This is a genomic window from Pseudomonas sp. 7SR1 (assembly GCF_900156465.1).
Classification (GTDB): Bacteria; Pseudomonadota; Gammaproteobacteria; order Pseudomonadales; family Pseudomonadaceae; genus Aquipseudomonas.
On the sequence record NZ_LT707064.1, the window covers coordinates 1,238,227 to 1,353,569 of the forward strand.

85 protein-coding genes and 1 pseudogene (2 of these 86 only partly in view) are annotated in these 115,343 nt (G+C 62.4%); 43 read left to right on the top strand and 43 right to left on the bottom strand.

The window, feature by feature from the left end:
• Both hslO and BW992_RS05685 read right to left on the bottom strand, forming a co-directional pair.
• Positions 1-200, bottom strand: partial view of an Hsp33 family molecular chaperone HslO gene (hslO, locus tag BW992_RS05680; protein ID WP_072397732.1) — the 5' portion only. 703 nt of this gene lie to the left of the window's left edge; only the first 200 of its 903 coding nucleotides appear in the window; the start codon lies at positions 198-200; its stop codon lies off the left edge, out of view.
• 125 nt (positions 201-325) lie between these two features.
• Positions 326-730 (bottom strand): RNA-binding S4 domain-containing protein, encoded by a 405-nt coding sequence (locus tag BW992_RS05685; protein WP_072397731.1) that lies wholly within the window; start codon positions 728-730, stop codon positions 326-328.
• A 218-nt stretch (positions 731-948) separates the two neighbouring features.
• Here BW992_RS05685 and rimB point away from each other — a divergent pair, with 218 nt between their 5' ends.
• Positions 949-1,431: a retropepsin-like aspartic endopeptidase RimB gene (gene rimB / locus BW992_RS05690; protein ID WP_072397730.1), complete on the top strand. Its 483-nt coding sequence runs from the start codon at positions 949-951 to the stop codon at positions 1,429-1,431.
• A complete protein-coding gene (gene rimK / locus BW992_RS05695; RefSeq protein WP_072397729.1) occupies positions 1,428-2,333 on the top strand; it encodes a 30S ribosomal protein S6--L-glutamate ligase in 906 nt (301 codons plus the stop codon). Before rimB ends, rimK begins: the two co-directional genes overlap by 4 nt.
• A gap of 71 nt (positions 2,334-2,404) precedes the next feature.
• Here rimK and BW992_RS05700 read toward each other — a convergent pair whose 3' ends face one another.
• Positions 2,405-3,718: an ATP-binding protein gene (locus BW992_RS05700; protein WP_072397728.1), complete on the bottom strand. Its 1,314-nt coding sequence runs from the start codon at positions 3,716-3,718 to the stop codon at positions 2,405-2,407.
• 108 nt (positions 3,719-3,826) lie between these two features.
• A complete protein-coding gene (gene ompR, locus BW992_RS05705; protein WP_003186825.1) occupies positions 3,827-4,567 on the bottom strand; it encodes an osmolarity response regulator transcription factor OmpR in 741 nt (246 codons plus the stop codon).
• Between the two features lie 349 nt (positions 4,568-4,916).
• On the opposite strand from ompR, the gene BW992_RS05710 reads away from it, so the two are divergent.
• The 7 genes from BW992_RS05710 to tauD all read left to right on the top strand — a co-directional run bounded on the left by BW992_RS05710 (position 4,917) and on the right by tauD (position 13,319).
• The gene (locus BW992_RS05710; RefSeq protein ID WP_072397727.1) at positions 4,917-7,241 is read left to right on the top strand and encodes a Tex family protein; all 2,325 of its coding nucleotides are present in this window, start codon (positions 4,917-4,919) and stop codon (positions 7,239-7,241) included.
• On the top strand, positions 7,241-7,624 hold the full coding sequence (locus BW992_RS05715; protein WP_072397726.1) for a PaaI family thioesterase: 384 nt from the start codon (positions 7,241-7,243) through the stop codon (positions 7,622-7,624). Before BW992_RS05710 ends, BW992_RS05715 begins: the two co-directional genes overlap by 1 nt.
• 271 nt (positions 7,625-7,895) lie before the next feature.
• Positions 7,896-9,479 carry a glutamate--cysteine ligase gene (gene gshA, locus BW992_RS05720; protein WP_072397725.1) on the top strand — a complete coding sequence of 528 codons (1,584 nt, stop codon included), beginning with the start codon at positions 7,896-7,898 and terminating at the stop codon, positions 9,477-9,479.
• Positions 9,480-9,796: 317 nt separating this feature from the next.
• Positions 9,797-10,774: a taurine ABC transporter substrate-binding protein gene (tauA, locus tag BW992_RS05725; protein WP_072397724.1), complete on the top strand. Its 978-nt coding sequence runs from the start codon at positions 9,797-9,799 to the stop codon at positions 10,772-10,774.
• 24 nt (positions 10,775-10,798) lie between these two features.
• On the top strand, positions 10,799-11,593 hold the full coding sequence (tauB, locus tag BW992_RS05730; protein ID WP_072397723.1) for a taurine ABC transporter ATP-binding subunit: 795 nt from the start codon (positions 10,799-10,801) through the stop codon (positions 11,591-11,593).
• Positions 11,590-12,429 carry a taurine ABC transporter permease TauC gene (tauC, locus tag BW992_RS05735; protein WP_072397722.1) on the top strand — a complete coding sequence of 280 codons (840 nt, stop codon included), beginning with the start codon at positions 11,590-11,592 and terminating at the stop codon, positions 12,427-12,429. Before tauB ends, tauC begins: the two co-directional genes overlap by 4 nt.
• 47 nt (positions 12,430-12,476) lie before the next feature.
• Complete coding sequence (gene tauD, locus BW992_RS05740) at positions 12,477-13,319, top strand: taurine dioxygenase (RefSeq protein WP_072397721.1); 843 nt, start codon at positions 12,477-12,479, stop codon at positions 13,317-13,319.
• Positions 13,320-13,498: 179 nt separating this feature from the next.
• On the opposite strand, the gene mgrA is transcribed toward tauD, so the two are convergent.
• Together mgrA and BW992_RS05750 are read right to left on the bottom strand one after the other, a co-directional pair.
• Positions 13,499-14,536, bottom strand: a complete 1,038-nt coding sequence (gene mgrA / locus BW992_RS05745; RefSeq protein WP_072431759.1) for an L-glyceraldehyde 3-phosphate reductase — start codon at positions 14,534-14,536, stop codon at positions 13,499-13,501.
• Between the two features lie 132 nt (positions 14,537-14,668).
• Positions 14,669-15,559, bottom strand: a complete 891-nt coding sequence (locus BW992_RS05750) for a LysR family transcriptional regulator (RefSeq protein WP_072431760.1) — start codon at positions 15,557-15,559, stop codon at positions 14,669-14,671.
• Between the two features lie 122 nt (positions 15,560-15,681).
• On the opposite strand from BW992_RS05750, the gene BW992_RS05755 reads away from it, so the two are divergent.
• A complete protein-coding gene (locus BW992_RS05755) occupies positions 15,682-16,422 on the top strand; it encodes an SDR family oxidoreductase (RefSeq protein WP_072397718.1) in 741 nt (246 codons plus the stop codon).
• Between the two features lie 10 nt (positions 16,423-16,432).
• On the opposite strand, the gene betT is transcribed toward BW992_RS05755, so the two are convergent.
• Entirely contained in the window at positions 16,433-18,394 is a 1,962-nt protein-coding gene (gene betT / locus BW992_RS05760; RefSeq protein ID WP_168199088.1) for a choline transporter BetT, read from the bottom strand.
• 519 nt (positions 18,395-18,913) lie between these two features.
• On the opposite strand from betT, the gene BW992_RS05765 reads away from it, so the two are divergent.
• The 12 genes from BW992_RS05765 to BW992_RS05820 all read left to right on the top strand — a co-directional run bounded on the left by BW992_RS05765 (position 18,914) and on the right by BW992_RS05820 (position 31,188).
• Positions 18,914-19,906, top strand: coding sequence for a D-cysteine desulfhydrase (locus BW992_RS05765; RefSeq protein ID WP_072397780.1), 993 nt, complete (start codon positions 18,914-18,916; stop codon positions 19,904-19,906).
• A gap of 306 nt (positions 19,907-20,212) precedes the next feature.
• Positions 20,213-21,013: a cystine ABC transporter substrate-binding protein gene (gene tcyJ / locus BW992_RS05770; protein ID WP_072397716.1), complete on the top strand. Its 801-nt coding sequence runs from the start codon at positions 20,213-20,215 to the stop codon at positions 21,011-21,013.
• Positions 21,013-21,678 (top strand): cystine ABC transporter permease, encoded by a 666-nt coding sequence (gene tcyL, locus BW992_RS05775; protein ID WP_014336021.1) that lies wholly within the window; start codon positions 21,013-21,015, stop codon positions 21,676-21,678. The genes tcyJ and tcyL overlap by 1 nt, the downstream gene beginning before the upstream one ends.
• A 3-nt stretch (positions 21,679-21,681) precedes the next feature.
• On the top strand, positions 21,682-22,443 hold the full coding sequence (tcyN, locus tag BW992_RS05780; RefSeq protein ID WP_072397715.1) for an L-cystine ABC transporter ATP-binding protein TcyN: 762 nt from the start codon (positions 21,682-21,684) through the stop codon (positions 22,441-22,443).
• A gap of 486 nt (positions 22,444-22,929) precedes the next feature.
• Positions 22,930-23,700, top strand: coding sequence for a hypothetical protein (locus tag BW992_RS05785; RefSeq protein ID WP_076405742.1), 771 nt, complete (start codon positions 22,930-22,932; stop codon positions 23,698-23,700).
• A 301-nt stretch (positions 23,701-24,001) separates the two neighbouring features.
• Positions 24,002-25,243, top strand: a complete 1,242-nt coding sequence (locus tag BW992_RS05790; protein WP_072397713.1) for an SfnB family sulfur acquisition oxidoreductase — start codon at positions 24,002-24,004, stop codon at positions 25,241-25,243.
• A gap of 25 nt (positions 25,244-25,268) precedes the next feature.
• Positions 25,269-26,462 carry an SfnB family sulfur acquisition oxidoreductase gene (locus BW992_RS05795; protein ID WP_072397712.1) on the top strand — a complete coding sequence of 398 codons (1,194 nt, stop codon included), beginning with the start codon at positions 25,269-25,271 and terminating at the stop codon, positions 26,460-26,462.
• A complete protein-coding gene (locus BW992_RS05800; protein WP_072397711.1) occupies positions 26,462-27,820 on the top strand; it encodes an LLM class flavin-dependent oxidoreductase in 1,359 nt (452 codons plus the stop codon). Before BW992_RS05795 ends, BW992_RS05800 begins: the two co-directional genes overlap by 1 nt.
• Before the next feature lie 70 nt (positions 27,821-27,890).
• A complete protein-coding gene (locus BW992_RS05805) occupies positions 27,891-28,700 on the top strand; it encodes a MetQ/NlpA family ABC transporter substrate-binding protein (protein WP_076405744.1) in 810 nt (269 codons plus the stop codon).
• A 2-nt stretch (positions 28,701-28,702) separates the two neighbouring features.
• Positions 28,703-29,827, top strand: a complete 1,125-nt coding sequence (locus BW992_RS05810; RefSeq protein ID WP_076405747.1) for a methionine ABC transporter ATP-binding protein — start codon at positions 28,703-28,705, stop codon at positions 29,825-29,827.
• Positions 29,817-30,461, top strand: coding sequence for a methionine ABC transporter permease (locus BW992_RS05815; RefSeq protein WP_072459154.1), 645 nt, complete (start codon positions 29,817-29,819; stop codon positions 30,459-30,461). The genes BW992_RS05810 and BW992_RS05815 overlap by 11 nt, the downstream gene beginning before the upstream one ends.
• 97 nt (positions 30,462-30,558) lie before the next feature.
• On the top strand, positions 30,559-31,188 hold the full coding sequence (locus BW992_RS05820; RefSeq protein ID WP_072431794.1) for a class I SAM-dependent methyltransferase: 630 nt from the start codon (positions 30,559-30,561) through the stop codon (positions 31,186-31,188).
• Between the two features lie 160 nt (positions 31,189-31,348).
• Here BW992_RS05820 and BW992_RS05825 read toward each other — a convergent pair whose 3' ends face one another.
• Positions 31,349-31,915, bottom strand: a complete 567-nt coding sequence (locus BW992_RS05825) for a transporter substrate-binding domain-containing protein (protein WP_072431768.1) — start codon at positions 31,913-31,915, stop codon at positions 31,349-31,351.
• Positions 31,916-32,047: 132 nt separating this feature from the next.
• On the opposite strand from BW992_RS05825, the gene BW992_RS05830 reads away from it, so the two are divergent.
• Positions 32,048-32,473, top strand: coding sequence for a DUF4399 domain-containing protein (locus BW992_RS05830; protein WP_072397778.1), 426 nt, complete (start codon positions 32,048-32,050; stop codon positions 32,471-32,473).
• Between the two features lie 110 nt (positions 32,474-32,583).
• On the opposite strand, the gene serA is transcribed toward BW992_RS05830, so the two are convergent.
• Positions 32,584-33,813 (bottom strand): phosphoglycerate dehydrogenase, encoded by a 1,230-nt coding sequence (gene serA / locus BW992_RS05835; RefSeq protein ID WP_072397706.1) that lies wholly within the window; start codon positions 33,811-33,813, stop codon positions 32,584-32,586.
• Positions 33,814-34,017: 204 nt separating this feature from the next.
• Here serA and BW992_RS05845 point away from each other — a divergent pair, with 204 nt between their 5' ends.
• Together BW992_RS05845 and BW992_RS05850 are read left to right on the top strand one after the other, a co-directional pair.
• Complete coding sequence (locus tag BW992_RS05845) at positions 34,018-35,412, top strand: FAD-binding oxidoreductase (RefSeq protein ID WP_072397705.1); 1,395 nt, start codon at positions 34,018-34,020, stop codon at positions 35,410-35,412.
• A gap of 22 nt (positions 35,413-35,434) precedes the next feature.
• Positions 35,435-36,100 carry a fumarylacetoacetate hydrolase family protein gene (locus tag BW992_RS05850; RefSeq protein WP_072431770.1) on the top strand — a complete coding sequence of 222 codons (666 nt, stop codon included), beginning with the start codon at positions 35,435-35,437 and terminating at the stop codon, positions 36,098-36,100.
• A gap of 80 nt (positions 36,101-36,180) precedes the next feature.
• Here the strand turns inward: BW992_RS05850 and BW992_RS05855 are convergent, their stop codons facing one another.
• Positions 36,181-37,074: an FAD-dependent oxidoreductase gene (locus BW992_RS05855; RefSeq protein WP_197685715.1), complete on the bottom strand. Its 894-nt coding sequence runs from the start codon at positions 37,072-37,074 to the stop codon at positions 36,181-36,183.
• Positions 37,075-37,737: 663 nt separating this feature from the next.
• Between BW992_RS05855 and BW992_RS05860 the strand changes: the two genes are divergently transcribed.
• Together BW992_RS05860 and BW992_RS05865 are read left to right on the top strand one after the other, a co-directional pair.
• Complete coding sequence (locus BW992_RS05860) at positions 37,738-38,658, top strand: SdiA-regulated domain-containing protein (protein ID WP_076405751.1); 921 nt, start codon at positions 37,738-37,740, stop codon at positions 38,656-38,658.
• 122 nt (positions 38,659-38,780) lie between these two features.
• Positions 38,781-39,698: an SdiA-regulated domain-containing protein gene (locus tag BW992_RS05865; RefSeq protein ID WP_072397701.1), complete on the top strand. Its 918-nt coding sequence runs from the start codon at positions 38,781-38,783 to the stop codon at positions 39,696-39,698.
• Between the two features lie 82 nt (positions 39,699-39,780).
• Here BW992_RS05865 and rpiA read toward each other — a convergent pair whose 3' ends face one another.
• Positions 39,781-40,452, bottom strand: a complete 672-nt coding sequence (gene rpiA / locus BW992_RS05870; protein WP_072397700.1) for a ribose-5-phosphate isomerase RpiA — start codon at positions 40,450-40,452, stop codon at positions 39,781-39,783.
• Between the two features lie 137 nt (positions 40,453-40,589).
• Between rpiA and ilvA the strand changes: the two genes are divergently transcribed.
• Together ilvA and BW992_RS05880 are read left to right on the top strand one after the other, a co-directional pair.
• The gene (ilvA, locus tag BW992_RS05875; protein WP_072397699.1) at positions 40,590-42,104 is read left to right on the top strand and encodes a threonine ammonia-lyase, biosynthetic; all 1,515 of its coding nucleotides are present in this window, start codon (positions 40,590-40,592) and stop codon (positions 42,102-42,104) included.
• Between the two features lie 37 nt (positions 42,105-42,141).
• The gene (locus BW992_RS05880) at positions 42,142-42,570 is read left to right on the top strand and encodes a DUF2269 family protein (RefSeq protein ID WP_072397698.1); all 429 of its coding nucleotides are present in this window, start codon (positions 42,142-42,144) and stop codon (positions 42,568-42,570) included.
• Positions 42,571-42,675: 105 nt separating this feature from the next.
• Here the strand turns inward: BW992_RS05880 and BW992_RS05885 are convergent, their stop codons facing one another.
• Positions 42,676-43,332, bottom strand: a complete 657-nt coding sequence (locus BW992_RS05885) for an HAD family hydrolase (protein ID WP_072397697.1) — start codon at positions 43,330-43,332, stop codon at positions 42,676-42,678.
• Positions 43,333-43,488: 156 nt separating this feature from the next.
• Between BW992_RS05885 and BW992_RS05890 the strand changes: the two genes are divergently transcribed.
• Both BW992_RS05890 and ptsP read left to right on the top strand, forming a co-directional pair.
• Entirely contained in the window at positions 43,489-43,968 is a 480-nt protein-coding gene (locus BW992_RS05890) for an RNA pyrophosphohydrolase (RefSeq protein WP_053148065.1), read from the top strand.
• A 22-nt stretch (positions 43,969-43,990) separates the two neighbouring features.
• Positions 43,991-46,270: a phosphoenolpyruvate--protein phosphotransferase gene (gene ptsP, locus BW992_RS05895; protein ID WP_072397696.1), complete on the top strand. Its 2,280-nt coding sequence runs from the start codon at positions 43,991-43,993 to the stop codon at positions 46,268-46,270.
• 217 nt (positions 46,271-46,487) lie between these two features.
• Here the strand turns inward: ptsP and BW992_RS05900 are convergent, their stop codons facing one another.
• On the bottom strand, positions 46,488-47,234 hold the full coding sequence (locus BW992_RS05900; RefSeq protein WP_072397695.1) for an NRDE family protein: 747 nt from the start codon (positions 47,232-47,234) through the stop codon (positions 46,488-46,490).
• A gap of 153 nt (positions 47,235-47,387) precedes the next feature.
• Between BW992_RS05900 and BW992_RS05905 the strand changes: the two genes are divergently transcribed.
• The 3 genes from BW992_RS05905 (at position 47,388) to BW992_RS05915 (ending at position 50,067) form a co-directional block, all read left to right on the top strand.
• The gene (locus BW992_RS05905) at positions 47,388-48,170 is read left to right on the top strand and encodes a sulfite exporter TauE/SafE family protein (protein WP_072397777.1); all 783 of its coding nucleotides are present in this window, start codon (positions 47,388-47,390) and stop codon (positions 48,168-48,170) included.
• A gap of 68 nt (positions 48,171-48,238) precedes the next feature.
• Positions 48,239-49,048: a prolipoprotein diacylglyceryl transferase gene (gene lgt / locus BW992_RS05910; protein WP_072397694.1), complete on the top strand. Its 810-nt coding sequence runs from the start codon at positions 48,239-48,241 to the stop codon at positions 49,046-49,048.
• Between the two features lie 47 nt (positions 49,049-49,095).
• A complete protein-coding gene (locus tag BW992_RS05915; RefSeq protein WP_072459148.1) occupies positions 49,096-50,067 on the top strand; it encodes a thymidylate synthase in 972 nt (323 codons plus the stop codon).
• Between the two features lie 97 nt (positions 50,068-50,164).
• Here the strand turns inward: BW992_RS05915 and cadR are convergent, their stop codons facing one another.
• The gene (cadR, locus tag BW992_RS05920) at positions 50,165-50,611 is read right to left on the bottom strand and encodes a Cd(II)/Pb(II)-responsive transcriptional regulator (RefSeq protein WP_072397692.1); all 447 of its coding nucleotides are present in this window, start codon (positions 50,609-50,611) and stop codon (positions 50,165-50,167) included.
• 84 nt (positions 50,612-50,695) lie between these two features.
• Between cadR and BW992_RS05925 the strand changes: the two genes are divergently transcribed.
• Entirely contained in the window at positions 50,696-52,927 is a 2,232-nt protein-coding gene (locus BW992_RS05925) for a heavy metal translocating P-type ATPase (RefSeq protein WP_076405753.1), read from the top strand.
• Positions 52,928-53,032: 105 nt separating this feature from the next.
• Here the strand turns inward: BW992_RS05925 and BW992_RS05930 are convergent, their stop codons facing one another.
• From BW992_RS05930 to BW992_RS05940, 3 genes are read right to left on the bottom strand one after another with little or no spacing between them, the layout of a single operon-like run.
• Positions 53,033-56,113 (bottom strand): efflux RND transporter permease subunit, encoded by a 3,081-nt coding sequence (locus tag BW992_RS05930; RefSeq protein ID WP_076405755.1) that lies wholly within the window; start codon positions 56,111-56,113, stop codon positions 53,033-53,035.
• Positions 56,110-57,174 (bottom strand): efflux RND transporter periplasmic adaptor subunit, encoded by a 1,065-nt coding sequence (locus tag BW992_RS05935; protein WP_076405757.1) that lies wholly within the window; start codon positions 57,172-57,174, stop codon positions 56,110-56,112. The genes BW992_RS05930 and BW992_RS05935 overlap by 4 nt, the downstream gene beginning before the upstream one ends.
• Positions 57,171-58,274 (bottom strand): efflux RND transporter periplasmic adaptor subunit, encoded by a 1,104-nt coding sequence (locus tag BW992_RS05940; RefSeq protein ID WP_076405759.1) that lies wholly within the window; start codon positions 58,272-58,274, stop codon positions 57,171-57,173. Before BW992_RS05940 ends, BW992_RS05935 begins: the two co-directional genes overlap by 4 nt.
• Before the next feature lie 182 nt (positions 58,275-58,456).
• Here BW992_RS05940 and BW992_RS05945 point away from each other — a divergent pair, with 182 nt between their 5' ends.
• The gene (locus BW992_RS05945; protein WP_072459146.1) at positions 58,457-59,617 is read left to right on the top strand and encodes an AAA family ATPase; all 1,161 of its coding nucleotides are present in this window, start codon (positions 58,457-58,459) and stop codon (positions 59,615-59,617) included.
• Between the two features lie 310 nt (positions 59,618-59,927).
• Here BW992_RS05945 and BW992_RS05950 read toward each other — a convergent pair whose 3' ends face one another.
• The 6 genes and pseudogenes from BW992_RS05950 to BW992_RS05975 all read right to left on the bottom strand — a co-directional run bounded on the left by BW992_RS05950 (position 59,928) and on the right by BW992_RS05975 (position 68,808).
• Positions 59,928-60,710, bottom strand: a complete 783-nt coding sequence (locus tag BW992_RS05950; RefSeq protein ID WP_072431779.1) for a MetQ/NlpA family ABC transporter substrate-binding protein — start codon at positions 60,708-60,710, stop codon at positions 59,928-59,930.
• A 177-nt stretch (positions 60,711-60,887) separates the two neighbouring features.
• Positions 60,888-65,624: an RHS repeat domain-containing protein gene (locus BW992_RS05955; RefSeq protein WP_076405760.1), complete on the bottom strand. Its 4,737-nt coding sequence runs from the start codon at positions 65,622-65,624 to the stop codon at positions 60,888-60,890.
• Between the two features lie 25 nt (positions 65,625-65,649).
• A complete protein-coding gene (locus BW992_RS05960; protein WP_076405762.1) occupies positions 65,650-66,603 on the bottom strand; it encodes a hypothetical protein in 954 nt (317 codons plus the stop codon).
• 355 nt (positions 66,604-66,958) lie between these two features.
• Positions 66,959-67,774: pseudogene (locus BW992_RS05965) on the bottom strand (sigma 54-interacting transcriptional regulator); the annotation flags it as partial.
• Between the two features lie 55 nt (positions 67,775-67,829).
• Positions 67,830-68,411, bottom strand: a complete 582-nt coding sequence (locus BW992_RS05970; RefSeq protein WP_076405763.1) for an alpha/beta hydrolase — start codon at positions 68,409-68,411, stop codon at positions 67,830-67,832.
• A gap of 151 nt (positions 68,412-68,562) precedes the next feature.
• Entirely contained in the window at positions 68,563-68,808 is a 246-nt protein-coding gene (locus BW992_RS05975; protein ID WP_072397653.1) for a DUF2789 domain-containing protein, read from the bottom strand.
• A 223-nt stretch (positions 68,809-69,031) separates the two neighbouring features.
• Between BW992_RS05975 and BW992_RS05980 the strand changes: the two genes are divergently transcribed.
• Together BW992_RS05980 and BW992_RS05985 are read left to right on the top strand one after the other, a co-directional pair.
• Entirely contained in the window at positions 69,032-69,559 is a 528-nt protein-coding gene (locus BW992_RS05980) for an NfeD family protein (RefSeq protein ID WP_076405765.1), read from the top strand.
• Between the two features lies 1 nt (position 69,560).
• Complete coding sequence (locus tag BW992_RS05985; RefSeq protein WP_072397649.1) at positions 69,561-70,322, top strand: slipin family protein; 762 nt, start codon at positions 69,561-69,563, stop codon at positions 70,320-70,322.
• Here BW992_RS05985 and BW992_RS05990 read toward each other — a convergent pair whose 3' ends face one another.
• From BW992_RS05990 to BW992_RS06010, 5 genes are read right to left on the bottom strand one after another with little or no spacing between them, the layout of a single operon-like run.
• On the bottom strand, positions 70,323-71,276 hold the full coding sequence (locus BW992_RS05990; RefSeq protein WP_072397647.1) for a sulfotransferase family protein: 954 nt from the start codon (positions 71,274-71,276) through the stop codon (positions 70,323-70,325).
• Positions 71,264-72,049: an aspartyl/asparaginyl beta-hydroxylase domain-containing protein gene (locus BW992_RS05995; protein WP_072431784.1), complete on the bottom strand. Its 786-nt coding sequence runs from the start codon at positions 72,047-72,049 to the stop codon at positions 71,264-71,266. The genes BW992_RS05990 and BW992_RS05995 overlap by 13 nt, the downstream gene beginning before the upstream one ends.
• 11 nt (positions 72,050-72,060) lie before the next feature.
• Positions 72,061-73,572: a TolC family protein gene (locus tag BW992_RS06000; RefSeq protein WP_072397643.1), complete on the bottom strand. Its 1,512-nt coding sequence runs from the start codon at positions 73,570-73,572 to the stop codon at positions 72,061-72,063.
• A gap of 42 nt (positions 73,573-73,614) precedes the next feature.
• Positions 73,615-79,938: an Ig-like domain-containing protein gene (locus BW992_RS06005; RefSeq protein ID WP_076405767.1), complete on the bottom strand. Its 6,324-nt coding sequence runs from the start codon at positions 79,936-79,938 to the stop codon at positions 73,615-73,617.
• A 52-nt stretch (positions 79,939-79,990) separates the two neighbouring features.
• Positions 79,991-80,827 carry a sulfotransferase family protein gene (locus BW992_RS06010; RefSeq protein ID WP_053148110.1) on the bottom strand — a complete coding sequence of 279 codons (837 nt, stop codon included), beginning with the start codon at positions 80,825-80,827 and terminating at the stop codon, positions 79,991-79,993.
• A gap of 311 nt (positions 80,828-81,138) precedes the next feature.
• On the opposite strand from BW992_RS06010, the gene BW992_RS06015 reads away from it, so the two are divergent.
• Together BW992_RS06015 and BW992_RS06020 are read left to right on the top strand one after the other, a co-directional pair.
• On the top strand, positions 81,139-81,726 hold the full coding sequence (locus BW992_RS06015; protein ID WP_072397639.1) for a phage tail protein: 588 nt from the start codon (positions 81,139-81,141) through the stop codon (positions 81,724-81,726).
• A 46-nt stretch (positions 81,727-81,772) separates the two neighbouring features.
• Entirely contained in the window at positions 81,773-82,084 is a 312-nt protein-coding gene (locus BW992_RS06020) for a DUF6916 family protein (RefSeq protein ID WP_072397637.1), read from the top strand.
• Between the two features lie 120 nt (positions 82,085-82,204).
• Here BW992_RS06020 and BW992_RS06025 read toward each other — a convergent pair whose 3' ends face one another.
• Genes BW992_RS06025 through BW992_RS06040 form a run of 4 tightly spaced genes read right to left on the bottom strand, consistent with a single transcriptional unit; the run spans position 82,205 to position 86,922 of the window.
• Positions 82,205-82,696 (bottom strand): GNAT family N-acetyltransferase, encoded by a 492-nt coding sequence (locus BW992_RS06025; protein ID WP_072397635.1) that lies wholly within the window; start codon positions 82,694-82,696, stop codon positions 82,205-82,207.
• A gap of 32 nt (positions 82,697-82,728) precedes the next feature.
• On the bottom strand, positions 82,729-84,825 hold the full coding sequence (locus tag BW992_RS06030; RefSeq protein ID WP_072431786.1) for a biotin/lipoyl-binding protein: 2,097 nt from the start codon (positions 84,823-84,825) through the stop codon (positions 82,729-82,731).
• Position 84,826: 1 nt separating this feature from the next.
• Positions 84,827-86,146 (bottom strand): efflux RND transporter periplasmic adaptor subunit, encoded by a 1,320-nt coding sequence (locus BW992_RS06035; protein ID WP_072459142.1) that lies wholly within the window; start codon positions 86,144-86,146, stop codon positions 84,827-84,829.
• Positions 86,143-86,922 carry an efflux RND transporter periplasmic adaptor subunit gene (locus BW992_RS06040; protein ID WP_072397629.1) on the bottom strand — a complete coding sequence of 260 codons (780 nt, stop codon included), beginning with the start codon at positions 86,920-86,922 and terminating at the stop codon, positions 86,143-86,145. The genes BW992_RS06035 and BW992_RS06040 overlap by 4 nt, the downstream gene beginning before the upstream one ends.
• Before the next feature lie 479 nt (positions 86,923-87,401).
• On the opposite strand from BW992_RS06040, the gene BW992_RS06045 reads away from it, so the two are divergent.
• Positions 87,402-88,091, top strand: coding sequence for an NYN domain-containing protein (locus BW992_RS06045; protein ID WP_072459141.1), 690 nt, complete (start codon positions 87,402-87,404; stop codon positions 88,089-88,091).
• Here BW992_RS06045 and BW992_RS06050 read toward each other — a convergent pair.
• The 4 genes from BW992_RS06050 to BW992_RS06065 form a co-directional block, all read right to left on the bottom strand.
• Positions 88,072-89,547, bottom strand: coding sequence for an efflux transporter outer membrane subunit (locus BW992_RS06050; RefSeq protein WP_231991106.1), 1,476 nt, complete (start codon positions 89,545-89,547; stop codon positions 88,072-88,074). The two genes, BW992_RS06045 and BW992_RS06050, sit on opposite strands and share 20 nt — an antisense overlap.
• The gene (locus tag BW992_RS06055; RefSeq protein WP_072459140.1) at positions 89,544-90,605 is read right to left on the bottom strand and encodes an HlyD family secretion protein; all 1,062 of its coding nucleotides are present in this window, start codon (positions 90,603-90,605) and stop codon (positions 89,544-89,546) included. Before BW992_RS06055 ends, BW992_RS06050 begins: the two co-directional genes overlap by 4 nt.
• A gap of 12 nt (positions 90,606-90,617) precedes the next feature.
• Positions 90,618-92,141: an MFS transporter gene (locus BW992_RS06060; protein WP_072459139.1), complete on the bottom strand. Its 1,524-nt coding sequence runs from the start codon at positions 92,139-92,141 to the stop codon at positions 90,618-90,620.
• A gap of 181 nt (positions 92,142-92,322) precedes the next feature.
• Positions 92,323-93,243 carry a LysR family transcriptional regulator gene (locus tag BW992_RS06065; protein WP_072397619.1) on the bottom strand — a complete coding sequence of 307 codons (921 nt, stop codon included), beginning with the start codon at positions 93,241-93,243 and terminating at the stop codon, positions 92,323-92,325.
• 434 nt (positions 93,244-93,677) lie between these two features.
• Between BW992_RS06065 and BW992_RS06070 the strand changes: the two genes are divergently transcribed.
• Positions 93,678-94,046: a DUF6124 family protein gene (locus BW992_RS06070; protein WP_072397617.1), complete on the top strand. Its 369-nt coding sequence runs from the start codon at positions 93,678-93,680 to the stop codon at positions 94,044-94,046.
• A gap of 125 nt (positions 94,047-94,171) precedes the next feature.
• Here BW992_RS06070 and BW992_RS06075 read toward each other — a convergent pair whose 3' ends face one another.
• The 7 genes from BW992_RS06075 to BW992_RS06105 form a co-directional block, all read right to left on the bottom strand.
• Positions 94,172-95,038, bottom strand: coding sequence for an ABC transporter permease (locus tag BW992_RS06075; protein WP_072431790.1), 867 nt, complete (start codon positions 95,036-95,038; stop codon positions 94,172-94,174).
• A 10-nt stretch (positions 95,039-95,048) separates the two neighbouring features.
• Positions 95,049-95,909, bottom strand: coding sequence for an ABC transporter ATP-binding protein (locus BW992_RS06080; protein ID WP_072397614.1), 861 nt, complete (start codon positions 95,907-95,909; stop codon positions 95,049-95,051).
• A 5-nt stretch (positions 95,910-95,914) separates the two neighbouring features.
• The gene (locus tag BW992_RS06085) at positions 95,915-96,940 is read right to left on the bottom strand and encodes an ABC transporter substrate-binding protein (RefSeq protein ID WP_072397611.1); all 1,026 of its coding nucleotides are present in this window, start codon (positions 96,938-96,940) and stop codon (positions 95,915-95,917) included.
• Between the two features lie 37 nt (positions 96,941-96,977).
• Positions 96,978-97,889: a TauD/TfdA dioxygenase family protein gene (locus BW992_RS06090; protein WP_072397609.1), complete on the bottom strand. Its 912-nt coding sequence runs from the start codon at positions 97,887-97,889 to the stop codon at positions 96,978-96,980.
• Between the two features lie 230 nt (positions 97,890-98,119).
• Positions 98,120-99,487, bottom strand: a complete 1,368-nt coding sequence (locus BW992_RS06095) for an HlyD family type I secretion periplasmic adaptor subunit (protein ID WP_072431791.1) — start codon at positions 99,485-99,487, stop codon at positions 98,120-98,122.
• Complete coding sequence (locus tag BW992_RS06100; protein WP_072397596.1) at positions 99,477-101,633, bottom strand: type I secretion system permease/ATPase; 2,157 nt, start codon at positions 101,631-101,633, stop codon at positions 99,477-99,479. The genes BW992_RS06095 and BW992_RS06100 overlap by 11 nt, the downstream gene beginning before the upstream one ends.
• A 38-nt stretch (positions 101,634-101,671) precedes the next feature.
• The gene (locus BW992_RS06105; protein WP_072397594.1) at positions 101,672-103,021 is read right to left on the bottom strand and encodes a TolC family outer membrane protein; all 1,350 of its coding nucleotides are present in this window, start codon (positions 103,019-103,021) and stop codon (positions 101,672-101,674) included.
• A 361-nt stretch (positions 103,022-103,382) separates the two neighbouring features.
• Here BW992_RS06105 and BW992_RS06110 point away from each other — a divergent pair, with 361 nt between their 5' ends.
• Positions 103,383-115,343: the 5' portion of an immunoglobulin-like domain-containing protein gene (locus BW992_RS06110; protein WP_076405769.1), read on the top strand. The gene runs 1,878 nt beyond the window's last position; only the first 11,961 of its 13,839 coding nucleotides appear in the window; it begins with the start codon at positions 103,383-103,385; the stop codon falls past the right edge of the window.

The window sequence follows — 115,343 nt, forward strand, 5'->3', positions numbered from 1 at the left end:
AAGCCATCGAACTTCAAAGTGCCCACCAACAGTGCCGCGGCCGCCATCAGCTCACCGAGCAATTGCGCGACCGGCTCCGGATAGGCGTGCTTGGCAAGGACTTCGGCGTAACTGCGCTCCAACGCCACCAGGTCGCCTCGGGCGTCGCTGTCATCGAAGATGAAACGTTGGGTGCAATCGTTATCCGGTAAATCAGTCATGAGATCTGGTATCTGAGGTGATGGCAAAGGAATGGGCGGCATTTTATGGCCATTCCGGGTGGCTTCCAAGCAAAGCGCCGGACGGTATGCACAGCATCCACCCGATAATCCGCTGCCGACCTCTTCTATTCGCTATTGCTTCCCCGGAACTTGAACAGATCCCGGCGCTGCTTCTTGCTCGGCTTGCCATCGGTACTGACGCCCAGGGCACCGGCCTTGCGCTGCGCGGCGGCGGCCTCGCGCCTGGCGATGCTGGCTTCGGTTTCACGATACAACGCCTGCGCTTCAGGTGCTCCACGCCGCACGATCGACAAGGCCTCGACCACCACGGTCTTTTCATCGAACCCGGTGCGAATGACGTATTCGTCGCCGATGCGTGGCTCCTTGCCGGGCTTGCAGCGCTCGCCCCGGTGATGAACCTTGCCACTTTCGATCGCAGCCTTGGCCAAGGCACGGGTCTTGTAGAATCGCGCCGCCCACAACCATTTATCGAGACGGACCTTGTCGTCCTCTTCCTGTTTTTGTGCCACTGCAATTCCTCTCTCTACCGATAGTCAGAACTGTACTACCGTTTTTGTCGAGCGCACGAATCCGGCCTGACAGATAGAATGCGCGCCACGCCGGTTTGCCGGCGAAAGTTACAAGCGCAAACAGGTGCGTAGATATCTGTCGCCATTTTGTGATTATCCTGTGCGATACCGCGACTCGCGGACTCCCACGATCCGACGTACTGATCAGGTTGTTTTTATTGAAGACATTTGACCATTTGACCGTTGTCGGTCTTCGCGAGTGGGTGGCGCTCCCAGACCTGGGGGTGGCGGGCCTGCGGGCAAAAATCGACACCGGCGCCAGCACCTCCAGCCTGCACGCCACCGATATCGAGCCCTTCGAGCGCGACGGCGAGAAGTGGGTGCGTTTCACCGCGCACCTGGGCACGGTGGTGCAACTGCGCCATCGCCGCTGCGAAGCCCCGCTGGTGGCGCGCAAGACCATCAAGAGTTCCAACGGCCACGCTCAGGTGCGCTACGTGATCAGCACTACGCTGGCGTTGGGTGACCGGATCTGGCGGGTCGAATTCACCCTCGCCTGTCGTAAATCCATGCGATATCGCCTGCTGCTGGGTTCCAAAGCCTTGGTCGACGGCCAGTTGGTCGTCAACCCGGGCATCAAATACGTTCAAGACAAGCCGGTATTCCCGGTGTCCACTACCTCTGCCACAGGTGTTGCATGAAGATCGCTGTGCTGTCGCGAAATCCGCGTCTGTATTCCACTCGTCGCCTGGTTGAAGCCGGGACCGAGCGTGGCCATGAAATGGTGGTGATCGACACCCTGCGCGCCTATATGAACATCGCCAGCCACAAGCCGCAGATCCATTACCGGGGCCAACCGCTGGAAGGGTTCGATGCGGTGATCCCGCGCATTGGCGCATCGGTCACGTTCTATGGCTGCGCGGTGTTGCGACAATTCGAAATGATGGGCGTCTTCCCCCTCAACGAGTCCGTGGCCATCGCCCGCGCCCGGGACAAACTGCGCTCGCTGCAGCTGTTGTCGCGACGTGGCATCGGCCTGCCGGTGACCGGCTTTGCACACTCCCCCGACGATATTCCCGACCTCATCGCCATGGTCAACGGCGCACCGCTGGTGATCAAGGTGCTGGAGGGTACCCAGGGCATCGGCGTGGTCCTGTGTGAAACCGCGACCGCGGCCGAATCGGTAATCGAGGCGTTCATGGGCCTGAAGCAGAACATCATGGTGCAGGAGTACATCAAGGAAGCCGGGGGCGCGGACATTCGCTGCTTCGTGGTCGGCGACAAGGTCATCGCCTCGATGAAGCGTCAGGCCCGCCCCGGTGAATTCCGCTCCAACCTGCATCGGGGCGGCAGCGCCAGCCTGATCAAGATCACTCCGGAAGAACGCATGACCGCCCTGCGCGCGGCGAAAGTCATGGGCCTGGCCGTGGCAGGCGTGGACATCCTGCGCTCCAATCACGGGCCGCTGGTGATGGAGGTCAACTCCTCGCCCGGGCTGGAAGGCATCGAAACCACCACAGGCAAGAACGTGGCGGGAATCATCATCGAGCATCTGGAAAAGAATGGCGGGCCGAACATGACCCGGACAAAGGGCAAGGGCTGAAGGGCCGCTGCAAGCTGCAAGCGTACACCGCTTCCAACTTGCAGCTTGAAACTCGCGGCTTGTGGCTGTCTCTACACTGCATCCCTGGGCAGCATCAAGCCCAACGGCAACCGCACCCGCGCTTCCAGCCCGCCACCGACGCGATTGCGCAGCTCGACGTTGCCGCCGTGCATCGAGGCGATACGCTTGACGATGGCCAGGCCCAGGCCCGTGCCCTTCCCGCCTCGGGCGCGGTCGCCACGGGTGAAGGGGTTGAAGATGGCTTCCAGCTCCGACGGATCGATGCCCGCGCCACGGTCCATGACACTCAGCACGACATACGGCGCGCTGGTGTCACCGGACACATAGGCCGCCACTTCGACACCGGTGCCGGCATGGTTCAAGGCGTTACCGATCAGGTTGTTCAACAGACGCTTCATCGATACCCGGCGTAGCGGGAACGGCTGGATCGGTTCCAGCCGCAGATGCACTTTTTCATCGTTCTGGTTGTAGGGCGCGACCACTTCCCGGACCAGTTCGCTGAGGTCCACTTCCTCCACGGACTCGTCACGGCCATCGCGAATGAATGCCAGGAACTGGTCGAGGATCGCGTCCATGTCCTCGATGTCACGGACCATTTCGTTGGTCAGGTCGGTATGTTCGCCCATCAGCTCCAGCGACAGGCGCAGCCGGGTCAGTGGCGTGCGCAGGTCGTGGGAAACACCGGCGAGCATCAGTTCGCGCTCGCGTCCGGCCTGCTCGACATCTTCGGCCATCTGGTTGAAGGCACGGTAGACCTCGGTCATTTCGCTGGGCGTGTCACTGATGGGCAGGCGCACGCTACGCCCCTGGCCCAGTTGGCGAGCCGCGTAGACCAGCCGCTTCAACGGCTGGTTGAGCTGGCTGACGAAGATCCACGCCGACGCCGTCGACAACAGGCCGATGGCGAGGAACCAGCCAAGCACGTTCCAGATCTTCTGCCCCCGTAGCGGATGAGGGTACAGCGGGACCTTAAGCCAGCCGTCCCCCAGGCTCGGCGCACGCACCCAGAGCGCCGGAGGCGAATGCATGCGCAGTCGAACCTCGGTATCGGCACCCAGTTCGGCCTGCATCTGCCGCTGATAGATCTCGCTGTAGGGCCAGTGCTGCTCCCCCTCCGGCACACCGGCCCCCACCACCCGGATCAACGTCGCCGCCTCGGCGATCTTGGCCCGGTTGGTTTCGTCGGCGGCCCAGTAGGCCCGCAGGGTCAGGGCAACGCCGTGGCTGTATTGCCGATCCACCAGCACGTCTTCGTTCATCAGCAGGTAGACCAGTGTCAGCGCCTTGGAAAAAAGCACGACGATCAGCACCAGCCAGAGGGTGCGGGAGAAGAAACTCTGGGGGAACCAAACGGGGGTTTTCATGGATAACCGCTACACACTTGCAGGAGCGAGGGATGCTCGCACACTGAGGGACTGCGAGTCGCCTGGAAGAAGCCTTCAACCAGCCAACCCGCTCCTACAAATCGCCGATCACTTGCTGGCGGCACCATCCGGTACGAAGACATAACCCACGCCCCAGACGGTCTGGATATAACGCGGCTTGGAAGGATCGGGTTCGATCATCCGGCGCAGGCGGGAAATCTGCACGTCGATGGAACGCTCCAGCGCATCCCACTCACGGCCACGGGCCAGGTTCATCAGCTTGTCGCGTGTCAGCGGCTGGCGTGCGTTCATGACCAGGGCCTTGAGCACCGCGAACTCGCCGGTGGTGAGCATGTGGATTTCATTGCCGCGCTTGAGCTCGCGGGTGGCCAGGGACAGTTCATAGTCACCGAAGGTCACGCTCTCGTCTTCGCTGCCCGGGGCGCCGGGTACCGGGGCCGACTGGCGACGCAGGACCGCCTTGACCCGTGCCATCAGCTCGTCCGGGTTGAACGGCTTGGCCAGGTAGTCGTCGGCCCCCAGCTCCAGGCCCTTGATACGGCTCAGCTCGTCACCCTTGGCGGTGAGCATGATGATCGGGATCTGGTTGTTGGCGCCACGCAGGCGACGACAGGCAGTCAGGCCGTCCTCGCCAGGGAGCATCAGGTCGAGGACCACCAGGTTGAAGACCTCGCGGGCCAGCAGCCGGTCCATCTGTTCGGTGTTCGGTACGGTACGGGCGCGGTAGCCCTTGCTGACGAAAAAACGCTCCAGCAGGCTGCTCAGCCCAGGATCGTCGTCAACGATCAGAATTTTTTCGCCTTCAGCAGTTTGTGCAGTGCTGCTCATAGGAAGCTCCTTTGATCTCGGCGCGCATTATGGCCTAGCTGCCGTTATACGCACCGTGTGCATTGTTAGCAGATTTTTCCTCTATCTCCACAATTACGGGTATCGAGCCTACAGACCGCGACGCCCCCGAAAGACGGAACGCTGGTTATAATGCGCGGCCTTTTGTGCCAGCAAATGTCGGATCGTATTCCCGGCATGATTTCCCAGGCCAGGCAGCACTTTTTGAATTCGCGGGTCAACAGACAGCCTTTTGACCCAGGCAGCGGCGCATGCCAGGCCGCTCAACCAGTCTCGCCGAGCCCTGTCTACGCGGTGGCGGGCCTGATTTCACAATTTGTCAGGTGGTTTTATGGACAGCATCAACAGCCGCATCGCCGAGGAGCTCGGCGTACGCCCACAACAGGTCGAAGCGGCCGTCGCGCTACTCGATGAAGGCTCCACGGTGCCTTTTATCGCCCGTTACCGGAAAGAGGTGACCGGCAGCCTCGATGACACTCAATTGCGTCATCTGGAAGAACGCCTGCGTTATCTGCGCGAACTCGACGAACGGCGCGTCAGCATCCTGGCCAGCATCCAGGAACAGGGCAAGCTGACCCCGGCACTGGAGCGCGATATCAAGCTGGCCGACACCAAGACCCGTCTCGAAGACTTGTACCTGCCCTACAAGCAAAAACGCCGCACCAAGGGCCAGATCGCCCTGGAAGCCGGCCTTGGCGAACTGGCCGACGGCCTTTTCAACGACCCGACCCTGACCCCGGAAACCGAGGCCGCGCGCTTCGTCGATGCCGAAAAAGGCGTGGCCGACGTAAAGGCCGCGCTGGAAGGTGCCAAGTACATCCTCATGGAGCGCTTCGCCGAAGACGCCAACCTGCTGGAAAAACTGCGCAACTTCCTTAAACAGGAAGCGATCCTCAGTGCACGTGTCATTGCCGGCAAGGAAGAGGAAGGCGCGAAGTTCCGCGATTACTTCGAACACGACGAACCGCTCAAGAGCGTACCGTCCCACCGGGCCCTGGCGATCTTCCGCGGCCGCAACGAAGGCATCCTCAGCTCCGCGCTGAAAGTCGGCGATGAGTTGCCCGGAACGATGCACCCTTGCGAAGGCATGATCGGCCAGCAGTTCGGCATCCAGAACCAGAACCGCGCCGCCGACAAGTGGCTCGCCGAAGTGGTGCGCTGGACGTGGAAGGTCAAGCTCTACACCCATCTGGAAACCGACCTGCTGGGCGAACTGCGCGACAACGCCGAGACCGAGGCGATCAACGTATTCGCCCACAACCTGCATGACCTGCTGCTGGCTGCGCCGGCCGGTCCTCGCGCCACCCTGGGCCTGGACCCGGGCCTGCGCACCGGTTGCAAGGTGGCGGTGGTGGACTCCACCGGCAAGCTGCTGGACCACGCCACGGTCTACCCTCACGTGCCACACAACAAGTGGGACCAGACCCTCGCGGTGCTCGCCGCCCTGTGCGCCAAGCACTCCGTGGACCTGATCGCCATCGGCAATGGCACCGCCAGCCGGGAGACCGACAAGCTGGCCGCCGAGCTGATCAAGAAGTATCCCGCCATGAAGCTGACCAAGGTCATGGTCTCCGAAGCCGGCGCTTCCGTTTACTCGGCCTCGGAACTGGCGGCCAAGGAGTTCCCGGACCTGGACGTGTCGATCCGTGGCGCGGTCTCCATCGCCCGCCGTTTGCAGGACCCGCTGGCGGAACTGGTGAAGATCGATCCGAAATCCATCGGTGTCGGCCAATACCAGCACGACGTGTCCCAGTTGAAACTGGCGCGCGGCCTGGATGCCGTGGTGGAAGACTGCGTGAACGCCGTGGGCGTGGACGTGAACACCGCGTCGGTGGCACTGCTGGCGCGTATCTCGGGCCTGAACGCCACGCTGGCGCAGAACATCGTGACCCATCGCGACGAGCATGGCGCCTTCAAGACCCGCGCCGCCTTGAAAAAGGTCCCGCGCCTGGGCGAGAAGACCTTCGAACAGGCCGCGGGCTTCCTGCGCGTCATGAACGGTGACAACCCGCTGGATTCGTCGGCCGTCCACCCCGAGGCCTACCCGCTGGTGCAACGTATCGCCGCCCAGACCGACCGCGACATCCGCTCGCTGATCGGCGACGCCGCGTTCCTGAAGCGCCTGGATCCGAAGAAATTCACCGATGAGACCTTCGGCCTGCCAACCGTGACCGACATTCTCCAGGAACTGGAGAAACCGGGCCGCGACCCGCGTCCCGAGTTCAAGACCGCCGAATTCCAGGAAGGCGTCGAAGACCTCAAGGACCTGCAGCCGGGCATGATTCTCGAAGGCGTGGTCACCAATGTCACCAACTTCGGTGCTTTCGTCGACATCGGCGTGCATCAGGACGGTCTGGTGCATATCTCGGCACTGTCGGAGAAATTCATCAAGGATCCGCGCGAAGCGGTGAAGGCCGGCGACGTGGTGAAGGTGAAAGTTATGGAAGTCGACATTCCGCGCAAACGCGTCGGCCTGTCGATGCGCATGAGCGACACGCCCGGCGAGAAAGTCGACGGTGCCCGGGGAGCCCGTCCCGGCTCGACACCGCGTCAACCGCAGCACTCCGCGCCACGCAAGGAAACCGCCACGGCGGCCCCGGCGAACAATGCCATGGCCTCGCTGTTCGCCAACGCCAAGCAGTTGAAGAAACGCTGATGGACGCGCCGGCCGGGTTGGTGGAGAGCGCATTCTTCAAGTTGCTCGGCTGCCGCTTGCAGAGCCTGGGAGACGGGGTGGCGCAAGTCGCCCTGGGCCTTGAGCCGCCGTTGCGCAACCGCGGCGGCAAGCTGCACGGCGGCGCACTGTTCAGCCTGGTGGACATTGCCATGGGCCTGGCCTGCTCCAGTGTCCATGGCTTCGACCAGCAGAGCGCGACCATCGAGTGCAAGATCAATTACATTCGCGCCGTGTCCGACGGCGAGGTGCTGTGCACGGCCCGGGTGATCCATCCCGGCCGACGCACGCTGGTGGTCGAGGCCGACGTGATGCAAGGCGAAAAACTGGTCGCAAAAGCGCAAGGCACGTTCGCTGTCCTATAGCTCCCTGTCATCGATTTGGGTTAATTTCGACGCCATGAAATGCTGTGTCGGGCCTTCCTGTGGAAGCGAGCTTGTCCGCGATAGCGGAGGGTCAGTCAAGATCAACGTTGCTGATCCACCGCCATCGCGCGCAGGCTCGCTCCCACAGTGGGGTTGCGGTGGCTAGCTTTTTGGCACGAAAACCAGGCGATAACGCCAGTTTTGACCTCACCCTTGTAGAGCGCCTTGCCCACCCCCATATTGGGGCGACTGACGCGTGAAGGAATTCAACTTGAGCGACCTCTTAAACCGCCGCCTGGCCCTGCTCGGCGAGCGCGCCAACCTCTCCCTGCTCGAGCAGTGCCTGCACGGTATCGAACGTGAATGCCTGCGTGTCACGCGCGACGGGCGCCTGGCGCTGACGCCGCACCCCGATGCCCTGGGTTCGGCACTGACCAATGAACAGATCACCACCGACTATTCCGAGTCGCTGCTGGAGTTCATCACGCCAGCCCTGGCGGACCCGGTCGATACCCTGGACAGCCTCGACAGCATCCACCGGTTCGTCTACAGCAAGCTCGGCGACGAATACCTGTGGAGCCCGTCGATGCCGTGCCCGCTGCCCGCGGAAGAAGAAATCCCGATCGCCTACTACGGCACCTCGAACATCGGCCGGCTGAAATATGTCTACCGCCAGGGCCTGGCCCTGCGCTACGGCAAGACCATGCAGTGCATCGCGGGGATCCATTACAACTTCTCCCTGCCGGAAAAGCTCTGGCCGCTGCTGCGCCAGGCCGAGGCCGCCGAAATGAGTGATCGCGACTTCCAGTCGTCGGCCTATATCGCGCTGATCCGCAATTTCCGCCGCTACAGTTGGCTGCTGATGTACCTGTTCGGCGCTTCGCCGGCCCTGGACGCCGGCTTCCTGCGTGGCCGCCCGCACCAGTTGGAGCAACTGGACCCGGACACCCTGTACCTGCCCTACGCCACCAGCCTGCGCATGAGCGACCTGGGTTACCAGAGCAACGCCCAGGCCGGCCTGACGCCGTGCTACAACGATCTGGCGAGCTACACCGACAGCCTGCGCAAGGCAGTGGCCACACCCTATGCGCCCTATGTCGAGATCGGCACTCACCGTGACGGTGAATGGATCCAGCTCAACACCAACATCCTGCAGATCGAAAACGAGTACTACTCCAACATCCGCCCCAAACGCGTGACCTATACCGGCGAGCGTCCGATCCAGGCGTTGATGGCCCGCGGTATCCAGTACGTGGAAGTACGCTGCCTGGACATCAACCCGTTCCTGCCCATGGGCATCGATGTCACCGAGTCGCGGTTCCTCGATGCATTCCTGCTGTATTGCGCCCTCAACGACAGCCCGCTGTTCGAAAACAACGAATGCGGCAACGCCACGAGCAACTTCCTGAGGGTCGTCAAGGAAGGCCGCAAGCCAGGCCTGCAACTGCAGCGCCAGGGCCAATCGGTGGACATGCAGGCCTGGGCCCTCGAGCTGTTGGAAAAGATCTCGCCGCTGGCCTCGCTCCTCGACCAGAGCCAGGGTGGCGAAGCCCATCGCCAGGCGCTGGATGTGCAACTGGCGAAGGTGCGGGATCCGTCCCTGACACCTTCCGCCCAGATATTGGCGGCCATGGCGCAGAACCAGGAAAGTTTTGCCCAGTTCTCCCTGCGCCAGAGCAAGGCCCACGCCGAGTTCTTCCGCGCCGCACCCCTGCCTTCGTCCGAGCAACAGGCGTTCGAAGAGGCTGCCCGCCAGTCCCTGGCCCAGCAAGCCGAGCTGGAGCAGAACGAGGTGGGAGACTTCGATGTATTCGTAGGCTCGTACCAGGCCAGCATCCTGGCGATCAGCAACTGACCCTCCATGCATCATTCCCATGTCCTACATGGGAATGATCTTGTGGCGAGGGGATTTATCCCCGTTGGCTACAAGCAGCCCTCGACGTTCACCTCGGTGTCTCAGTCGGCTCGCATACGACTGAACTGGGGTTGCTTCGCAACTCGGCAGGGATAAATCCCCTCGCCACAAAAGCGGTAGGCGACGCCCACTTCTTTACCTCTTGTAAATGTTTTCGAAAATAAGCTAGTTCCAAAAAGTTATTTATTTCTGGATTCTTATATCATTTAGTCTCCTCGAACACCGACCGTCCGGCCGCCTGTTTGAGGAGCTTTCCCATGGCATTGCGTTTCCCCCGTATTCTTTTCGCGGCCGTCTCCCTGGCCGCCACCAGCCTCTTTGCCCAGGCGGCCGACCTGACCGTCGCCTACCAGACCACCGTCGATCCGGCCAAGGTTGCCCAGGCAGACGGCACCTACGAGAAAGCCACCCAGGCCAGGATCGACTGGCGCAAATTCGACAATGGCGCCGATGTCATTGCCGCCATCGCTTCCGGTGATGTCCAGATCGGCTACCTGGGTTCCAGCCCACTGACGGCGGCGGTGTCCCGCCAGGTACCGGTAGAAACCTTCCTTATCGCCACGCAGATCGGCGCGGCCGAAGCCTTGGTGGTGCGTGATGGCGCCGGCATCAGCACTGCGCAGGATCTGGTCGGCAAGAAGATCGCCGTGCCGTTCGTGTCCACCGGCCATTACAGCCTACTCGCCGCCCTGAAACACTGGAACATCGACCCCTCGAAAGTCACCATCCTGAACCTCGCGCCACCGGCCATCATCGCTGCCTGGAAGCGCGGCGACATCGATGCCACCTACGTCTGGGACCCGGCCCTGGGCGTGGCCAAGGAAAACGGCAAGGTGCTGATCACTTCCGCCGAACTGGCCAGGTTCGGCGCGCCGACCTTCGACGCCTGGATCGTGCGCAAGGACTTCGCCAGGCAGCATCCCGAGATCGTGACCGCCTTCGCCAAGGTCACCCTGGATGCCTACTCCCAGTACCGCAAGGACCCACAAGCCTGGCTGGCCGACACGTCCAACGTCGATAAGCTGGTGAAGCTCTCCGGCGCCAAGGCCAGCGACATCCCGCTCCTGCTGCAAGGCAACGTATTCCCACTGGCGGCCGACCAGGTCGTGAGCCTCGGCGCACCGACTACCCAGGCCATCGCCAAGACCGCCGCGTTCCTCAAGGAGCAAGGCAAGGTGGAGGCTGTGCTGCCGGACTACACGCCCTTCGTCAGCGCCAAATACATTCCTCATTGATCCGCCAGCAAAGGAGTCATCGCGATGGCCTTGCTACAACTGGAGCGCATCAGCGCACAGTACCCCGGCGCGGCGGAACCGGTACTGGCGGACATATCGCTGGACCTGGGACCGCAACAGCTGCTGGTTGCCCTCGGCCCGTCCGGCAGTGGCAAGACGTCACTGCTGAACCTGATCGCCGGTTTCGTCGAGCCCAGCGCCGGGCAGATCACCCTGGACGGCGTGCCGGTCTCGGGGCCGGGAGCCGAACGCGGCGTGGTGTTCCAGGATGACGCCTTGTTGCCCTGGCAAGACGTACTGGCCAACGTCGGGTTCGGCCTGGAACTGGCCGGTGTCGCCAAGGCAGAGCGCGAAGCCCGCGCTCGCGAAATGCTCGCCCTGGTAGACCTGGCCGGTTTCGAACGACGCCGTATCTGGCAACTTTCCGGGGGGCAGAAACAACGCGTCGGCCTGGCCCGTGCGCTGGCGGCCGATCCTCGCCTGCTGCTGATGGACGAACCCTTCGGCGCGCTGGATGCCTTTACCCGCGAGCAGATGCAGGAACTGCTACTGCAAGTCTGGCAGCGCGCTGCCAAACCCGTGTTCCTGATTACCCATGACATCGAAGAAGCGGTCTTTCTCGCCACCGACCTGATTCTGCTGGCACCCAACCCCGGGCAGATCGTCGAGCGCCTGAGCCTCGATTTCGGACGGCGCTATGGAGCCGGGGAATCGGCGCGGTCGATCAAGTCCGATCCGCGCTTTATCGAAACCCGGGAGCACGTCCTCGCCAAGGTGTTTTCCCAACGCAGCGCCGTCCGGCCACAGGAGCGCGCATGAGCAGCTATGAAATTCCAGCCGTGATCAGCCGCCCTGCGCCCCAGGCCTCGTCCAGGGGTTCAAGGCCTCGCTTGAGCACGCGATGGATCAGCGGCCTGACCCTGGCAGCGTTGCTGCTGCTCTGGTGGGCGGTCACCGCCAGCGGACTGATCGAGCCTCTGTTTCTGCCACCGCCTTGCGCCGTGCTGCAAAAAGGCTGGCTACTGGTGACCAGCGGCTACATGGACGCCACGCTCTGGCAACACCTGGGGGCAAGCCTTGGGCGGATCGGCCTGGGCCTGCTGTTGGCAGTGCTCACGGCGGTGCCGGTGGGCATCGCCATCGGCACCAGCCGCGCGGCACGCGGCGTACTGGACCCGTTGATCGAGTTCTACCGGCCGATTCCGCCCCTGGCTTACCTGCCATTGATCGTGATCTGGTGCGGCATCGGTGAGCTGTCGAAAGTGCTGTTGATCTACCTGGCGATCTTCGCCCCGATTGCCATCGCCACCGCCACGGGGGTTCGCACCGTCGACCCGGCGAAGATACGCGCAGCGCAGTCCCTGGGCGCTACGCGCACCCAATTGCTCCGCCATGTGATCGTGCCCAGTGCCCTGCCGGACATTCTCACCGGCGTCCGCATCGGCCTGGGCGTGGGCTGGTCCACCCTGGTGGCCGCCGAACTGATCGCCGCCACCAGCGGCCTGGGGTTCATGGTGCAGTCGGCGGCGCAGTTCCTGGTGACCGATGTGGTGGTCCTGGGAATCCTGGTGATCGCGCTGATCGCCTTCACCATGGAGATGAGCCTGCGCGCCCTGCAACGCAAGCTGGTGCCGTGGCACGGCCAGACCCATTGACGCCCATGACCACGCTGACCATTCGGCGCCCGGAACGAGACCCTGCAATGAATAGCCCGACCATCACCCCTTTGAGCACCGCCCTCGGCGCGCAGATCAGCGGGATCGACATCAGCCAGCCCCTGGGCCCGCAGCACCGCGAGATCATCGGCCAGGCACTGCTGGAGCACCAGGTGCTGTTCTTTCGCGACCAACCGATCGAACCGCCACAACAGGCACGGTTCGCCGCGTATTTCGGCGACCTGCACATCCATCCGATCTACCCCAACGTGCCGACGCAGCCCGAAGTGCTGGTGCTCGACACGGCCGTCACCGATGTTCGCGACAATGCCATCTGGCACACCGACGTGACCTTCCTGCCGACACCCGCCATGGGCGCGGTGCTCAGTGCCAAGCTACTGCCGCCGTTCGGCGGCGATACGTTATGGGCCAGCGGTATCGCGGCCTACGAAGCCTTGTCGACACCTTTGAAGCGCTTGCTGGAAGGGCTCACGGCGACCCACGATTTCACCCGTTCGTTTCCCCTGGAACGCTTTGGCAACACTGCGCAAGACCTGGCCCGCTGGGAACAGGCACGGCGCAGGAATCCACCGCTGTCGCACCCGGTGATCCGCACTCACCCGGTGAGCGGGCGGCGCTCGTTGTTCGTCAATGAAGGTTTCACCACGCGCATCAACGAACTGTCGGAGACCGAAAGCGAGGTGATCCTGAAACTGTTGTTCGCCCACGCCACACGGCCCGAATTTACCCTTCGTTGGCGCTGGCAGGTCAACGACGTGGCTTTCTGGGACAACCGTGTGACCCAGCATTTCGCTGTGGATGACTACCGTCCGGCCCGGCGTGTGATGCACCGGGCGACGGTGTTGGGGGATGTGCCGTTTTTTCGCTGAACAGCGACGCAATCGCCTTTGTGGCGAGGGGATTTACCCCGCTGGGCCGCGTAGCGGCCCTCAAACCTGCATGCACGATCTCAAAGGCAGGCCGTGCTCAGCTGTCCCTGGGGCTGCTTCGCATCCAGCGGGGATAAATCCCTTCGCCACGGGGGTGTATGTTCGCCGTACTGGAAGGGTTACTCGGCTGACGATGGCTTTTCCCAAAGATTGATCCCGCCTTCCTGGGCAAACCGATCGATCTCGGCCAGTTCTTCGGCGCTGAAGTTCAGGTTCTGCAAGGCACCGGCATTCTCGATGATCTGCTCCGGCCGGCTGGCGCCGATCAGGGCGGAGGTCACCCGCGCGTCCCGCAGGGTCCAGGCCAGGGCCATCTGCGCCAGGCTCTGGCCGCGCCGCTGGGCGATCTCGTTGAGGGCGCGCACATGGGCGATGTTCTCTTCCGATAAATGCGAGGCCTGCAACGAACCGCCACCCGGACGGTTGACCCGCGCGTCCGCCGGAATGCCCTTGAGGTATTTGTCGGTCAACAGCCCCTGGGCCAGGGGCGTAAAGGCAATCACACCGGTGCCGAGCTCGTCGGTGGCATCCAGCAGGTCTTTCTCTACCCAGCGATTGAGCAGGTTGTAGGCCGGTTGATGGATCAGCAGCGGGACTTTCCACTCTTTGAGCAGCGCAGCCATTTCCCGGGTCTTCACGCCGGAATACGAAGAGATGCCGACATACAATGCCTTGCCCTGTTGCACCGCGGTGGCCAGTGCACTGGCGGTTTCTTCCAGCGGCGTGTCGGGGTCGAAGCGGTGGGAATAAAAGATGTCCACATAATCCAGCCCCAGGCGCTGCAGGCTCTGGTCAAGGCTCGCCAGCACGTACTTGCGAGAGCCGCCACCCTGCCCATAGGGTCCGGGCCACATGTCCCAACCGGCCTTGCTGGAGATGATCAGCTCATCGCGGTAGTGCTTGAAATCTTCGCGCAGCAGCCGTCCGAAATTGATTTCGGCACTGCCGTAGGGCGGGCCGTAGTTGTTCGCCAGGTCGAAATGGTTGATACCCAGGTCGAACGCCGTACGCAACAACGCCCGTTGGGTGTCGATAGGCGTGCTGTCGCCGAAGTTGTGCCACAACCCCAGTGACAATGCCGGCAGCACCAGGCCACTGCGGCCGACGCGACGATATGGCATGGACTCATAGCGGTTTTCGGCGGCGATGTAGGTCATCGAAAGGCTCTCTATTCGGACGAAGGGTTCGGAAGGTGGGTACGGATGGCAGAAGCCGATATTGCACAGACGTATCGATCAGCTTGAAAGTTCGCATGGTTGTGGAAGCAGTGCCAGGAAAACCAGAGCACGTTACCGCGCCTGGGCAAACACCTCGGCCAGCCAATCCACAAACACCCGCACCCTGGGTGACAGGTGACGGTTGTGAGGATAAAGCACCGACACCGGCATGGGCGGCGGTGGGGTCGCGGGGAGAATTTCCTGGACCAGCCCCTGCTCGAGCTGGGTTTGCATCCGATAGCGCGGGCATTGGATCAGGCCCAAGCCGGCAATGGCCGAGGCCGCGTAGATTTCGGCGCCGAACACCGAAAGCGCGCCATCGATGGCTACCTCCTTGAGCTCACCCTCGACCATGAACTGGAACGGGTACAGTTTGCCGGTGGTGCGCGACAGGTAGTTCACCGCCCGGTGCCGACTCAAGTCGTCCAGGTTTTTCGGCTCGCCGTACTGGCGCAAGTAGGCGGGGCTGGCGCAGGTGATCTGCCGCAGGCTGGCGACGCGGCGACCGATCAACGACGAGTCCCCCAGCGTGCCCGCCCGCAACACGCAATCGACACCCTCGGCGATCAGGTCGACGAAACGATCGGCCTCGCTGATGGACAGCTCGATGTCAGGGTAGCGGGCCATGAACTGCGGCAGCGCCGGGATCACGAAACTCCGGGCCAGGGTTCCATGCAGGTCCACCCGCAGCTTGCCCTTGGGCGCCACGCTGCGAAAGGCCAGCTCGGCCTCCTCCAGCTCCGCCAGCAACTGCACGCAGCGAGGGTAATAGGCTTCGCCATCGAGGGTCGGCCGCACCTTGCGGGTACTGCGCTCCATCAGGCGCACACCTAGCCAGGCTTCGAACTGATTGAGGGTATGGGTCAGCGTCGCGCGGGGCAGGTTCAGGTCTTCGGCGGCCAGGGTAAAGCTGCTGCGCTCATAGATGCGCACGAATACCCGCATGGCCTTGACTTGATCCATGGTGTTTTTCCAAGCCTTGATTGTTGGTCATTCTTGAACAGTTACGGCAACTCTCCTGCATTTATCGCCGAGAGTAAACATGTGAATCTTCCTCTCATCCACTTCAATCGAGGAACGCAGCCATGATCCGACAGACATCCAAGGTGGCCATTGTGACCGGAGCTTCCCGGGGAATCGGTGCGCAAGTCGCCAGGCAACTGGCTGAAGACGGATTCGCCGTCGCCATCAACTACGCCAACAATGCCATCGAAGCCTCGAAGCTGGTGGTGCAGCTGCGCCAGGCAGGTCACCAGGCCCTCGCGATCAAGGCCGATGTGTCATGCGCCGCCGATGTCCGGCGGATGTTCGATGAGACCGAAACACACCTGGGCAAGGTCGACCTGCTGGTCAATAACGCCGGTATCCTGCAGGTCTTGCCGCTGGCACAGCACAGCGACGAACTGTTCGAGCAGACCTTCGCCATCAATACCCGAGGCACCTTCAACACGCTTCGCGAAGCCGCGACCCGCCTGAACGATGGCGGTCGGATCGTGAATTTTTCCAGCAGCACCGTGGGCCTCAATCTGCCCGGTTACTCGGTGTACATCGCCAGCAAGGCCGCCGTGGAGTCCCTGACCCAGGTGTTCGCCAAGGAGCTGCGGGGCCGGCAGATCACGGTCAATGCCATCGCTCCCGGCCCGGTCGCCACCGAGCTGTTCATGCACGGCAAGAGCGAGGAGCAGGTCCAGCACTACGCCAAGATGCCGCCCCTGGAGCGCCTCGGCCAGCCGGAAGACATCGCCCGTATCGTCTCCTTCCTGGCGAGCCCCGCCGCCGACTGGGTCAACGGGCAGGTGCTGCGCGCCAACGGCGGCCTGGTGTGAGGCCCGGCGATCAACGCACCAGGTGCAGGAACTGCATGTGCCGTTCGTACTGGTCGAGGATGTCGTTGATCACCTGTTCCTTGGAATAGCCCACCAGATCGTAGTCCTGGCTGCCTTCGCTCAGGTGCACTTCGGCACGGTAGTAGCGCCGGTTGTTGAGTTCCTTGGAACCCATGCCGCCCCGGGCGAAGGAGGGTGTGAAGTAGCCACGCATCTGCACCTGGTAGATGAACGGATGCTGCTCGCCATGGCCGATTTCCAGGCTGACGCAGTCATTGGCCAGGTCTGGAGGGGTCAGCACGGTCAGGCCTTTTTCGGCGAACACCGCTTTCACTTCCTCGACGGCCGGACGCACCGTGCTGTCGAGGAAACGGTAGACCTCATCGCGGGACGGGAAATGCACAGCCTGGCTCAAGCGTTGCCGCCAACCGCCCTTGCCCCGGCGTGAGCCCGACACCGGCGCCAGGGAATGCATCTGGGCGATCTTTTTCTGGGACTCGAGGAAAAACGCCTTGTGCAGGCCCCACATCATCAACAGCAGAATCAGGGAGAAGGGCAATGACGTGAGCACCACCGCCGATTTCAGGGCATCGATACTGCCGGAAAACAACAGCGCACTGGTCACCAGGGCGGTCATCGCCCCCCAGAACACCCGCAGCCATTTCGGCCCGTCTTCATCGGGGTTGCCCCCCTTGGCCGAGAGCGTCGAAAGCACCACGGTACCGGAGTCGGCGGACGTGACGAAGAACACGAAGCTGATAAACACCGTGACCGCGATGACCGTCTTGCTCCACGGGTAGGTTTCCAGCAGCAGGTAAAGGCTCATCGAGGGGTTTTCCAGGGCCGACATGCCCAGGGCACTCATGCCGTGGTTGAGCACCTGGTCGATGGCGCTGTTGCCGAAGATCGACATCCACGCCAGGGTGAAGCCCAAGGGAATCAGCAGAACACCGAAGACGAACTCACGAATGGTGCGGCCGCGGGAAATCCGTGCGATGAACAGCCCCACGAAGGGTGACCACGCAATCCACCAGGCCCAGTAGAACACCGTCCAGCCCCCCAGCCAGTCGCTGGGCTCGTCATAGGCGTAGAGGTCGAAACTCTTCATCGGCAAGGCGCCAAGGTAATCGCCCACATTCTGGATCAAGGTATTGAGCAGGTGCTGGGTGGGTCCGGCGAAGAGCACGAACAGCAGCAGGGCGCAGGCCAGCAGCATGTTGATGTCGGACATGACGCGCACGCCCTTGTCGACACCGGCCACCGCCACAATGATCGCCGCGCCCATCATCAGCACGATCAGGCCGACCTGGATCCATTGGGTGTGGGCGATGCCGAACAGGTAGTCGAGCCCGGAATTGAGATGCAGCACACCGAAGCCCATGTCCGCGCCAAGGCCGAACACGGTGGCAATGATGCCGAAGCCATCCACGGCGTAGCCGATGGGCCCATTGATGCGTTTGCCGATCAGCGGGTACAGCGCCGAACGCAGGGCCAGCGGCAGGTTGTGGCGGTAGGCGAAATACGCCAGGGCCATGCCGACGAATGCGAAGACGCCCCAACCATGCAGGCCCCAGTGCAGGAACAGGATCTGCATGGCCTGGCGCGCCGCCTGGGCGGTACCGGCCTCGCCCTGAGGCGGCTGCACCATGTGCGTCAGCGGCTCGGAAACGCAGAAGAAGAACAACGTGATGCTGATGCCGGCGGCGAACAGCATGCCGGCCCATGACAGATAACTGAATTCGGGTTCGTCGTGGTCGGCACCGAGCTTGATCTTGCCGTAGCCGGACAAGGCGGTGACCACCACGAAGACCAGATACAGGGTCATCGCCAACAAGTAATACCAGCCGACCGTGTTGGCCGCCCAGTTCTGCGCCGCCAGGAGCCAGGCGCCGGCCTGGGTGGGTATGGCAATCACCACCAGGCCAAACAGCAGGATAAAGGTCGCGGCGAAGTAAAAGACCGGCGGGTTCATGCGGACCAGGCCGCTGGGTGGAAGGGACGAGGCACTCATGAACGAAGCACCCCGGACAGCGAAAGGATGGCGGTGGAATACGGACTCGGCAAAGGCAAGCCTCCTGTTGTGAGCGGGCAGCAAACCGACGGTTTAACTTGAATGAACGTTCAAGTTAAACATGAATAGGCAGCTAAGGACTAATCGCAGGGCTCAACGGCATCCTTCCTACGCTAGCCTACGGGAGGGTATGACGTTGCCTGGCGAGCATTCGTTCAGTGCTCAAAAGACATGTGCCTACTGCCAAACACAACTCCCTGTGGGAGCGAGCTGGCTCGCGATGGCGGTCTGTCAGTCAATACAGAGGCCCACTGAACCACCGCTATCGCGAGCCAGCCCGCTCACACAGTTTTTTCGGCGCTCGCAAATCATTCGAGTCCCCAATTCCGCGCCGGTTTATTTGAGAACAAATGATTGCCGGTTGCCCCTGAATATCGGCGTGCCTATAGTCCAGCCATCGCCTACAACCAGTACGGACTCATGATCAAAGAACAGCTGTCTCGCTTTAACCGTCTCGACCTGCTCAGCCATCCGACACCGCTGGAAAAACTCGACCGCCTCTCCACCTGGCTCGGACGGGACGTCTATATCAAGCGCGACGACCTGACGCCCCTGGCCCTGGGCGGCAACAAGCTGCGCAAGCTCGAATACCTGGCCGCCGATGCCTTGGCCCAAGGTGCCGACACCCTCATTACCGGCGGCGCGATCCAGTCCAACCATGTGCGTCAGACCGCTGCGTTGGCGGCCAGGCTGGGCCTGGGTTGCGTCGCGCTGTTGGAAAACCCCATCGACAGCCAGGACAGCAATTACCTGGGCAACGGCAACCGGCTGCTGCTGGAGCTGTTCGACGCCAAGGTGGAACTGGTGGATAACCTGGACAACGCCGACGAGCAACTGCAGGCCCTGGCTGCCCGCCTGCGCAGCAATGGCAAGAAGCCGTACCTGGTTCCGATAGGCGGATCCAATGCCTTGGGTGCGCTGGGCTATGTGCGCGCGGGCCTGGAACTGGCCGAGCAGATCAAGGACACCGGTCTGACGTTCGCCGCCGTGGTACTGGCCTCGGGCAGCGCCGGCACCCACAGCGGCCTGGCCCTGGCCTTGAGCCAGGCCCTGCCGGAGCTCCCCGTGGTCGGCGTGACGGTTTCGCGCAGCGAAGAGGATCAGTTCCCCAAGGTCCAGGGGCTCGCCGAAGGCGTCGCCCAACTGCTCGATGTGGCGCTTCCGGAGGCCTTCAAGGTAAACCTCTGGGACGAGTATTTCGCCCCTCGCTACGGTGAGCCGAATGCCGGCACATTGGCGGCGATCAAGTTGCTGGCCAGCCAGGAAGGCCTCTTGCTGGACCCGGTCTATACCGGCAAGGCCATGGCCGGCCTGCTCGACGGCATTGGCCGCGACCGTTTCGACGACGGCCCTATCATCTTCCTGCACACCGGTGGCGCACCGGCGTTGTTTGCCTATGACGCAGTGTTCTGAAGATCTGGAAACCCTCAATGGGAGCCAGCTTGCTCGCGATGAGGGTGTGTCAGTTGATTGGAACTGAGCTGATCCACTGCGCTGGCGAACAAGCTCGCTCTCACCGGGAGAAATTCCAAATAGGCATATAGGATTTATTTAATATTATTTTCCAATCTATAAAAGCCAACTTATAGTCTCGCCGCAGGCGCATTTGCCGCGAGACGCCCAGGTTGCTTTGAGGCAGGATGTGGCAACCTTCTCGAATCGCGGCTACGCCTTATCTCAGCCAAAATATCTGTTCATAAGAAAACACAGGGGCTTGTCATGAATTTTTCCGCATTACGTCGCAACCTGTTGGTGGGTTCGCTGGGCCTGGCATTGAGCGCCGGGCTGCTGGGGCAAGCGGTTGCCGGTGAGCAACTGCAGAAAATCAAGGATGCCGGTGAAATCAAGATCGGCCTGGAAGGCACTTATCCACCGTTCAGCTTCGTTGATGACAGCGGCAAACTGACCGGCTTCGAAGTGGAGTTTTCCGAAGCGCTGGCCAAGGAACTGGGCGTGAAGGTCAAGCTGCAGACGACTCCATGGGCCGGCATCCTCGCGGCGCTGGAGTCCAAGCGGCTGGACGCTGTGGTCAACCAGGTAACCATCTCCGAGGAACGCAAGAAAAAATACGACTTCTCCGAGCCTTACACCGTTTCCGGGATTCAAGCGCTGGTACTGACCAAGAAAGCCGACGAGCTGAACATCAAGAAGGCCGCTGACCTGGACGGTAAAAAAGTCGGCGTGGGCCTGGGCACCAATTACGAGCAGTGGGTAAAAGCTGAAGTACCCGGCGCCCAGGTCAAAACCTACGATGACGACCCCACCAAGTTCCAGGACCTGCGCGTCGGCCGTATCGATACCATCCTGATCGACCGTCTGGCCGCATTGGAATACGCCAAGAAAGCCAAGGACACCACCGTCACCAGCGAAGCCTTCTCCCGCCAGGAAGCCGGTATCGCCCTGCGCAAAGGCGAGCCTGAACTGTTGGCTGCCGTGAACAAGGCCATCGAGAAACTGCGCGCCGACGGTACGCTGAAGAAGCTCTCTGAAAAATACTTCAGCGCTGACGTCACGAAATAATGGAAGCAGCTCTTCAACTCGCACTGGACTCCGCGCCCTTTTTGCTCAAGGGCGCGTATTACACGGTCATCCTCAGCCTGGGTGGCATGTTTTTCGGCCTGCTGCTGGGGTTCGGCCTGGCGCTGATGCGCCTGTCGCGCTTCAAGCTGGTGAACTGGATCGCCCGCATCTACGTGTCGTTCTTTCGTGGCACGCCGTTGCTGGTGCAGTTGTTCGTGATCTATTACGGGTTGCCGCAACTGGGCATCGAGCTGGATCCGCTGCCCGCGGCCCTGATCGGTTTCTCGCTGAACATGGCTGCCTATGCGTGTGAAATCCTGCGGGCCGCCATCAGCTCCATCGAGCGCGGCCAGTGGGAAGCGGCGGCGAGCATCGGTATGACCCGCGCGCAGACCCTGCGCCGGGCCATCCTGCCCCAAGCCGCACGCACGGCCCTGCCTCCGCTGGGCAACAGCTTCATTTCCCTGGTCAAGGACACCGCGCTGGCGGCGACCATCCAGGTTCCAGAGCTGTTCCGCCAGGCGCAGTTGATCACCGCGCGAACCTTCGAAATCTTCACCATGTACCTTGCCGCCGCGCTGATCTATTGGGTTCTGGCCAGTGTGCTCTCGCACCTGCAGAACGTCCTGGAAGCCCGGGTAAATCGGCATGACCAGGAGTCCTGAGCCATGATTGTCGTGGAAAAACTGACAAAGCAGTTCAAGGGTCAGGTGGTACTCAACGGCATCGACCTGAAGATCGAAGAAGGCGAGGTGGTTGCGATCATCGGCCCCAGCGGCTCCGGCAAGACGACCTTCCTGCGCTGCCTGAACTTCCTCGAGGAGCCCAGCAGTGGTCGGATCAAGGTCGGCGACATTGAAATCGACGGCAGCCGTCCATTGAACCAGCAACAGGGCCTGGTGCGGCGATTGCGCCAGCAGGTGGGCTTCGTGTTCCAGAACTTCAACCTGTTCCCGCATCGCACGGCCCTGGAGAACGTCACCGAGGGTCCGATTGTGGTCAAGAAGGTTCCTCGTGCCGACGCCGAAGCCCTGGGTCGCAGACTCCTGGCCAAGGTCGGCCTGGCCGGCAAGGAAGACGCTTATCCGCGCCGGCTCTCCGGTGGACAGCAGCAGCGAGTGGCCATTGCCCGGGCACTGGCGATGGAGCCGCAAGTGATTCTGTTCGACGAGCCGACCTCGGCCCTCGATCCGGAACTGGTGGGCGAAGTATTGGCGACCATTCGCGGCCTGGCCGAAGAAAAACGCACCATGGTCATCGTGACCCACGAAATGGGCTTCGCCCGGGACGTGGCGAACCGCGTGGTATTTTTCGACAAGGGCGTGATCGTGGAACAAGGCGAAGCCAAGGCCCTGTTCGCCGCTCCGAAGGAAGAACGGACGCGCCAGTTCCTGAGCAAGTTTCTTGCTGACGGGCGCATCGCCCAATAATCCATCGAAACTCGTCGTTACTTCCAGGGATGGAAGTTCGATCCAATGACTGACAAGCAAACCCCGCCCTTGCCTGCAACGCAAAAAGTTGCAACTTAGCCTTGCCACACCGGTTATAAGCTGCGCGCCAACTATCTATATTTCGCCACGACTTCCCGCGATCTACTTCCTCAATCCGTGACCTTCCTCATGCCTAGGCCTGCGCCATCCCCGAGGAAAAGGCAACATCGCTCCGCTTATTGCTGCCATCGTCGCGTAGGATATTTCTGAAGCCTCACATAATTAATTAATGGATAAACACCTCTATTGACACGACAACTATCGGACCTTTATCTAGAACCCAACAGGCGCTGGACATTATTTAATTCTTTGCGGCAATGGAACCGAAGGGACCGGTCGTGACCGCAATAAAAATTATGTCGTGATCAGAAAAGCCTTTGATTTTTCCGAAACGGATTTCGTTTAGCAGGTATCAAGGAGAACACCATGACATGTACGTCGAATCTTCCCGAACTGGCCGCGCCCTCCCTGGCCAATGCCAACCGTGCCGGTATCAACCTCGCCAGCGCTGCTCGCCTGGAGGTCGCCATCGCTGCTTCTCCCGGCATGGATGCCGGTGACTTGATCGAATTGTTCTGGGACAACTGCTACGTTGGCTCCCGCCTGCTGGCCGAAGCCGACCTGCACGACTGTGTCAGGTTGCGAGTGCCGGAGAGCTTCATCGTCAATGGAACCTCACAGGTCCACTACCGCGTCATGCGGGTCGGGCGCGGGCCGGCGCTGTCGGCAACGCTGCGGGTCCAGGCCAAGCTCGATTGTCCCGGGGGCCAGCCTTCGGCCCTGAGTGGCGATGAGAACCAGGGGCTGGCGCCGGTACGCATACCGGGCACCATCCGACGCCAGGGCGTGAACCCGAGCCAGATCAAGCGCGGCGTCCCGCTGACCATCGAACCCTACCTGAACATGGCCGCCGACGATGCGATTACCCTGCGCTGGGGCGATGTGCGCATGGACCTGCCCCGGGTCAAGCCAGGCGAGGTAGATCAGCCGATCAACATCTGGGTGCCGCCCCACATCATCCTCGAAGCGGGAGAAGACCTGCGCCTGGAGGTCACCTACTGCATCCTCGACCGGGTAGGCAACAATTCCCATTGGGCGCCACCCCGCACGTTGAAGATCGGTTGCACCAGTCTCTATTCAAAGCAAGCGCCGACGGAACCTCTCCGGGCCGCTGAACCGCGCCGCCACAGACCCTGATCCCCCGACTGGCGAGGGAAGTATCTGCACAAGGTTATGTAGCGCCCCGACCAGGGCGGCTATGGGGCCACGAGATAAACCCTCGTCAGGACGACTTGGCGAATCCACTCTATTGATATCCCTAAAAGTTATTTCAGAAATAATTTACGCACGTTTAGGGTATATGAACCGGACCACCGGACATTCTTTTCCGCCGCATTCATCGCGGCGTTTTCCTGAAATGTGAGGTGGGTATGGTACGGAACACAATCACCCCGGTGCAGAACGCCAAGGCACTGCCAGCCGCCACGGAGCGGCTGTGATGTCTGACCTGGCGCAAGCAAAGGTCCAGAGCGATCTGGACGTCGCACCACTGCTGTTGCCTGCACAAGTGCTGCGCAACGATGCCGAGGCCATCAAGGCCGCCCATGATCTGGCCCAGGTCGCTCGCCAGCAGGCCGCGCGGCGCGATCAACAGCGCAAGCTGCCCTGGTCGGAAATCGAACAGTTCACCCGCAGCGGGCTGGGCAGTATTTCCATCCCCCGCGAGTATGGTGGCCCGCAAGTCTCCTTCGTCACCCTTGCCGACGTTTTCGCGATCATCTCTGCGGCTGACCCGGCCCTGGGACAGATTCCACAGAACCAGTTCGGTGTGCTCCAACTGATCCTCGGCACCGGCACGCCACGGCAAAAGGAAATCCTCCTGCAGAGCGTCCTCGAAGGCTGGCGCATTGGCAACGCCGGGCCGGAACGCGGTACGCGCAATACCCTGGAACTCAAGGCCCGGATTACCGCCGACGGCGATGGCTTTGTCATCAATGGCCAGAAGTTCTATTCCACCGGCGCGCTGTTTGCCCACTGGGTGGCGGTCAAGGCACTGGATGACGAAGGCCGGCAGGTATTGGCGTTCGTGCGGCGCGGCACACCCGGCCTGCGGATCGTCGACGACTGGTCGGGTTTCGGCCAGCGCACCACGGCCAGCGGGACCGTGCTGCTGAACAACGTACGGGTGGATGCCGAGTTGGTGCTCGATAACTGGCGCATCAACGAAACCCCGAACATACAAGGCGCGATCTCGCAGCTGATCCAGGCGGCCATTGACGTCGGCATCGCCCGTGGCGCCATCGACGATGCCATTGCATTCGTGCGTGAACGGTCGCGTCCCTGGATCGATGCCAAGGTCGAGCGGGCCAGCGACGATCCGTATGTCATCGCCGACATCGGCAAGTTGAAGATCGACCTGCACGCCGCCGAAGCCCTGCTGCGCAAGGCCGGCCAGGTCCTGGACCAGGTCAGCGCCGCGCCCATAACCGCGCCACTGGCCGCCCGCGCTTCGATCGCCGTGGCCGAAGCCAAGGTGCTGAGCACCGAAATCGCCCTGCAAGCCAGCGAAAAGCTGTTCGAGCTGGCCGGCAGCCGCGCCACCCTCGCCGAATTCAACCTCGATCGTCACTGGCGCAACGCGCGCGTCCACACCCTGCATGACCCGGTGCGCTGGAAATACCACGCGATAGGCGCCTACCACCTGAACGGCACATTGCCGGCCCGGCATTCCTGGATCTGACGACCCGACTTCTGGAGTTACGCACATGACGCTTTCCCAACACGTCGCGGTGATCACCAGCGACGAACAAGCCCTGATCGTCGCCAGCGACCTGGCCGAAGATTTCAAGCGCGACAGCGCCTTGCGCGACCGCGAGCGCCGCCTGCCCTACCCTGAACTGGAGGCGTTTTCCCGCTCCGGCCTGTGGGGCATCAGCGTACCCCGGGAATATGGCGGCGCCGGTGTTTCCAGTGTCACGCTGGCCAGGGTGGTGGCCCTGATCGCACGGGCAGATGGCTCACTGGGGCAGATTCCGCAAAACCATTTCTACGCGGTGGAAGTCCTGCGGGTGAACGGCAGCGAAGCGCAGAAACGCCGCCTCTACGCCGAAGTGCTGGCCGGGCAGCGGTTCGGCAACGCCTTGGCGGAACTCGGAACCCGGACTGCCCACGACCGCACCACCCAACTGCGCCGCGACGGCGGCGGTTATCGCATCAACGGGCGCAAGTTCTACGCCACGGGAGCGATCTACGCTCAGCGCATCCCCACGTCGGTGGTGGATGAAAACGGCGTGCAGCAGTTGGCGTTCGTCCCGCGGGACAGCAAGGGGCTGTCGGTCATCGACGACTGGAGCGGCTTCGGCCAGCGCACCACCGGCAGCGGTTCGGTGGTGTTCGAAGATGTCTGGGTCGAGGCCGAGGACATCGTGCCGTTCCAGAGCGCCTTCGAGCGCCCCACGCCGGTCGGTCCACTGGCGCAGATCCTCCACGCCGCGATCGATACCGGCATCGCCCGCGCCGCTTACGAAGACGCCTTGCATTTTGTCCGCAGCAAGACCCGGCCGTGGATCGATGCCACCAGCGATATCGCCACCGAAGATCCACTCACCCTCAAGAGCTTCGGCCAGTTGGGCAGCCGCCTGCATGCCGCCGAGGCGTTGCTGGAGCGCGCTGGCGAGTTTCTCGACCGGGCCCAGGCCGACCCTCATGCCGAAACGGTCGCCGCGGCCTCGATTGCCGTGGCTGAAGCCCGGGCCATCAGCACCGAGGTTTCCCTGGCCATCGGTAGCACATTGTTCGAGCTGGCCGGCAGCCAGGCAACCCTGGTCGAACACGGCCTGGATCGTCACTGGCGCAACGCCCGGGTGCACACCCTCCACGACCCGGTGCGCTGGAAATATCACGCCGTGGGCAATTTCTACCTCAACGATGAGAAACCGCCGCTGCGAGGAACCATCTGATGGCGCAGGGCAAGAAGAAGATCCTGCTCAATGCGTTCAACATGAACTGCATCGGGCACATCAACCATGGCTTGTGGACTCACCCTCAGGACACGTCGACCCAGTACAACACCCTCGAATACTGGACCGGCCTGGCACAACTGCTGGAGCGCGGGTTGTTCGACGGCTTGTTCATCGCCGATGTGGTGGGCGTCTACGACGTCTACCAGCAATCGGTGGAGGTCACCCTCAAGGAGTCGATCCAGCTGCCGGTGAACGATCCCCTGCTGCTGGTCTCGGCGATGGCGGCTGCCACCCGCCACCTGGGGTTCGGCCTCACCGCCAACCTGACCTATGAGCCGCCGTACCTGTTCGCCCGGCGCATGAGCACCCTCGACCATCTGAGTCGCGGCCGGGTCGGCTGGAACATCGTCACCGGCTACCTGGACAGCGCCGCCCGGGCCATGGGCCTGGCCGCCCAGGTCGAACATGACCGCCGCTACGACCAGGCCGATGAATACCTGCAAGTGCTCTACAAGCTCTGGGAAGGCAGTTGGGAAAACGACGCGGTGCTCAACGACCGGCAGCGGCGGATCTACGCCCAACCGGAAAAAGTGCACAAGGTCCGGCACCAGGGCGAGTTCTACCAGGTCGAGGGCTACCACCTGTGCGAACCGTCGCCCCAGCGCACGCCAGTGTTGTTCCAGGCCGGCAGTTCGGAGCGCGGCCTGGCGTTCGCCGGGCGGCATGCCGAGTGTGTCTTCATCAGTGGCCAGGACAAGGCCGCGACCAGGAAGCAGGTGGACAAGGTACGCGCCAGCGCCGTCCAGGCCGGGCGCAATCCCGAGGACATCAAGGTGTTCATGGGCCTGAACGTGATTGTCGGCGAGACCGAAGCGGCAGCCTGGGCCAAACATGCCGAGTACCTGGGCTACGCCAGTGCCGAGGCCGGGGTCGCACATTTTTCCGCGTCGACCGGCATCGATTTTTCCCGGTATGAACTGGACGAGCCGATCCAGTACGTGAAGAGCAACGCCATCCAGTCCGCCACCCGGATCCTGCAGGCCAACGACTGGACCCGGCGCAAGCTCCTGGAGCAACACGCCCTGGGGGGACGCTACATCACCGTGGTCGGTTCGCCCGGGCAGGTGGCCGACGAGCTGGAATCCTGGGTCGCCGAGGCCGGTCTGGATGGCTTCAACCTGACCCGCATCGTGACGCCCCAGAGCTATGTGGATTTCATCGACCTGGTGATTCCCGAGCTGCAGCGACGCGGGTCGTACAAGACCGAATACGACGACGGCACCCTGCGGGAAAAACTGTTCCGCACGGGGGCGCATTTGCCCGAACGACACACCGGTTCGACCTACCGACACTGACCCGTTCGGACCGAGAACAGGGTGGACCACGAAAGTACACACTTCACCATAAATGACTGGAATTACCGACATGACCATGCAACGCCTGACCCTGCCAGTCAAAGCACTGGCCCTGGCCCTCGGCCTGTTCAGCTCGGCGCTGTTCGCCGCCGACGCACCGTTGAAGATCGGCACCACCGCTGCGTTCGCCATTCCCCTGGAAGCTGCCGTGGAGGAGGCCGGCAAGCAGGGCCTGAAGGTCGAGCTGGTGGAGTTCAGCGACTGGATCGCGCCCAACGTCAGCCTGGCCTCCGGCGATATCGACGTGAATTATTTCCAGCACATTCCGTTCCTGGAAAACGCCAAGGCCGCCGCCGGTTTTGACCTGGTGCCGTTCGCCCCGGGCATCATCAACAACGTGGGTCTTTATTCGAAGCGCTTCAAAAGCTTCGACGAACTGCCCGAAGGCGCAAGCGTCGCCATCGCCAACGACCCGATCAACAGCGGCCGCGGCTTGCAATTACTGGCCAAGGCCGGGCTGATCACCCTCAAGCCGGGCGTGGGCTACAAGGCCACCGAAGAAGACATCGTGGCCAATCCGAAGAAACTCCGGATCCTGCAAGTCGAGGCCGTGCAACTGGTGCGGGCCTATGAAGACGCCGACCTGGTGCAGGGCTACCCCGCCTACATCCGCCTGGCGAACACCTTCGACGCCACTTCCGCCCTGCTGTTCGACGGACTCGACCACAAGGAATACGTCATCCAGTTCGTGATCCAGCCCAAGAGCAAGGACGACCCACGGCTGATCAAGTTCGTCGACATCTACCAACATTCGCCCGCCGTGCGCACAGCCCTGGACAAAGCCCATGGCAAGCTCTACCAGGCCGGCTGGGAAGGTTGACCATGAATGCCATCAATGCTCGACTCAGGCTTGAAACACCCCCTCTCCAGAGCGCCGAACACACCGAGCTGCATCCGCAATTGAACCGCGCCCATGTGCGCTTCATCGGCGTAGGCAAGACCTACAGCGGCAGCCAAGGGCCGGTGGCCGCGCTGCAGGGCATCGACCTGGCGATCCAGCGCGGCGAAGTGTTCGGCATCATCGGCCGCAGCGGGGCCGGCAAGTCTTCGCTGATCCGCACGATCAATCGCCTCGAACAGCCCACCAGCGGTCGCGTGCTGATCGATCAGGTGGACATCGGCGGATTCGATGAGGACCAGTTGGTAGCGCTGCGTCGACGTGTCGGCATGATCTTCCAGCACTTCAACCTGATGTCGGCCAAGACCGTATGGCAGAACGTCGAGCTGCCCCTCAAGGTGGCCGGCGTGCCCAAGGCGCAGCGCCAGCGCAAAGTCCATGAACTGCTGGAGCTGGTGGGCCTGCAAGGCAAGCACAAGGCCTACCCGGCGCAGCTGTCGGGTGGCCAGAAACAGCGGGTAGGCATCGCCAGGGCCCTGGTGCACGATCCGCAGATCCTGCTTTGCGACGAGGCCACCTCGGCCCTGGACCCGCAGACCACCCAGTCGATCCTGGCCCTGCTGCGCCAGATCAATCGACGGCTGGGCCTGACCATCGTGCTGATCACTCATGAGATGGCGGTGATCCGGGAGGTCTGCGACCGCGTGGTGGTGCTCGATCAAGGTCGAATCGTCGAACAGGGACCGGTCTGGGAAGTATTCGGCAACCCGCGACATGAAGTCAGCCGGACACTGCTGGCCCCATTGCAACAGGCCCTGCCAGACGAACTGCAAGGCCGCCTGCAAGCGCAACCGGCGTCGGCGGATGCCGCTGCGGTGCTGCGCCTGCAATTCACCGGCACGGGGCATGACGAACCGGACCTCGCCGCCTTGTTCAGCGCCTTGGGCGGACGGGTGCGATTGCTCCAGGGCGGCATCGAACGGATCCAGGGGCACGGTCTCGGACAATTGCTGCTGGCGGTAAGCGGCTCGGCGTGGAATGTCGAGCAATTGCGCGAGCGGGCCGGCCAGTGGGCACAGCGAGTGGAGGTGTTGGGTTATGTGGTTTGATCGGTTATTGCAGGGTCTGGTCGATACGTTCCTGATGGTGGGCGTGTCGTCGCTGATCGCGCTACTGGCGGGCATTCCGCTGGCGGTGATCCTGGTCACCAGCGGCAAGGGCGGGATCTACGAAGCGCCGGCGCTGAACCGCGCCCTCGGTGCGTTCGTGAACCTGTTCCGCTCGATCCCCTTCCTGATCCTGATGGTGGCACTGATCCCGTTCACCCGGTGGGTCGTCGGCACCACTTACGGCGTATGGGCCGCCGTGGTGCCACTGACCATCGCCGCCACGCCGTTCTTCGCCCGCATCGCGGAAGTCAGCCTTCGGGAAGTCGACCACGGCCTGATCGAGGCCGCCCAGGCCATGGGTTGCCGGCGCAGGCATATCGTCTGGCATGTATTGCTGCCCGAAGCGCTGCCAGGCATCGTCGCGGGGTTCACCATTACCCTGGTGACCATGATCAACTCCTCGGCCATGGCCGGAGCGATCGGTGCCGGCGGCCTGGGCGACATCGCCTACCGTTACGGCTACCAGCGTTTCGACAGCCAGGTCATGCTCACGGTCATCGTGCTGCTGGTGATGCTGGTGGCGCTGATCCAACTGAGCGGGGATCGACTGGCGCGGCGGCTGAACAAGCGCTGAGTCAAATGAGGGCGCAACCTGCAGGAACGCGGCTCCTGCAGGTGACGCGCTCATGATGCGGTATAGTCGGCCCCTGATCCCAATCAAGCCAGTGGCCATGAAACACACACCCGACGACCTGCGCGCCATCACCACCACGACCCTGGGCCACTACACTGCCGTGGCCGAAAGCTTCCGCGAAGGGACCCGTGACCACGACGTCAGCCAGAACATCGATGCGCTGCTGCGGCATATCCAGGGCCCGGCCCCCTTCCACATTCTCGATTTCGGCTGCGGCCCCGGTCGTGACCTGCAGACGTTCACGCGCATGGGCCATGTCGCGATCGGCCTCGATGGTTCACCGGCATTCGCCCGTATGGCGCGCCAGGACAGTGGCTGCGAAGTGTGGCAACAGGACTTCCTGGAACTCGACCTGCCGGACGAGCGCTTCGACGGGATCTTCGCCAACGCCGTCCTGTTCCATATTCCCGTCCAGGAACTGCCCCGGGTGCTCAAGCAGTTGCGCGCCACGCTCAAGCCCGGCGGCGTGCTGTTCAGCTCCAACCCACGGGGTGAAAACCAGGAAGGCTGGAACGGCCAGCGTTTCGGCGCCTACCATGACCTCGCGGCCTGGCGCGCCTTGCTCACGGAGGCGGGCTTCGTGGAGCTGGAGCACTACTACCGGCCGGCGGGGTTGCCACGGGAACAACAGCCTTGGTTGGCAAGTGTCTGGCGCAGGCCTGCTTAGGATTGGAGGACGCCATCGCGAGCAAGCTCGCTCCCACACTCGACCCGTCGTGAACTCATGATCGGTGAGCACCGCAGCTCCAGTTTGGGAGCGAGCTTGCTCGCGATAGCGGTCCAACAGTCAATGAAGCTTGATGGTTTAGCCTCATCGCCTGGAAGCTTCACTCCTGTTTTTTCAACCACTTCTGCGACAGCTGCTCCAGCCTCCCGTCCTCCTTGATACGCGTCAACGCGTTGTCCAGGCTGGCCTTGAATGCCGGATTGCCCTTCTGGAACGGAATCACCAGGCTTGGCGCAGGCTCGTTCTCTTCCTCCGGCTGGAACGACTGCGCCATCACCAAGGGACGTTGCTCCGGCTCCTTGCTCGCCAACAATCGAGCATCCGGTTGACTGTACGTGGCGCTGGTATCGAAACGTTCTGCCAGTTCCGGGGTCAGTGCTATGTGGTTGATGGCGACATCGTATTTGCCACTTTCCACGCCGCTCAAGAGGTCTGCGGCATCGGTCACCACGAAATCGGCACGGACATCGAGTTCACCGGCCAGCATCTGGCCCAGCTCCACTTCAAAACCGGTGAGCTTGCCGTCTTCCTTGAAGTTGAAAGGGGCCGTGTCGGCTTCGAGGGCAATGCGCAGTTCACCGCGGTCGTTGATATCGTCGATCAGTTCGGCATGGGCCAAGGGGCTCAAAAGGGGTAGCAGGCAAATCAGGCCAGGCAGAAAGCGCATGGTCGCTCCTTTGAATTTGTACAAGCGACGCTCGTTCAGGCTCGCTTTGCTATGGTTGTCGCAGGCTTCGACAACGAATGGTCATGAAGTTGTCATGGCCAGGCGGATTTCATGGAAAAACTGGAGAAGAAAATGAAAAGCTTTATGTCACGTGCAGTGTTGACTGGCCTGTTGTTGGGGACTTCGATGCTGGCTGTAGCGGCGACCCCCGCTCCAAAAGGCGCGCAAGTATTCATCGTTTCCCCGGAAGACGGCGCCACCGTTCCCCAGGAGTTCAAGGTCAAGTTCGGGGTAAAGGGCATTGCCCTGGCCCCAGCCGGTGATGTGACAAAGAACACCGGGCACCACCATCTGCTGGTCGATGTGGACAAACTGCCCGCCGCGGGTGCGCCGATCCCCACCGACGCCAACCACATGCACTTCGGCAAGGCACAGACCGAAGCCACCATCAAGCTGGCCCCGGGCAAACATACCTTGCAGCTGGAACTGGGCGATACCGGTCATATCCCGTTCGAACCCCCGATCGTATCCAAGAAAATCACGGTGAACGTGAAGTAACACGAGAACTGCTGACACGGCATGCCTGGTGTCAGGCAAAAAAAACGGGAGCCCCTTGCGAGGCTCCCGTTTTTATCGCAGGCCAATCTCCAGCTTGCAGCTCAGTCGCCTCAGAACAGCACGCGGCAGCGGATGGTGCCGTTGACGTGTTGCAGCTTCTCCTGGGCCAGGTCCGAGTATTCGGCATCGACGTCGATCACGACGTAGCCGACTTTCTCGTTGGTCTGCAGGAACTGACCGGAAATGTTGATGCCGTTTTCGGCGAAGACCTTGTTGATCTCGCTCATCACGCCCGGGATGTTCTCGTGGATGTGCAGCAGGCGGTGCTTGCCAGGGTGTGCCGGCAGGGCCACTTCCGGGAAGTTGACCGACGACACCGAAGTACCGTTGTCGCTGTACTTGACCAGTTTTTCCGCCACTTCCAGACCGATGTTGGCCTGGGCCTCGGCAGTGGAACCACCGATGTGCGGGGTCAGGATCACGTTGTCCAGGCCACGCAGCGGGCTTTCGAAGATATCGTCGTTGGAGCGGGGCTCCACCGGGAACACGTCGATGGCGGCGCCGATCAGGTGCTTGTCCTTGATCGCCTCGGCCAGGGCCTCGAGCTTGACCACGGTGCCACGCGCGGCGTTGATCAGGATGCCGCCCTTCTTGATCGCACGGATTTCCTTCTCGCCGATCATCCACTGGGTCGCCGGGGTTTCCGGAACGTGCAGGGTGACGATGTCGGACATACCCAGCAACTCGTGCAGGTCATTGACCTGGGTGGCATTGCCCAACGGCAGCTTGGTCACGGTGTCGTAGAAGAACACCTGCATGCCCAGGCCTTCGGCCAGGACAGACAGTTGGGTGCCGATCGAGCCATAGCCGACGATACCCAGCTTCTTGCCGCGGATCTCGAAGGAGTTGGCGGCACTCTTGATCCAGCCGCCACGGTGGCAGGAAGCGTTTTTCTCGGGGATACCGCGCAGCAGCAGGATCGCTTCGGCCAGCACCAGCTCGGCGACGGAACGGGTGTTGGAGTACGGTGCGTTGAACACCGCGATACCGCGCTCGCGGGCCGCGTCGAGGTCAACCTGGTTGGTGCCGATGCAGAAGCAGCCGACCGCTACCAGTTTCTTGGCGTGGTCGAAGATCTCTTCGGTCAATTGGGTACGGGAGCGAATGCCGATGAAGTGAGCATCGGCGATCTTTTCCTTGAGCTGGGCTTCCGGCAGAGAACTGGTGATGTACTCGATGCTGGTGTAGCCCGCCGACTTGAGGACGTCGACAGCCGATTGGTGGACGCCTTCGAGAAGAAGGAACTTGATCTTGCTCTTATCGAGAGAAGTCTTGCTCATCTGCGTAAACCTGTGTCCCGGAGAAAAATGGCAGGGAATCGGACAGCGCATGCTGGCCCGACGGCATGACCGCCGTCGCCGCAGTACAGCCGTTGGGCACTACGCTGCGGGGTCGGTATGCTAGCATATGCACCCCGCTAAACACTCATTCCTGCGACGTGAAGCGTTCTCAGGATGACCATGAATTGTTCGAGAGTTCTGTCGATGACCAATCCTTCCCGGATAGATGAACTGAAGACCTTGGTTGAACCTGGCAAGGTCTTGACCGACGCCGACTCCCTGAACGCTTATGGCAAGGATTGGACCAAACACTTCGCCCCCGCCCCCACCGCCATCGTCTTCCCCAAGACGATCGAGCAGGTCCAGGCCATCGTCCGCTGGGCCAACGAGCACAAGGTCGCCCTGGTACCGTCGGGCGGACGCACCGGGCTCTCGGCCGCAGCCGTGGCGGCCAACGGTGAAGTGGTGGTGTCTTTCGACTACATGAACCAGATCCTCGACGTGAACCTCACCGATCGCACTGCGGTGTGCCAGCCGGGCGTGGTCACCGAACAGTTGCAGAACAAGGCCGAAGAGCACGGCCTGTATTATCCAGTGGATTTCGCATCGGCCGGATCCAGCCAGATTGGCGGCAATATCGGCACCAATGCCGGCGGTATCAAGGTCATTCGCTATGGCATGACCCGCAACTGGGTCGCGGGCCTGAAAGTCGTCACCGGCAAGGGCGACCTGCTGGAACTGAACAAGGACCTGATCAAGAACGCCACCGGCTATGACCTGCGGCAGTTGTTCATCGGTGCCGAGGGCACCCTCGGTTTCGTGGTCGAAGCCACCATGCGCCTGGACCGGGCGCCGAAGAACCTCACGGCGATGGTACTCGGCACCCCGGACTTCGACTCGATCATGCCGGTGCTCCATGCATTCCAGGGCAAGCTCGACCTGACCGCATTCGAATTCTTCTCCGACAAGGCCCTGGCCAAGGTCCTGGGCCGGGGCGACGTACCGGCGCCGTTCGAGACCGAATGCCCGTTCTACGCCTTGCTGGAATTCGAAGCCACTACCGAAGACGTCGCCAATCACGCCCTGGAAACCTTCGAGCACTGTGTGGAACAGGGCTGGGTACTGGACGGCGTGATGAGCCAGAGCGAAACACAGCTGCAGAACCTGTGGAAACTGCGCGAGTACATCTCCGAAACCATTTCCCACTGGACACCCTACAAGAACGACATCTCGGTGACCGTCTCGAAGGTGCCGGGATTCCTGCGGGAAATAGATGCGATCGTCGGCGAACACTATCCAGACTTCGAAATCGTCTGGTTCGGTCACATTGGCGACGGTAACCTGCACCTGAATATCCTCAAGCCGGAAAACCTCGAGAAGGATGAATTCTTCGCCAAATGCGCCACCGTGAACAAATGGGTCTTTGAAACGGTGGAGAAGTACAACGGCTCGATTTCCGCGGAACACGGCGTAGGCATGACCAAGCGTGACTACCTGACCTACAGCCGCTCACCGGTCGAGATCGAATACATGAAAGCCGTCAAGGCAGCGTTCGATCCGAACGGCATCATGAACCCGGGCAAGATCTTCGCTGTTTGAATCAACGAACCAGGAGTCGGTAATGAGCTATCAGCACCAGTATGTCGACGGTACCCGCATTCATTTCCCGGTAGGGAAAGTGGTGTGCATTGGCCGTAACTATGCCGAACACGCCAAGGAGCTGGACAACCCGGTCCCTACGGAACCCCTGCTGTTCATCAAGCCGGGCAGTTGCGTGGTGCCACTGGAAGGCGGCTTCAGCATCCCTGTCGAACGCGGCTCGGTGCACTACGAAGCGGAAATCGCCGTGCTGATCGGCAAGCCATTGTCCACCCGGCCGAGCGTCGAGGAAGTACTGGACGCCATCTCCGGCTTCGCCCCTGCCCTGGACCTGACCCTTCGGGACAAGCAGGCCGAGCTCAAGGCCAAGGGCCTGCCATGGGAAATCGCCAAATCCTTCGACGGCGCGGCGGTGATCGCCCCGTTCGTGTCCAACGCCACCTTCGTCGACCTGACCGACATTCCCGTGCGCCTGACTATCAATGGTCAAGTGCGCCAGGATGGCAACAGCAGCATGATGCTCAACCCCATCGTGCCGATGATCCAGCACATGGCCGGCTGCTTCTCGCTGCAGGCCGGCGACGTGATCCTCACCGGCACCCCGGCGGGCGTCGGCCCGTTGAACGTGGGTGACGAGCTGGTGCTGGAGCTGCCGGGCGCTTGCCGCTTCGAAAGCAGCGTCCGCTGAGAGCCATTCGACTGGCAGGGGCTGGCTCGCCAGCGCCCTGCAGAAGGTCGTTTCTTCCAATCTGAAGCCGACTCAACGCTTCAGCAGCGCATCCTCGAAACATATGCCGCCACCTGCTCGACCACGGCTATTGCATCAGCGTAATCCGGCTCGTCGTTGCTGTTATCGAAGCTTCCTGCATCGTCCATGTTCTGGATCAATACGCCATCGCGACGAGGCATGACCAGGAAGTCCTGCGCCCGCAGCCCATACCTGACTTCGGGTTGCGGTACCAGGCGCACTGTCTGTCCACGCACAGGAATTATCGTGTGGTCGTTGAACAACAGCTTCGCGCCATACCCTGTCGCGTTGATCAACGTGTCTTCGGGCAACACCAGGAGTTCATCCGGATGGGTAAACTCCTGGATTTTTATCTGGCCTCCCGCGTCCAGGAAATCAGTCATCAGCGAGCTGGCGTAAGACGTGATGTTGAACATCAAGCTCGTCCATCCACGCGCGTAAGGCGCAGGAAACGGATGGCTTCCAGGTGGCAGCTCCACTTGAGGGGGCAAGAACTTCCTGGCGAACTCCGCATATTCGGGCTCCCAGGCATCTTTTGTTCGCGCCGGCTTTTCCTCGGACGAGAATGGAACATCGGACAACCTGTAGCCATTGACCCACTCGATCGAGCTGCCAGGCAGTTGCGCCACACGTTGGAATTGGCTGAATGAAGCATCCGCCATCTCGTTCCAGCGCGACGCCCAAGCCGGGCCATGCTGGACGTCGCAGAACCGGGAATCGGGCGACCATATTCCCGTGGCGCCCATGGACGGTACCCCGGGAGGAAGGGCCTTGGCATAGATGCAGACAGATAGACCCGCTTGCTGGGCCAATAGCGCAGAGGTCAGGCCAAGCGGGCCGCAACCGATGACGCCGACAGCGCGAAGCGTTTCTCGGCCGGCCGAGGCGGCGTATGCCAGGCGTAGCGCCTGCATGCTCGATCCCCAGCTCAGTGACCAGCCACAACCGCCATGGCCATAGTTATGAACGATGAGTTTCGACCCTAGCTGTTGCGCCTCGATACGCGGCCCGGCATGACGGAAAGGCCGTGCACAAGCGTATACTCCGGCTATCCGGCCCAGGTGCGCGTTGATCGGCCTGAGCTCTTCACAAGCTGGGGGAGCGGCGGGAAAGAGCGGTCGGGGCCCCTGTGTCTGAAGCTGCCTGCAGCTCAGCAGTATTGAAGTTGAAGCCAGAGCCAACGTCCCACCCAGAACAAATCGGCGTCGATTCACACATCATCCCTGTTTTTGATCGATATTGATGGTGCCTGGATCGGCAGGCTAGGTTAGCTGCTCCCCTCACTCAACGACTTTTGAATTGCATGATGTGTAGCCAGGGGCGCTCCGCACATCCCTTGACCATCAGGTTGAGGCGTCCGCGACAAACGCTGCCATCGCGCACTGATCGTCTGACGAAACACCATGGGCAAAACCGCTGGCGAAAAAAAACACACTGACGAACGGCTGGATCACAAGGCATTGCCGCCATTTACCGTTTTTTTCACATCCTATCTGGATAATTCCTGGGCTTGCGGCGTCTGAGCCGGTCCCAATCGTGGTATTACCCTCAGCCTGAATTCTGGAATACACCTCTCGATGGCCACCCCACCAATGCCCGCCCTTAAAGTTGCCCGCCGCCCGCGCGTTCTCACCGGCTGGTATGTCTGGTCTTTGCTGGCCGCCGTCGCGTATGGCCTGGCATTCGCGATGCATTGGGACGATCGCGGCATGTTGTGGCTGTCGGAACATTTCAAGAGTCCGGCCCAGCGCCAGGACAGCATCTGGCTACCCGACTACCGCGCGGTGATCGATGCCAAGCCATTGCCGGGCATGGAGAAGGACGAAGCGTCCGACCTGACCTATAACCCGCAGACCAAGACCCTGTTCGCCGTCATGGGCAAGAACCCGTTCCTGGTGGAGCTGACGCTGCAGGGTGAGGTGTTGCGCAAGATGCCACTGGTGGGCTGGAACAATCCCGAAGGTGTGTCATTCATGGGCAATGGACTGCTGGCCATTACCGATGAGCGCTCGCATTCGCTGTCGATCGTCCAGGTCGATGCGAATACGCGCGAGCTGAACATCGCCGACTTCCCCCAGTACGACCTCGGCCCATCGGAAAACCAGAACAAGGGATTCGAGGCGGTGGCCTGGGACCCACGCAACCAGCAACTGGTACTGGGCGAGGAACGTCCAGCGGCGTTATTCATCTGGAAAAGCAACGGCAGCCAGTTGCTCAAGGGCGATAAACAGATCCATGCCAGCGATGAACTGGACCTGCGCAACCTGTCGGCCCTGGCGATAGACCCGCGCACTGGCCATACGCTGGTGCTGTCGTCCGACTCGCATTTGTTGCTGGAGCTGGATGAGAAAGGCCAGCAGGTCAGCTTCATGACCCTGCTGGGCGGTTTCAACGGGCTGAAGGATACGGTCCCTCGCGCCGAGGGCGTGACCCTGGATGAGGCCGGCAATCTGTACATGGTCAGCGAGCCGAACCTGTTCTATCGTTTCGAGAAATAAGCTGATCGGCCAGCTCTGTAAGGTAATTCGTCCTTCGCTGTAGGGTGTGGCACACCGCCATTAAGCTTCAGTTCAGGCAGGCGTGATATTTCAACCCCCTGTTCTTATCCGAGCCCACCCTCATGCGCCGACTTGCCCGTCCCAAGCCCTTGATTCTGATGCTGCTGGCGATCGCCCTGATCGTCCTGATCGCAGCGGGTCAATACCTGCGTCTGTTCGAGCGCGCCTGGTTCAACCTCAACACTTTCTGGCAGCCCACCAGCGAGCAAGCCATCGGCCTCGACCAATACCGCGTCACCCTGGAAGCACAGGTGATCGAAGGGCTGGATGACGATGTCTCGGCACTGACGTTCGATCCGGTCCGCAAGAGCCTGTTCACGGTTACCAACAACAACGCCGAACTGATCGAACTGTCCCTGGACGGCAAGATCCTGCGGCGCATGGCGCTGATCGGTTTCGGCGACCCGGAGGCGGTGGAGTTCATCAGCGAAAACACCTACGTCATCAGTGACGAACGCCAGCAGCGCCTGATCAAGATCCACCTGGACGAAGACACCCGGTTCCTCGATGCCGCCGATGCGGAGCAGATGACCCTTGGCGTGCACATGAGCGGTAACAAGGGATTCGAAGGACTGGCTTATGACTCGGTGGGCAAGCGGCTGTTCGTGGCGAAGGAACGCGACCCGATGCTGATTTATGAAGTCCAGGGGTTCCCTCATCACAAACCAGAAAAGTCCTACGCAGTTCACGTCATCAATAACCCCAAGCGCGATGCCGGGCTGTTCGTGCGCGATCTCTCGAGCCTGCAATACGATGAGCGTAGCGGCCATTTGCTGGCGCTGTCCGATGAGTCGCGACTGATCATCGAGCTGGATATCGACGGTCGCCCGCTGAGCACGCTGTCCTTGAGCAAGGGTCGCCAGGGCCTGCAAAAGACCGTGCCCCAGGCCGAGGGCGTTGCCATGGACGACGACGGCAACCTCTATGTGGTGAGCGAGCCGAACCTGTTCTACGTGTTCAAGAAGCCGCAGCCCGATTGACAGGAATCGAAATGCTGTGGCGAAGGGATTAGCGAAACGTCGCATCTCCCCTCGTCACGACAGCGCCAGTCACACCATCGGATCAGGCCTTGAGGGTCTTCACACCTTCCGGCGTTCCCAGCAACAGCACATCCGCCGGCCGCGCGGCGAACAGACCGTTGGTGACGACGCCGACGATGGCGTTGATCTGGCGCTCAAGCTCAACCGGCTGGGTGATCTGCAGGTTGTGGACATCCAGGATGATGTTGCCGTTATCGGTCAGCACACCCTCGCGATACACCGGATCGCCACCGAGCTTGACCAGTTGGCGGGCCACATGGCTGCGGGCCATCGGGATGACTTCCACTGGCAACGGAAATGCGCCGAGCACCGGCACCAGCTTGCTGGCATCGGCGATGCAGATGAAGGTCCTGGCCACGGCCGCGACGATTTTCTCGCGCGTCAGCGCCGCGCCGCCACCCTTGATCAGGTTCAGGTGCGCGTCGCTTTCGTCGGCGCCATCGACGTAGAACTCCAGGTCGCTCACCGTATTGAGCTCATACACCGGGATCCCGTGGCCCTTGAGCCGCGCGGCGGTGGCTTCGGAGCTGGCGACCGCGCCGTCGAACGCGCCCTTGTGCCGGGCCAGCGCATCGATGAAGCAATTGGCCGTGGAGCCGGTGCCGACCCCGATGATGCTCTTGTCATCCAGCTGCGGGAGGATGAGGTCGACAGCGGCCTGGGCCACGGCCTGTTTGAGTTGATCCTGGGTCATGCGGGCTCCGGAAACGGGCAGGGAGTAGAGAGGGGCGCGAGTATAACCCAACAAAACCTCGGGATTCGTGTGGTCGCCCGGCCAAAAGCCGGGTTAGACTCCTTGGCCCTGCCCAACCCGCCCAGTGATGCTTTCCGATGCTCGAACAGTACGTCAAAAAGATCCTCAACTCGCGCGTCTACGACGTGGCCGTGGAAACCCCGCTGCAGAACGCCCGCCAGCTCTCCGAACGGCTGGGCAACAGCATCTGGCTCAAGCGCGAAGACCTGCAACCGGTGTTCTCGTTCAAGATTCGCGGGGCCTACAACAAGCTGACCCAACTCAGCGACGAGGAACGCGCCCGCGGCGTGGTCACGGCTTCGGCGGGCAACCATGCCCAAGGCCTGGCCCTGGCAGCCAAGGTACTGGGCGTGAAGGCCACCATCGTGATGCCCAAGACCACGCCGGAAATCAAGGTCGAAGGCGTGCGCTCCCGTGGCGGCCGGGTGGTGCTGCATGGCGACTCGTTCCCCGAGGCCCTGGCCTATTCGTTGAAACTGGTCGATGAAAAAGGCTACGTCTACATTCATCCTTATGACGATCCCCACACCATTGCCGGGCAGGGCACCGTGGCCATGGAGATCCTGCGCCAGCACCCGGCGCCCCTGGATGCGATATTCGTCCCGGTGGGGGGTGGCGGGTTGATCGCCGGTATCGCGGCCTACGTGAAATACCTGCGGCCGGACATCAGGATCATCGGCGTCGAGCCGGACGATTCCAACTGCCTGCAGGCCGCCATGGCTGCCGGCGAACGCGTGGTACTGCCCAGCGTCGGACTGTTTGCCGACGGTGTCGCCGTGGCGCAGATCGGCCAGCACACCTTCGATATCTGCAAGCATCACGTGGACGAAGTGATCACCGTCAGCACCGACGAGATCTGTGCCGCCATCAAGGATATCTATGACGATACCCGCTCGATCACCGAGCCGGCCGGGGCGCTGGGCGTAGCGGGAATCAAGAAGTACGTCGAATCGCGCGGCATCAGCGGGCAGACCCTGATCGCCATCGAATCCGGCGCCAACATCAACTTCGATCGCCTGCGCCACGTGGCCGAGCGCGCCGAGCTGGGCGAAGGCCGGGAGGCGATCATCGCGGTCACCATTCCCGAACAACCGGGCAGCTTCAAGGCATTCTGCGAAGCCATCGGCAAGCGCCAGATCACCGAATTCAACTACCGCTACAACACCGGCAGCGAAGCGCACATTTTCGTCGGCGTGCAGACGCATCCGGAAAACGATCCGCGCAGCGCCCTGATCGCCAGTCTGACCGAGCAGGGTTTCCCGGTACTGGACCTCACCGACAACGAATTGGCCAAGTTGCACATCCGCCATATGGTGGGCGGGCACGCGGCCCATGTCATCGACGAAATGGTACTGCGCTTCGAGTTTCCGGAGCGACCGGGCGCGCTGTTCAACTTCCTCAACAAACTGGGCGGGCGCTGGAACATCTCGATGTTCCACTACCGCAACCATGGCGCAGCGGATGGCCGGGTCGTCGCAGGGCTGCAAGTGCCTCATGACGAACGTCATCTGGTCCCTGCCGCCCTGGAGGCGATCGGCTATCCATTCTGGGACGAGAGCGACAACCCGGCCTATCAGCTGTTTCTCGGCTGAAGGGCTACGCTCAAAGGCAAGCCATAAGGAAGCGAACATGGAAACGTTAACCGCTCTCAAGGTCGCCCATGTCCTGGCGACGGTGTTGTTGCTGGCCGGTGCGGCGGGGCTGGCCATCTGGGTCTGGCGTGCTCGCCGTGGCGGTGATGCGACGGCGCACACCCGCACGCTGCAAAGACCGCTGGTGTTCATCTGGCTGTTGATGGGCCTGGCGCTGGCGAGCATGCCGTTCACCGGCTGGTGGATGGTGCATCAGGTGGGATGGCCGCTGGGGCAGACCTGGTTGCTGGCTTCCAGCGTGCTGTACACCGCGGCAACACTGGCCGGGTTCTGGCTGTTGGTGCGGTTGAACAGGTTGCGCACGCTGCCGGCGGCGGGCAATGGCAAATTCACCCTGGCCCTGGCGCTGTTCAGCGTCGTCTGTTTTATCGCCATTGCGGGGTTGATGGGAGCCAAGCCGGTTTAAGGTCTTGGACCGTGTCGCTTTCATCGCGAGCCAGCTCGCTCCCACAGAGGTTGCATGATCGACGCAAATCCCCTGTGGGAGCGAGCTGGCTCGCGATAGCCATTTTCAGCCGCGCAGCGAAATCACCGGCCAGCCACGCTTCTCGGCCTCGGCCCTGAGGTTCGGGTCCGGATCCACCGCCACCGGATTCGTGACTACCTCCAGCAGCGGCAAATCATTCATCGAATCGCTATAGAAATAGCTGTTCTGCAGGGAATGCCCGGTTTCTTCCAGCCAACGGTTGAGGCGCGTCACCTTGCCCTCGCGAAAGCAGGGTATGTCAGTGCTGCGCCCGCTGTAGCGGCCGTCGATCATTTCACATTCGGTGGCGATCAGGGTCTCGACTCCCAGGCGCTCGGCAATCGGCGCGGTGACGAAACGGTTGGTGGCGGTGATGATCACCAGCTTGTCGCCGGCTGCACGGTGCTTTTCCAGCAATTCGATGGCCTGTGGCAATACGATCGGCTCGATGCAGTCGCGCATGTAGTCGAGATGCCATTGTGCCAGCACCTCCATTTCGGTGCGCCCGAGGATCTCCAGGCAGAAATTCAGGTACTCGGCGTTGTCGAGCTTGCCGGCCAGGTAATCCTGATAGAACGCATCATTGCGCGCCTTGTACGTCACGGCATCCAGGAAGCCGCGTTCACACAGGTAATCGCCCCAGGCGTGGTCGCTGTCGCCGCCCAGCAGCGTGTTGTCCAAGTCGAATAAAGCCAGCCGCATTGCAGTTACTCGCTGAAAATTCTGAAGAAAGGTGCCCAGAATACGGACTTTTCACAAGAGTGCACATAAGCTAGGCGACGTGTGTGGTCTGGCTCGTTGCTGCTTTCACAACCTTTGTGGAACAATGCGGCGACATGCGTTTGCGAGGTTGTTGCCGTGATCGATCCCGATGGTTTCCGACCCAATGTGGGGATCATTCTTACGAATGATGCAGGGCAGGTGCTATGGGCTCGCCGTATCAATCAAGACGCCTGGCAGTTTCCTCAAGGTGGAATCAACCCCCAGGAGACGCCGGAAGAAGCCTTGTACCGCGAGTTGAACGAAGAAGTGGGGCTGGAGCGTGAAGATGTCGAAATTCTCGCCTGCACCCGTGGCTGGTTGCGCTATCGTTTGCCGCAACGCCTGGTCAGGACGCACAGCCAGCCGCTGTGCATCGGCCAGAAACAGAAATGGTTTCTCCTGCGCCTGCTCTCCAACGAGCAGCGGGTGCGGATGGATTTGACCGGTAAACCGGAGTTCGATGGCTGGCGCTGGGTCAGTTATTGGTATCCGTTGGGCCAGGTGGTGACATTCAAGCGCGAGGTGTACCGACGCGCCCTCAAAGAGCTTGCCCCGCGCCTGCTGACGCGCGACTGACGACGGAGTTCGACCCCGAGCCATGCTCAATACGCTGCGCAAGATCGTCCAGGAAGTCAACGCCGCCAAGGATCTCAAAGCGGCGTTGGGGATTATTGTGTTGCGCGTCAAAGAGGCCATGGGCAGCCAGGTCTGCTCGGTCTATCTGCTGGACCCCGAGACCAACCGTTTCGTGCTGATGGCCACCGAGGGCTTGAATAAGCGCTCCATCGGCAAGGTCAGCATGGCGCCCAACGAAGGTCTGGTCGGCCTGGTCGGCACGCGCGAAGAGCCCCTGAACCTCGAAAACGCCGCGGACCACCCGCGCTATCGCTACTTCGCCGAAACCGGAGAGGAGCGCTACGCCTCGTTCCTCGGGGCACCGATCATTCACCACCGCCGTGTCGTCGGCGTACTGGTCATCCAGCAAAAGGAGCGTCGCCAGTTCGACGAAGGCGAAGAAGCCTTCCTCGTGACCATGAGCGCGCAACTGGCCGGGGTTATCGCCCATGCCGAGGCCACCGGTTCGATCAGCGGCCTGGGACGCCAGGGCAAGGGCATCCAGGAAGCCAAGTTCGTCGGCGTGCCGGGCTCGCCGGGCGCGGCGGTGGGTACCGCGGTGGTCATGCTGCCGCCTGCCGACCTCGACGTCGTGCCGGACAAGGCCATCAGTGACATCAATGCCGAACTGGCGCTGTTCAAGACTGCCATCGAAGGCGTGCGGGCCGACATGCGGGCCCTCTCGGCCAAGCTGGCGACTCAGCTGCGTCCGGAAGAGCGCGCGCTGTTCGACGTCTACCTGATGATGCTCGACGACGCCTCGCTGGGCAGCGAGGTGACCACGGTCATCAAGACCGGCCAATGGGCCCAGGGCGCGTTGCGCCAGGTGGTGACCGACCACGTCAACCGTTTCGAACTGATGGACGACGCCTACCTGCGTGAGCGCGCTTCCGACGTCAAGGACCTCGGCCGCCGGTTGCTCGCCTACCTGCAGCAGGAACGCCAGCAGACCCTGGTCTACCCGGACAACACCATCCTGGTCAGCGAGGAGCTGACCCCGGCCATGCTCGGCGAGGTGCCCGAGGGCAAGCTGGCGGGGCTGGTGTCGGTATTGGGCTCGGGCAACTCCCACGTGGCGATCCTGGCCCGTGCCATGGGCATCCCGACGGTGATGGGCCTGGTGGACCTGCCGTATTCCAAGGTCGACGGCATCCAGATGATCGTCGATGGCTACCATGGCGAGGTCTACACCAACCCCAGCGAAGTGCTGCGCAAGCAGTTCTCCGATGTGGTGGAGGAAGAAAAGCAACTGTCCCTGGGCCTGGATGCGCTGCGGGACCTGCCTTGCGTGACCCTCGACGGCCACCGCATGCCGCTGTGGGTCAACACCGGCCTGCTGGCCGACGTGGCCCGGGCGCAGAAGCGCGGCGCCGAGGGTGTGGGCCTGTACCGCACCGAAGTCCCCTTCATGATCAACCAGCGCTTCCCCAGCGAAAAGGAACAACTGGCGATCTACCGTGAACAGCTGGCCGCATTCCACCCGCAACCGGTGACCATGCGCAGCCTGGACATCGGCGGCGACAAGTCCCTGTCCTACTTCCCCATCAAGGAAGACAACCCGTTCCTGGGCTGGCGCGGCATCCGCGTGACCCTCGACCACCCGGAGATCTTCCTGGTCCAGGCCCGCGCCATGCTCAAGGCCAGCGAAGGCCTGAACAACCTGCGCATCCTGTTGCCAATGATCTCCGGCACCCATGAACTGGAAGAAGCCCTGCACCTGATCCACCGGGCCTGGGGCGAAGTCCGCGACGAAGGCACCGATGTGCCGATGCCTCCGGTCGGCGTGATGATCGAGATCCCGGCGGCGGTGTACCAGACCAAGGAGCTGGCGCGGCAGGTGGACTTCCTGTCGGTGGGCTCCAACGACCTGACCCAGTACCTGCTGGCGGTGGACCGCAACAACCCGCGGGTAGCCGACCTTTACGACTATCTGCATCCGGCCGTGCTGCAGGCCCTGCAGAATGTGGTGCGCGACGCCCATGCCGAAGGCAAGCCGGTGAGCATCTGCGGTGAAATGGCCGGGGATCCGGCGGCAGCGGTGCTGCTCATGGCGATGGGTTTCGACAGCCTGTCGATGAACGCCACCAACCTGCCAAAAGTGAAATGGATGCTGCGCCAGATCAACCTCAGCAAGGCCCAGGAACTGCTGGCGGAAGTGATGACCATCGACAATCCGCAAGTAATTCACAGCTCCTTGCAACTGGCGCTGAAAAACCTTGGGCTGGCGCGGATGATCAATCCGGCTTCGAACAAGACCCTCTGATCCTGCGGCGCTCCTGTCGCGAGCAAGCTCGCTCCCACAGTGATCTCGGTTGTTCACAGCGTTTGTGTTCACTGACGATCTACTGTGGGAGCGAGCTTGCTCGCGATGAGGCCAGCAATGACACGGCAAACTAGACTCTGTACGAAACAGTCTTGAGAAGAAGGTCAGGCAGTGTTCAACGCAGCATGAACGAGTATCAAGGCTTTTCGTACAGAGCCTAGACCTTGAGCTCCACCTCCCCCAGATGCCCCCCATGCGGCCCGAAACTGCGCTCGACCAGGTGTCGGGTTCCATCGGCATGGACAATCAACGCCGTGCTCGCTCGCGTCCCGTAGGCGGGGCTGGCAATGAACACACTGGACAGCAACGTCTCGGTCGCCAGCCCCACGCCCGTGTCGGGCAAGTCAGCCACCGGTGCGGGCTGCGGGTCGTTCAGCAGAGCCAGCAATGACTCGGGCCGCGGATCGTCCAACACCTCGGCCAGCGCGGCGCGGGCCTTGAGCAACTTGGGCCAGGGCGTGTTCAGCCCGGCGTTCGACAAGCCATAGACCCCCTCGGCCAAGCGTTGTGGCCGGGCATCGCGAGCATTGTGATGCCACAGCTCGGAGCCGTCGCCGAGCAACAGGTTGAACCCGCCATATTCGCCAGCGCGAGGGACGATTTCGCTGAAGTATTCGGCAATCGAGAGATGCCCGGTCAGGAACCGCGCCACCAGTTCACCCCGCGACTTGAACGCCGGCATCTGGCCCGGGTCGCGGATATTGGTCAGGGCCGCGAAACGGCCACCGGCAGCCACGCCGAGCCAGGTGCCTCCAGCCTCCAGGTCACGGCCAGCATGGACCTGCGGCGCGTCAGGCCACTGGGCCAGGGGCAAGGTCGGCCGGGCGTAGAACTCGTCGCGGTTGGCCGCCACGATCAGCGGCTGGGCATGCCCAGGTCGCCAGGCAAATACGATCAAGCACATCAGGTTGTCCCGTTAAAAAATGAACCGAACACTCCGCTTTCGTGGATCACTTTACCCACACAATCGGCCGGCATCCATCGCCTTCAGTGGAGCCGGGGGCCACGGATCCGTTACCATGCCGCTCTTGTTTGGGGGATGGGCGGGGAGACGCCGGTGGAATTTGTGCTCTATCTGCTGCTCGGCGCCTGCGCCGGCGTGCTGGCCGGGCTGTTCGGCGTGGGTGGCGGGATCATCATAGTCCCGGTACTGGTGTTCAGTTTCACCTTGCAGGGCTTCGATCCGCAGGTGTTGACGCACCTGGCCGTCGGTACATCCCTGGCGTCGATCATCTTCACCTCGGTCAATGCCGTGCGTGAGCACCAGCGCAAAGGCGCGGTGCGCTGGCCGATCTTCGCCTGGATGACCGTCGGGATCCTGATGGGCGCCGGTTTCGGCGCGATCACCGCCGAGGCGATTGCCGGCCCGCACCTGCAGAAAATCATCGGCGTGTTCGCCCTGGTCGTCGCCGCGCAGTTGGGCCTGGATCTCAAGCCCAAGGCCAGCCGTACGGTACCGGGCAAGGCCGGGCTGACCCTGGCAGGCACCGTGATCGGCTGGGCTTCGGCGATCTTCGGCATTGGCGGCGGCTCGCTGACCGTCCCTTTCCTGACCTGGCGCAGCGTGCCGATGCAGCAGGCGGTCGCGACATCGTCGGCGTGCGGCTTGCCGATCGCCCTGGCCAGCGCATTGAGTTTCATGATTCTTGGCTGGCAAGATCCCTTGTTGCCGGCCCATAGTCTGGGCTTTGTCTACCTGCCGGCCTTACTGGGCATCGCCCTGACCAGCATGGTTTTCGCCCGTATCGGCGCGCGCCTGGCCCACCGCCTGTCGCCGCGCCTGCTCAAGCGAATGTTCGCCGCCTTGCTGTTCTGCGTGGGGCTGAGTTTCCTGTTCTGACGCAATACTGGCTTAATCCCGGGATGCCAGCCTCCCCCGGGCATTTTTGACGTTTACGAGGAATATCCATGCTGCCTTACCCGCAGATCGATCCGGTGGCCCTGGCCATCGGTCCGCTGAAAATCCACTGGTACGGCCTGATGTACCTGATCGGCATCGGCGGCGCCTGGCTGCTGGCATCGCGTCGGCTGAACCGTTTCGATCCCACCTGGAACAAGGAAAAACTGTCCGACCTGGTGTTCTGGTTGTCCATGGGTGTGATCGTCGGCGGACGCCTGGGCTACGTGCTGTTCTACGACCTGAGTGCCTACCTGGCCAACCCGACGTTGATCTTCGAGGTCTGGAAAGGCGGCATGTCGTTCCACGGCGGCTTCATCGGCGTGATGCTGGCAGCGCTCTGGTTCGGCAAGCGCAACAATAAATCGTTCTTCGAACTGATGGACTTCGTCGCCCCCATGGTGCCCATCGGCCTGGGCGCCGGGCGCATCGGCAACTTCATCAACGCCGAATTGTGGGGCAAGCCAACCGACGTCCCGTGGGCGATGATTTTCCCGCCGTTCAGCGACCCGGCGCAGTTGCCGCGCCACCCGTCGCAGCTTTATCAGTTCGCCCTCGAAGGCGTGGCACTATTCCTCATTCTCTGGCTGTTCTCGCGCAAGCCGCGGCCGACCATGGCGGTGTCGGGCATGTTTGCCCTGTTCTATGGCATCTTCCGCTTTATCGTTGAATTCGTCCGCGTACCGGATGCCCAGCTCGGCTACCTGGCGTGGAACTGGCTGACCATGGGCCAGGTGCTGTGCCTGCCGATGATCATCGGCGGACTGGTGCTGATCTGGCTGGCTTATCGCCGGGCGCCGGCTGCGGCCGCCAAGGTTTAAATTCGAATGCCGGAGCGCCGCTCCGGACTCAAGGACACAGGTAACACATGAAGCAATATCTCGATCTGGTGGCCGATGTCATCGAGCATGGCACCCGGCAAGCCAACCGCACGGGAGTGAACACCATCAGCCTCCCCGGCGCCATGCTGCGCTATGACCTGAAGGACGGTTTCCCGGCCATCACCACCCGCAAGCTGGCCTTCAAGTCGGCCATCGGCGAGATGTGCGGCTTCTTGCGCGGCGTGAACAACGCCGCCGAATTCCGCGCCCTGGGCTGCAAGGTCTGGGACCAGAACGCCAACGAAAATACCCAGTGGCTGGCCAACCCGTTCCGCCAGGGCGAAGACGACCTGGGCGAGATCTACGGCGTGCAATGGCGCAAGTGGCCGGCCTACAAGCAGATCCCCCTGAGCAACCCGGCGGCCATCGAGCAGACCCTGGCCCAGGGCTACCGGCGGATCGCCGAGGGTGAGGAGAACGGCCAGGCTTACGTGGTGCTGTACAAGGCCATCGACCAGGTGCGCCAGTGCGTCGACACCATCATCAAGGACCCGGGCAGCCGGCGTATCCTGTTCCATGGCTGGAACTGTGCGCAGCTCGATGAAATGGCCTTGCCGCCGTGCCACCTGCTGTACCAGTTCCACCCGAATGTCGAGACGAAGGAAATCTCCCTGACCCTCTACATCCGCTCCAACGACCTGGGCCTGGGCACGCCGTTCAACCTCACCGAGGGGGCCGCGCTGTTGAGCCTGATCGGCCGCCTGACCGGCTACACGCCACGCTGGTTCACCTATTTCATCGGTGACGCCCACGTCTACGAAAACCATCTGGACATGCTCAAGGAACAGCTCAAGCGCGAGCCGTTCCCGATGCCGAGACTGGTGATTTCCGAGCGGGTGCCGGAGTTTGCCAAGACTGGCGTTTACCAGCCTGAGTGGCTCGAACTGGTGGAGCCCGGCGATTTCTCCCTGGAAGGCTACCAGCACCATGCGCCGATGACAGCGCCGATGGCGGTCTGAGCAACGCCACCATCCCTTGCGGGAGCGAGCCTGCTCGCGATGAGGCCCTTACATTCAACCTATAGGTTGACTGCCAAGCCGCTATCGCGAGCAAGGCTCAATGCCCATGACTCCTGCCTACATGTGAATGCTCCACTTCCGGCGCCACCGCACCACTCACTTCCAGGCGCTGCAGGATCCCGCATTGATCCGGGTCCGGCCCTTCACCGCAGCGATGGCGCAGGTCGATCAGTTGTGCCTGCAGCGCCAGCAGGCCATCGATACGGGCCCTGACGTGGAGGATGTGTTCATCGATCAATGCATTGACGCTTTCGCACTGGTCCTGGGGACTGTCGCGCAGGGCCAGGAGGCTGCGGATTTCCTCCAGGGTCATGTCCAGGGTGCGGCAGTTGCGAATGAACGTCAGCCGCTCGGCATGGGCCTGGGTGTAGACCCGGTAGTTGCCGTCGCTACGGGCAGGCTCAGGCAGCAAGCCTTCGCGTTCGTAATAGCGGATGGTTTCCACCTGGCAGTCGGTCATCTTCGCCAGCTCTCCGATTTTCATCCCATGCCTCCCGAATAGATGCTTGACCCTATAGTGGCTACAGGGTCTTTACTGTGCAACAGGCACTTTTCACGGACGTAACCGATGAGCGACTCCCTTCACACCCATAAGCCTGTTCACAAATCCGGCCACGGCCATGCCCATGGGCATTCCTGCTGCGCCTCGAAAGCGGCGCCGTCGGTGGTCGACCTCGGCAAAGCGCCGACAGACGGCGCGCGGCTGAGCAGTTTTCGCATCGAAGCCATGGATTGCCCGACGGAGCAGACGCTGATCCAGAACAAGCTGGGCAAGCTCGAGGGCGTGCAGCGACTGGAATTCAACCTGATCAATCGCATCCTGGGCGTGACCCACGCCCTGCCCAGCGATGCGCCGATCATCGAGGCGATCCGATCCCTGGGCATGCAGGCCGAACCACTCGCTGCAGGCCAGGACACCCCCACCCACACCCCACCCTCCCCAGCCAAGCCTTGGTGGCCGCTGGCCCTGTCCGGCCTCACCGCCCTGGGCGCCGAGGTGATTCACTTCGCCAGTGCCGCGCCGAACTGGGTGGTCGCCCTGGTGGCGCTGGTGTCGATCCTCAGCGGCGGCCTGGGCACGTACAAAAAGGGCTGGATCGCCCTGAAGAACCGCAACCTGAACATCAATGCCCTGATGAGCATTGCCGTGACCGGCGCGGTGTTGATCGGGCAATGGCCGGAGGCGGCCATGGTGATGTTCCTGTTCACCGTGGCCGAGCTGATCGAGGCCAAGTCCCTGGACCGGGCACGCAACGCCATCAGTGGCCTGATGCAGATGGCCCCCGAACAGGCCACCGTGCAGCAGGTCGATGGCAGCTGGAAGGTGCAGGAGGTCAAGGCCATCGCCCTGGGTGCCCGCGTGCGAGTCCGCCCCGGTGAACGCGTGGGCCTGGACGGTGAAGTGGTGGCCGGCCGGTCCACCATCGACCAGGCGCCCATCACCGGGGAAAGCCTGCCGGTGGAAAAAACCGTCGGCGACAACGTGTTCGCCGGCACCATCAACCAGGCCGGCGAGCTGGAATACACCGTGACCGCGGCGGCCGAACACTCCACCCTGGCGCGAATCATTCACGCCGTGGAGCAGGCCCAAGGCTCACGGGCACCGACCCAGCGCTTCGTCGATCGCTTCTCGAAAATCTACACCCCGTCGGTGTTTGCCCTGGCGGTGGCGGTGGCGGTCATCCCGCCGCTGTTCATGAGCGCGACGTGGTTCGACTGGATCTATCGGGCGCTGGTGCTGCTGGTAGTGGCCTGCCCTTGCGCACTGGTGATCTCCACCCCGGTGAGTATCGTCAGCGGTCTCGCCGCCGCGGCGCGCAAAGGCATCCTGATCAAGGGCGGCGTGTACCTGGAAGGCGGTTACAAGCTGGATTACCTGGCGCTGGACAAGACCGGCACGATCACTCACGGCAAGCCGGTGCAGACCGACTATGTGGCGCTGGACCCAACGCTGCAGGCCAGCGCCCCGGCCCTGGCCGCGAGCCTTGCCGCTCGCTCCGATCACCCCGTATCACGGGCCATCGCCAGCGCGGTTGTGGATAAGCAGGCATCGCCACAGTCTGTGGATAACTTCGCCGCGTTGCCGGGACGAGGTGTTCGAGGCGACATCGATGGCCGGACCTATCACTTGGGCAATCATCGCCTGGTGGAAGACCTTGGCCTGTGCTCTCCCGAGCTGGAAGAAACACTCTTCGCCCTGGAAAAACAAGGCAAGTCCGTGGTGCTGCTACTGGACGACACAGGCCCCCTGGCGTTGTTCGCCGTGGCCGACACCGTCAAGGACTCCAGCCGCGACGCGATCCGGCAGTTGCACGAACTGGGGATCAAGACCCTGATGCTCACCGGCGACAACGCCCATACCGCCGAGGCGATTGCCGGGCAAGTGGGCATGGACCGGGCCCAGGGCGACTTGTTGCCGGAGGACAAGCTCAAGGCCATCGAAGCGTTGTACGACCAGGGTCACCGGGTCGGCATGGTGGGCGATGGCATCAACGATGCCCCGGCCCTGGCCCGGGCCGAGATCGGCTTCGCCATGGCGGCGGCCGGTACCGACACTGCCATCGAAACGGCCGATGTCGCCCTGATGGACGACGACCTGCGCAAGATCCCGGCGTTCATCCGCCTGTCGCGGCAAACCTCCGCCATCCTGAAGCAGAACATTGCCCTGGCGCTGGTGGTCAAGGCGATCTTCCTGGGGGTGACCTTCACTGGCTACGCCACCCTGTGGATGGCGGTATTCGCCGACATGGGGGTGAGTCTGCTGGTGGTGTTCAATGGGTTGCGGTTGTTGCGTAAATAAAGAACGCGGGCGCTGATTTTGCGGTCCGGCCCATCACACGTTTCGCTAGATCCCCTCACCACAGGATGGATCTCATCACCACAGGTCAACTCCCCTTATGCCGGATCAACTCCCCTCACCGAGGGATCTGCCCCGGTCTCCGTCACGCTTGGGCTCGCGGATCTTGTACCAGGCGACATACAGCGCCGGCAGGAACAGCAACGTCAGCAAGGTGGCGATGATGATCCCGCCGATCATCGCGTAGGCCATCGGCCCCCAGAACACTTCCCGGGCGATGGGGATCATGCCCAGGCTCGCCGCGGCCGCCGTGAGCAGGATCGGTCGGCGTCGGTGTTCCGTGGCCTCCACCACGGCGTCCCAGGGCGTGTAGCCGGCCCGCTCATACTCGTCGATCTGGGTGACCAGGATCACCGAGTTGCGGATGATGATGCCGATCAGCGCCAGAATGCCCAGGATCGCCACGAAGCCCATGGGCGTGCCCGTGGGCACCAGCGCCAGCACCACGCCGATCAGGCCGAGGGGCGCGACGCTGGCCACCAGGAACAGCTTCTGCACGCTGTGCAGCTGGATCATCAGGAACGTCGCCATCAGGAACAGCATCAGCGGCACCACGCTGGCGATCGGGCCCTGGGCCTTGCTGCTCTCCTCCACCGTACCGCCGGTGGCGACCTTGTAGCCCACAGGCAGGCCGGCGGCGAAGCGGTCGATGTCCGGCTGCAATTGCTTGACCAGGTCGGTGGGCTGGATTTCGTCGCGCACGGCGGCCTTGATGGTAATGGTCGGCTTGCGATCACGCCGCCAGACCAAGGGCTGCTCCAGCTCATAGCGCACTGTGGCGAACGCCAGCAACGGGATCGAAGTACCGCTGGGCGTGACGATCTGCAGGTTCTGCAGGGTTTCCGGAGACTCACGTTCGGCGTCCTCGGCACGTCCGACCACGTTGATCAGGTAGATGTCGTCGTTGACCTGGGTCACGGGCGAGCCGCTGACGATACTGTTCATCAACCGGGCCACGTCCTCGGAAGACAGCCCCAACTGCCGCGCCTTGTCCTGGGCGATGTCGATGCGCAGGACCTTGCCCGGCTCGTTCCAGTCGTAAATGATTTCTCCGATATGGGAGTTCTTGTCCAGCTCGGTGGCCAGCTCGATGGCGTGCTTGCGCACCTGGTCGATGTCCTTGCCGCTGACCCGGTACTGGATCGGCCGGCCCACCGGTGGGCCCATTTCCAGGGACTGCACATAGCTGCCGATGCCGACGAAATCCTCGCGCAGGCGTTTGTGCAGGCGTTCGGTCAGGGCCGTGCGCGACTCCAGGCCCTTGCTCACGATCACCAACTGCGCGTAGTACGGGTTCTGCAGTTGCTGGTCCAGCGGCAGGTAGAAACGGATCGCGCCCTCGCCGATATAGGTACTCCAGCGCACGATGTCCGGGTCGCCCTTGAGGGTCGCTTCCAGGCGATCGACGGCCTTGCGGGTTTCCTCCATCGAGGCGTTCTGCGGCAGGTTGAGGTCCACCAGGATTTCGGGGCGGTCCGAAGACGGAAAGAACTGGTTCTGCACGAAACGCATGCAGAACACCGCCAGCACGAACAGCAGCACGGTGATGCCGATGGCCCACCAGCGATTGCGCATCGCCCACAGCAGGCCGCCATTGAACGCCCGACCGATCCGCCCCGGCTCGGCGCTGTGGGGCTTCACGTTGGTGCTGAGGATATGCACGCCGATCACCGGGGCGAACAGCACCGCGACGATCCAGGACACCAGCATCGCCACGGCGATCACCGCGAACAGGGTAAAGGTGTACTCCCCAGCGGAGCTGGCGTTCAGGCCGATGGGCACGAAGCCGGCCACGGTCACCAGGGTACCGGTGAGCATCGGGAACGCGGTGGAGGTGTAGGCGAAGGTCGCGGCCTGCTCCTTGGTTTCGCCCTTTTCCAGGCGCGTCACCATCATCTCCACGGTGATCATCGCATCGTCCACCAACAGGCCGAGGGCAATGATCAACGCACCGAGGGAGATCCGCTGCATGGTGATGCCGCTGTATTCCATGAACAGGAAGACCATCGCCAACACCAATGGAATCGAGCAGGCCACCACCAGTCCGGCGCGGATGCCCAGGCTGATGAAGCTGACGACCAGCACGATCACCACCGCCTCGAACAAGGCGCTGGTGAAGCCGCCGACCGCCTCTTCCACCACCTCGGCCTGGTCCGACACCGTGTGGACTTCGACGCCCACCGGCAGGTCGGCGGTCAGCTCGTTCATTCGCGCATGCAGCGCCTTGCCGAAGTCCTGGATGTTGCCGCCCTTTTTCATGGCAATGGCCAGGCCGATGGCCGGCGTACCGTTGAAACGGAACATCGGCGTGGCAGGGTCGACGTAACCGCGGCTGATATCGGCGATGTCGGCCAGCCGATAGAAACGATCGTTGAGCCGCAGGTTGACGTTGGCCAGGTCCTTCTCCGACTGGAACTGCCCGGATGTACGCACGGAGATCCGCTCGGGGCCGGCGTCGATCACCCCGGCCGGCGTCACGGCGTTCTGGGATTGCAGGCTCTGCACCACCTGGCGCTGGTCGATGCCCAGGGCGGCGAGCTTGCGGGTGGAGAAGTTCAGGTACAGCACTTCGTCCTGCTCGCCGATCATTTCCACCTTGCCCAGGCCGGGGACATCGCGGACCTCGGCGCGCACCTGCTCGACGTAGTCGCGCAATTGGCGCATCGACAGGCCGTCGCCGGTAAAGGCATAGACCGACCCGTACACATCGCCGAACTCATCGTTGAAACCCGGGCCTTGCAGGCCTTGAGGGAAGTCGCCGCGAATATCGTTGATCTTCTTGCGTACCTGGTACCAGATCTCGGGGATGTCCTTGGCGCTGGTGGTGTCGAGCAGGTACACGAAGACCGTCGACTCACCCGGACGTGTGTAGCTTTTGACGTAGTCGAGGGAGTCGAGCTCTTCGAGTTTTTTTTCGATGCGGTCGGTGACCTGCCTGAGCGTTTCCTCCTGGGTCGCGCCGGGCCAGCGCGTCTGGATGATCATGGTCTTGATGGTGAACGAAGGATCCTCCTCGCGCCCCAGGTTCATGTACGAGAACACGCCCATCAGCAGCGCGACGAACATCAGGTACCAGACAAACGACTGATGCCGCAGGGCCCATTCGGAAAGATTGAAAGGCCCTTTCATCGTGCGTCCTCGTCGAGTTTCACTTTCTGCCCCGGTTGGAGGCTGTTCACACCGGCGCTGACCACGCGGTCGCCGGCCTTGATGCCATTGGCCACCAGCACCGCATCCGCCGAACGTTCGAGAATGCGCACGTCACGGGGAGAAACGGTCTGGCTTTGCGGGTCGACCAGCCAGATCCGTGCCTTGCCGTCGACCTCTTGCAGCGCGCTGAGCGGCAGCTCGATGCGCGGCTCGATGGCCGAGCTCAACGTCACGCCGATGGCCGTGCCCAGGCGCAGGCCCGGCGGCGTATCGGCCAGCGTCAGGCGGGCGCGACGGGTACGGGTAGCACTCTGCGCCTGGGGTTCGATCTCGCGTACGGTCGCGGTGGTGCGGGTGGCCGGGTCCAGTTGCGCAGACACTTCGAACACCACGTCCGGGGGCAGGCGCTCGGCCAGTCCGGCCGGTAGGTCGATCACCGCTTCCTTGATGTCCGGGCGCGCCAGGGTCACCACTTGCTGGCCGGCGGTGACCACTTGCCCGGCCTCGGCATGCCAGGCGGTGACAACCGCGTCGTGGTCGGTGCGCAGCTCGCTGTAGTTGAGCTGGTCACGGGCTTGTTCCACCGCAGCCCGGGCTTGCTCAAGGGATGCTCCGGTGGTCTTCAGGTCGGTCTGGGCGATGTCCAGCTGCGCCTGGGCACCGACACCGCGATCGAACAGCTGTTGCTGGCGACGGGCATTGGCCTGGGCATTGATGTATTGCGCCTCGATCCGCGCCAGGTCGCCCTGGGCGGCCCGCAACTGGTTCTGTTGGTCGGTGGGGTCGAGGGTGGCCAGCAGATCGCCTTTCTTCACCTCGGCGCCGACATCGACATTGCGGCGAGCGATACGCCCGGCTACGCGAAACCCCACATTGCTTTCGTAACGTGCCTGGATATTGCCGGCGAACCGCCCCAGGGCCTGCTGGTCCAGGGCCCGCACTTCGATGGACAGTACCGGGCGCACGGGCCCGGGCGGCGCTTCCTCCTTCGAACAGGCTGCCAGCGCCAGGCCGGCCAGGACCATCCACAAGCGCTTCATGGTTGGGCTCCTATGGTTTTCTGTTCGCTGGGATGTTCAGCAATTTCGACATGCACGCCGGGGTGCAACAACTGGCCTCCCGCCGTGATGACTTTCTCGCCTCCCTTGAGCCCATCGCTGACGATCACCTTGCCGGTCAGGTAGCGGCCAACGGTGACGGTTCGCAATTGGGCCTTGCCTTCGTCGTCCACCAGCCATACGGCGGGCTCGCTGAGGTTCTTGGTCAAGGCCGACCACGGCAGCTCCACGGCGGTCTTGCCGGCGGACTTGGCGGTGGCGCTGACCACCGATCCCAGGCGCATGCCTTCGGGCAGGCTATCGAGGGCGACCTTGACCTGCACGGTACCGGTCTCGGCGGACACCGCGGGCGTGATCTCGCGCACCTTGCCGGAGGTCTGGATGGCCGGGTTGTCCAACAGGCTGATCACGATGGCCGGATCCGAGGACGGCTCGCTGAGCAGGGATTCGTAGATGTTGAACACCGCATCGCGCTCACCGTCCCGGGCGAGGCTGAAGATCGGCTCCGTGGCCTGCACCACCTGGCCAACCTCCGCCTGGCGCGCCGTGATGATGCCCGGCGCCTCGGCGATCAGCGCGGTATAGCTCAGTTGTTCGCGGGCATTGGCGAGCTGGGCCTGGGCGGCGCTCAATGCACTCTGGCTGCTGCGCAGTTGCGCCTGGGCCGCGTCGTATTCGCTCTGGCTGGTGTAGCCCTTGGGCAAGAGTTTCTGCTGGCGCGTGAACGCTGCCGCGCTCTGCTTGACCCGCGCCTGCTCGGCGGCCACCTGGGCCTCGGCGGAATCGACATTGGTCTGCAAGTCCCGGGGGTCGAGCCGCGCCAGCACCTGCCGGGCCGAGACTCGATCGCCCACATCGACCTTGCGCTCGATGATCTTGCCGCTCACGCGAAACGACAGGTCAGTCTGCACGCGAGCCTGGACATCGCCGGTCAGGGTCACCGAAGCCGCGTATTCGCTGGGCGTGGCTTGCTGCACGAAAACCCGCGGCAGCGCTTTCTCCACGGCCTTTTCCTCACCGCATCCCGCCAACAACGCACATAAACCCAAGCCAACAACCAGTTCGATTCGGGGACCAGCCATGCAGACTCCTTTGCGTTGTACGGACGTGCCAGTGACGATACGACTGTGAGCTTAGAGCAGGGTTCAGTGCTTGCAACAGAATCACAATGCACACGCCAATCAGGCAAACTGCCCTTTTTGCACAGGCAACGGCAAGCCAAGCGAGTCGGCGCCTGCAAGTCCAGCCAGCAGGACAACCTCTCATGCTCCAGACCCTTGCGGTGGCCAACTACCGATCCATCAATGAACTGGTCATTCCCCTCGGCCGCCTGAACCTGATCACCGGCCCCAACGGCAGCGGAAAATCCAACCTGTACCGCGCCCTGCGGCTGTTGGCGGAAACGGCCCAAGGCGGGGTCGTCAACGCCCTGGCCCGTGAAGGCGGACTGGATTCGACCTTCTGGGCCGGGCCGGAGCACATCAGCCGACGCATGCGCAACGGCGAGGTACCCGTCCAGGGCAACGTGCGCCAGGCCAGAAAACGCCTGCGCCTGGGATTCGCCGCCGAAGATTTCTCCTATTCGATCGCCCTGGGCCTGCCGGAACCCAGTCTTTCCGCGTTTTCGCTGGATCCGCAGATCAAGCGCGAAACCATCTGGGCCGGGCCGGTCTTTCGTCCCGCCAGCCTGCTGGTGGACCGCAACGGGCCGATGGTGCGCGCCCGGGAGGGTCGCTCATGGGATGTCCTGGCCCAGCACACCCCCACCTTCGACAGCCTGTTCGACCAGGTGGGCAGCCTGCGTACGTCCCCGGAGGTCTTGCAGATGCGCGAGTTCATCCGTCGCTGGCGCTTCTACGATCATTTTCGCAGCGACGCCGAGGCCCCGGTGCGCCAGCCGCAACTGGGCACCCGCACGCCGGTGCTGCACCACGACGGCCGCGACCTGGCGGCCGCCCTGCAGACCATCCTTGAAATCGGCGACTTCCAGGCGCTGCATGCCGCCATCGGCGATGCATTTCCCGGCGCCCGCCTGGACATCGAAAAACTCCAGGGCGGACGTTTCGCCATCGCATTCCAGCAGCACGGCCTGCTGCGTCCGCTATCCGCCGCCGAGCTGTCGGACGGCACCCTGCGCTATCTGCTGCTGGTGGCCGCCCTGCTCACGCCGCGACCGCCCTCGCTGATGGTGCTCAACGAGCCGGAAACCAGCCTGCACCCGGACCTGTTGCCTGCCTTGGCGCGGTTGATCATCCGGGCTTCGGCCAATTGCCAGGTCTGGGTCGTATCCCACGCCACGCGCCTGATCGCCGCCTTGCAGCAGGACGATGATTGCAATTGCATCATGCTGGAGAAAGACCTGGGCCAGACCGGCGTAGTGGGCCAGGGCATGCTGGATGCCCCCGCGTGGAACTGGCCGGATTGACTGACGGTATTTGCAGAGGCCGAGTAAGAAGGCTATTTTCCTTTGCGCTGTAGGAAGGGTCTAATTTTCCAGCAACCTCTCCAAGGAACCGCAGCTCAAGGCCAGACTCCATGGCTTCCATCACAAGGACGATAAAAAATGGCTGACGTGAAAGCCCCGCAACCCCTCGACCCACAAGATATCGTCAAGCTGCTGGTGGCCCTGCGCCGGGCATTGAAGGCACGGCCTGCGTAACGCAATGGCAGGCAATAAAAAACGCCGACGCTGGCCAAGCCGTCGGCGTTGAAAGTTTCAAGCACGCGTTGCTCGATCAGAACGCCGGCAGTACCGCACCGCTGTATTTCTGCTCGATGAAAGCCTTCACTTGCGGGCTGGTCAGGGCCTTGGCCAGCTTCTGCATGGCGGCGCTGTCCTTGTTGTCCGGGCGAGCCACCAGGAAGTTCACATAGGGCGAATCCGAACCTTCGATCACCAGGGCATCCTTGGCCGGGTTGAGACCCGCTTCCAGCGCATAGTTGGTGTTGATCATGTCCAGGTCCACCTGGTCCAGCACCCGCGGCAGCATGGCCGATTCCAGTTCCTTGAACTTGAAGTTGTGCGGGTTCTTGGCGATGTCCTTGGGCGTGGCCAGGGCGTTTTTCGGATCCTTGAGTTCGATCAGTCCAGCCTTCTGCAGCAGGATCAGGGCACGGCCGCTGTTGCTGCCTTCGTTGGGGATGGCGATGGTCGCGCCATCCTTGAGCTCGGCCAGGCTCTTGACCTTCTTCGAGTACCCGCCAAACGGTTCGACGTGTACGCCGATCACGGTCACCAGGTTGGTGCCCTTGCCCTCGTTGAAGCTCTTGAGGTACGGCAAGGTCTGGAAGTAGTTGGCGTCCAGACGCTTCTGATCGACCTGTACGTTGGGCTGGACGTAGTCGGTAAAGACCTTGATCTGCAGGTCCACGCCTTCCTTGGCCAGGGCTGGCTTGATCAGCTCGAGGATTTCAGCGTGGGGCACCGGCGTCGCCGCCACCACCAGTTTTTCCGCCGCCTGGGCCAGGCCCGAAGCCAGGGCTGCCGCCAATGCGGTGAACAACAGAACCTTTTTCATGCAGTGTCCTTATCGAATATCACTGTCGTCATGGACGACGGCCAACGTTGGGGTGCCAGCGAAGTGCTATCGCTGGCGTGGTACGGAAGATACCGATATTTTTTATGCCTTAACAATACCTTTTATCTAAATACATATATCGATAATTCATATATGAATAACCCTTTCGCGCGCCCTTCATGCGAATCGGATTTGCGCGCTTCGCTCCCTGATGTCTCCGTAGATATCGTCAGGTGCCTCGCCATGCCGGGGACCACTGGATCTTTCCCCTGCCAACCCCAGAAACCCTTGGGCTTTTTCGATGTACTTGTCTCTGTCGATGACGTAGGTGCCCCCCTTGAGCGGGTAATGGGCATAACTGGTCACGTCCTTGGCGGTCAGCACATCTCGAAGGTCGTTTTGCAAGGCAACGAGGTTGCGCCGCCCGCCGCCTCTGACCAGAGGGCTCGCCGCCCTGGCGTAGCCACCGATGCGTGTCCCGCGCAAGGCGTTGCTGCGGCCCAGCGTCACGGCGTCACCGAGGGACTCGACCGTATTGCGCAGGGCCACCGATGTCCCTCTGCCCAGCAGCTTTCCTGTCAGGGAAGCGCCGCCGGACACGACGCCCAAGGCCAGGCTGGCATAGCTCAGCACCTGGGTCGCGACGGCGTCCGGAGCCGCCTCCTCCAGCACGATGGACGCGATCGAGGCCGCACCTGACACCACCTCCAGCGTCAAGGCCGTTGCCGCCGAAAACGAGATGCCTATCAAGGGCGCGGATGCCCCCAGGGTCGCCAGGGTGAACGCAACGGAGGCGATGGCGAAAGCAGCGGTAATGCCAATCTTGATCCAGCCCCAGGTAGAGATATGGCCGGTGGGATCGCTCAGATTGATGGGGTCGCCCAGGCAATAGGCATAAGGATTGAGACCTCCCCCATCGAACGGACTCCAGTCGTCTGGCCGGTGAAATCGCATCAGTACCGGATCGTAGGCCCGATAGCCGTTGCCCAGCAGATAACAGCCGGTCAGCGGATCCTGCGGCTCGCCACCGAGACCGAACAGACTGCCCGGTCCCTCTGCCGCCGCGCGTTGCCCATAGGGCGAATAGTCATGCCGGAGACTGTCGCCGCCGGAAAGAGCCTGCAGGACATTGCCACAACCATCCGTCCTGTACAGCACCGTTTCCTGGCCCTGGGACAACGCCAGCAGCTGCCGCTCTTCATGCATGAAGCTACGGCTATCCTGCCCCGCGACTTCGCTGCACAACTGCTCGTCGCGGTAGAAGCGCCGACAGGGCTTGTGTCCTGCCAGCTCAACGGCATGAAGGCGGTCAGAGGCATCGTACCGATAACGCGCCAATATCGACTTCGAGTCAGCCGAAGCCACACTTTCCAACCGCCCCAGTTCGTCGTAGATCAACTGATGTCCACGGCAATCGTTGAGCAGATTGCCGTCGGCGTCGTAGCGAAAGGTCGAATCGGCGGATGCATAGTCGGGGTGACTGTGGCTGACGCCGCTGAGTTGGGTTTTATCGACCAGGTCATACCGATACGTTGCCGTGTTCACGCCGCCTGGGAAATGCGTGACGACCTGGCGGATGTTGTCCAGCGCGTCATAGGTGAAGTCCTGCGAGACGATGGCCTTGCCCTGGGCATCCACTGGCGCCTGCGGCCCTTGGCAGGCGTAACGCGTCAATCGACCCCGCAGGTCATAGGCAAACGTCTCGACACGCACGGCTGCGTTGGACTTGAGCGTACGCTGGCTGAGCCTGTCGCCCGGGCCGAACGACTGGCTCACCTCGACGACATCATTTCCCTGGGAGGAGCGCCGGAGGATTTCGCGACCAAATTCGTCGTAGTCCAGTTCGGTGACCAGCGAAAGGCCCGATCGGGGATCGGTGACGGTGATGCACTTGACTTGCTCCCGGGCGTCGTAGGAGTACGTTGCACTGATGCGCTCCTGAACAGGGAGAGCAGCAGGGCCTTGGGTGATGCCCACCAGGCGTCCGGTCGGATCATAGAGGCAGGTGCGAACCGTGCCGCTGACGTCGGTGTAGCCAATCGGCTTGCCCATCAGCGAACAGGTTTGCCCGCTGTCGAACCGGTCGAGGGCCGTGACCCACGATTCCCGGCTGAGACGGCCGGAGGGACAGTACTCCATGCGCCGCTGTACCAACGAGTTGGCCGATTCCTGGAGCAAACCTGTACGGGGGTCGAACCGATGGCTGGCAGCGACGGACGCCTGGCTGCCGGAGCGACTGGTGACGTCATCGGCGAGCAACGGATCGAGGGTGAACCGCAAGGTTTTTCCAGACGCGGTGCTCTTTTGCGTGGGGTTCCTGCCGGAACCCTCGTAGACCATCCGTTCGGTACGACCACCCGCCTGGTTGTGGGTCACGCGCATCAGCCCGTCGTAGGTGCGGGTTCCCAGTGCATAGCCGTTGGCGCTGATCTGTGTGGGGTAGTCCCCCTGGCTCTGGGCGGCATATTTCTTCTCGACCAGGGTACCGTCGGGCAAGGTGGTACTCAGCACGCGGCCGGCCAGATCGTAGGTGTAGCAGGTCACCCCTCCGTCGGCGGCGGTCTGCTGGATGCACCGTCCCAGGCCATCGTATTCGTAAAGGGTCACCTCTCCCACGACGCCGGAACGGTCCACGCGCTCGACCCGCGATGGCTTTTCCAGGGCGTTGATGAAGGTACGGGTCTTGCCGCCGCCCTCCTTCCACTCGGTACGGGTGCGCGCCACCGGATCGATCTCGTCATGAGTGACTTCGCGCCCGCGGCGGATAGTGCGGTTCTGATGGCCCCACTCGTCATATTCATAGTGGGTGTCCAGGGTTTTCGGCTCGCCGTCGAACCAGTCGGTCTGTGCATCCGCCTGCAGGCGTCCCAGGCCATCGTAACTGGCCTCGTAGATCACGCGCATGGGTGCGCCGGGCATGTCGACGTCCTGCTTCTCGACCTTCACGGTACGACCCAGCCCGTCGCTGCGGGTGACGGTCAGGACGCCGCGGGCATCCTTGACGGTGACGCTGGCAAGGCCATCATCGGAGGCAGCACCGGCCTGGTAGGTGAACTGGCGCGACGCCGCATGGCCCGTGTCGGGCATCACGGTTTCACGGGTCAGTTGCCCCAGTGAGTCATATTCCATGCTGACGGTATTGCCCCCGCAATCGCAGGTCTTGACCAGCCAACCGCACACATCATGCCACTCCTGCCTCAGGTGGCTCAGCCCTTCGGCGCGGAAGGTCTGGTCGGTGCGAACGTTTTCGTCTTCATGCCGGTACGCATAGTGATGCTTGCGGCGCACGCCGCCTACGGTTTCTACCTTGCTTTGCAGACGTCCATGAAAGGCGTCCTTGACGTTGTTCACATACTTCAATCGACACGCCACCCGAGGCTCGGCGACGCCCTCCTCGCAGAGCGTCTCGCTGGCGAGCCGGACACAGCGGTGACCCGCCAGCAGCGACGGCAATTGGCTGTAGGTGTAGCGCACCACGGTGGTCGGCGCTGCGGCGAACTCGGCCGAGGCGATGATCCACTTCTGTTTCAGAAAACAAGGCACGCCTATGGGGCTGGCAGGGCAATCCGCGCTCCCTTGCGCCGGAAAATACTCATAGACTTCCCGTACGCCACCCGGGCTGGTTTTTTCCAGCAGATTGCCATGTTCGTCGTAGGAGGTATGGGTGGTCTCGACCCGACTTTTTACGGGAGTCGCGCGAGTATCGAAGAAGCTGTCGCGCACGATGCGCTGCATCTGGAACTGCGCAGGCTGATCCCTGAAAGCCCGATTGGGCACATCGTAGTATACGATTTCCCGCAACTGCATCTTGCTGCCACTGATCGTCCGTTGGGAAATCATCGAGTGGAAGCGATTGTAGGTACGTATGACCCGGGAAGACTCACGCGGCCCGCCTTTACCAGGGGCCATCTGAATCTGGGTGCAGGAGTATTCGTAATGACCGCTGACGTCATACAGCACATCACGCTCGGCAGACCAGCGTACCCCCGCGCCATGCCCTAGGAAATTACTCACGGAATATTCATACAGGGTGATGATCGCTGGCTGGCCCCCGCCAGGGGCCATGATGGATTGAGATACAACAGGCAGGTAGGGCACCGGTGCCCCGGCGGGAAGCCTGTGACCCTCGGCCTGGTACCGAAGCGTCTGCCGGGCCCCGCTTGGCTGGCTGATTTCGGTCATCAGCAGAAAACCATTTATACGCGCGTAGTCGAAGGTCCAGGTCAATGGAAGTTTTTCGGCAGTGATCAGCCTGATGTGTTGGAGCGTTCCGTTGCGCAGGACAAACAGGTACTGGAGTTTCCTTGAAGGTACGTCCGGCCACAGGGTGATGGTCGTTGCCGTCGACCTGGCTCGGGCGTAGTCGACTTTCAGGATGCGGCGATCCTGCCGGTAAACCGCCACCAGTTGCAGGCGGCCCGCGACAGGACGGTACTCGTAAAGCGTTTCCTTGCCCTCGGGGCTGTACTCCCGTGCAAGCAGCCATTCGTGGAATGTCGCACCGGGGCGCGACAGCACGTCGACTCTTCCATCGATGTACTCGATGAAAAGTTCATTGCCTTGCATCGTGACGCGCAAGTTATCGAGTTTCTTATCCTGGAAAGCCACCTGGTTTCCATCGGTGTAGAGCTGGTAGGTTTCTCCGCTCGTCAGCGTCAACTTTCGTCGGCGCTGGTCATAACTGCAGGTGCGCAAGGCCCAACCGGCGCCGAAACCCAGGTCCTGATCATTGAAGCAATCGTATGCCAGGGTCGCTGATACGCTAGATCCGACGGCGGCGTCATCCGGCGCCGCGTCCAGCGCCACGCTGCAATTGCAGCTACCCGTGCGCGGGTCCACGCCCGAACGAACAAAACTGTCGAACTTGAAGGCCGCCGAGGTCAACTGACCTTGGAGGGGTGAAGAGGTATTCATCGGTTCTTCCTTGAACGAAATGACTTTAGATTCTGGTCACGCGAACCGTCAGCGGATCATCAGACATCTCCACGCGTAAAGCATGAGGATTTCCGTACATGTCGGTCAGTTCCAGCGAAGTGCTCTTGAGAGAGCTTCTCACCCAGACCGGTCCGAGCTTCCCGTAGGCCAGAACCAATGCGACACGCCCGTTTTCGCTATGATGCCTTCCCATTGCATCCGGCCGCTCCCAAGGCACTTGAGCATTTGTATGTATAGGTCGACCATTCCCGTAGCCAATAAGGTAGTAACCCGAATAGCGCTTATCCGAACTTCCCATTCGCAATTGATAGTTCATCCAAAAACCGTCATAGAACCTCATTAGCTGTTGATCAACTACCAGATCCAACATCAGAACCTCGACCTTCTCGATATCTCCCTTCGCGCTGTAGTAGTCGAATTTGGTTCGACTAATCGAATACTGCTCGGACCTATAGACCGCCGGCTGAAGTGGGACCACCGTAAGCGTGCCCAACTCATCCTGCTTTCTGGATAGAAAGGTTTCGCCGTCTGCCCGGGTGATGCGCAACTGCAGTTCGATCGGTTTATCGGAGCTGGACGTCACATAGAAATCCTTGGTGTAGACAAACTCCCCAGACGGTACCGAGCCCCGCACGGGCAGGTTGGGAGGAAGCTGGCGGAAGCGGGCATCCTGCTGGTCGGTGTATTTCCATGCACCGACATCACCACGATTCCTGTCCTTGATGAGTTCCGCCCCCGTATGCCCATCAACCAGGACAATGGAATCGATTTCAGACTGGGTCAGGGGAAGGCTGCTGCCCAGCCAACTCTGAACCTGGACAAATACCCTTACCATCAATTGTTGATTACCGTTGCTGTATAACTGGTTGCCCCCCGTCACGGAAAAAACTCCAAAACTCTCCAACTTGTACCATCCCGATGGTTGCGTCGCGACAGGTGTATTGATTTCGTACTTCATTTAAATCCTCATCACTCAAGTTAATTGATTCACGACCAGCACAACTCGACTGACCGCGTTGCTTTCGCCCATTCAATTAACAATTTCGAGGCATCTGCAATCAAGCGCTAAAACCACACAAATTATTTGTACAAGACACTTAAAATTCGCACATACAAACGCAGTATTGGAAAAGACGGATTTAATGCTCACATAACAAAAAACCCGACAACTCGAAAGTCGTCAGGGCAAAATATCCGGAAACTTTTTATATGCTAAAACCGAGACCTGCAAAACACTCCCATCAATCGCCCGTTTACCCCGTTCGATAAACTTGGAGCTCTTTATCTAGTCCTTATTGAACACGCGTTAAACGCGGCAGATTAAGATGTTCCGGCAGGATGTAATCGCCTACGCTCACCAGCAATGCGAAATGAATGACGTTCTCCAGCTCCCGGGTATTGCCCGGCCAGCTGTGCTGTTCCAGCGCACGCTGTGCCGCTTCGCTGATCAGTGGCACCGCCAGGCCGAGGCGTTGGCTGTAGATGCCCAGGAAGTATTCGGCCAGGGACAGGATATCGCCCACCCGTTCGCGCAAGGGCGGCAACTCGAGCCGGCCCTCACCGAGGTAGTGATACAACCGGTCATGAAATTTCCCGGCGGCCACCGCCTGCGCCAGATCGATGCTGGTGGCCGCCACCAAGCGCACGTCCACGGGGCTGGGCTGGTGGGCGCCGACGCGGGTGACTTCGTGATTTTCCAGGGCAGCCAGCAACTTGACCTGGATCGGCAGCGGCAGGTCCCCAATCTCATCCAGGTACAGCGTGCCGCCATTGGCCGAGCCGAACCAACCGGCCCGGCTGCTGGCTGAACCGCTATGGCTGCCGGCGGCGTAACCGAACAATTCGGCATCGGCATAGGTCGGGCTGATGGCGCCGCAATTGACCGAGACGAACAACCCACCGCGATTGCTCTCGCGATGGATGTGACGGGCCAGCAATTCCTTGCCGGTGCCGGTTTCACCGCGAATCAGCACCGCGACCGAGCGCGGTGCCAGCGCTTCCAGCTCCTGGCGCAACTGTCGCGACCGTGGATCGACAAACACCAGCGCCTTGGCGCGGATGCTCAGGGGGCTTTTTTCCGCATCGGGAAAGGTCAGCAACGACTGACCGAAATGTTCATGCGAACTCATGACGACTCCCACCCTGCACCGCCGGTAAGACGCAAGGGCACTGACAAAAGGTGATTCAGGCGCGACGCAGTGCGTGATGCTGCATTCGGCTTTGCAGGCGATAGAGATACGCGAACCCCTGCTCCCAACGCTGGTGGCCGGACTTCACATTGATATGCCCCGCCCCGGCCAGGATTCCGGCCTCGGCGCCCCAGTGGCGCGCCAGCTCCAAGGCACGCGGCGCGCTCACCGCCTCGTCGTTGTCGGAACCGATTACCTGGCTTGGGAACGGCAACAGTCCGCGGGGAATCGGCGCGAAATTGCGCAATGCCGGCGCGCAGCTCGGGCGCTCCACATCCGCCGGTGCCACCAGCAATGCACCACGCACCTGCCGCAGCAATTGCAACGGCGCAGTGGCGGCCCAATGGGCAACGGTGATGCAACCCAGGCTGTGGGCGATGAGGATCACCGGTGTGCTATCGGCGGCAATGGCCTCGGCCAGGGCGGCGACCCAGTCTTCGCGCCGCGGTGTCAGCCAGTCGGCCTGCTCGACCCGGGCACTGTTGGGCAAGCTGTTGTGCCAGTGAGTCTGCCAATGATTTTCCGGCGATCCTTGCCAGCCTGGCACGATCAGGTAGCGAATCGATTCGTTGCGCATGGGTGCTCTCCTGCGTGTCTGTTCACGGAGGAGTATAGGGAGGAGTGTTATATAAGCTAAGGAATAAGAAGCTATTTATTAATTCTATTTTGAAATAACGCACGCGCTCAGCCACGCCAACCTAAGCCGGCCAGAGGGCCAACACGCCGCATCATTCGTTTCGTCCTTTGCGCAGAAACACATCCAGTTGATCCACCACCACCGCCCAATCCGCGTCTTCGAGGATTTCGTCCCGCAGCAGCTGCCGCTGGCCCTCGCTCCAGAAAAAGGCGTCCGCCAGATGCAGGCCAGGCTTGAGGGGCGAATGGCTGGCGATGAATTTATCGATGCTCTCGGCATCATCCGGCAGGCCCAGTTGCTTGAACAGCGCCGGAAGGGTGTGGATCGGGTTTTCCATGGGGGCTCCTGGCGTAGGCGGATGGCTGGGTTTCTACAGTCTAGGCGCTGTACGAAAAGCCTTGATACTCGTTCATGTTGCGTTGAAAACGTGCCTCACGTTTCAAGACTTTCCGTACAGAGTCTAGCCCGTTGCATCACCGTCGAACTGATCAAAATTCATTCAGCCCCCGGCTCGACTAGACTCAAGGTAACGTCACCACGCATGCAATGCGGAGGTTCCAGTGAACATTCGCGGCTTGACGGTCGCACTGCTACTGACCCTGGGCGGTCCGGCCCTCGCAAGCGAAGGCTTTACGCTAGCCGCTGCCGACACCTTGGGTTTCTGGCTGATTGCCCTGGGCGTGGGATTGCTGATCGCCGAGGCAGCCTTGCCCAACTACGGCGTCGCCGGGCTGGGCGGCATCATTTTGTGTGTCGTCGGCGCAATCATCCTGACCGATACCCATGTGCCTGCTCCCTTGATGATCGGACTGGGCCTGGCCAGCGGCTTGTTGCTGGTCGCCCTGCTGATTCGCGCCTTGAAAACCCGGCCGCGCCGGGCCGTCAGCGGCGATGCCGCCTTGTTGGGGAGCGTCACCACGATCACCGGGCTCCAGGCCGGCAACCCTCACCATGGCTGGGTCTGGCTGGAAGGCGAGCGCTGGCAGGTGGCATGCGCGACACCGATGCGAGCTGGGCAAGCCGTGCGGGTGACCGCCCGCAAGGGCCTGTTGCTGGAAGTGGCCCCCGCTGATTCACAAGGAGCATGAGATGGGTATGCAAATCGGTTTTGCACTACTGCTGCTGATACTGATCGCACTGGCGGCGTCGACATTCCGGATCCTGCGTGAGTATGAACGCGCGGTGGTGTTCCAGCTCGGGCGCTTCTGGCAGGTCAAGGGACCGGGGCTGATCCTGCTGATCCCGGTGGTACAGCAGATGATTCGTGTCGACCTGCGCACCATCGTGCTCGACGTACCGCCCCAGGACGTGATCACCCGCGACAACGTCTCGGTGAAGGTCAATGCGGTGTTGTATTTCCGCGTCCTCGACCCGCAGAAGGCAATCATCCAGGTGGAAAACTACCTCATGGCCACCAGTCAATTGGCGCAGACCACCCTGCGCGCCGTCCTCGGCAAGCACGACCTGGACCAGCTGCTGGCCGAACGCGAGCAATTGAACGGCGACATCCAGCAAGTGCTGGACGCCCAGACCGATGCCTGGGGCATCAAGGTGGCGAACGTCGAGATCAAGCATGTGGACCTCAATGAATCGATGATCCGCGCCATCGCCCGGCAGGCCGAGGCCGAACGGGAGCGACGAGCCAAGGTGATCCACGCCGAAGGCGAACTGCAGGCGTCGGAGAAGCTCATGCAGGCCGCTGAAATGCTCGGGCGCCAGCCAGGCGCCATGCAACTGCGCTACATGCAGACGCTCAGTTCCATTGCCGGAGACAAAAGCTCCACCATCGTTTTTCCGTTGCCCATCGAATTGCTCAAGGGAATGGCGGATTTGTCGCCGACCAAACCCTGATCAGTCTGTCCGTTGGCTGCGCAGCGCTTCCAGGGCTTCATACGGCCCATGGGCCCATTGCAGCACACGTTCACGCAGCATCGGCGAAGCCTCCCGGCGCTTGTCCTCGCTGTCGCCGGTAAATGCCTGCACCGGCTGCTTGGCATGCCGCCCCGCCGCGCTGAACGCTTGCCGGGACTGGGCCTCATCGAGGCAAAAAAGCGTCGCCAGCCTGCCCGCCATCGCCTCGGGCAGCTCGCTGTAGTTGACCGGTCTGCCGGAAAAGGCCTGGCAATGCTCCAGCCCCGCTTGCAATAGCCGTCCCAGCCGACGCGAAACGAAGTCCTCGGAGCCTGCGAAGGGCCGCCCATCGTCCAGCACGCTGGCGCCGATCATCCCCGGGACCATGTGCATGCCGGGACGACGCAGATGGGAGACGGCGATCTCCACGGGATCGCGGTACACGAACAGCCAAGGCGTATCGGCGAAGCACTGGCGCAACAACGGCAACTCACCGATATTCCAGGCGTCGAGCTTGATCACCAGGCGTCGCTCGACACCTCGGCGGCGTTGTCCATAAGCCGAAAGCAGCCCCTTGAGTGCCGCACAGCGTTCGGTGTGGGGCAAGTCGCTACGCAGCAGGCTGTCCAGGGGCGGCGCTTCGCAGATGACGATATGGTCGTCCAGTTGCGCCAGCATCTGGCTGATCAAAGTCGAGCCACAGCGCGAGGCATGGAAAATGAACACGTCGGGTTCAAGGCCAGGGCTTTGCCGTTGCCAATGCTCAAGGCTGCCCAAGGGCGTCTGGCGACGAAACGCCTGGTTGAAGGGCAGGCGCAGGGCATCTTCCACCGCGTCGCCGAAAAACGGTTGCGACAACCGTCGGTCACCGAACCAGCACCAATCGACCCGCCACTGCCCGCCCTCCTGCCACACGCGGATCGGCAGCCAACCCTCCAGGTTCAAGCCTTCCATTGCTCACTCCATTGGCGACGTCCGTCGCGCATGGCCGTGCGCAGTTCCTCGCGAGTGAAATGCAGCCCCTGCCGGGCCCCCGCCTCCAAGGCGCAGTCGATGAAGGCCTCCACCTCCTGCAGGCCCTGCAAGGTACGGGCGAGTTGGGGATCGGCTTCCACTTGCCGTTGAAAACGCATGAAATCGCTCTGCCCGCCGCGAGCGGCCGGCGTGGTGGGCAGCCCTTCGCATATCAGCTGTTCCAGCCAGGGGCCAGGCCGGCAGTCGAGTACCAGATGAACGCGTGGCAGCGTATCTCGATTGTCGACGCGATGGGGTCGTGACAAATCGAGATACCAGCACTCACCGGCGGTCATGGGGATACGTTGTCCATCCAGCCAGAAGTCCACTTCAGGCGGACTGAGCAACGGCACGTGCAGGCGCAGGTCGCCGTCCGGCCCACCCAGATCGTAGTCACGGTGTTCATGGATCTGTGCGCCGGGCCCCAGGCGCAACAGCCGGGCCGCGGCGATGTCCAGGGGCCAGTCACGCAACGCCTTCTGCCAGCGTCCATCCCTTGACCAAGGCAGGCGACACAAGGGCTGGCCACGGCCGGGCGCCAGTTCGGTCAGGGCATCGGCCGCTGAAATCAGCGCCACGCCGCTCCAGTCACCCTTGTAATAGGCGCTGTTGAAATGCCCCTGCCAGCGCTCTTCCTCAATGGCCGCCAACGCTTGCAACAGCAAGGGCAGGTTCACGGCCACCGGCAGCCGGGAAAAAGCCGGGCGCGCCATGACGCTACCTGTCAGTGCGCTGCCGCCGTCCTTGGCACCGTGATATCGCCCTGGGCCCAGGCCGCTTCACGGTTGGCCAGCGCCGTGGCGATCGACTGCACCTGGGTCGACTGTACTTCGTCAGGCAACGGGTCGAGACCGGCACTGGCGAAGATCTGGCCATAGGCGTTGCGCAGATCGGCATAGGACAGGTCCCGCCGCAGATCGGCCTGCAAGGTGTTGAGCTCACCCTGGATCAGGTCCAGCTCGCCGATGCCGGCGGCCTGATGACGGCTGCGCAACTGCCCGACGATTTGTCCATCGATATCCGACAGTTGCTGGTTGGTCTTGAACTGACGCAGTGCATCGCGGTAGTTGGCATTGGCGACATACAGTTGCGCCAGCACGGCGATCGACATGGCCTGACGCCGCGCCGCCGCCACTTCTTCACCGGCCTTGGCCACATCGATGGCCGCCGGGGCGGAGATCACATTGAACAGGTTCCAGGTGACCTTCACGCCATAGTCTGCCCAGCCCTGCTCCACCAGAAACGAGTTGCTGTCGTAGTGCCCGCCCGCGGAGAACTCCAGCCCCGGCAACAGGCGCAGCATGGCCTTGCGGGTCTCGGCAGCGGTAATGCGCGTCTGGTAATCCTGCTCGCGCAGTTCAGGACGGCTGGCCAGGGCTTCCTGTTCCAGCCGGGCCATGTCGACCTTGAGTTCGGGGATCTCGTACTGATCCGGAGTTGCCAGGGTCAGTTCGGTGCCCAGCGGCAGATTGATCAGGGTCGCCAGTTCGGTCTTGGCCAGGGACAACGCCCGCCGTTGTTCTTCGAGCTGGCGAGTCGCCTGGATCAGCGAACGCTGGTACCCCAGGGCCTGCACCGGGTCACCGATGCGCTGTTCGCTCATGCTCTGGCTGTTGTTGCGCGCAGCCTCCACCCGAGCCATCAGGCTGTCGATCTGCTTGAGCAGGCGCTCGGCAGCCATGGCGCGCCAATAGGCCGAACGCACGTCCTGGACGATGGTGTTGATCACCTTGCGCCGGCGCTCCTGCACGATCAGGCGCTGGTCGCCGGCCTGCTTGGCGCTGATGTAGCTGACGCCAAAATCGAGCACGTTCCAGACCATGGTGAGGTCGGCCACTTCGCGATCGCGGTCCTGGGAAGTCGACGGCTCCAGGGACTGGGTACCGGTCTCCACGCTCTGGCTGCTGGAGGCGTTGACGTTATTGCGCCCTACGTAGCCGGCGTCCAGGGCCATGCGCGGCAGCATGTCGAAACTGGCCAGGTCCAGCTGTCGCTTGGCCAGGGCTTCCTCCATGACCTTCAATCGGCCTTCCAGGTTGTACTTCACCGCCCGGGCCATGGCCTGGTGCAAGGTCAACGGGCCGTTGAGAGGCTCCTGATCCTTGTACATATTCTGCCGATCGGTCCTGGCGCGTTCCTCGCTGACACTGCGATCGATCGGCTCGCTGGTCACCGCACACCCGCTGACCACCAATGCCAGCAGACTCATACCGAATAACTTCTGACTTCTATTCATTCCCTGGATTGCCCCTGGCTGCCGCTCATTTTTTTAAGTTGTTCAGGCCGGTACCTGGCTGATGCCGACCTGTTGCAAAGCCTTCGCCAGGCTGTCGACCTGACGCTGTTCAGTGTCTTTGATCTGCTGCAGCTGCTGACCCAGGGTCGGAGCGCCAAATACCCCTCGCACGCCCTGGGACACATCACCGCCCTGCATGGAGCGGTCGTCGAAGGCGTCCATCGACTCGCCTTCGGCCCCCGAATCCTGGTTGAACAGGCTCGACAGGGTGCTGCTGCCAAAGACTCCGCCATCCCCTCCGCCAAAACCGAGGAAGCCCTGGCCCGAACCGTCACCCGTAGCATCGTTGCCGAAGACCTGGGCGATGTAGCTTGGCGCCAGCGCCCCACGGTTGATGAAGATATCGCCGATGGGCCGCAGGCCGCCGCCCACGTCCCGTTGTTCGAACAAAGGCGGGAAGCCCAGCGGCGAACCCAGGTCCCCCGTTGGCGGTGTGAAGACTATCGGCTGCAACGGCACCTCGGAGACCGGGATGACCGTCACGGGATCCGTCGTCAGGAATTCCGGCGGCGGCTTCACGTCGTTGGGCACCACGGTGTCGATGGCATAGTTGTTGGACACCGCCACGCTGGATCCGGCGTTACCCGCCAGGTCGGTGACGTTGCTGGTGTCCAGGGCGATGAAGTTGCTCGGATCGGTCAGGTTCACCGTCGGGGTGAACGTCGCGGTCCAGGTCCTGCCACCGTCGGTGGTGGTCAGGTTGCTCAGTTCACCGTTGGTGACGCTGAGGTCCGACAGGTCGAAATCGGTCACCGCCTCGCTGAAGGTGAAGGTCACCTGGGTAGTCTGGCCAACACCCAGGCTCGGGTTGGCAACGACGATGGTCGCGGTCGGCCGGGTGGCGTCGAGTGCGTAGTTGCCGGAGATGGCAATGCCAACCCCCGCGTTGCCAGCGACATCCTGCACGGTGCTGGCGTCCAGCAGGATCAGGTTGGTGGTGTCGCTGACACCCGCCGTCGGCGTCAGGGTCGCGGTCCAGGTCAGGCCGCCATCGCTGCTGGCCAGGTTGGACAGCACACCGTTGGCGACGCTGAGGTCCGACAGATCGAACCCGGTCACCGCCTCGGTGAAGCTGATGGTCACGGTGGTGGTCTGGCCGATGCCCAGGGTGCTGTCGCTCACCACGATGGTCGCGCCCGGACGCACGGTGTCGATCGCATAGTTATTGGAGTCCACCACGCCAGCACCACTGTTGCCCGACACGTTGGTCACGCCGCTGGTGTCCAGGCTGATGAGGTTGCTGGTGTCGCTGACATTGGTGCCCGGCGTGAAGGTGGCCGTCCAGGTCACGCCGCCGTCGGTCGATGACACGTTGCTCAAGGTGCCGTTGCTCACGCTCAGGTCGCTGTTGTCGAAACCGCTCACCGCCTCCGAGAACGTGATGGTCACCAACGACGTCTCCCCGGCCTTGAGGGCATTGTCAGCCACGACGACCGTAGCGGTAGGCAGTCGGGTCTCGACTGCATAGTTGGCCGAATTGGTCGTACCGGCCCCGGCGTTGCCGGCGGCGTCGCTCACCCCGCTGTTGTCCAGGGTGATGAGGTTGGTGGCATCGCTCACACCCACCGTCGGTGTGAAGGTAGCCGTCCAGGTCAGACCGCCGTCGCTGCTGCTGACGGCACTCAGGGTACCGTTGGCAACGCTCAGGTCGTCATTGCTCAAGCCCGTCACCGCCTCACTGAAGGTGATAGTCACCTGGGCGGTTTCCCCGGGCCTCAGCGTCGAGTCGCTCAGCACGACAGTGGCCGTGGGGCGAAGGCTGTCGACACTGTAGCTGTTGGAATTGGTCGTGCCGCTGCCGACGTTGCCCGCCAGGTCGGCAATGCCGCCATTGGCGAGGGTGATGATGTTGCTGGTGTCGGTGACCCCGTTGGTGGGTGTGAAGGTGGCGGTCCAGGTAATGCCGCCATCGCTGGTGCTCAGCCCGGTGAGCGTGCCGTTGGCGACTGTCAGGTCGGCGCTGGTGAAGCCGGCCACCGCCTCGCTGAAGGTGATGGTCACCAGCGAGGTTTCGCCAGCGGCGATGGCCGTGTCGGCCACCACGATGGTCGCGGTGGGACGCACGGTATCGATCGCATAGTTGTTGGAGTCGGTGGTGCCCACGCCGGCGTTGTTCGCGCCATTGCGCACCCCGGTGTTGTCCAGGGTGATGACGTTGCTGGTATCGGAGATACCGACACTCGGGGTGAATGTCGCCGTCCAGGTAACGCCTCCATCGATGGACGAGACATTGCTCAGCGTCCCGTTGCGGATCGTCAGGTCGCTGTTGTCGAACCCATTCACCGCTTCATTGAAGGTGATGGTCACCGTCGTGGTTTCACCGATGCTCAGCGACGAGTCGGCGATGACCACGGTCGCCGTCGGCACGTTGGTGTCGACCTGGTAGTTGTTCGAATTGGTGGTACCGGTACCGGTGTTGCCCGCCGCGTCGCTGACGCCGGTATTGGCCAGTACGATGACGTTGCTGGCGTCGACGACCCCGAGGGCGGGCGTGAAGGTGGCGGTCCAGGTGATGCCGCCGTCGCTGCTGCTGACCGCGCTCAGGGTACCGTTGGTCACGGTCAGGTCCGAATTGTCGAAGCCGCTTACCGCCTCGCTGAAGGTGATGGTCACCAGCGAGGTTTCGCCGACACTCAGCGAGGTGTCCGCAACCACGATGGTGGCGGTGGGACGCAGCGTATCGACGACGTAGTTGTTGGAATCGGTGCTGCCGCTGCCGGCGTTGCCCGCCACGTCCGTGACGCCGGAGTTGCCCAGGGTAATCAGGTTGCTGGCGTCGGAAACACCGACCGACGGTGTGAAAGTGGCGGTGTAGGTGATGTTGTCGCTGGTGCTCAGCCCGCTCAGGCTGCCGTTGGCAACGGTCAGGTCCGCCAGGGTGAAACCGGTCACCGCCTCGCTGAACGTGATGGTGACCACCGAGGTTTCGCCCGCGCCCAGGGTGTTGTCGGCCACCACGATGCTTGCGGTGGGTCGCTGGGTGTCGATGGCGTAGTTGTTGGAGTCGGTGGTTCCGCTGCCGGCGTTGCCCGCCGCATCGCTCACACCGGTGTTGTCCAGGGTGATGAGGTTGGAGGTGTCCGTGATGTTGGTCGCCGGCGTGAAGGTCGCGGTCCAGGTAATACCGCCATCGCCGCTGCTCAAGCCGATGAGCGTGCCGTTGGTGACCGTCAGGTCGGCGGCGGTGAAGCCGGTCACGGCTTCGTTGAAGGTGATGGTCACCAGGGAGGTTTCACCGATCCTCAAGGCGTTGTCGGCCACGACGATGGTAGCGGTCGGACGCTGGGTGTCGACGGCATAGTTGTTGGAGCTGGTGGTACCGGTGCCGGCGTTGCCTGCCAGGTCCAGCACCCCGGTATTGGCCAGCACGACCAGGTTGGTCGCGTCGCTGACACTGGAGCTCGGCGTCAGGGTAGCGGTCCAGGTGATGCCGCCATCGCTGCTGCTCAGGCCACTCAGGGAGCCGTTGGCAACGGTCAGGTCCGCCAGGGTGAAACCGGTCACGGCCTCGCTGAAGGTGATGGTCACCAGGGACGTTTCGCCGGCGCTCAGCGCCGTATCGGCCACCACGATGGTAGCCGTCGGGCGCAGCGTATCGATCGCATAGTTGTTGGAATCGGTCGTGCCGGTATTCACGTTTCCGGACAGGTCGGCAATGCTGCCACTGTTCAACGAGACCAGGTTAGTGGTGTCGCTGATGCTGGCGCTCGGGGTCAATGTCCCGGTCCAGGTGATGCCGCCATCGCTGCTGCTCAGGCCGGTTATCGTGCCGTTGGCGACGGTCAGGTCGGCGGTGGTGAAGCCGGTCACGGCCTCGCTGAAGGTAATGGTCACCAGGGAAGTTTCACCGACGCTCAGCGCTGTATCCGTCACCACGATAGTGGCGGTTGGACGGGCGGTGTCAATGGCATAGTTGTTCGAGTTGGTCGTTCCCGTACCCGCGTTGCCGGACAGGTCGGCAACGCCGGTATTGTCCAGGGTCACCAGGTTGCTGGTGTCGGTGACGCTGGCGTCCGGGGTCAGGGTGGCCGTCCAGGTGATACCGCCGTCGGCACTGCTCAGGCCGGTGAGCGTGCCGTTGGCGACCGTCAGGTCGGCCGTGGTGAGACCGGTTACCGCTTCGCTGAAGGTGATGGTCACCAGGGAGGTTTCACCGGCCCTGAGTGCGGTGTCGGACACCACGATGGAAGCGGTGGGAAGCACGGTGTCGTTGACCGCGTAGTTGTTCGAATCGGTGGTGCCCACGCCGGCGTTGCCGGCCAGGTCCGAGACCCCGGTGTTGTTCAGGGTGATGAGGTTGGTGGTATCGGTGATGTTGCTGGCCGCGGTCAGGGTGCCGGTCCAGGTGACACCGCCGTCGCCGCTGGTCAGCGTACCGATGGTGCCGTTCTGCACCGTCAGGTCCGAGGCGCTCAGGCCCGTCACGGCTTCGGAGAAGGTGATGGTCACCAGCGACGTGGCGCCGGAGTTCAAGCTGGTGTTAGCGACCACGATGGTCGCGGTAGGTGGGGTTTCGTCCGGTACATAGTTGGTATTGATGGTACCGCCGTCGCCATAGACATTGGCCACCGACGCCGGAGTGACACCGGCCGTGCCGGCACTCGTCCCGCCAATGCCGCTGCCGCCGGCGTTGCCGCTCATCGCCGCGAAGTTGGCGGCGGTGATCAGCACTGCCCCCCTGTTCCAGATCGCGCCGACACCGACGCCGCCCGCGCCGCCCGCCTGGGTGTAGCCCCCGCCGGCACCACCACCGCCACCACCGCCGCCTGCGCCGACGTTGTTGGAGATGACCGAGTTGCCGATGATCCGCAGGGTCGCGCCGGTGTCGTTGTAGATACCGCCGACCGCGCCACCGCCGGCACCGCCGATGTCGTTATAGCCGTCGCCGCCGCCACCACCACCAATGGACAACCCGGCGCTGGAGGCCGAGCCACCGGCAGAACCGGTGCTGTAGCCGGGATAGGCAGCGCCACCGGCACCGCCGGTAGAAGAGCCGCCACGGCCGCCGATATTGAAGAAGCCACCACCGGCACCGCCCTGGTTGGTCGAGCCAAGGGAGCCCGAGGAGTTGAGCGTATCGCCACCGCGACCGCCGATTCCTCCGCCGACCGCGCCGCCGCCACCGCCGCCGCCACCGGCGTATTCCGGCGTCACACCGCCACCGCCACCGCCGCCTGCCGCCACGTTGGCAGTGACCGTGACGTTACGCAGGGTCAAGGTGCCGGCGTTGTAGATCCCGCCGCCCTTGGCCACCAGCGCATCGTCGCCGCCATTACCACCATTGCCCGAGACGATGCCACGGGTAATCACCAGGCCGTCGAGAGTGGCCGTGGTACCGGACGTCACGCTGATGACCTGGGTACGGAACTGGCCATCCAGGGTGACATCGGCAACGTTGTCATTGTTGAGGTCGCCATCGATGGTGACGTTCCTGTTCACCACCAGTACCTGGGTCAGGGCGACGGTCATGCTGCTGTTGAAGGTGACGATGTCGCCGTTCTGCGCAGAACCCAAGGCCGCGCGCAAGGAGCCCACGCCGGAATTGGCGTTGTTGGTGGCGGTCCAGGTGGCCAGGCCCCACTGGTATTCGCTCATGGCCTTGGCCGACAGCACATTGGCGCTTTCGATGTTGCCGGTGGCGATTTCCAGGTCCCAGTCACCGCCCAGGCCCGTGCGGTCGTTGGATGCCGCCACGTCGCGGCCGGTCAACTGCGCCAGGGAATCCACCAGGCTCAGGCCGCGATCACCTTCGGCGGTGTAGCAGCCATAGATCAGGATATCGCCGCCAACATTCATGTCCTGGCCGATCTGCGCCAGCACTTCGCTGCGGGCCTGGACGTTATCCGCCGACAGGTAGCTGTTGCCCAGCCACAAGTCCCCGGCATTACCGTGGGCGATGATCTGCACCGAGCTGATGCCCTGGTGGGTGTCCAGGTAATCGGCGATCTGTTGCAGGCCATCCTTGCCGGCATCCAGCTGCACCACCTGGGTGCCGGGCGCCACGCCTTGCAGCAGGTTGGCGGCATCCTTGACCCGAGAATCGACAAACACCACTGACTTGCCCGGAACGGCGGCCTGGGTGGCATCCACCTGGCCCTGGGGCGCATGGCTGCTATCGGCCGACTGGTCGGCGGTGGGCGTCTTGGCGGCTTCGGCCGTGGGCTGGGCGTCCGGCTGCGCCGCGTCGGCCACGGTGGCGGCCACCGCGCCGTCGAACAGCATTCGCGGCTCCAGGGACATGATCATTGGCGATGCCAGGGCCTGTGCACCCTCGGTTACCCGCGATTTACCTTTGCTCCACCACATGACGATCACCTGGACTCGAACTTCTTGAATACGCGAATGAAGAAAACCGCGATCAGCTGATCGCGGCGTCGGTTTTCACACGAATGACATTGGCAGCGCTGGCGGACCCGTCGCGCCAGAACGACAACTCGGCATACTTTTCAAACAGATCCGGCGGCAGCAGCGTACGCCGGGCCTGCGGCGCGACCCTGGGCTTGACCTTGTGCAGCCCGGCCACGCCCAGGGCCTGGTCGAAGGCCGGCGCGTCGTAGGTCAAGTGGTTGAAATCGTGCTCGAACCACGGCTCGCCGATGAATTCGTAGACCAGCCGCATCACCCGCTCGGGGGCCTGGCTCAGCAGGTCGTAATCGACGATCAGCAGCGATTCGGCGTTTTCCCCGTAATAGGCTTCCTTGAGCGCTGTCCAGGCAAACCCCACCAGGCGATTACGCTGGGCCAGGGTTTCGCAGCGGCTGTAGACGGTGTTGCGCTCGTCATCGTCGTTGAACAGCTTGGTGTTCTCGAACGGGTTGGCGCGATAGAGCCGCTCCAGGCTGTCGAGAATCCAGGCGACATTGCGCACGCACGCGATGGTCTTGGCCTGAGGGAAAAGATCCTGCAGGGCCGGCAGCCGGGCGCACCAATGGCGGTTGGTATCGAAGATGACAGGCTTGTCGGCCTTGTCGGCGTAGTACGAGTCGAACAGTCCACGCAACAGACGCCGACGCTGCTCGGTGTCGATCACCGAACCAAACTCACTGCCAGCGCTGCATTGCTGCAGGACGCCACTGAACAGTGAACCGACGGGACTGGTCATGCCGGCATGAAAACGCGGATTCTGCAGCAGAATCGCGGAGAGGAGGGTCGAGCCCGAGCGTGGCAGGCCGGAGATAAAGTGAAACTGCGACAAATCCCTTCACCATTTGTAGTCCCTTTGTAGCGCAAAGCGTAGCCGAGGAAACAAATGCCGCCTAGTAGTACTTTGATATCAAATTCACCTGAAACCGTAAAAAAGATGGACGGTAGGGAACGCTGGCAAACCTGAATCGTTTAAGCCGCACGGCCGCTTTTTTCAGCGCCTTGCTCCGGCAGAACGAAACATCCCCGTCTACGCTCAGCCGTGCGTGACCAGGCCTGGAAGTGAGGAGTCGGACTGATCGCATCTTACTCGTCGTATCCGCCAGGTACCGCCAGACCAATAACCTGAGGGATGAGGATTTTATGGAAGTATTCATGGGCACCATCCAGCCGTTCGCCTTTAATTTCGCCCCCCGTGGCTGGGCGCTGTGCAACGGGCAGACCATCGGCATCGCGCAAAACTCGGCGCTGTTTTCCTTGCTTGGCGTGACTTACGGGGGCAACGGCCAGACCACCTTCATGCTGCCCAACCTGCAAGGGCGCATGCTCATGGGCATGGGCAACGGCCTGGGCCTGACTCCCCGTGTGATCGGTGAGGTCTCCGGCACCGAAAACGTCACCCCGACGCTGAACAACCTGCCTGCCCACACCCACGCACTCACCGGCCTTACCGCCTCGACCACCCTGCAACTGGCGAACCCGGCCAGCAATCCGGTAAACACACCCACGGCCACCAACTCATTCATCGGCACCTCGGGTACAGGGCCAGGTTCGGCGGCGATCTATTCCGACCAGATAGGCGCCTCGCCGGTGCCGCTGCAGGGCGTGAGCACGACCGTCAGCGGTACGGTTTCTCCCGCCGGGGCCGGCTTGCCCCTGCCGATCATGAACCCATTCCTGGCGATCAACTTCAGCATCGCCCTCGAAGGTATCTTCCCGTCCCGCAACTGACGACCCACCGGAGGGCCACGGCCCTCCGGCCTTGTGGAGTGACGACATGCTGCAAAAGGTTCATAGCCACCATTTCCAGCCGCTGCTGGGCCAGACCCGAAGTCTGGTCCTGCCGGACGGCAGTCGCTTGCCGGTGCGGATCGAACATCTGCAAGAAACACCCCGGGCCAGGATGCCGAACGCCGAACGGATGCCGTTCAACGTGGAACTCAACAGTCTGGAAAGCACCGAGTTCGTGGATGGACTCTGTGACCTGGAGATGCCCGGGCTGGGCACGCTCGAAGGGGTGTTCGTGTCGAGGGTACCCGCTGCAGGTCGGGATCCGACGGTGGGCTACTTCCACATCGCATTCAACTGAACGAGGCTGATGCCCTGCGGGAGCGAACATGCCCGCGATGGCGGAGGGTCAGTTTGCATCCATGTCCAACGGCCCACCCTCATCACCGGCAGGCTCGCCCCCGCAGTCGACAGCAACTGCTCAGCTGCCTTTCGGATACCAGACCAAACGCTCTGCCGCCAGGTTGCTTTCCTGGACTTCGAAACCCAGTGCCAGGTAATGCCGACGGGCGTGGGGATTATTGGTCCAGACCACCGTCGCCACGGGACAGCGGATCTGTTGCGCGGCTTTCTGCACCCCCTGCAGCACCGCACGACCGTAACCCTGGCCGCGAGCCTGGGGGATGAAAGCCAGGTACAGCACTCGGATCTCGTTGGGCCCGAAATCGGTGCTCAAGGCGCCGATGGCGGTACCGAGCTTTTCCACCACGTAATGCATGGCATCGGGGAAATGCTCTCCCAGCCCCTGCTCCTGTACCTGGTACTGCTGGGCGATCACCTGCTGCACCTGCTCGGCCTCGCCATCGATCCACTGCAGGTCCGGTCGCGCCGCCTGGTACAACGCCTGTAGAAACGGCCCATCGCTGACCCGCGACGGCCGTACCACCAGTCCTTCTGCCGCTACTGACTCCATGCCCGCTCCTTTCAAGACTTTTCGCACAGCCCCTAGAATCCACTTTCCCTGACCCCCAGCGCCGCCAACCGACGCCAGGCCGCACCCAGCACCGACTCGCCTTGCCCCTGCAACACCGCCACTCCGCGCAGGGGTTGTACCGGTGCGCTCGTATCCTCGATGGCACTCATGCGTACGCCGTATTGCGCCTGCACCGGCTCGGCCCGCTGTTGCGAGTCCCGCCGCACGGCGATCGGTCCGTGATGGTCGGACGTCAAAGCCTGTTGTTCGACCCAGGCCGCACCGTTGGTGTCGATTTCATCCAGGCGCACGGCAATCGACCCATGCATTGGATCGTCGGCGATGAACCGCCCCGTGGCGCCACTCTCGACCCGCCAGAGCTCGGCTTCGGTCAGGTATCCGCGCAATCGAGAATCGGTCTGCACCACTCGCGCCAGCGCCTGGGTGGGCGCCAGCCAGCGGCCCACCGTCAATTGCGGCAGTAGATCGCGGACCTGGCCGGCATGGGGCGCCCGCAACGACAGGCGCTCACGCTGAGCGACCAGGCCCCGGTATTCGGCCACCGCCTCGGCCAGTTGCTGCTCGACGATGCCGGCATCGGCGGCGGTTTCGCTGCGCCCGGCCTGGCGGCGCATCTGCAGTTGCTGGATTTCGATTTCCCGACGCACGATGGTCAGGCGCGAGGCCATGTCGGGCGACTCCAGCTCAATCAGGACATCGCCTTGGGCAACCGTCTGGCCATCGCGTACATTCACTTGCCTGACCCGCGCCGCAACCGGGGCATGCAACGCACTGGTGCGACCGGCCTCCAGCACGGCCGGCACTTCCACGGCGCTGCGCCATGGCAACAGCAGCAGCAGGACCACCCCCGCCAACACCAGGCCGGTCAGCAGCACCCGTGGACCATGGGCCTGTTCGCGACGGCTCCACCATTGTCGCCATTCATTCACGATGGGCATAAAAATGAACCACACCAATTCCACCATCATCAGGAAAATGCCCAGCACCTTGAAGAACAGGTGATAGACCGCCAGGGCGATACCCAGGAACAACGCCGCCCGCCACAACCAGGCGCCGTACCCCCACACCAGCAAGCGACGACGCATCTTCGGCGACCAGGGTTCCGGCGCCGACGCTCCGTAACCGAACAAGGCTTCGCGCAGACGCCAGCGGCACAGGGCGAACGCACGGCCCTGGAGGTTATCCACAGCCCAGAAATCACTGAGCAGGAAATAACCGTCGAAACGCATGAACGGGTTCAGGTTGATGAGAAGCGTGGTGATCCAGGTGGCACTGGCCAGCATGAACGCCGCCGTACGCGCCGGCCCGTCGGGCAACAGCGACCAGGCCAGCAATGCGATGCACGCCAGTAACAACTCCGCCAGGACCCCGCCGGCACCGATCAGCAAGCGGGCCCGGCGGTCATTGATCCGCCAGGCATCGCTGACGTCGGTATAGAACATCGGCAGCAGCACCATGAATGCCACCCCCATGCTTTGCACACGACACCCGGCTCGCTTGGCCATGAAGGCATGGCCGAACTCATGGCACAGCTTGGCGAACAACAACGCTACGCCGAATGCCAGCGCACCACCGAGGCTGAACAGATGCGGGAAGGTCGCCACGAACCGCTGCCAGTCCCGCGAGACCAGGAAAATGCCCAGCCCCAGGGTCAGGGGCAGGCCATAACGCAGCAAGCCAGGACCGAATCGCGCGAGCCACGGCCAGGCCCGATTGAGAAAGGCATCCGGGCGCCACAGTGGGATGCGGAAAAACAGGTACTGATGCAGCAGGATCTGCCAGAGGCTCTGGCGCTGGGCGACCTGCTTGAACAGGTAGCTGTCGCGCTGTTGCGGATCCATCGCACTGATCAGGTCGTGCCCGCGCAGAAAACCCAGCAGTTGCTCCAGCGACTCCTGGGTAAGCGGCAGGCCCGGCTCCCGATTCGCCGCGTGCAGCACCTGCTCCGGATCGCCCAGGGACCAATGCCGCAACATGCGCATCGCTGCCGCGCCGAGCTTGAAATAACGACCGCGCACCGGATCGGCCAAGGTCCATTGAGGGGACCCGTCCGGGTCCGGAGCCGCCGGGGACAGCTGCAGGTCCGGCCGCAGGCTCGGCAGGCTCATGCTACAGGCCTACGCTCTGGCGCAGGCCGGCCAGGGGCCGCCGCAACAGGTACAGCGCCAGGGGCGCGCGGTCACCGAAGATCTTCGCCGTGCCCCGCAGGCCGATACGCGGCGCCGTCGCATCGAAACGCGCATCCAGGCGATACGCCAGTTGCCCGGCGGCGGTGGGTTGCGCTTCGTACGCCGAGCGTTCCAGCCAGGCCAGGTGCCGCTGCAACGGATCGCTGTCGAGAAACAGCGCCACCTGCGCACCGGGGGTCAATTCAATCGCATCGCCCACCGCCAGTTCGATACGCAACTCGGCCTGGTTCGGGTCGGCAATCTCCATCAACCGCTCACCGGTCTGCACGGGCTTGCCAAGCCAGCGCTCGGCATCGGGAAAGACCGCAATGCCGTCACGTCCGGCACGCACTTCGCTGCGCTTGAGCAACTCGACCGCATAGTTGCGCTCGGCGCGTTTCTGTTCGACGCGGGCGGCCAGCAGATCGATCTTGGAGCTCGATTCGGCATCGGCGAATGAGCGTTGGGAATTGGCCTTGAGCTCTGCCTCGGCCACGCCCAGGGCACGCTCGGCCACATCGGCCTGGGCCTTGAGGCTGGTGCTTTCAAAGCGCAGCAGCAACTCGCCGTTCTTGACGGTCTGGTTGGGCTTGACCAGGAACTCGGCGATCACGCCATCCAGCGGCGCCGCCACCACCTGTCCACCCAGAGGCACCACCTCGGCCGGCGCCAATACCGACTGGCGCACCGGAATCAGCAACCCCAGCAACAGCACCGCCGCCAATGCGACCTGGCGCTTGCGCGTCCAACGCAGGCGCCAGGGTTTGCGCGGTTGCAACGCGAGCCAGGCATGGCTGTAGGTATCGCCCAGCTGGGACAGCAATACCTGTTCGGGGGGAGTCCATGGCAGGTCACGGGCCAGCCACAATCCGCCGAAGACCTGGCCCTGATGATCGATCAATGGCAACCAGAACACCTGTCCGGCCGACAGGCTTGCCCAGTCCGCCCGGACGGCTTCGCTCACCCCATCGGCGGCGATCACCCGGGACTGGTCCAGCAGGCCCTGCTTGAACAACTGCGCCACCGCCTGCTCGACAAACGCCACGAACGGCGCGTTGGGCTCCACGGCGCTGACACCCGTCACCGCCTGCACCTTGCCCGCGATCAATAGCGCGGCATGACGAAACCCGAACAGCGCCTGGCCATCGTTGACCAGGCTGTAGCTCAATTGCGCCGCAGTACGCGCGGCTCGCGTCTGGCGCTCCAGGTCGAGAAAGCGGGCGAACACCTGCTCGGCGCTGCCCATCATCGGCGCGTTCACTTGAGCTCCGCGAAACGCGCCGTGCCGCTCATGCCGGACAACAGCCCGCTGGCATCGGGCAGGCTGGCCACCAGCAGCAAGGTCTGGCTGCCCTCGTCGATGCGCGCCCCCAGGCGCTTGACCGTCGCTTGCAGCGGCTGGCCGGTTTCATCGGGAACGAAGGTGAACGACTGGCCAGGCTTGAGCCTGCCCATCCAGCGCGACGGAATCAGCAGATGGATTTCCAGGGTGCGGTTGTCGACCACATCCAGCAACGGCGCACCGGCCGCCACGCTTTCGTAACGCTGCACCTTGCGCGACACCACCTGGCCATCGAACGGCGCGATCACGCTGCAGCGCTTGACCTGGACCTGATACACCTGGGACTGCGCCTGAGCCTCGCTGACCCGGGCTTCAGCCCGCGACACTTCGAAACGCCCCACCGATTTCAGCGCCGCCAGTTGCCGGTTATGCGCCAGTTCCTCACTGGCTCCCCGGCTCGCCGCCTGGGCCGCATTGAGCTGGGCCTGATAGGCCGAACAATCGAAACGCGCCAGGGTATCGCCCTTCTTGAACGACTCACCCTCACTGAACGGCAGTTCGACAATACGCCCGGCCAGTTCGCTGGCCAGTACCGCCTGGTCCCGCGCCCGAAGCACCCCCCGCGCCTCGCTGCCACCCGGTGCACTCGCGGTGACGTTGTTCTCCAGCAGCGGATCGTCCGCTGCAGGCGTCTGCGCCTGGACGCCACACGCTACGAAGGCCAATCCCATTACCCAACTACCCAAACGCAACATAACCGCTACTCCCTGACGGATGGGCGGAGTCTACGACAGCAGTGGGAAGCGTCAAGGGAATCGCGGCAGGAGGTTTGAAATCTCTCGTATCAAAAAGGCCACGACTAGAGACAGAAGATTCCCAATTTGTATCTGATATTGGCCGGTAATAAATCCTACGAAAACAAAGGGAGATCCGTTCATTCAAATCGGCAATAGACGATGGCTTGTCCAAGTTTCTACGCAGAGACACCTCCGAAGGACAGCAACCGCAATACGTCCTGACAAATTGGTTCAAGAAAATATTGACCCTTCGCCGTAACACCACACAAAACTCAGTCAGCCGGTCAATGGGCCTTTCCATTCGGGGTTGACGCTAGGTCTTGCTCAGGACTAGGATTTGCCCACTGCTCAACCTCGTACGCAGAGATTAAGTTCTCTGGCCGTTGGGGTGAAAACACCGGCTTCGGCCGGTTTTTTCGTTTCTGGGGGTTGAGTTTGTGCGTACCGCTTTTTTCGTTGATGGCTATAACGTCTTTTATGGATTGCTCGCCGGCACAGCCTACAAATGGCTGAACCTGGCGCAGCTACTGGCTCACATAGCCCGGATCGAGAACCCTCGAAGCTCACTTGCCTCCGTCGATTACTTCACTTCCTCTGTCAAGCCGGAACTGGCGACGCGTGGAATCGCCTCCAAGGAGGCGCAAGATGCCTATATTCGTGCTTTAAGGGCAAACAGGGTCAACGTTCATTACGGACGCCATCAACTCGAACGCGCTAATGCCCCCCGTTTTATCAGTAGAAAGGTCAGTGCCTCACGCCAGGATACGGTCGCTATCTGGAAGCTTGAAGAGAAGGAAACGGACGTCCATATAGCAATCAGCATGTATCGAACCGCTTCAAGGCAAGAAACGTTGCCGTGGGAAAAACGAATCGAGCAACTGGTGCTGGTTTCCGGCGATACCGATATGGCTCCGGCGCTTAGCGCCATCCGAGACGATTTTCCGCATTTGCGAATCGGCGTGATACTTCCCTACCGGACCGGCTCCAAACGGCTCGCGCCAGGCTCCCTGAAACAATACGCCCACTGGATGCGCCGGGTCGTCACCTGCGACGAGCTCCAATCCCATCAATTTCCCAATCGGGTTCCCACCCACAAGGCCCCCGCCGTCAAGCCGGATTATTGGTAGCGACACTCGCCGCCGGATACACCGATTCCCAACCACCGCCCAGCGCCTTGTACAACCCCACCATGGCCAGGGAAACGCCAGTTGAGCTTTCCACCAGTTGTTCCTGGGTGGCCAGCAACGCGCCTTGCACCGTGAGGACGGTGACAAAGTCCACCACGCCTTCCACGTATTGTTGTTGTGCGGTACGCAGGGCGATCCGGTTCTGGCGCACGGCTTCGGCCAGGCTGTCGCGGCGCAGTTGACTGGCGTTGTAGGCGCTCAGTTGATCGTCGATTTCATGCCAGGCCTTGAGCACGGTCTGCTGATAGGCGATCGCCGCTTCCTGTTGCTGGGCCTCACGCAGTTCAAGCATGCCCCGCAGGCGACCACCATCGAACAGCGGCAGGCTGAACTGCGGGCCGATGCCGAATGCTCGCGAACCCCACGAGCCGAAATCGCCGAGTTGCAAAGCCTGGGAGCCCACGTTGCCCGATAAGGTAATACGCGGATAGAAGTCGCCCTTGGCCACGCCGATGCTGGCCGTGGCCGCGTGCAGCCGGGCTTCGGCCTGGCGGATGTCCGGGCGACGCTCGGCGAGTTGGGACGGCAGGCCAATGGCGACCTGCCGAGGCGCCTGGGGCATGGGGGCGTCGGCTGACAGTTCGGCCTGCAATGCCTGCGGTGGCTGCCCCAGCAACAGGCTCAACGCATTGACCAGCTGTGACTGACGCTGCTGCAGGGCAGGCAAGCGCGCCTCGATGGTCGCGACCTGGGCCGCCGCTTCAGCCACATCCAGGTCCGTGGCAACGCCATCGGCCAGGCGCAGCTGCGTAAGTTCCAGGCTGTGGCGCGCCACCCCGAGGTTCTGCTCGGTGACGGCACGGGTGCTTTGCACGCCGCGCAACTGCAGATAGTCCTGGGCGGTCTCGGCGAGCACCGCCAGCAAGACTGCGCGACGGTCATTCTCCGCGACTTCCAGGTTCGCCTGCGCCGCTTCGGCTTCACGGCGCACCCGGCCCCACAGGTCCAGCTCCCATGACGCGGAAAACCCTGCTTCCCACAAGTTATACGCCGAATCACCGTCATTGCCCGACGGGTCATTCAGCCCCTGCCCGCTGTTGCGCTTGCGGCCATAACCTGCGGTGGCGGCACTGTTCGGGTATTGCGCCGAGGTGATCACCTGACGGGCGGCGCGGCTCTGTTGCAAGCGACTGCCAGCCAGCTTGAGATCGAGGTTTTCGGCCACGGCGCGACGGGTCAGCGCGGACAGGGTCGGGTCGTTGAAGACCTCCCACCAGCGTTCGTTCATCTGCGCGGGCACCGCCTGGCTGGCGGCCGCGTTGACGGGTTTCGACCATTGGGCCATTTGCAGCGCCTCGGGGCGCTGGAAATCCGGACCGACGCTGCAGGCAGACAGCGCAGCCGCCAGCACGACCAGCATGCACCGATGACACGGCGTGGGGGTGCTCGCCTTCATCGCTGCGTCACCTCACGCCCTTCGTTCGTCGTACTGGCCGTATCGATATTCGCCTCGACCGACATCCCCACCCGCAACCGCTCGGCCAAGGGCTGGCCCGGGTCCAGGACAATCTTCACGGGTATGCGCTGCACGACCTTGGTGAAATTACCGGTGGCATTGTCCGGCTTGACCGAAGCGAAGGTCACACCGGTCGCCGGGGCGATGCTCTGCACGCGTCCCTGCAGCGTTTCACCGCCGAAGCTGTCGACCCGCACGTCCACACGCTGGCCCGGCCGGACATTGGCGAGTTGGGTTTCCTGGAAATTGCCCACCACATAGGCCTGGGCCAGCGGCACCACCGCCAGCAGCTTGCTGCCTGGGGTCACATACGCACCGACCCGAACCGCCCGCTCACCCACCATGCCATCCTGGGGCGCGACGATGCGGGTATAGGACAGCTCGAAACTGGCGATTTCCAGGGCGGCCAGCGCCCGCTTCAACCCACCTTCGGCAGCGTCACGCCGGGCGGTGAGAACTTCCACCTGCTTACGCTCGGCCGCCAGCACCGCCGTGGCATTGGCCAGCCGAGCCGTGGCCTGGTCGATCCGGGTCTGGGCCTGCTGGGCGTTCTGCACAGTACCGGCACCCACGCCCGCCAGATGCTGGTAACGGTTGCGTTCATGCTCGGCAAAGGCCATTTGCGCCTTGGCAGCGACCACCGAGGCCTGGGCCTGGGCGATCACCGAGGCCTGGCGCTCCAGGGTCGCCCGGGCATTGTCCAACTCGGCGCGGGCAACCTGGGTCTGGGCGTCGGCGGCCTGGGCCGCGGCACGCAGGTCACGGTCGTCGATCAGCGCAAGCAATTGCCCGGCCTTGACCTGCTCGTTGTCTTCCACCAGCACTTGCTTGATGAATCCCGCCACGCGCGGCACCACCAGGGTGTAGTCCGCCGAAACGAACGCGTCGTTGGTGCTCTGCTGCGCGGGCTTGCCAGGCGTCAGCAGGTAGATCAGCGCACCGAGCGCCACAGTCGCCGCAACGGCGAGCGCAACCGGTTTCTTGCCTTGAATTGTCATGAGGTCCTCGGTTCAGCGTGGCGCGCGAGGCGGGTAGATCCGCGTCGGCAGCCAGAAAACAAGCAGGATCAGGACGAGCGCGACGCCCGCCATGCACAGATACAGATCGGAGGAAGTCAGCACCACAGCCTGCTGGTGCAGGCGATGGGCGAGCCCGGCGGAATCGGCGTCCATCAGGGGTGAATTGCCGAGACTGTCCACCAGCATCGTGGAATGGAAATGCAGGCGCGATGTGGTCAGCGCGTCCAGCACGCCGGTGGCGATCACCGCGGCCAGGCCCTTCACCGTATTGAACCAGGCCGAGGCGAACGGCCCCTCCATCGGCGAAATGCTGCCGGTCGACAGCATCAACAACGGCAGCACCGCCATCGGCTGACCGAAAATCTGCAACAGTTGCCAGCCATAGAAATCGTCGCGGATCCAGGCCGAGGTCAACTGCGACCCGCCGATGCAGGACAGCGCCAGCATGCCCAGGCCGATCCCCAACACCCAACGGCAATCGACCCAGCGCACATTGCACAACGCCGCCACCAGCGGCAGCGCCAGCAATTGCGGCAAAGCCATCAGCAGCATGACGGGCGCGGTCTGCGCCGGTCGATAACCCTGGACCTGGGCCAGGTAGCTGGACGGAATGATGATCACCGCCAGCAATACCACCAACACACCGGCCAGCGTCACCAGGGCAAACGTCAGGTTGCGTATGCCCAGCATCTGCAACTTGAAGAACGGCACCGGCTGCGACCATTCGTTGAGCATGAACAGCACCAGCAACCCCAACCCGCCCCCCAGCAAGGTGCAGATCAGGTTCGATTCGAACCAATCGAGCCGGTTGCCTTGCAGCACGCCGATCACCAACATGCAGATCGCCGGAAAACCCAGCAGCAGGCCACGCCAGTTGAACTGCCTGAGGCGCTCCAGGCGCGACGGGTCCTGGGGCAGGCCGTAGGCCACCGCCACCATGGCGACCAGGCAAGGCACGATGATTTGCCAGAACGTCCATTGCCAGCCGAAAAATTCGGTCCACAGGCCGGCCAGGGGCGTGCCCAGTCCGGGACCGAACGTGGCGGTCAGGGCATAGCCGGCCAGGCCATAGAGCTTCACACCGGGCGGCAGAAAACGCAGGGCGACGGTCATCAGCATCGGCGGCAATGCACCGCCCGCCAGGCCCTGCAACGTGCGCAGCACCAACAGGCTTTCATAGTCCGGCGCGAAGGGGCACAGCACGCCCAGGAGAGCGAACAGGCCGATGGCCCACAGGGTGAAGCGGCGCAGTGAAAAAGTCACCGAACACCACGGGGCGAACGCCATGGCCGCCACCGACGTGGCGGCGTAGCACGCCACCAGCCAGGTGCCCTCGTCGTACCCGATGGCCATCGCCCCACGGATATCGGCCAGGGCGACCTTGGTCACCATTTCATTCAGGCCCGAGACCAGCACCGCCAGCAGTACACCCACCAGGCCGATGACGATTCGCGGGCCGAACGCCGACGGCACGGCTGGCGCCGCGGGTATCGCCGTGGTCGTGAGGGATGTCATGAAGCGTGGGCACTCTGGAATGAAATTGCGAAGCAGTTTAAAAAGTGCGATGACTGACAAAAAGTGACTTATCGGAAACTTATAAGTGCACCGGACGCAACCATCAGACGCCTCGCCCCCGAAGGTCCCTTTGCTCAGGACAACACCGCCCAGACCGGCCCGCACGCAGGCCCGTCACGGGCTAGGCAGGCTGCGCCTCCAGCCAGGTTTCCTCGCAACAGGCCTTGAGGGTTTCCCGAAGCCAACGGTGGGCGGGGTCGTTGTCGTAGCGAGGATGCCAGGCCTGGGTGAGCATCAGGGTGGGCAACGGAATCGGCAGGGTAAACGAACGCAGGCGCAGGCCCAGGCGCTTGATGCTCAGCAGGGCTTCCTTGGGCACCGGCAGGATCAGGTCGGAATCGGGCAAGGCGAACATCGCGGCATGGAAACTCGGCGCGATGACCGCCACCCGGCGTTCCAGGCCCAAGGCATTGAGCGCCGTGTCGATAGGCCCCCGGGCGATACCGCGCCGGGACATGCTGATATGGGAAAAGCCGGCGAATCGTTCGGCCGTGATCTCGCCGTCGAGCAGTGGATGATCTTCACGCACCAGGCCGACGAAGTGCGTGGAAAACAGGTTCTGCACTTTCACCTCAGGCATGACTGGCCGGGTGTTGCTGATGTTCAGGTCGATGCGACCTTCGCGCAGGGCTTCGTCGTCGCCATCGCCTTCGGGCACATAGCGCAACTCGCAATGGGGCGCCTGACGCTCGAGGGTATCGAACAGCCTGCCGCCATATACACCGACGAAGAAGTCATTGGCCCGGATGCTGAAGCGCCGCCGCAGGGTGCCCAGGTCCACGGCATCGGCCGAGCGAAACACCAGGGCCGCCTGCTCCACCACGTCGCGCACCTGCTCACGCAACGCCAGCGCCTTGGGCGTGGGCACCAGGCCCCGGCCGGCGCGCACCAGGATCGGGTCGCCGATGGCCTCGCGGATCCGCGTCAGGGTACGGCTCATGGCGGCGGGGCTGAGGTTCATCCGCCGCGCGGCCCCGACCACACTGCCCTCATCGAGCAAGGCATCGAGGGCGACCAACAGGTTCATGTCCGGAAGCTGCATTCTGCGCACTCACATCTGACGGGAGTTGAGCCAGACGCAATGCTAGCAGAACCAGGCTTCGCCGGCTCTTTCGCTGCACCTCGTCACCCAATCGCTCAGGTTCGACGCTGCATGGGCACAACTGGTCCTAGGAGATTTCCCTCAAGTTGTAGCGATATCGGTGAACTTGTCCGGCTTGGAGCCCATCGCTAGTCTGGGTTTGTCACTGAAAAAACGGTGACACGGACGTGCAAGTCCGGGTAAAAGACGTCGCACATCGCTATCAGTCTTGATCAAAGCTTCTTTATGGCGGTTGTGCGTGGGAGATTTTTTCGCAAGGAGAAATCTGCCGGGGTTCCGTCTGCCCGGTCTTGCACACCTACGTACAACTGCCACCTCATTTGCGTGCAAGCGAAAGAGTGTCAGTTCCAACAGCACAGACGGAGCTACACGACATGTTCAAAGTGACACCTAACCCGCCAGAAGATCCTGGCTTCCTCTCCGACAACGCCGCGAAAACCAAAAAACTCGACGAAGCCGCCGAGCGCGCCCTCGACTACTACCTCAATCCCAAAACGGCCGAAGAAGCCGCGGGCAAAACCCAAGCCGCCCACCTTTTCATGGTCGCCCCGCACATCGACACCGAAACCCTGCTGGCCAATGCCTCCGAAGACCTGCTGTCCATCAGCGCCATCGCCGCCAATCTGGCGGATGACGTTGAAGGCAGTCGCCGCAGCGTCGTCCTGGCGATCAGCCGCATGGCCGAGGGGGTGCATCTGTTGGTGGAGCGGGCGATGGATCGGCTTGAAGCGCAGCCGTCGTGACGTTCCTGCGGTGAATTGAGGGCCGCTATCGCGAGCCCAGGCACGCCAGATACCTGTGGCGAGGCAGTTTGCTCCGCAGGCCAGGGGAGCAGGTTGCCTCGCCACAGGGTTTATCCACCCACCGATCAACGCTGCATCCCCCAGCGCTTCACCGTCACCCGCTCCAGGCTGTCGAACACCAGGTTCTCCACCAGCAGGCCGATCAGAATCACCACCGCCAACCCGGCAAACACCTTATCGGTGTACAGCTCGTTGCGGTTCTGGAAGATGTACCAACCCAGGCCGCCCTTGCCGCTGGTGGCGCCAAATACCAGTTCGGCGGCGATCAGGGTGCGCCAGGCGAAGGCCCAGCCGATTTTCAGCCCGGCGAGGATCGATGGCAGCGCCGCCGGGATCAGGATGTACAGCACGAAACGCAGGCCCTTGAGCCCGTAGTTGCGCCCGGCCATGCGCAGCGTGTCGGACACGCCGAGAAACCCCGCATACATGTTCAAGGCCAGGGCCCACAGCACCGAATGCACCAGCACGAAAATCAGGCTGTTCTGCCCCAGGCCGAACCACAGCAAGGCCAATGGCAACAGGGCGATGGCGGGCAGCGGGTTGAACATCGAGGTCAGGGTGCTGAGCAGATCGCGCCCCAGTTGTGTCGATACCGCCAGCGTGGTCAGGCCGAACGCCAGGACGATGCCCAGCAGGTAGCCCTTGATCAGCACTACCAGGGAAAGCCACACCTTGCTCAACAGCTCGCCGCTGAGCAGACCGTCGTACAGCGCGTCGGCGGTTTGCAGGAAGCCTGGCAGCAGCAGGTCGTTGCTCTGATAACGGGCCACACCCTCCCACACCACCGCCAGCAGCAACAGGATCAGGCTTTTACGCAGCCAGCCCTGCTGCCAGAGCCGCTGCCCCAAGGGCAACTCCCGTTCCAGCGGCACGTGGGTCAACGGCTGCAGATCGATTTCGTACTCTTCGCGCGCAGGCGCTGAATGGCTCATGCAAAGCTCCTCAATAGGCGATACGGATGTCGGCGAAATCCAGGTCACGTTCGATCTGTACCGCCGGGCCGTCGTTGAACAACAACCCATGGATACGCCGCGCCGTATGCTGGAGCGCTTCGCCGCCGAGGCTGTGCAAGCCATATTGATGGCTGTGAACCTCCGCCCGCACCCGCCCCGGATGCGGTGACAGCAAGAGGATGCGATTGCCCACCACCAGGGCCTCTTCAATGGAGTGGGTGACGAACAGCAGCGTGAAGCGCACCTCTTCCCAGAGCAGCAGCAGTTCTTCCTGCATCTTGCGGCGGGTCAGGGCATCGAGGGCGGCGAAGGGCTCGTCCATCAACAGGATCTTCGGCTGCATCGCCAGCGCCCGGGCAATGGCAACCCGGGCCTTCATACCGCCGGACAAGGTGTGGGGGTAGGCATCGGCAAACGCTGCCAAACCGACCTTGTCCAGATAATGCAGGGCCCGCTCCTCGGCCTCACGACGCTTCAGGGTGCCTGACGCCAACAGCGCGAACATCACGTTCTGCTTGACGGTTTTCCACGGCGGCAGCTGATCGAACTCCTGGAACACCACGATCCGGTCCGGCCCCGGCGCGCTGACGGTTTGGCCCTGCAAGCGAATCTCGCCTTCGCACGGCGCGATGAAACCGCCAACGGCCTTGAGCAAGGTGGACTTGCCGCAGCCGGACGGCCCGAGCAGGACAAACCGGTCCCCCGGATCGACTTCGAAACTCACTTGATGGGTGGCCCGCACCACGCGCTGCGGGGTGCGATATTCCAGGCTGACGTTGTCCACCGACAACAGTGCTGTGCCAGTGGAAACGGGAGTGCTGGCCGCGTGGCCTTGCAACAACGCGTTCATGGCTATCAGCTCCCCTGCAGCGGCTTGGCGTCCTGGAAGAAGTAGTCTTCCCACGACGCGGGCTTGTTCTTGATCGCACCGACACGGAACAGGAATTCGGCCAGCGGATAGGTATTCTTCGGATTGACGGTGAATTCGATCTGCGGGTTGTCGATGATCTTCAGCAAGGCCGCCCGGTCGATCTTGGCCTTGGTCACCCTCAGGTACGTATCCGCCGCCGCGCCCTTGTCCTTCTGGGCAAACTCCGCCGCCTCGGTCAGCGCCTGGACGAATGCCCGATAGGTTTTCGGATTTTCATCACGGAATTTTTCGGTGGCGAACAGCACCGTGGGCGAATTCGGCCCAAGTACGTCATAGGAATTGAGCACCACATGGACGCCAGGGTTTTGCAGGGCCTGGTCCTGGAACGGCGGGTTGGAAAAATGCCCGGTCAACTCCGTGCCGCCGGCAATCAGCGCCGCCGTTGCGTCCGGGTGCGGCACCGCCAGGGTGTATTTGTCGAGGCGGTTGAATTCCTTGTCGCCCCATTGCTTCGCGGCGGCGTACTGCAGGATCCGCGACTGCACCGACACCCCCACCGCAGGGACCGCGATGCGGTCTTGCTCGGTGAAGTCGGCGATGGTCTTGACCTTGGGATTGTTGCTCAACAGGTAATAGGGAAAGTTGCCCAGGGAAGCCACGGCCTTGACGTTCTGCTTGCCACGGGTGCGGTCCCAGATGGTCAGCAGAGGCCCGACGCCGGCTCCGGCAATGTCGATGGAACCCGACAACAACGCGTCATTGACTGCCGCGCCGCCGGACAACTGGGTCCAGTCGACCTTGATGTCGATCCCTTGCTGCTTGCCATACTTCTCGATCAGTTGCTGATCGCGAACCACGTTCAGCAGCAAGTAAACGATCCCGAACTGTTCGGCGATCCGAATCTCGCCCTCGGCATGGGCTCGGGCGGGGGAGACCAGGCTGGCGGCCAGCAAACTGAACCCCAGGCCGATGGCTGCGGCCAGCGGTGCGAAAGCGATACGTTTGGACATGATGATTCTCCAGCTTCTTTGCGCCAGGCGCAGCCGATCAGAAAGGGGCGTCGCCCTGGATGGTTGTGCGATACAGCTTGCGGCGCAGATGACTGGGGCAACCGGCGGCCAGGTGGATCAGCGAGCGGTTGTCCCAGAACACCAGGTCGTGGGGCTGCCATTGATGGCGATAGACGTTGTGCGGCAGCACGCTATGGGCATACAGCTCGGCCAGCAGCGCCTTGCTTTCATCCTCCGGCAAACCGACGATGCGGGTGGTGAAGCCTTCGCTGACGAACAGCGCCTTGCGCCCGGTTTCCGGGTGGGTACGGACGATGGGATGCACGACTTCGGCGACCTGGGCCAGTTGCTCCGGTGTCAGCGAGGGCCGCCAGTTGCCTTCGAATCTGGTTTCGCTGTAGCGCGCCGTGTAGGAGTGCGCCGCCGAGCGTCCTTGCACTGCCTTGCGCAACGCCTCGGGCAGGCCTTCCCAGGCCTTGTGCATATCCGCGAACAGTGTGTCGCCGCCTTCGCTTGGCAGCTCCTGGGCGTGCAGCATCGAGCCCAGGCTGGGGAGCGCTTTATAGGAGAGGTCCGAATGCCAGAATTTGCCGGCATCCCCGAGGCCGATGGATTGGCCGTTTTCGATGATGTTGGAAACGATGAGGATTTCCGGATGCCCGGCCAGGAGGAACTGCTTGAGCACATGGATCTGCAGCACGCCAAACCGACGGCTGAAAGCGATGTGTTGTTCGGGGGTGATGTGCTGGTCGCGAAACACCACCACATGATGGTCCAGGTGGGCACGATGGATACGGGCAAAGTCCTGGTCGTTGATCGGCCGGGACAGGTCCAGCCCGATGATTTCGGCGCCGACGGCTTCGATGAATGGACGAATTTCGAAGGTCTGCGGCGCGATGCTCGCGGCGCCTGGTGTAGGGGAATCCGAAGAATAGGAAACGGCTGGCATACATCACTCCCACGCACGGCGCGCTCGAACAGGCGCGCACTCGATCAAAACTCACGGCGTTACCGTGTTGGTTTGTGTCGTGCGGCGCGCCGATTGGTCGGCAGGTACGCAGGTGGATGACTTTAAAGCTATAAGAATTGAAATTTAAATACCGTTAATGAATAACGATATGGCTTAGAGTTTTCACTGCCCTCACCACACAGATAGCGCCGGCCCGAGTCATTGGGTTTCTACCGCTCGTGCAGCGCCTCGGACCGGGCCTTGATAATCGGCTTGAGCAGGTAGCTGAGCACGGTTTTCTTGCCGGTGATGATGTCCACCGAAGCCACCATCCCAGGGATGATCAGCAAGGGTTTTTCAGGTGTGCCCAGGTGGCTGCGTTCGGTGCGAAGCTTGATGATGTAGTAGGTGGTTTTCTTGTCTTCATCGGTGATGGTGTCGGCGCCGATCTGCTCCAGCTTGGCTTTCAGCCCACCGTAGATGGTGTAGTCGTACGCGGTGAATTTCACGGTGGCGTCCTGGCCCGGATGCAGGAAGGCAATGTCCTGGGGACGGATTTTCGCTTCCACCAGAATGGTGTCGTCCAGCGGCACGATCTCCACCAGGTCGCTGCCGGGCTGGATGACCCCGCCGATGGTGTTCACCAGCATCTTGTTGACGATACCCCGCACCGGCGAGGTGACCAGGGTGCGGCTCACCCGGTCTTCCAGGGCCTTGCCGGTGGCCTGGGCCTTGTTCAGGTCGGTGCGCGCCTCGTTGAGCTGGGTCAGGGCTTCGCTACGGAATTTGCCGCGAGTCTCGTCGATCTTGCGCTGCACTTCCTTGATCGCCGATTCGGCACGGGGAATCGCCAGCGTCGTGGCGTCCAATTGTCCACGGGTTTCGACTTCGGCGCGCTTGAGTCGCAGCACTTCCACCGGCGACACCGCACCCTGGGCCACCAGCGGCTCGGACATGTTGATTTCCTGGCGCTGCAAGGCCAGGGCGGAACGGTACTGCGCCTGCTTGGAAATGAACTCGCGCAATTCCTGCTGGCGCTGGACCAACTGTTCCTGCAAACCGCCAATTTCATCGTGCAATTGCTGGCGCCGACTGATGTACAGCGATTCCTCGCTGGCGGCCTGGCCCGGCACGGCCTTGAGCACGTCGGGCGGGAAGTTCAGCGGCCGATCGTCGACCTCGGCGCTCAGGCGCTCGACCCGCAACAGCATGGACAGCCGATCGGCCTCGGTTTCGCCCACGTTGGAGACGAACCGCGTGTCATCCAGGCGAATCAGAGGCGCACCGGCCTCGACGATCTGACCTTCCTTGACGAACAGCTCGGCGACGATACCGCCTTCCAGGTTCTGGATTTTCTGGATCTTGGACGACGGGATCGCCTTGCCGTCGCCTTTGGTCACTTCGTCGACCACGGCGAAGTTGGCCCACAGCACCAGGAACACGAAGAAGCCGATGATGCCCCAGATCGTCAGACGCACCACCCGCGGGGCGTCCTCGATCAGGGCCTTGTTCACTTCCGGCAGGGGCTGGCCGTGCAGCGAGGCGGAGCCTTTGAAATAGCGGCCCACGGAATCCTTGAAACCTGACTTAAGCAACACTGATCTGCCCCTTCTTCAACGCTTCCATCACGGCAGCTTTCGGGCCGTCGGCCAGGATCTGGCCGCGGTCGACCACCAGCAGGCGATCCACCAGCGACAGCAGGGATGCCCGGTGCGTCACCAGCAGCACCGTCTTGTTTTCCACCACGGCGGCCAGGCGCTGTTTCAAGCGTTCCTCGCCGGTGTTGTCCATGGCACTGGTGGGTTCGTCCAGCAGCAGGATGGGAGGGTTGAGCAGCAGCGCGCGAGCCAGGGCGACGTTCTGGCGCTGGCCACCGGAGAGGTTCTGGCCGCGCTCACCCACTTGCAGTTCATAGCCCTGTGGATGCAGGCGTGCGAACTCGTGCACACCCGCCAGCTCGGCGGCCTGGAGCACCAGTTCGTCCTCGACGTAACGGGCGCCGGACGTCAGGTTGTCCCGCAGGGTACCGGCCAGCAGCTGGATATCCTGGGGCACGTAGCCGACGTTGTAGCGCAACTCGCTGACATCGATCTGGCGAATGTCCACGCCGTCCACCAGCAGAGCGCCGTCGTCCGGCTGGTAAAGGCCCACGAGCAACTTGGCCAGGGAGCTCTTGCCCGAGCCGCTGCGACCGATGATGCCGATTTTCTCGCCGGGCTTGATCACCAGGTTGATGTTCTTCAGCGCGGCGTTCTGCTGGTTGGGGTAGGTGAAATTCAACTGGCGGCATTCGATGGCCCCCTGCAGGACCTTGCGGCTGAGCGGACGCTCGTCGAAGTTGCGCTCCTGGGGCAGTTCCATCATCTGGTCGACGGATGTCATGGTCACCCGCGCCTGCTGGTAGCGGGTCAGCAGGCCCGACAGCGAAGCCAACGGACTGAGTGCGCGACCGCTGAGCATGTAGCAGGCGACCAGCCCACCCATGCTCAGGTTGCCGGCGATGATCAGGTAGACGCCGAAGACGATCATGACCACGCCGGCCAGTTGCTGGATCAGCAAGGTGATATTCATCGCCAGGCCGGACAGCATCTTCACGCGCAGCTCGAGGCGACTGAGGGTACCGATGGTCTGCTCCCACTGGTACTGGCGCTCGCTCTCGGCGTTGTTGACCTTCACCGCATCCAGGCCGGCCAGGGTTTCGATCAGGCTGGACTGCCGCTCGGCGCCCAGGGCCATGGTCCGCTCCATGGTCGCCACCAGGGGCTTCTGCAAGGCGTAGCCGATCAACAGGGCCAGCGGGAACGCCACGACCGGAATCCACACCAGGTGTCCACCGATGATCGCGATGACCATCAGGATCAACAGGGTGAACGGCAGGTCGATCAGGCTGGTGAGGGTCAGCGACGCGAGGAAGTCCCGCAGGCTCTGGAACTCGTGGATGTTCTGGGCGAAGCTGCCGACCCGTGCCGGGCGGTATTTCATCGCCATGCCGACGATGCGCTCGAACAGCGTTGCCGAAATGATCAGGTCGGTTTTCTTGCCGGCCAGGTCCAGGCACAGGCTGCGCAGCATTTTCAGGATCAGGTCGAACACGTAGGCGCCGGTGATACCGATAGCCAGTACCCACAGGGTCGCCTCGGCCTGGTTCGGCACCACCCGGTCATAGACGTTCATGACGAACAACGGCGCCGCCATGGCGATGATGTTGATCAGCAGGCTGGCGGCGATGGCATCGGCATACAGCCAGCGGGAACGCTTGAGGGTGTCGCGGAACCACGAACGCGCCCGAGGGATGAGGGTGCCGTGGTTCACGTCAAATTTATGTTGGGGTTGGGCAAAGAAGACCTTGCCGCTGTAGTCGTCGGCCAGCAGTTCACGGCTGACCGCCACTTCGCCACCGTCGCTTTCGCTGAGCAGCAGTCGCGCCTGGTCATCCTCCGTCCAGCCCAGCAGCACGGCGCTGCGCCCTTCCTTGAGCAGCAGGAGCGCAGGCATGGCAATGGTCGGGATCTGTTCGAGCCGGCGCTGCAGCACCCGGCCCTGCAAACCGGCACGGGCCGCCGCACGCGACAATAATTCGACGCTCAACCGCTGCTTGGGCAACGGCAGGCCGGTGGTGAGCATCGCCGCGCTGGCGGGTTTCTGATGCAGCATGCAGAGCGCCAACAATCCGTCCAGCAAGGGGTCGTCATGCAGCGCGCGTGGATCGTGGATGAGTTCGACTCGACTGACTTCTGATTCCACGCTGGGCACTCTTTACTGATCGAAACGGAAAGGAAGACTCAATTCATCCCAGGCAACTGAACCTTGGGTTTCATGTCGGTTTGCACAACCGATGCCAACGGCGCGACCACCCCCTGACTTTTCAGCAACTGACCCATGGTGGCCTTGATGCGGTACTGGGTGAACAGCTGGACGTTCTTGATCTCTGCCAACCGGCGCGAGGCGCTGAACAGCTCGTTTTCACTGTCCAGCAGATCGAGCAGGGTCCGCTCGCCGAGGCTGAACTGCTTCTGGTAGGCAGTGCGCACGGCCGTGCTGCGGTCCACGTATTGCTGGGCGATCGGCACCTGGGCGTTGGCATTGTTCAGCGCGTTCCAGGCCAGGCCCAACTCTTCATTCAGTTGGCGCAGCGCGTTGTTGCGGATATCCAGGGCCTGGTTGGACAGATAGGACTTGGACTCCAGGTCCGCCTTGTTGCTGCCGCCGGCGTACAGGTTGAAGCGCATGCGCAGCATGGCCTGCCACTCGTTGTTATGGCCGTTCTGGCCGTCCAGGTCGTTGTCGGCGGTGCGGCCCAGTTCGGCGTCGAAGCGTGGGTAGAAGCTCGACTTGGCGGCTTCGTACTGCTTCTCGGCAGCGGCGATATCCGCTTCGGCGGAACGCAGCACCGGGCTGTTTTCCAGCATCTGGGCACGGGCTTCGGTCAGGTCGGCCGGCAACAGCGCCAGAAAGTCGGCAGGGCGCTCCAGCTGGTCCGGCAGTTGGCCCACGGCGCTGAGGTAGTTGGTCTCGGCATCCGCCAGGTTGGTCTGTTCGGTGATCAGGTTGTTGCGCGCCTGGGCCATGCGCGCTTCTGCCTGGTCCAGGTCGGCACCGCTGCCCACGCCACGGGAGGTGCGCAATTTGATCTGGTCGAAGATCCGCTCGTGGCTCTTGAGGTTTTCCTCGGCCAGGCGCACGAACTCGCGACGGGTCAGCACATCCAGGTAGACCTGGGCCACGGTCAACCCGGTGCGCTCGGAAGCGTCCAGCAGGGAATAGGCACGGGAGTTGACGTTGGCTTGTTGACGCCCCACTTCGCTGGACGTCGCAAAACCGTCAAAAACCATTTGCGTCAGGCGCAGGCTCGACTCACTGCGGTTGAGCGTTTCCCAATGATTGGAGCTGCCGGAGCGGGTCGTGACGCTGTCGGTGCCTTCACGGCCATAACCGGCTGCCAGGTCCACCCGAGGCAGGTAACCGCCCTTGGCCGCCTTGAGCTGGTAGTCCGCCGCAAGCCGACTATTAACACCGGCCTGGATTTCAGGATGGACATCCAGCGCCTGTTGCATGGCCTGCGGCAAGGTTTGTGCTTGTACGAAACTGGCGGCGAGGGCGAAAGGTAAAGCCTTGAGCAGATGCGAACGCATGGTTGGAAATTTCCCGAAACTCTTGTCGTGGATCACAGCGAAACGTGGCGCTGCATCGGATGATGGCAACCGGAATGACCGTATGTCGGAAAGTTCGAAACAGGTACTGAATCTTGCACCGAAAGAACAGGCCGCCGCTTAAATATCAATGTGACATTACTGGATTGATTGTTTAGGATGGCCCGCAGAAGGTCAATAGTTTGGCATGAACAAATAAAATGAAAAAAAACAAGCCAAAATATTGACGATTTAACGCGTCAAAATATTTCTTCTACTGAATCGAAAAAACGTCCAGACCACTTCAGCCACAAGCTGCCGGGTCCATGGAAGTCTACACAGCGTGGCACCCGGAGAGTCTTCAATGAGCAGTGTTGTTGCCGTCGTCAAAAGCATTGTTGGTCAGGTTTTCGCCGTATCCCCCGAGGGCATCCGGCGTGTGCTCATTGAAGGTGATCGCCTGTACACCGGCGACCAGTTGGACACAGGCCCTGCCGGGGCCGTCACATTGGACCTGGCCGACGGCCGCACCCTGGACCTGGGCCGCGACACTCAGTGGAGCGCCAATGCGCCGGATTCCTCCACCGACCTGGCTCAAGCCACAGCCCAGGCCGCGCCTTCTGTAGAAGAGTTGCAACAAGCCATCGCCGCAGGTGTCGACCCGACGACTGCCCTCGAAGCGACCGCGGCCGGCGCCGGCGAAGCGAGCGCTGGCGGCAGTGCCGGCGGCAGTCACAGCTTCGTGGTGCTGGATGCCACGGCTGGCAGCGTCGACCCAACCGTAGGCTTCCCGACCGAAGGCTTGAGCGCTGCCGCCGCCGCGGACAATGACACCACCGGTATCGACACCAGCGCCGACACCACCGCCAATACACTGCTCGATTCGACCCTGACCCTCAGCGCCACGCCGACCTTGACCGAAGCCGGCGGCGTACTGGTCTACACCGCGACCGTTACCCAGGCTCCGCAGACCGACCTGACCATCACGCTCTCCAACGGCTCGGTCATCATCATCGCCGCCGGCCAGACCACCGGTAGCGTCAACGTTCCACTGGCGCCCAATGACACCGTCTACAACGACCCCAGCCAGATCAGCGTAACCGTCACCGGCACCACCGGCGGCAGCGGCATCGCCGTGACCCTGCCGACCACCCCGGCCGTGACCCAGATCACCGACACGGTCGACACCACCACGGTGACATTGACCGCAGGCAATACCGTTACCGAAGGCGGCCAGATCACCTACACCGCTACGCTGACCAACCCGGCCCAGACGCCCGTCACCGTGACCTTGAGCAATGGCTCGGTCATCACCATTGCCGCCGGCCAGACCACCGGCACCGTGGCCGTGGATACTCCGGCAAACGACGTCTACAACAACGGCAGCACCGTCAGCACCACCATCACTGGCGTAACCGGCGGCAACTTCGAGAACCTGGTGCCCAACCCCGCGCCAGCCGTCACCACGATCACCGACTCGGCTGACGCCACCGGCTTGACCTTGAGCGCCAGCAACACCGTTACCGAAGGCGGCCAGATTACCTATACCGCTACGCTGACCAACCCGGCCCAGACGCCCGTCACCGTCACCCTGAGCAATGGCTCGGTCATCACCATTGCCGCTGGCCAGACCACCGGCACCGTCAACGTCGAAACCCCGGCCAATGACGTCTACAACAACGGCGGCGCTATCAGTACCACCATTACTGGCGCAACCGGTGGTAACTTCGAAAACCTGGTACCGAGCACCACGCCTGCGGTCACTACCGTCACCGACTCGGTCGACACCACTGGCTTGACCTTGAGCGCCAGCGAGACCGTTACCGAAGGCGGTCAGATCACCTATACCGCTACGCTGACCAACCCGGCTCAGACGCCTGTCACCGTGACGTTGAGCAACGGCGCAGTCATCACCATCGCTGCCGGCCAGACCACCGGCACTGTTGCGGTCGATACTCCGGCCAACGATGTCTATAACAACGGCAGTACCGTCAGCACCACGATTACTGGCGCAACCGGCGGTAACTTCGAGAACCTGGTGCCAAGCACCACCCCTGCGGTGACCACGGTTACCGACTCGGCAGATGCCACCGGCCTGACACTCAGCGCCAGTGAAACCATCACCGAAGGTGGCCAGATCACCTACACCGCTACGCTGACCAATCCGGCCCAGACACCCGTCACCGTGACCCTGAGCAACGGCGCGGTGATCACCATCGCTGCCGGCCAGACCACGGGTACCGTCGCGGTCGATACTCCGGCAAACGACGTCTACAACAACGGCAGCACCGTCAGCACCACGATTACTGGCGCAACCGGCGGCAACTTCGAGAACCTGGTGCCAAGCACCACCCCTGCCGTCACCAACATTACCGACTCGGCGGATGCCACCGGCCTGACGCTCAGCGCCAGCGAGACCATCACCGAAGGCGGTCAGATCACCTACACCGCCACGCTGACCAATCCGGCCCAGACGCCAGTGACCGTTACCTTGAGCAACGGCGCGGTAATCACCATCGCTGCGGGCCAGACCACTGGCACTGTTGCGGTCGATACCCCGGCCAACGATGTCTATAACAACGGCAGCACTGTTAGCACCACCATCACTGGCACAACCGGCGGCAACTTCGAGAACCTGGTGCCAAGCACGACGCCAGCCGTTACCACCATTACCGATTCGGCCGATGCCACTGGCCTGAGCCTGTCTGCTTCTACCGAAGTGACTGAAGGCGGCCAGATCACCTACACCGCCACGCTGACCAACCCGGCTCAGACGCCAGTGACCGTCACCCTGAGCAACGGTGCGGTGATCAACATCGCCGCCGGCCAAACCACCGGCACTGTTGCAGTCGATACTCCGGCCAACGACGTCTACAACAACGGCAGCACTGTCAGCACTACCATCACCGGTACTTCCGGCGGTAACTTCGAGAACCTGGTGCCAAGCACCACGCCTGCCGTTACCACCATTACCGATTCGGCCGATGCCACTGGCCTGAGCCTGTCTGCTTCTACCGAAGTGACTGAAGGCGGCCAGATCACCTACACCGCTACGCTGACCAACCCGGCTCAGACGCCAGTGACCGTCACCCTGAGCAACGGTGCGGTGATCAACATCGCCGCCGGCCAAACCACCGGCACTGTTGCAGTCGATACTCCGGCGAACGACGTCTATAACAACGGCAGCACCGTTAGCACCACCATCACTGGCGCAACGGGCGGCAACTTCGAAAATCTGGTGCCTAGCACCACGCCTGCGGTGACCACGATTACCGATTCGGCGGATGCCACTGGCCTGACACTCAGCGCCAGTGAAACCATCACCGAAGGTGGCCAGATCACCTACACCGCCACGCTGACCAACCCGGCTCAGACGCCAGTCACTGTCACCCTGAGCAACGGCGCGGTGATCACCATCGCCGCGGGCCAGACTACCGGTACTGTTGCGGTCGATACGCCAGCGAACGATGTCTACAACAACGGCAGCACCGTCAGCACCACCATTACTGGCGCAACCGGCGGCAACTTCGAGAATCTGGTGCCTAGCACCACGCCAGCCGTTACCACCATTACCGATTCGGCCGATGCCACCGGCCTGAGCCTGTCTGCTTCTACTGAAGTGACTGAAGGCGGTCAGATCACCTACACCGCTACGCTGACCAACCCGGCTCAGACGCCTGTCACCGTGACGTTGAGCAACGGCGCAGTCATCACCATCGCTGCCGGCCAGACTACCGGCACCGTCGCGGTCGATACACCAGCGAACGACGTCTACAACAACGGCAGCACCGTCAGCACTACCATCACCGGTACTTCCGGCGGTAACTTCGAGAACCTGGTGCCAAGCACCACGCCAGCCGTTACCACCATTACCGATTCGGCAGATGCCACCGGCCTGAGCCTGTCTGCTTCTACCGAAGTGACTGAAGGCGGTCAGATCACCTACACCGCTACGCTGACCAACCCGGCTCAAACACCGATGACCGTCACCCTGAGCAACGGTGCGGTGATCACCATCGCTGCCGGCCAGACTACCGGCACCGTCGCGGTCGATACACCAGCGAACGACGTCTACAACAACGGCAGCACCGTTAGCACCACCATCACTGGCGCAACGGGCGGCAACTTCGAAAATCTGGTACCTAGCACCACGCCTGCGGTGACCACGATTACCGATTCGGCGGATGCCACTGGCCTGACACTCAGCGCCAGCGAGACCATCACCGAAGGCGGTCAGATCACCTACACCGCCACGCTGACCAATCCGGCTCAGACGCCAGTGACCGTCACCTTGAGCAATGGTGCCGTGATCACCATCGCTGCCGGCCAGACCACCGGCACTGTCGCGGTCGATACTCCGGCCAACGACGTCTACAACAACGGCAGCACTGTCAGCACTACCATCACCGGTACTTCCGGCGGTAACTTCGAGAACCTGGTGCCAAGCACCACGCCTGCCGTTACCACCATTACCGATTCGGCCGATGCCACTGGCCTGAGCCTGTCTGCTTCTACCGAAGTGACTGAAGGCGGCCAGATCACCTACACCGCTACGCTGACCAACCCGGCTCAGACGCCAGTAACCGTCACCCTGAGCAACGGTGCGGTGATCAACATCGCCGCCGGCCAAACCACCGGCACTGTTGCAGTCGATACTCCGGCCAACGACGTCTACAACAACGGCAGCACCGTCAGCACTACCATCACTGGCGCAACGGGCGGCAACTTCGAAAATCTGGTACCTAGCACCACGCCTGCGGTGACCACGATTACCGATTCGGCGGATGCCACTGGCCTGACACTCAGCGCCAGCGAGACCATCACCGAAGGCGGTCAGATCACCTACACCGCCACGCTGACCAATCCGGCTCAGACGCCAGTGACCGTCACCTTGAGCAATGGTGCCGTGATCACCATCGCTGCCGGCCAGACCACCGGCACTGTCGCGGTCGATACTCCGGCCAACGACGTCTACAACAACGGCAGCACTGTCAGCACTACCATCACCGGTACTTCCGGCGGTAACTTCGAGAACCTGGTGCCAAGCACCACGCCTGCCGTTACCACCATTACCGATTCGGCCGATACCACTGGCCTGAGCCTGTCTGCTTCTACTGAAGTGACTGAAGGCGGTCAGATCACCTACACCGCTACGCTGACCAACCCGGCTCAGACGCCTGTCACCGTGACGTTGAGCAACGGCGCAGTCATCACCATCGCTGCCGGCCAGACTACCGGCACCGTCGCGGTCGATACACCAGCGAACGACGTCTATAACAACGGCAGCACCGTTAGCACCACCATCACTGGCGCAACGGGCGGCAGCTTCGAAAACCTGGTACCTAGCACCACGCCTGCGGTGACCACGATTACCGACTCGGCGGATGCCACTGGCCTGACGCTCAGCGCCAGCGAGACCATCACCGAAGGCGGTCAGATCACCTACACCGCTACGCTGACCAACCCAGCCCAGACGCCTGTCACCGTGACGTTGAGTAACGGCGCGGTGATCACCATCGCTGCCGGCCAGACTACCGGCACCGTCGCGGTCGATACTCCGGCGAACGATGTCTACAACAACGGCAGCACCGTCAGCACCACGATTACTGGCGCAACCGGCGGCAACTTCGAAAACCTGGTGCCTAGCACCACGCCAGCCGTTACCACCATTACCGACTCGGCGGATGCCACCGGCTTGAGCCTGTCTGCTTCAACTGAAGTGACTGAAGGCGGCCAGATCACCTACACCGCGACGCTGACCAACCCGGCCCAAACACCAGTCACCGTCACCTTGAGCAACGGCGCGGTGATCACCATCGCCGCCGGCCAAACCACCGGCACTGTTGCGGTCGATACTCCGGCGAACGACGTCTATAACAACGGCAGCACCGTCAGCACTACCATTACCGGTACTTCCGGCGGTAACTTCGAGAACCTGGTGCCAAGCACCACCCCTGCCGTCACCACGATTACCGATTCGGCCGATGCCACTGGCCTGAGCCTGTCTGCTTCTACCGAAGTGACTGAAGGTGGCCAGATCACCTACACCGCTACGCTGACCAACCCGGCTCAAACACCGATGACCGTCACCCTGAGCAACGGTGCGGTGATCACCATCGCTGCCGGCCAGACTACCGGCACCGTCGCGGTCGATACACCAGCGAACGACGTCTACAACAACGGCAGCACCGTCAGCACTACCATCACCGGTACTTCCGGCGGCAACTTCGAGAACCTGGTGCCAAGCACCACCCCTGCGGTGACCACGGTTACCGACTCGGCGGATGCCACCGGCCTGACGCTCAGCGCCAGCGAGACCATTACTGAAGGCGGCCAGATCACCTACACCGCCACGCTGACCAACCCGGCCCAGACGCCTGTCACCGTGACGTTGAGCAACGGCGCGGTGATCACCATCGCTGCCGGCCAGACCACGGGTACCGTCGCGGTCGATATGCCAGCGAACGACGTCTACAACAACGGCAGCACCGTTAGCACCACGATTACTGGCGCAACCGGCGGTAACTTCGAGAACCTGGTACCAAGCACCACGCCTGCCGTCACCAACATTACCGACTCGGCGGATGCCACCGGCCTGACGCTCAGCGCCAGCGAGACCATCACCGAAGGCGGTCAGATCACCTACACCGCCACGCTGACCAATCCGGCCCAGACGCCAGTGACCGTTACCTTGAGCAACGGCGCGGTAATCACCATCGCTGCGGGCCAGACCACTGGCACTGTTGCGGTCGATACCCCGGCCAACGACGTCTATAACAACGGCAGCACCGTTAGCACCACCATCACTGGCGCAACGGGCGGCAACTTCGAAAACCTGGTACCTAGCACCACGCCTGCGGTGACCACGATTACCGATTCGGCGGATGCCACTGGCCTGACACTCAGCGCCAGCGAGACCATCACCGAAGGCGGTCAGATCACCTACACCGCCACGCTGACCAATCCGGCTCAGACGCCAGTGACCGTCACCTTGAGCAATGGTGCCGTGATCACCATCGCTGCCGGCCAGACCACCGGCACTGTCGCGGTCGATACTCCGGCCAACGACGTCTACAACAACGGCAGCACTGTCAGCACTACCATCACCGGTACTTCCGGCGGTAACTTCGAGAACCTGGTGCCAAGCACCACGCCTGCCGTTACCACCATTACCGATTCGGCCGATGCCACTGGCCTGAGCCTGTCTGCTTCTACTGAAGTGACTGAAGGCGGTCAGATCACCTACACCGCTACGCTGACCAACCCGGCTCAGACGCCTGTCACCGTGACGTTGAGCAACGGCGCAGTCATCACCATCGCTGCCGGCCAGACTACCGGCACCGTCGCGGTCGATACACCAGCGAACGACGTCTACAACAACGGCAGCACCGTCAGCACTACCATCACCGGTACTTCCGGCGGTAACTTCGAGAACCTGGTGCCAAGCACCACGCCAGCCGTTACCACCATTACCGATTCGGCCGATGCCACTGGCCTGAGCCTGTCTGCTTCTACTGAAGTGACTGAAGGCGGTCAGATCACCTACACCGCTACGCTGACCAACCCGGCTCAGACGCCAGTCACCGTCACCTTGAGCAACGGCGCGGTGATCACCATCGCCGCCGGCCAAACCACCGGCACTGTTGCGGTCGATACTCCGGCGAACGACGTCTATAACAACGGCAGCACCGTTAGCACCACCATCACTGGCGCAACGGGCGGCAACTTCGAAAATCTGGTACCTAGCACCACGCCTGCGGTGACCACGATTACCGATTCGGCGGATGCCACTGGCCTGACACTCAGCGCCAGCGAGACCATCACCGAAGGCGGTCAGATCACCTACACCGCCACGTTGACCAATCCGGCCCAGACGCCAGTGACCGTCACCCTGAGCAACGGTGCGGTGATCAACATCGCCGCCGGCCAAACCACCGGCACTGTTGCAGTCGATACTCCGGCGAACGACGTCTATAACAACGGCAGCACCGTCAGCACCACCATCACTGGCACAACCGGCGGCAACTTCGAAAACCTGGTGCCTAGCACCACGCCTGCGGTGACCACGATTACCGACTCGGCGGATGCCACTGGCCTGACGCTCAGCGCCAGCGAGACCATCACCGAAGGCGGTCAGATCACCTACACCGCTACGCTGACCAACCCGGCCCAGACGCCTGTCACCGTGACGTTGAGTAACGGCGCGGTGATCACCATCGCTGCCGGCCAGACCACGGGTACCGTCGCGGTCGATACTCCGGCGAACGATGTCTACAACAACGGCAGCACCGTCAGCACCACGATTACTGGCGCAACCGGCGGCAACTTCGAAAACCTGGTGCCTAGCACCACGCCAGCCGTTACCACCATTACCGACTCGGCGGATGCCACCGGCTTGACCTTGAGCGCCAGTGAAACCATCACCGAAGGTGGCCAGATCACCTACACCGCCACGCTGACCAATCCGGCCCAGACACCAGTCACCGTCACCCTGAGCAACGGCGCAGTCATCACCATCGCCGCCGGCCAGACTACCGGCACCGTCGCGGTCGATACGCCAGCGAACGATGTCTATAACAACGGCAGCACCGTCAGCACCACGATTACTGGCGCAACCGGCGGCAACTTCGAGAACCTGGTACCAAGCACCACCCCTGCGGTGACCACGGTTACCGACTCGGCAGATGCCACCGGCCTGACACTCAGCGCCAGTGAAACCATCACCGAAGGTGGCCAGATCACCTACACCGCTACGCTGACCAACCCGGCCCAGACGCCAGTGACCGTCACCCTGAGCAACGGCGCGGTGATCACCATCGCTGCCGGCCAGACCACGGGTACCGTCGCGGTCGATACTCCGGCGAACGATGTCTACAACAACGGCAGCACCGTCAGCACCACGATTACTGGCGCAACCGGCGGTAACTTCGAGAACCTGGTGCCAAGCACCACGCCTGCGGTGACCACCATCACCGATTCGCCTGACGCGACCGCACTCACCCTCTCGGCGACCGGCACGGTAGCCGAAGGCGGCTCCATCGTTTACACCGCGACACTGAGCAACGCCGCCGGCTCGCCCGTCACCGTCACCTTGAGCAACGGTGCGGTGATCAACATCGCCGCCGGTGCCAAGACCGGCACCGTGACCGTCGACGCACCGAAGGACGACGTCTACAAGGATGCCGGCAAGGTCGAAGTCAGCATCGACAAGGCCACCGGTGGCAACTTCGAAAACCTGGTGCCAAGCACTGCGCCTGCCGTTACGGATGTGACCGATACCCTCAATACCAGCACCGTTTCGCTCTCCGCGACCTCGACTGTTGGTGAAGGTGGCACCGTGGTCTACACCGCCTCGGTTAACGCTCCGGTAACCGGCGCGCCACTGGTGGTGACCCTGTCCAACGGCCAGAGCATCACGATCCCGGTCGGCCAGAGCTCCGGCGCGGTGAACTTCACCGCGCCGAACGATGCCCTGGCGGGTGGCGGCAATCTCAGCGTCAAGATCGACGACGCCAAAGGCGGCAACTACGAAAACCTGGAAGTCGATGGCAAGCCTGCCAACACCGCAGTGACCGATACCCAGGACACCACCGGCCTGACGCTCTCGGCAACCGACACCGTGGCCGAAGGCGGCCAGATCACCTACACCGCTACCCTGACCAACGCCGCCGGCTCGCCCGTCACCGTTACCTTGAGCAACGGTGCGGTGATCAACATCGCCGCCGGCGCCAAGACCGGTACCGTGACCGTCGATGCACCGACGGACGACGTCTACAAGGATGCCGGCAAGGTCGAAGTCAGCATCGACAAGGCCACTGGTGGCAACTTCGAAAACCTAGTGCCAAGCACTGTGCCTGCCGTTACGGATGTGACCGATACCCTCAATACCAGCACCGTTTCGCTCTCCGCGACCTCGACTGTTGGTGAAGGTGGCACCGTGGTCTACACCGCCTCGGTTAACGCTCCGGTAACCGGCGCGCCACTGGTGGTGACCCTGTCCAACGGCCAGAGCATCACGATCCCGGTCGGCCAGAGCTCCGGCGCGGTGAACTTCACCGCGCCGAACGATGCCCTGGCGGGTGGCGGCAATCTCAGCGTCAAGATCGACGACGCCAAAGGCGGCAACTACGAAAACCTGGAAGTCGATGGCAAGCCTGCCAACACTGCAGTGACCGATACCCAGGACACCACCGGCCTGACGCTCTCGGCAACCGACACCGTGGCCGAAGGCGGCCAGATCACCTACACCGCTACCCTGACCAACGCCGCCGGCTCGCCCGTCACCGTTACCTTGAGCAACGGTGCGGTGATCAACATCGCCGCCGGTGCCAAGACCGGCACCGTGACCGTCGACGCACCGAAGGACGACGTCTATAAAGATGCAGGCAACGTCGAGGCAACGATCAAGACAGCGACAGGTGGCAATTTCGAACACCTGGTGCCAAGCACCACCCCGGCAGTGACGGCCGTGACCGACACGCCTGATAACACCACTGTCAGCATCAGCGGCAGCACGGCGGTTACCGAAGGCCAGTCCGCCACCTATACCGTCAGCCTGACGAACCCGGCGCAAACCGAAGTGACGGTGAAGATCGTCTACAGCGGCACCGCCGCCGATGGCACGGACTTCACGGGTGTCTACACCGTCAAAGTCCCGGCCAACGCCACCAGCGCAACCTTCAATGTCGCGACGCTGGACGACAAGATCACCGAAGGCACCGAGAACTTCGTGGTCAGGATCGACTCGGCCACCGGTGGCAACTTCGAGCACCTCGCGGTCAGTGGCACCAACGGCAGCGTCAGCACCTCGATCGTGGACAACGATGCTCCACCGGTCCTCGACCTGGACGCCAACAATTCCAGCGGCAAGACCGGAGCCGATTACCAGGTGACGTTCACCGAAGGCACCACCGGCCCGGGCGTATCCATCGGCGACACTGACCTGAAGATCACCGACCCGGACAGCACCATGCTGACCGGCGCCACCATCGTGCTGACCAACCGTCAGCCAGGCGATGCGCTGAACCTGGGCAACAGCGTCAACGGCATCAGCATCAATGCCAACAGTACCAACGGCACGGTCACCCTGACGTTGTCAGGCAACGCGACGCTGGCCGACTACATGCAGCAGATCAAGAACATCACGTTCATCAACAACAGCGACGACCCGAGCACAGTGCCACGCGTCATCACCGTGACGGTGACCGACGGCACCAACTACTCCAATACCGCCACCACCACCGTGAACGTGGTCGGGGTCAACGATGCTCCGGTGGCCGCTGGCGGCACCGCGACCGGAACCGAAGACACTTCGCTGGTCCTGGGCTGGTCGAACTTCGGCATCAGCGATGTGGACAGCGCCAGCACAAGCCTGGGCGTGAAGATCACCGGGCTGCCGAGCGATGGCAAGCTGCAGTACCTGGATGGTGCGACCTGGAAGGACGTGACCAGCAACCAGACCTTCAGCAAGGCCGATATCGACGGCGGCAAGCTGCGCTTCACTCCGGACGCCAACGAGTCCGGCGCCAATGGCAACCCGAGCGGCGTGGGCGACCAGAAAGCCGACTACACGCAGATCCAGTTCCAGCCGACCGATGGCCAGACGCTGGGTAACGCCGGTACCGTGAAGATCGACATCACGCCGGTGGCTGATAAGCCGAGCCTGAGCGTGGCCGGCAACAACGTGACCTCCACCGGCCTGATCAAGGAGGTCTGGACCGGCCTGCCAGGCCTGGGTACCGATGGCAGCGGGGCGCCATCGGGCACCCTCAAGTCGGTCATCGATGCCGCCGGCACGCCGAACAGCAGTACCAACGTGACCAACGTGCAGTCCGACAGCAACGTCAACCCGGGCACCGCCTCGAAAACCTCGGGCCTGATTTTCCTGGAAGCCGGAAAGACCTACACCTTCAGCGGCACTGGCGACGACAGCCTGCTGGTGACGATTGGCGGCAAGGATGTGGCCGGCATCACCTGGGGGGCGGGCGGCAAGCTCAATGGGTCGTTCACCCCGACCACCAGTGGCTACTACACCCTGGATATCTACCATCACAACCAGACCGGCCCGGGCAGCTATGATGTCAACCTCTCGGTCAACGGCAGCACGCCCGTGGACCTGAGCAGTGCCGGCGTACCGCTGTATACCGGCGTGACGGACCTGGTGAATGCCGGTGTGACCGTTTCCGATCTGCACGGCACCAATGGCGAAGGCTATTACGACGGCTTCAAGCTCAACGAAGGCGCCGAAGGTGGCAGCGTGAATCTGTCGAAGATCACCACCGCCCTGACCGATACCGACGGTTCCGAGAGCCTGAGCGTGAAGATC

Bases quoted from the DNA above. Each gene is read 5' to 3' on its own strand.
- BW992_RS05950 (WP_072431779.1), bottom strand. From the start codon at position 60,710: ATGAAAAAGGTTCTGTTGTTCACCGCATTGGCGGCAGCCCTGGCTTCG.
- BW992_RS06090 (WP_072397609.1), bottom strand. From the start codon at position 97,889: ATGCCAGCCGTTTCCTATTCTTCGGATTCCCCTACACCAGGCGCCGCG.
- BW992_RS06065 (WP_072397619.1), bottom strand. From the start codon at position 93,243: ATGCAGCTTCCGGACATGAACCTGTTGGTCGCCCTCGATGCCTTGCTC.
- BW992_RS05960 (WP_076405762.1), bottom strand. From the start codon at position 66,603: ATGAAGTACGAAATCAATACACCTGTCGCGACGCAACCATCGGGATGG.
- BW992_RS05850 (WP_072431770.1), top strand. From the start codon at position 35,435: ATGAGCTATCAGCACCAGTATGTCGACGGTACCCGCATTCATTTCCCG.
- BW992_RS05955 (WP_076405760.1), bottom strand. From the start codon at position 65,624: ATGAATACCTCTTCACCCCTCCAAGGTCAGTTGACCTCGGCGGCCTTC.
- BW992_RS05880 (WP_072397698.1), top strand. From the start codon at position 42,142: ATGGAAACGTTAACCGCTCTCAAGGTCGCCCATGTCCTGGCGACGGTG.
- BW992_RS05825 (WP_072431768.1), bottom strand. From the start codon at position 31,915: ATGCGCTTTCTGCCTGGCCTGATTTGCCTGCTACCCCTTTTGAGCCCC.
- cadR (WP_072397692.1), bottom strand. From the start codon at position 50,611: ATGAAAATCGGAGAGCTGGCGAAGATGACCGACTGCCAGGTGGAAACC.
- BW992_RS05930 (WP_076405755.1), bottom strand. From the start codon at position 56,113: ATGAAAGGGCCTTTCAATCTTTCCGAATGGGCCCTGCGGCATCAGTCG.
- BW992_RS05755 (WP_072397718.1), top strand. From the start codon at position 15,682: ATGATCCGACAGACATCCAAGGTGGCCATTGTGACCGGAGCTTCCCGG.
- BW992_RS06020 (WP_072397637.1), top strand. From the start codon at position 81,773: ATGCTGCAAAAGGTTCATAGCCACCATTTCCAGCCGCTGCTGGGCCAG.
- BW992_RS05985 (WP_072397649.1), top strand. From the start codon at position 69,561: ATGGGTATGCAAATCGGTTTTGCACTACTGCTGCTGATACTGATCGCA.
- tauB (WP_072397723.1), top strand. From the start codon at position 10,799: ATGGCCTTGCTACAACTGGAGCGCATCAGCGCACAGTACCCCGGCGCG.
- BW992_RS05790 (WP_072397713.1), top strand. From the start codon at position 24,002: ATGTCTGACCTGGCGCAAGCAAAGGTCCAGAGCGATCTGGACGTCGCA.
- tcyJ (WP_072397716.1), top strand. From the start codon at position 20,213: ATGAATTTTTCCGCATTACGTCGCAACCTGTTGGTGGGTTCGCTGGGC.
- BW992_RS05885 (WP_072397697.1), bottom strand. From the start codon at position 43,332: ATGCGGCTGGCTTTATTCGACTTGGACAACACGCTGCTGGGCGGCGAC.
- BW992_RS05795 (WP_072397712.1), top strand. From the start codon at position 25,269: ATGACGCTTTCCCAACACGTCGCGGTGATCACCAGCGACGAACAAGCC.
- serA (WP_072397706.1), bottom strand. From the start codon at position 33,813: ATGAGCAAGACTTCTCTCGATAAGAGCAAGATCAAGTTCCTTCTTCTC.
- rimK (WP_072397729.1), top strand. From the start codon at position 1,428: ATGAAGATCGCTGTGCTGTCGCGAAATCCGCGTCTGTATTCCACTCGT.
- rpiA (WP_072397700.1), bottom strand. From the start codon at position 40,452: ATGACCCAGGATCAACTCAAACAGGCCGTGGCCCAGGCCGCTGTCGAC.
- BW992_RS05990 (WP_072397647.1), bottom strand. From the start codon at position 71,276: ATGGAAGGCTTGAACCTGGAGGGTTGGCTGCCGATCCGCGTGTGGCAG.
- BW992_RS05700 (WP_072397728.1), bottom strand. From the start codon at position 3,718: ATGAAAACCCCCGTTTGGTTCCCCCAGAGTTTCTTCTCCCGCACCCTC.
- BW992_RS05750 (WP_072431760.1), bottom strand. From the start codon at position 15,559: ATGGATCAAGTCAAGGCCATGCGGGTATTCGTGCGCATCTATGAGCGC.
- BW992_RS06085 (WP_072397611.1), bottom strand. From the start codon at position 96,940: ATGTCCAAACGTATCGCTTTCGCACCGCTGGCCGCAGCCATCGGCCTG.
- tcyN (WP_072397715.1), top strand. From the start codon at position 21,682: ATGATTGTCGTGGAAAAACTGACAAAGCAGTTCAAGGGTCAGGTGGTA.
- BW992_RS06050 (WP_231991106.1), bottom strand. From the start codon at position 89,547: ATGAAGGCGAGCACCCCCACGCCGTGTCATCGGTGCATGCTGGTCGTG.
- BW992_RS05940 (WP_076405759.1), bottom strand. From the start codon at position 58,274: ATGGCTGGTCCCCGAATCGAACTGGTTGTTGGCTTGGGTTTATGTGCG.
- BW992_RS06030 (WP_072431786.1), bottom strand. From the start codon at position 84,825: ATGAGCCTGCCGAGCCTGCGGCCGGACCTGCAGCTGTCCCCGGCGGCT.
- BW992_RS05820 (WP_072431794.1), top strand. From the start codon at position 30,559: ATGAAACACACACCCGACGACCTGCGCGCCATCACCACCACGACCCTG.
- BW992_RS06070 (WP_072397617.1), top strand. From the start codon at position 93,678: ATGTTCAAAGTGACACCTAACCCGCCAGAAGATCCTGGCTTCCTCTCC.
- BW992_RS05785 (WP_076405742.1), top strand. From the start codon at position 22,930: ATGACATGTACGTCGAATCTTCCCGAACTGGCCGCGCCCTCCCTGGCC.
- BW992_RS05800 (WP_072397711.1), top strand. From the start codon at position 26,462: ATGGCGCAGGGCAAGAAGAAGATCCTGCTCAATGCGTTCAACATGAAC.
- tauA (WP_072397724.1), top strand. From the start codon at position 9,797: ATGGCATTGCGTTTCCCCCGTATTCTTTTCGCGGCCGTCTCCCTGGCC.
- BW992_RS06005 (WP_076405767.1), bottom strand. From the start codon at position 79,938: ATGTGGTGGAGCAAAGGTAAATCGCGGGTAACCGAGGGTGCACAGGCC.
- BW992_RS06080 (WP_072397614.1), bottom strand. From the start codon at position 95,909: ATGAACGCGTTGTTGCAAGGCCACGCGGCCAGCACTCCCGTTTCCACT.
- BW992_RS06105 (WP_072397594.1), bottom strand. From the start codon at position 103,021: ATGCGTTCGCATCTGCTCAAGGCTTTACCTTTCGCCCTCGCCGCCAGT.
- ptsP (WP_072397696.1), top strand. From the start codon at position 43,991: ATGCTCAATACGCTGCGCAAGATCGTCCAGGAAGTCAACGCCGCCAAG.
- ilvA (WP_072397699.1), top strand. From the start codon at position 40,590: ATGCTCGAACAGTACGTCAAAAAGATCCTCAACTCGCGCGTCTACGAC.
- BW992_RS06015 (WP_072397639.1), top strand. From the start codon at position 81,139: ATGGAAGTATTCATGGGCACCATCCAGCCGTTCGCCTTTAATTTCGCC.
- BW992_RS06000 (WP_072397643.1), bottom strand. From the start codon at position 73,572: ATGAATAGAAGTCAGAAGTTATTCGGTATGAGTCTGCTGGCATTGGTG.
- mgrA (WP_072431759.1), bottom strand. From the start codon at position 14,536: ATGACCTACATCGCCGCCGAAAACCGCTATGAGTCCATGCCATATCGT.
- lgt (WP_072397694.1), top strand. From the start codon at position 48,239: ATGCTGCCTTACCCGCAGATCGATCCGGTGGCCCTGGCCATCGGTCCG.
- BW992_RS05925 (WP_076405753.1), top strand. From the start codon at position 50,696: ATGAGCGACTCCCTTCACACCCATAAGCCTGTTCACAAATCCGGCCAC.
- BW992_RS06025 (WP_072397635.1), bottom strand. From the start codon at position 82,696: ATGGAGTCAGTAGCGGCAGAAGGACTGGTGGTACGGCCGTCGCGGGTC.
- BW992_RS05865 (WP_072397701.1), top strand. From the start codon at position 38,781: ATGCGCCGACTTGCCCGTCCCAAGCCCTTGATTCTGATGCTGCTGGCG.
- BW992_RS05715 (WP_072397726.1), top strand. From the start codon at position 7,241: ATGGACGCGCCGGCCGGGTTGGTGGAGAGCGCATTCTTCAAGTTGCTC.
- BW992_RS05945 (WP_072459146.1), top strand. From the start codon at position 58,457: ATGCTCCAGACCCTTGCGGTGGCCAACTACCGATCCATCAATGAACTG.
- BW992_RS05805 (WP_076405744.1), top strand. From the start codon at position 27,891: ATGACCATGCAACGCCTGACCCTGCCAGTCAAAGCACTGGCCCTGGCC.
- BW992_RS05970 (WP_076405763.1), bottom strand. From the start codon at position 68,411: ATGCGCAACGAATCGATTCGCTACCTGATCGTGCCAGGCTGGCAAGGA.
- BW992_RS05935 (WP_076405757.1), bottom strand. From the start codon at position 57,174: ATGAAGCGCTTGTGGATGGTCCTGGCCGGCCTGGCGCTGGCAGCCTGT.
- BW992_RS06060 (WP_072459139.1), bottom strand. From the start codon at position 92,141: ATGACATCCCTCACGACCACGGCGATACCCGCGGCGCCAGCCGTGCCG.
- betT (WP_168199088.1), bottom strand. From the start codon at position 18,394: ATGAACCCGCCGGTCTTTTACTTCGCCGCGACCTTTATCCTGCTGTTT.
- ompR (WP_003186825.1), bottom strand. From the start codon at position 4,567: ATGAGCAGCACTGCACAAACTGCTGAAGGCGAAAAAATTCTGATCGTT.
- BW992_RS05995 (WP_072431784.1), bottom strand. From the start codon at position 72,049: ATGGCGCGCCCGGCTTTTTCCCGGCTGCCGGTGGCCGTGAACCTGCCC.
- BW992_RS05860 (WP_076405751.1), top strand. From the start codon at position 37,738: ATGGCCACCCCACCAATGCCCGCCCTTAAAGTTGCCCGCCGCCCGCGC.
- BW992_RS06075 (WP_072431790.1), bottom strand. From the start codon at position 95,038: ATGAGCCATTCAGCGCCTGCGCGCGAAGAGTACGAAATCGATCTGCAG.
- BW992_RS05855 (WP_197685715.1), bottom strand. From the start codon at position 37,074: ATGCAGGCGCTACGCCTGGCATACGCCGCCTCGGCCGGCCGAGAAACG.
- tauD (WP_072397721.1), top strand. From the start codon at position 12,477: ATGAATAGCCCGACCATCACCCCTTTGAGCACCGCCCTCGGCGCGCAG.
- BW992_RS05710 (WP_072397727.1), top strand. From the start codon at position 4,917: ATGGACAGCATCAACAGCCGCATCGCCGAGGAGCTCGGCGTACGCCCA.
- BW992_RS05845 (WP_072397705.1), top strand. From the start codon at position 34,018: ATGACCAATCCTTCCCGGATAGATGAACTGAAGACCTTGGTTGAACCT.
- BW992_RS05815 (WP_072459154.1), top strand. From the start codon at position 29,817: ATGTGGTTTGATCGGTTATTGCAGGGTCTGGTCGATACGTTCCTGATG.
- BW992_RS05765 (WP_072397780.1), top strand. From the start codon at position 18,914: ATGATCAAAGAACAGCTGTCTCGCTTTAACCGTCTCGACCTGCTCAGC.
- BW992_RS05830 (WP_072397778.1), top strand. From the start codon at position 32,048: ATGAAAAGCTTTATGTCACGTGCAGTGTTGACTGGCCTGTTGTTGGGG.
- BW992_RS06055 (WP_072459140.1), bottom strand. From the start codon at position 90,605: ATGACAATTCAAGGCAAGAAACCGGTTGCGCTCGCCGTTGCGGCGACT.
- BW992_RS05915 (WP_072459148.1), top strand. From the start codon at position 49,096: ATGAAGCAATATCTCGATCTGGTGGCCGATGTCATCGAGCATGGCACC.
- BW992_RS05900 (WP_072397695.1), bottom strand. From the start codon at position 47,234: ATGTGCTTGATCGTATTTGCCTGGCGACCTGGGCATGCCCAGCCGCTG.
- BW992_RS05975 (WP_072397653.1), bottom strand. From the start codon at position 68,808: ATGGAAAACCCGATCCACACCCTTCCGGCGCTGTTCAAGCAACTGGGC.
- BW992_RS05810 (WP_076405747.1), top strand. From the start codon at position 28,703: ATGAATGCCATCAATGCTCGACTCAGGCTTGAAACACCCCCTCTCCAG.
- tauC (WP_072397722.1), top strand. From the start codon at position 11,590: ATGAGCAGCTATGAAATTCCAGCCGTGATCAGCCGCCCTGCGCCCCAG.
- tcyL (WP_014336021.1), top strand. From the start codon at position 21,013: ATGGAAGCAGCTCTTCAACTCGCACTGGACTCCGCGCCCTTTTTGCTC.
- BW992_RS06040 (WP_072397629.1), bottom strand. From the start codon at position 86,922: ATGTTGCGTTTGGGTAGTTGGGTAATGGGATTGGCCTTCGTAGCGTGT.